At 70.7% G+C, this 114564-nt stretch carries 99 protein-coding genes and 6 pseudogenes (2 of these 105 running past the window's edge); 50 read left to right on the top strand and 55 right to left on the bottom strand.

Going from position 1 to position 114564, the window contains the following annotated elements; all coding sequences use genetic code 11:
- The 4 genes from ACIHCX_RS15090 to ACIHCX_RS15105 form a co-directional block, all read right to left on the bottom strand.
- A protein-coding gene (locus tag ACIHCX_RS15090) for a hypothetical protein (protein ID WP_400029407.1) crosses the window boundary here: on the bottom strand, nt 1-148 show its 5' end (the start). 2024 nt of this gene lie to the left of the window's left edge; the window shows 148 of its 2172 coding nt (coding positions 1-148); it begins with the start codon at nt 146-148; the stop codon falls past the left edge of the window.
- Between the two features lie 163 nt (nt 149-311).
- Nucleotides 312-1760: a glycoside hydrolase family 6 protein gene (locus tag ACIHCX_RS15095; protein WP_400029408.1), complete on the bottom strand. Its 1449-nt coding sequence runs from the start codon at nt 1758-1760 to the stop codon at nt 312-314.
- A gap of 441 nt (nt 1761-2201) precedes the next feature.
- A complete protein-coding gene (locus ACIHCX_RS15100; RefSeq protein ID WP_400029409.1) occupies nt 2202-2753 on the bottom strand; it encodes a YcxB family protein in 552 nt (183 codons plus the stop codon).
- Between the two features lie 185 nt (nt 2754-2938).
- Nucleotides 2939-3529, bottom strand: a complete 591-nt coding sequence (locus ACIHCX_RS15105; RefSeq protein ID WP_400029410.1) for a malonic semialdehyde reductase — start codon at nt 3527-3529, stop codon at nt 2939-2941.
- A 238-nt stretch (nt 3530-3767) separates the two neighbouring features.
- Here ACIHCX_RS15105 and ACIHCX_RS15110 point away from each other — a divergent pair, with 238 nt between their 5' ends.
- A complete protein-coding gene (locus ACIHCX_RS15110) occupies nt 3768-4952 on the top strand; it encodes a cellulose-binding domain-containing protein (RefSeq protein WP_400029411.1) in 1185 nt (394 codons plus the stop codon).
- Between the two features lie 103 nt (nt 4953-5055).
- Nucleotides 5056-5201 (top strand): annotated as a pseudogene (locus tag ACIHCX_RS15115) (SAM-dependent methyltransferase); the annotation flags it as partial.
- 20 nt (nt 5202-5221) lie between these two features.
- Here the strand turns inward: ACIHCX_RS15115 and ACIHCX_RS15120 are convergent.
- From ACIHCX_RS15120 to ACIHCX_RS15130, 3 genes are all read right to left on the bottom strand, one after another.
- On the bottom strand, nt 5222-6682 hold the full coding sequence (locus tag ACIHCX_RS15120) for an MFS transporter (RefSeq protein WP_400029412.1): 1461 nt from the start codon (nt 6680-6682) through the stop codon (nt 5222-5224).
- A 75-nt stretch (nt 6683-6757) separates the two neighbouring features.
- Nucleotides 6758-7036, bottom strand: coding sequence for a hypothetical protein (locus ACIHCX_RS15125; RefSeq protein WP_400029413.1), 279 nt, complete (start codon nt 7034-7036; stop codon nt 6758-6760).
- 592 nt (nt 7037-7628) lie between these two features.
- Nucleotides 7629-8705 carry an Lrp/AsnC family transcriptional regulator gene (locus ACIHCX_RS15130; RefSeq protein ID WP_400029414.1) on the bottom strand — a complete coding sequence of 359 codons (1077 nt, stop codon included), beginning with the start codon at nt 8703-8705 and terminating at the stop codon, nt 7629-7631.
- A gap of 298 nt (nt 8706-9003) precedes the next feature.
- On the opposite strand from ACIHCX_RS15130, the gene ACIHCX_RS15135 reads away from it, so the two are divergent.
- A complete protein-coding gene (locus ACIHCX_RS15135; RefSeq protein WP_400029415.1) occupies nt 9004-10284 on the top strand; it encodes an amidohydrolase family protein in 1281 nt (426 codons plus the stop codon).
- A 181-nt stretch (nt 10285-10465) separates the two neighbouring features.
- On the opposite strand, the gene ACIHCX_RS15140 is transcribed toward ACIHCX_RS15135, so the two are convergent.
- Nucleotides 10466-11947 carry a multicopper oxidase family protein gene (locus ACIHCX_RS15140; RefSeq protein WP_400029416.1) on the bottom strand — a complete coding sequence of 494 codons (1482 nt, stop codon included), beginning with the start codon at nt 11945-11947 and terminating at the stop codon, nt 10466-10468.
- A 287-nt stretch (nt 11948-12234) separates the two neighbouring features.
- Here ACIHCX_RS15140 and ACIHCX_RS15145 point away from each other — a divergent pair, with 287 nt between their 5' ends.
- Together ACIHCX_RS15145 and ACIHCX_RS15150 are read left to right on the top strand one after the other, a co-directional pair.
- A complete protein-coding gene (locus ACIHCX_RS15145; RefSeq protein ID WP_400029417.1) occupies nt 12235-12705 on the top strand; it encodes a MarR family winged helix-turn-helix transcriptional regulator in 471 nt (156 codons plus the stop codon).
- A gap of 182 nt (nt 12706-12887) precedes the next feature.
- Complete coding sequence (locus ACIHCX_RS15150) at nt 12888-14480, top strand: MFS transporter (protein WP_400029418.1); 1593 nt, start codon at nt 12888-12890, stop codon at nt 14478-14480.
- Between the two features lie 130 nt (nt 14481-14610).
- On the opposite strand, the gene ACIHCX_RS15155 is transcribed toward ACIHCX_RS15150, so the two are convergent.
- From ACIHCX_RS15155 to ACIHCX_RS15170, 4 genes are read right to left on the bottom strand one after another with little or no spacing between them, the layout of a single operon-like run.
- On the bottom strand, nt 14611-15534 hold the full coding sequence (locus ACIHCX_RS15155; protein ID WP_400029419.1) for a LysR family transcriptional regulator: 924 nt from the start codon (nt 15532-15534) through the stop codon (nt 14611-14613).
- Between the two features lie 10 nt (nt 15535-15544).
- A complete protein-coding gene (locus ACIHCX_RS15160; protein ID WP_400029420.1) occupies nt 15545-16687 on the bottom strand; it encodes an NAD(P)/FAD-dependent oxidoreductase in 1143 nt (380 codons plus the stop codon).
- Nucleotides 16684-16872 carry a ferredoxin gene (locus ACIHCX_RS15165; protein ID WP_400029421.1) on the bottom strand — a complete coding sequence of 63 codons (189 nt, stop codon included), beginning with the start codon at nt 16870-16872 and terminating at the stop codon, nt 16684-16686. Before ACIHCX_RS15165 ends, ACIHCX_RS15160 begins: the two co-directional genes overlap by 4 nt.
- Complete coding sequence (locus ACIHCX_RS15170; RefSeq protein ID WP_400029422.1) at nt 16869-18041, bottom strand: cytochrome P450; 1173 nt, start codon at nt 18039-18041, stop codon at nt 16869-16871. Before ACIHCX_RS15170 ends, ACIHCX_RS15165 begins: the two co-directional genes overlap by 4 nt.
- 257 nt (nt 18042-18298) lie before the next feature.
- Between ACIHCX_RS15170 and ACIHCX_RS15175 the strand changes: the two genes are divergently transcribed.
- The 8 genes from ACIHCX_RS15175 (at nt 18299) to ACIHCX_RS15210 (ending at nt 27349) form a co-directional block, all read left to right on the top strand.
- Complete coding sequence (locus tag ACIHCX_RS15175) at nt 18299-19273, top strand: phosphotriesterase (protein WP_400029423.1); 975 nt, start codon at nt 18299-18301, stop codon at nt 19271-19273.
- Between the two features lie 49 nt (nt 19274-19322).
- Nucleotides 19323-20279: a phosphotriesterase gene (locus ACIHCX_RS15180; RefSeq protein WP_400029424.1), complete on the top strand. Its 957-nt coding sequence runs from the start codon at nt 19323-19325 to the stop codon at nt 20277-20279.
- A gap of 13 nt (nt 20280-20292) precedes the next feature.
- Nucleotides 20293-21405, top strand: coding sequence for an FAD-dependent oxidoreductase (locus ACIHCX_RS15185; protein ID WP_400029425.1), 1113 nt, complete (start codon nt 20293-20295; stop codon nt 21403-21405).
- A gap of 4 nt (nt 21406-21409) precedes the next feature.
- Nucleotides 21410-22333: an alpha/beta hydrolase gene (locus ACIHCX_RS15190; protein WP_400029426.1), complete on the top strand. Its 924-nt coding sequence runs from the start codon at nt 21410-21412 to the stop codon at nt 22331-22333.
- Nucleotides 22334-22367: 34 nt separating this feature from the next.
- Nucleotides 22368-23309, top strand: a complete 942-nt coding sequence (locus tag ACIHCX_RS15195) for an MBL fold metallo-hydrolase (RefSeq protein WP_400029427.1) — start codon at nt 22368-22370, stop codon at nt 23307-23309.
- A gap of 18 nt (nt 23310-23327) precedes the next feature.
- Entirely contained in the window at nt 23328-25112 is a 1785-nt protein-coding gene (locus ACIHCX_RS15200; RefSeq protein ID WP_400029428.1) for a CocE/NonD family hydrolase, read from the top strand.
- Between the two features lie 228 nt (nt 25113-25340).
- On the top strand, nt 25341-26096 hold the full coding sequence (locus ACIHCX_RS15205; protein ID WP_400029429.1) for a trimeric intracellular cation channel family protein: 756 nt from the start codon (nt 25341-25343) through the stop codon (nt 26094-26096).
- Entirely contained in the window at nt 26093-27349 is a 1257-nt protein-coding gene (locus ACIHCX_RS15210; RefSeq protein WP_400029430.1) for a M20 family metallopeptidase, read from the top strand. The genes ACIHCX_RS15205 and ACIHCX_RS15210 overlap by 4 nt, the downstream gene beginning before the upstream one ends.
- A gap of 206 nt (nt 27350-27555) precedes the next feature.
- Here ACIHCX_RS15210 and ACIHCX_RS15215 read toward each other — a convergent pair whose 3' ends face one another.
- The 3 genes from ACIHCX_RS15215 to ACIHCX_RS15225 all read right to left on the bottom strand — a co-directional run bounded on the left by ACIHCX_RS15215 (nt 27556) and on the right by ACIHCX_RS15225 (nt 29419).
- Entirely contained in the window at nt 27556-28083 is a 528-nt protein-coding gene (locus tag ACIHCX_RS15215; protein ID WP_400029431.1) for a carboxymuconolactone decarboxylase family protein, read from the bottom strand.
- Nucleotides 28084-28127: 44 nt separating this feature from the next.
- A complete protein-coding gene (locus tag ACIHCX_RS15220) occupies nt 28128-28409 on the bottom strand; it encodes a hypothetical protein (RefSeq protein ID WP_400029432.1) in 282 nt (93 codons plus the stop codon).
- 104 nt (nt 28410-28513) lie between these two features.
- Entirely contained in the window at nt 28514-29419 is a 906-nt protein-coding gene (locus tag ACIHCX_RS15225) for a LysR family transcriptional regulator (protein ID WP_400029433.1), read from the bottom strand.
- 311 nt (nt 29420-29730) lie between these two features.
- Between ACIHCX_RS15225 and ACIHCX_RS15230 the strand changes: the two genes are divergently transcribed.
- Both ACIHCX_RS15230 and ACIHCX_RS15235 read left to right on the top strand, forming a co-directional pair.
- A complete protein-coding gene (locus tag ACIHCX_RS15230; RefSeq protein ID WP_400029434.1) occupies nt 29731-30579 on the top strand; it encodes a zinc-binding dehydrogenase in 849 nt (282 codons plus the stop codon).
- Between the two features lie 116 nt (nt 30580-30695).
- Nucleotides 30696-31778, top strand: coding sequence for a flavin monoamine oxidase family protein (locus tag ACIHCX_RS15235; protein WP_400029435.1), 1083 nt, complete (start codon nt 30696-30698; stop codon nt 31776-31778).
- Nucleotides 31779-31952: 174 nt separating this feature from the next.
- Here ACIHCX_RS15235 and ACIHCX_RS15240 read toward each other — a convergent pair whose 3' ends face one another.
- Nucleotides 31953-33275: an MFS transporter gene (locus ACIHCX_RS15240; RefSeq protein WP_400029436.1), complete on the bottom strand. Its 1323-nt coding sequence runs from the start codon at nt 33273-33275 to the stop codon at nt 31953-31955.
- 544 nt (nt 33276-33819) lie between these two features.
- Nucleotides 33820-34353: a DinB family protein gene (locus ACIHCX_RS15245; protein ID WP_400029437.1), complete on the bottom strand. Its 534-nt coding sequence runs from the start codon at nt 34351-34353 to the stop codon at nt 33820-33822.
- Nucleotides 34354-35090: 737 nt separating this feature from the next.
- On the opposite strand from ACIHCX_RS15245, the pseudogene ACIHCX_RS15250 reads away from it, so the two are divergent.
- A pseudogene (locus ACIHCX_RS15250) lies at nt 35091-35916 on the top strand (IS5 family transposase).
- On the opposite strand, the gene ACIHCX_RS15255 reads toward ACIHCX_RS15250, so the two are convergent.
- Nucleotides 35898-36353, bottom strand: coding sequence for a DUF5959 family protein (locus ACIHCX_RS15255; RefSeq protein WP_400029438.1), 456 nt, complete (start codon nt 36351-36353; stop codon nt 35898-35900). The pseudogene ACIHCX_RS15250 and the gene ACIHCX_RS15255 overlap by 19 nt on opposite strands.
- A 240-nt stretch (nt 36354-36593) precedes the next feature.
- Here ACIHCX_RS15255 and ACIHCX_RS15260 point away from each other — a divergent pair, with 240 nt between their 5' ends.
- A complete protein-coding gene (locus tag ACIHCX_RS15260) occupies nt 36594-37088 on the top strand; it encodes an NUDIX hydrolase (RefSeq protein ID WP_400029439.1) in 495 nt (164 codons plus the stop codon).
- A gap of 489 nt (nt 37089-37577) precedes the next feature.
- Here the strand turns inward: ACIHCX_RS15260 and ACIHCX_RS15265 are convergent, their stop codons facing one another.
- The 5 genes from ACIHCX_RS15265 to ACIHCX_RS15285 all read right to left on the bottom strand — a co-directional run bounded on the left by ACIHCX_RS15265 (nt 37578) and on the right by ACIHCX_RS15285 (nt 43042).
- Nucleotides 37578-38798 carry a metallophosphoesterase gene (locus ACIHCX_RS15265; RefSeq protein WP_400029440.1) on the bottom strand — a complete coding sequence of 407 codons (1221 nt, stop codon included), beginning with the start codon at nt 38796-38798 and terminating at the stop codon, nt 37578-37580.
- A gap of 381 nt (nt 38799-39179) precedes the next feature.
- Nucleotides 39180-39866, bottom strand: a complete 687-nt coding sequence (locus ACIHCX_RS15270; RefSeq protein WP_400029441.1) for a hypothetical protein — start codon at nt 39864-39866, stop codon at nt 39180-39182.
- Nucleotides 39867-40034: 168 nt separating this feature from the next.
- Complete coding sequence (locus tag ACIHCX_RS15275) at nt 40035-40805, bottom strand: 2-phosphosulfolactate phosphatase (protein ID WP_400029442.1); 771 nt, start codon at nt 40803-40805, stop codon at nt 40035-40037.
- A 219-nt stretch (nt 40806-41024) separates the two neighbouring features.
- Nucleotides 41025-41744, bottom strand: coding sequence for a response regulator (locus ACIHCX_RS15280; RefSeq protein WP_400029443.1), 720 nt, complete (start codon nt 41742-41744; stop codon nt 41025-41027).
- Nucleotides 41741-43042 (bottom strand): sensor histidine kinase, encoded by a 1302-nt coding sequence (locus tag ACIHCX_RS15285; protein ID WP_400029444.1) that lies wholly within the window; start codon nt 43040-43042, stop codon nt 41741-41743. The genes ACIHCX_RS15280 and ACIHCX_RS15285 overlap by 4 nt, the downstream gene beginning before the upstream one ends.
- Nucleotides 43043-43283: 241 nt before the next feature.
- Between ACIHCX_RS15285 and ACIHCX_RS15290 the strand changes: the two genes are divergently transcribed.
- The 5 genes and pseudogenes from ACIHCX_RS15290 to ACIHCX_RS15310 all read left to right on the top strand — a co-directional run bounded on the left by ACIHCX_RS15290 (nt 43284) and on the right by ACIHCX_RS15310 (nt 47108).
- On the top strand, nt 43284-43613 hold the full coding sequence (locus ACIHCX_RS15290) for a DUF4190 domain-containing protein (protein ID WP_400029445.1): 330 nt from the start codon (nt 43284-43286) through the stop codon (nt 43611-43613).
- A 71-nt stretch (nt 43614-43684) separates the two neighbouring features.
- Nucleotides 43685-45172: an alpha/beta hydrolase gene (locus ACIHCX_RS15295; protein WP_400029965.1), complete on the top strand. Its 1488-nt coding sequence runs from the start codon at nt 43685-43687 to the stop codon at nt 45170-45172.
- Nucleotides 45173-45493: 321 nt separating this feature from the next.
- On the top strand, nt 45494-46069 hold the full coding sequence (locus ACIHCX_RS15300; protein ID WP_400029446.1) for a DUF1990 family protein: 576 nt from the start codon (nt 45494-45496) through the stop codon (nt 46067-46069).
- A gap of 113 nt (nt 46070-46182) precedes the next feature.
- Nucleotides 46183-46380 (top strand): annotated as a pseudogene (locus ACIHCX_RS15305) (transposase); the annotation flags it as partial.
- A gap of 59 nt (nt 46381-46439) precedes the next feature.
- A complete protein-coding gene (locus ACIHCX_RS15310; protein ID WP_400029447.1) occupies nt 46440-47108 on the top strand; it encodes a class I SAM-dependent methyltransferase in 669 nt (222 codons plus the stop codon).
- A gap of 236 nt (nt 47109-47344) precedes the next feature.
- Here the strand turns inward: ACIHCX_RS15310 and ACIHCX_RS15315 are convergent, their stop codons facing one another.
- Together ACIHCX_RS15315 and ACIHCX_RS15320 are read right to left on the bottom strand one after the other, a co-directional pair.
- Nucleotides 47345-47962 (bottom strand): SUKH-4 family immunity protein, encoded by a 618-nt coding sequence (locus tag ACIHCX_RS15315; protein ID WP_400029448.1) that lies wholly within the window; start codon nt 47960-47962, stop codon nt 47345-47347.
- A 761-nt stretch (nt 47963-48723) separates the two neighbouring features.
- Entirely contained in the window at nt 48724-49611 is an 888-nt protein-coding gene (locus ACIHCX_RS15320; protein WP_400029449.1) for a helix-turn-helix transcriptional regulator, read from the bottom strand.
- A gap of 230 nt (nt 49612-49841) precedes the next feature.
- Here ACIHCX_RS15320 and ACIHCX_RS15325 point away from each other — a divergent pair, with 230 nt between their 5' ends.
- From ACIHCX_RS15325 to ACIHCX_RS15335, 3 genes are all read left to right on the top strand, one after another.
- Entirely contained in the window at nt 49842-50858 is a 1017-nt protein-coding gene (locus tag ACIHCX_RS15325) for a zinc-dependent alcohol dehydrogenase family protein (protein WP_400029450.1), read from the top strand.
- Between the two features lie 124 nt (nt 50859-50982).
- A complete protein-coding gene (locus tag ACIHCX_RS15330; protein WP_400029451.1) occupies nt 50983-51303 on the top strand; it encodes a carboxymuconolactone decarboxylase family protein in 321 nt (106 codons plus the stop codon).
- Between the two features lie 47 nt (nt 51304-51350).
- Nucleotides 51351-51764 (top strand): cupin domain-containing protein, encoded by a 414-nt coding sequence (locus ACIHCX_RS15335; protein WP_400029452.1) that lies wholly within the window; start codon nt 51351-51353, stop codon nt 51762-51764.
- A 269-nt stretch (nt 51765-52033) separates the two neighbouring features.
- Here ACIHCX_RS15335 and ACIHCX_RS15340 read toward each other — a convergent pair whose 3' ends face one another.
- The 5 genes from ACIHCX_RS15340 to xylB all read right to left on the bottom strand — a co-directional run bounded on the left by ACIHCX_RS15340 (nt 52034) and on the right by xylB (nt 58917).
- A complete protein-coding gene (locus tag ACIHCX_RS15340) occupies nt 52034-53557 on the bottom strand; it encodes an aldehyde dehydrogenase family protein (protein ID WP_400029455.1) in 1524 nt (507 codons plus the stop codon).
- Nucleotides 53558-53682: 125 nt separating this feature from the next.
- Nucleotides 53683-54996 carry a GAF domain-containing protein gene (locus ACIHCX_RS15345; RefSeq protein WP_400029457.1) on the bottom strand — a complete coding sequence of 438 codons (1314 nt, stop codon included), beginning with the start codon at nt 54994-54996 and terminating at the stop codon, nt 53683-53685.
- 48 nt (nt 54997-55044) lie between these two features.
- A complete protein-coding gene (locus ACIHCX_RS15350; protein ID WP_400029459.1) occupies nt 55045-55644 on the bottom strand; it encodes an N-acetylmuramoyl-L-alanine amidase in 600 nt (199 codons plus the stop codon).
- Between the two features lie 519 nt (nt 55645-56163).
- A complete protein-coding gene (locus ACIHCX_RS15355) occupies nt 56164-57372 on the bottom strand; it encodes an ROK family protein (protein ID WP_400029461.1) in 1209 nt (402 codons plus the stop codon).
- 99 nt (nt 57373-57471) lie between these two features.
- Nucleotides 57472-58917, bottom strand: a complete 1446-nt coding sequence (gene xylB / locus ACIHCX_RS15360) for a xylulokinase (RefSeq protein WP_400029462.1) — start codon at nt 58915-58917, stop codon at nt 57472-57474.
- A 178-nt stretch (nt 58918-59095) separates the two neighbouring features.
- Between xylB and xylA the strand changes: the two genes are divergently transcribed.
- Both xylA and ACIHCX_RS15370 read left to right on the top strand, forming a co-directional pair.
- The gene (xylA, locus tag ACIHCX_RS15365) at nt 59096-60262 is read left to right on the top strand and encodes a xylose isomerase (RefSeq protein WP_400029464.1); all 1167 of its coding nucleotides are present in this window, start codon (nt 59096-59098) and stop codon (nt 60260-60262) included.
- Between the two features lie 259 nt (nt 60263-60521).
- Nucleotides 60522-60704 (top strand): hypothetical protein, encoded by a 183-nt coding sequence (locus ACIHCX_RS15370; RefSeq protein ID WP_141363527.1) that lies wholly within the window; start codon nt 60522-60524, stop codon nt 60702-60704.
- A 98-nt stretch (nt 60705-60802) separates the two neighbouring features.
- Here the strand turns inward: ACIHCX_RS15370 and ACIHCX_RS15375 are convergent.
- From ACIHCX_RS15375 to ACIHCX_RS15390, 4 genes and pseudogenes are all read right to left on the bottom strand, one after another.
- A pseudogene (locus tag ACIHCX_RS15375) lies at nt 60803-61125 on the bottom strand (tannase/feruloyl esterase family alpha/beta hydrolase); the annotation flags it as partial.
- A gap of 1 nt (nt 61126) precedes the next feature.
- Nucleotides 61127-62014, bottom strand: a complete 888-nt coding sequence (locus tag ACIHCX_RS15380; RefSeq protein WP_400029466.1) for a hypothetical protein — start codon at nt 62012-62014, stop codon at nt 61127-61129.
- A 134-nt stretch (nt 62015-62148) separates the two neighbouring features.
- Entirely contained in the window at nt 62149-62748 is a 600-nt protein-coding gene (locus ACIHCX_RS15385) for a class I SAM-dependent methyltransferase (RefSeq protein ID WP_400029468.1), read from the bottom strand.
- Nucleotides 62749-62931: 183 nt separating this feature from the next.
- Entirely contained in the window at nt 62932-63360 is a 429-nt protein-coding gene (locus ACIHCX_RS15390; RefSeq protein WP_400029470.1) for a PPOX class F420-dependent oxidoreductase, read from the bottom strand.
- 95 nt (nt 63361-63455) lie between these two features.
- Between ACIHCX_RS15390 and ACIHCX_RS15395 the strand changes: the two genes are divergently transcribed.
- The 6 genes from ACIHCX_RS15395 to ACIHCX_RS15420 all read left to right on the top strand — a co-directional run bounded on the left by ACIHCX_RS15395 (nt 63456) and on the right by ACIHCX_RS15420 (nt 70111).
- The gene (locus ACIHCX_RS15395; protein WP_400029472.1) at nt 63456-63869 is read left to right on the top strand and encodes a roadblock/LC7 domain-containing protein; all 414 of its coding nucleotides are present in this window, start codon (nt 63456-63458) and stop codon (nt 63867-63869) included.
- Nucleotides 63870-63994: 125 nt separating this feature from the next.
- A complete protein-coding gene (locus ACIHCX_RS15400; RefSeq protein ID WP_400029474.1) occupies nt 63995-65002 on the top strand; it encodes a DUF6397 family protein in 1008 nt (335 codons plus the stop codon).
- Between the two features lie 65 nt (nt 65003-65067).
- Complete coding sequence (locus ACIHCX_RS15405; RefSeq protein WP_400029476.1) at nt 65068-65256, top strand: hypothetical protein; 189 nt, start codon at nt 65068-65070, stop codon at nt 65254-65256.
- A gap of 263 nt (nt 65257-65519) precedes the next feature.
- The gene (locus tag ACIHCX_RS15410) at nt 65520-66539 is read left to right on the top strand and encodes an MASE1 domain-containing protein (protein ID WP_400029478.1); all 1020 of its coding nucleotides are present in this window, start codon (nt 65520-65522) and stop codon (nt 66537-66539) included.
- Between the two features lie 84 nt (nt 66540-66623).
- Entirely contained in the window at nt 66624-67808 is a 1185-nt protein-coding gene (locus tag ACIHCX_RS15415; protein ID WP_400029480.1) for a PP2C family protein-serine/threonine phosphatase, read from the top strand.
- Between the two features lie 221 nt (nt 67809-68029).
- A complete protein-coding gene (locus ACIHCX_RS15420) occupies nt 68030-70111 on the top strand; it encodes a SpoIIE family protein phosphatase (protein ID WP_400029482.1) in 2082 nt (693 codons plus the stop codon).
- Between the two features lie 82 nt (nt 70112-70193).
- On the opposite strand, the gene ACIHCX_RS15425 is transcribed toward ACIHCX_RS15420, so the two are convergent.
- Nucleotides 70194-70721 (bottom strand): MarR family winged helix-turn-helix transcriptional regulator, encoded by a 528-nt coding sequence (locus tag ACIHCX_RS15425; protein ID WP_400029484.1) that lies wholly within the window; start codon nt 70719-70721, stop codon nt 70194-70196.
- A gap of 60 nt (nt 70722-70781) precedes the next feature.
- Between ACIHCX_RS15425 and ACIHCX_RS15430 the strand changes: the two genes are divergently transcribed.
- Entirely contained in the window at nt 70782-71726 is a 945-nt protein-coding gene (locus ACIHCX_RS15430; protein ID WP_400029486.1) for an amidohydrolase family protein, read from the top strand.
- Between the two features lie 121 nt (nt 71727-71847).
- Here the strand turns inward: ACIHCX_RS15430 and ACIHCX_RS15435 are convergent, their stop codons facing one another.
- Complete coding sequence (locus ACIHCX_RS15435) at nt 71848-72414, bottom strand: TetR/AcrR family transcriptional regulator (RefSeq protein WP_400029488.1); 567 nt, start codon at nt 72412-72414, stop codon at nt 71848-71850.
- Nucleotides 72411-72773, bottom strand: a complete 363-nt coding sequence (locus tag ACIHCX_RS15440; RefSeq protein WP_400029490.1) for a DUF1304 domain-containing protein — start codon at nt 72771-72773, stop codon at nt 72411-72413. The genes ACIHCX_RS15435 and ACIHCX_RS15440 overlap by 4 nt, the downstream gene beginning before the upstream one ends.
- Before the next feature lie 475 nt (nt 72774-73248).
- Between ACIHCX_RS15440 and ACIHCX_RS15445 the strand changes: the two genes are divergently transcribed.
- Nucleotides 73249-74250: an NAD-dependent epimerase/dehydratase family protein gene (locus tag ACIHCX_RS15445; protein WP_400029492.1), complete on the top strand. Its 1002-nt coding sequence runs from the start codon at nt 73249-73251 to the stop codon at nt 74248-74250.
- A gap of 40 nt (nt 74251-74290) precedes the next feature.
- Here the strand turns inward: ACIHCX_RS15445 and ACIHCX_RS15450 are convergent, their stop codons facing one another.
- Complete coding sequence (locus tag ACIHCX_RS15450; RefSeq protein WP_400029494.1) at nt 74291-75403, bottom strand: sensor histidine kinase; 1113 nt, start codon at nt 75401-75403, stop codon at nt 74291-74293.
- A 2-nt stretch (nt 75404-75405) separates the two neighbouring features.
- Nucleotides 75406-76140, bottom strand: a complete 735-nt coding sequence (locus tag ACIHCX_RS15455; RefSeq protein ID WP_400029496.1) for a response regulator transcription factor — start codon at nt 76138-76140, stop codon at nt 75406-75408.
- Between the two features lie 122 nt (nt 76141-76262).
- On the opposite strand from ACIHCX_RS15455, the gene ACIHCX_RS15460 reads away from it, so the two are divergent.
- From ACIHCX_RS15460 to ACIHCX_RS15470, 3 genes and pseudogenes are all read left to right on the top strand, one after another.
- Nucleotides 76263-76961, top strand: a complete 699-nt coding sequence (locus ACIHCX_RS15460) for a glycosyltransferase family 2 protein (RefSeq protein WP_400029498.1) — start codon at nt 76263-76265, stop codon at nt 76959-76961.
- Nucleotides 76958-77560: pseudogene (locus ACIHCX_RS15465) on the top strand (DUF2064 domain-containing protein); the annotation flags it as partial. The gene ACIHCX_RS15460 and the pseudogene ACIHCX_RS15465, both read left to right, overlap by 4 nt.
- A 155-nt stretch (nt 77561-77715) precedes the next feature.
- Nucleotides 77716-78471 carry a class I SAM-dependent methyltransferase gene (locus ACIHCX_RS15470; RefSeq protein ID WP_400029500.1) on the top strand — a complete coding sequence of 252 codons (756 nt, stop codon included), beginning with the start codon at nt 77716-77718 and terminating at the stop codon, nt 78469-78471.
- Nucleotides 78472-78814: 343 nt separating this feature from the next.
- Here the strand turns inward: ACIHCX_RS15470 and ACIHCX_RS15475 are convergent, their stop codons facing one another.
- A complete protein-coding gene (locus ACIHCX_RS15475) occupies nt 78815-80050 on the bottom strand; it encodes a molybdopterin-dependent oxidoreductase (RefSeq protein ID WP_400029502.1) in 1236 nt (411 codons plus the stop codon).
- 185 nt (nt 80051-80235) lie between these two features.
- Here ACIHCX_RS15475 and ACIHCX_RS15480 point away from each other — a divergent pair, with 185 nt between their 5' ends.
- Complete coding sequence (locus ACIHCX_RS15480) at nt 80236-81591, top strand: hypothetical protein (protein ID WP_400029967.1); 1356 nt, start codon at nt 80236-80238, stop codon at nt 81589-81591.
- 332 nt (nt 81592-81923) lie between these two features.
- On the opposite strand, the gene ACIHCX_RS15485 is transcribed toward ACIHCX_RS15480, so the two are convergent.
- Together ACIHCX_RS15485 and ACIHCX_RS15490 are read right to left on the bottom strand one after the other, a co-directional pair.
- A complete protein-coding gene (locus ACIHCX_RS15485; protein WP_400029503.1) occupies nt 81924-82793 on the bottom strand; it encodes an acyl-CoA thioesterase in 870 nt (289 codons plus the stop codon).
- A gap of 40 nt (nt 82794-82833) precedes the next feature.
- Nucleotides 82834-85347, bottom strand: a complete 2514-nt coding sequence (locus tag ACIHCX_RS15490; RefSeq protein WP_400029505.1) for a DEAD/DEAH box helicase — start codon at nt 85345-85347, stop codon at nt 82834-82836.
- A 145-nt stretch (nt 85348-85492) separates the two neighbouring features.
- On the opposite strand from ACIHCX_RS15490, the gene ACIHCX_RS15495 reads away from it, so the two are divergent.
- A complete protein-coding gene (locus tag ACIHCX_RS15495) occupies nt 85493-86287 on the top strand; it encodes a metal-dependent hydrolase (RefSeq protein WP_400029508.1) in 795 nt (264 codons plus the stop codon).
- A gap of 126 nt (nt 86288-86413) precedes the next feature.
- On the opposite strand, the gene ACIHCX_RS15500 is transcribed toward ACIHCX_RS15495, so the two are convergent.
- The 4 genes from ACIHCX_RS15500 to ACIHCX_RS15515 form a co-directional block, all read right to left on the bottom strand.
- A complete protein-coding gene (locus ACIHCX_RS15500; RefSeq protein WP_400029510.1) occupies nt 86414-86686 on the bottom strand; it encodes a type B 50S ribosomal protein L31 in 273 nt (90 codons plus the stop codon).
- A gap of 51 nt (nt 86687-86737) precedes the next feature.
- Nucleotides 86738-87208 (bottom strand): DUF5709 domain-containing protein, encoded by a 471-nt coding sequence (locus ACIHCX_RS15505; protein WP_400029512.1) that lies wholly within the window; start codon nt 87206-87208, stop codon nt 86738-86740.
- Between the two features lie 426 nt (nt 87209-87634).
- Entirely contained in the window at nt 87635-89416 is a 1782-nt protein-coding gene (locus tag ACIHCX_RS15510; protein ID WP_400029514.1) for an ABC transporter ATP-binding protein, read from the bottom strand.
- Nucleotides 89413-91209 (bottom strand): ABC transporter transmembrane domain-containing protein, encoded by a 1797-nt coding sequence (locus ACIHCX_RS15515; RefSeq protein WP_400029516.1) that lies wholly within the window; start codon nt 91207-91209, stop codon nt 89413-89415. The genes ACIHCX_RS15510 and ACIHCX_RS15515 overlap by 4 nt, the downstream gene beginning before the upstream one ends.
- 291 nt (nt 91210-91500) lie before the next feature.
- Here ACIHCX_RS15515 and ACIHCX_RS15520 point away from each other — a divergent pair, with 291 nt between their 5' ends.
- A complete protein-coding gene (locus ACIHCX_RS15520; protein WP_400029518.1) occupies nt 91501-92253 on the top strand; it encodes a L,D-transpeptidase family protein in 753 nt (250 codons plus the stop codon).
- Between the two features lie 91 nt (nt 92254-92344).
- Here ACIHCX_RS15520 and ACIHCX_RS15525 read toward each other — a convergent pair whose 3' ends face one another.
- Complete coding sequence (locus tag ACIHCX_RS15525; RefSeq protein WP_400029520.1) at nt 92345-92800, bottom strand: MarR family winged helix-turn-helix transcriptional regulator; 456 nt, start codon at nt 92798-92800, stop codon at nt 92345-92347.
- 116 nt (nt 92801-92916) lie between these two features.
- Between ACIHCX_RS15525 and ACIHCX_RS15530 the strand changes: the two genes are divergently transcribed.
- Nucleotides 92917-94719 (top strand): ABC transporter ATP-binding protein, encoded by a 1803-nt coding sequence (locus ACIHCX_RS15530; protein ID WP_400029522.1) that lies wholly within the window; start codon nt 92917-92919, stop codon nt 94717-94719.
- A gap of 43 nt (nt 94720-94762) precedes the next feature.
- Entirely contained in the window at nt 94763-95608 is an 846-nt protein-coding gene (gene mltG, locus ACIHCX_RS15535; RefSeq protein WP_400029524.1) for an endolytic transglycosylase MltG, read from the top strand.
- A 128-nt stretch (nt 95609-95736) separates the two neighbouring features.
- On the opposite strand, the gene ACIHCX_RS15540 is transcribed toward mltG, so the two are convergent.
- Complete coding sequence (locus ACIHCX_RS15540; protein WP_400029526.1) at nt 95737-96816, bottom strand: NAD(P)-binding domain-containing protein; 1080 nt, start codon at nt 96814-96816, stop codon at nt 95737-95739.
- Between the two features lie 61 nt (nt 96817-96877).
- On the opposite strand from ACIHCX_RS15540, the gene ACIHCX_RS15545 reads away from it, so the two are divergent.
- Nucleotides 96878-97300, top strand: coding sequence for a secondary thiamine-phosphate synthase enzyme YjbQ (locus ACIHCX_RS15545; RefSeq protein ID WP_400029528.1), 423 nt, complete (start codon nt 96878-96880; stop codon nt 97298-97300).
- A gap of 219 nt (nt 97301-97519) precedes the next feature.
- Here ACIHCX_RS15545 and ACIHCX_RS15550 read toward each other — a convergent pair whose 3' ends face one another.
- On the bottom strand, nt 97520-98248 hold the full coding sequence (locus ACIHCX_RS15550; protein WP_400029530.1) for an ArsR/SmtB family transcription factor: 729 nt from the start codon (nt 98246-98248) through the stop codon (nt 97520-97522).
- Between the two features lie 56 nt (nt 98249-98304).
- On the opposite strand from ACIHCX_RS15550, the gene ACIHCX_RS15555 reads away from it, so the two are divergent.
- Nucleotides 98305-99000 (top strand): flavin reductase family protein, encoded by a 696-nt coding sequence (locus tag ACIHCX_RS15555; RefSeq protein WP_400029532.1) that lies wholly within the window; start codon nt 98305-98307, stop codon nt 98998-99000.
- Nucleotides 99001-99002: 2 nt separating this feature from the next.
- On the opposite strand, the pseudogene ACIHCX_RS15560 reads toward ACIHCX_RS15555, so the two are convergent.
- The 5 genes and pseudogenes from ACIHCX_RS15560 to ACIHCX_RS15580 all read right to left on the bottom strand — a co-directional run bounded on the left by ACIHCX_RS15560 (nt 99003) and on the right by ACIHCX_RS15580 (nt 103372).
- A pseudogene (locus ACIHCX_RS15560) lies at nt 99003-100327 on the bottom strand (transposase).
- Nucleotides 100328-100644: 317 nt separating this feature from the next.
- Nucleotides 100645-100893: a hypothetical protein gene (locus ACIHCX_RS15565; protein ID WP_400029534.1), complete on the bottom strand. Its 249-nt coding sequence runs from the start codon at nt 100891-100893 to the stop codon at nt 100645-100647.
- A gap of 82 nt (nt 100894-100975) precedes the next feature.
- Entirely contained in the window at nt 100976-101689 is a 714-nt protein-coding gene (locus tag ACIHCX_RS15570; RefSeq protein ID WP_400029536.1) for a hypothetical protein, read from the bottom strand.
- 180 nt (nt 101690-101869) lie between these two features.
- Complete coding sequence (locus ACIHCX_RS15575; protein WP_400029969.1) at nt 101870-102424, bottom strand: hypothetical protein; 555 nt, start codon at nt 102422-102424, stop codon at nt 101870-101872.
- A 180-nt stretch (nt 102425-102604) separates the two neighbouring features.
- Nucleotides 102605-103372, bottom strand: a complete 768-nt coding sequence (locus tag ACIHCX_RS15580) for a transposase (RefSeq protein ID WP_400029538.1) — start codon at nt 103370-103372, stop codon at nt 102605-102607.
- A 75-nt stretch (nt 103373-103447) separates the two neighbouring features.
- On the opposite strand from ACIHCX_RS15580, the gene ACIHCX_RS15585 reads away from it, so the two are divergent.
- Nucleotides 103448-104305, top strand: a complete 858-nt coding sequence (locus ACIHCX_RS15585; RefSeq protein WP_400029540.1) for an inositol monophosphatase family protein — start codon at nt 103448-103450, stop codon at nt 104303-104305.
- 71 nt (nt 104306-104376) lie between these two features.
- A complete protein-coding gene (locus tag ACIHCX_RS15590; RefSeq protein ID WP_400029542.1) occupies nt 104377-105579 on the top strand; it encodes a cytochrome P450 in 1203 nt (400 codons plus the stop codon).
- A 163-nt stretch (nt 105580-105742) separates the two neighbouring features.
- Here ACIHCX_RS15590 and ACIHCX_RS15595 read toward each other — a convergent pair whose 3' ends face one another.
- Nucleotides 105743-106627 carry an MFS transporter gene (locus ACIHCX_RS15595; protein ID WP_400029544.1) on the bottom strand — a complete coding sequence of 295 codons (885 nt, stop codon included), beginning with the start codon at nt 106625-106627 and terminating at the stop codon, nt 105743-105745.
- Between the two features lie 1778 nt (nt 106628-108405).
- Between ACIHCX_RS15595 and ACIHCX_RS15600 the strand changes: the two genes are divergently transcribed.
- The 3 genes in view from ACIHCX_RS15600 to ACIHCX_RS15610 are tightly spaced (at most 8 nt apart) and all read left to right on the top strand, a layout consistent with a single transcriptional unit that may run on beyond the window.
- The gene (locus ACIHCX_RS15600) at nt 108406-111705 is read left to right on the top strand and encodes a DUF4132 domain-containing protein (protein WP_400029546.1); all 3300 of its coding nucleotides are present in this window, start codon (nt 108406-108408) and stop codon (nt 111703-111705) included.
- Nucleotides 111706-111713: 8 nt separating this feature from the next.
- Nucleotides 111714-112811, top strand: coding sequence for an AAA family ATPase (locus tag ACIHCX_RS15605; protein WP_400029548.1), 1098 nt, complete (start codon nt 111714-111716; stop codon nt 112809-112811).
- Nucleotides 112808-114564, top strand: partial view of a DUF5682 family protein gene (locus ACIHCX_RS15610; RefSeq protein WP_400029550.1) — the 5' portion only. 568 nt of this gene lie beyond the right edge of the window; the window shows 1757 of its 2325 coding nt (coding positions 1-1757); the start codon lies at nt 112808-112810; the stop codon falls past the right edge of the window. Before ACIHCX_RS15605 ends, ACIHCX_RS15610 begins: the two co-directional genes overlap by 4 nt.

The raw sequence follows: 114564 nt of genomic DNA on the forward strand, positions 1-114564 counted from the left end.
CGAGGAGCTCCGCCGAGAGCTTGAAGCCCACGGACATCAACGCGGCGTCGAACTGCCGCGCCGCGACACCGCCTTTCCCGGCGGGGCCCTTGGGGAAGGGGATGCGGTGGGTGTGCCGGATGACCAGAGGGTCGAGTCGGTGGACCATTCCGGCATGGTCGCAAGCCCGAACGAGCGTCCGCACCCGGTTTTCGTGAGGCTGGGCGGGCTAAGGACACGTCCGCGCTCCTCCGCGCCCCCGACCGGGCGCCGTGGACTGCGGGTCGGCCGGCCCGAGGGAGCCCTGGGCCGGCCGAGGACGCGGCGCACCGTCAGGACACGGTGCAGGCGGTGCCGTTGAGCGTGAAGCCGGTGGGGGCGGAGTTGGTGGAGCCGGCGCTGCCCTGGAAGCCGAAGGAGGTCGAGCCCCCGGCCGGCAGGGAGCCGTTGTAGTCGAGGTTGGTGACGGTCACCGCGTTGCCCGACTGGGTCGCCGTGGCGTTCCAGGCGTTGACGACCTTCTGGTCGTTCGGGAAGGTCCACTTCAGCGACCACCCGTTGATGGCGGCGCCGCCGGAGTTCCGCACGGTCACATCGGCGTTGAAGCCGCCCGCCCAGGAGCTGCTGATCGCGTAGTCGACGGCGCAGGCACCGGCCGGCGGGTCGGTGGTGGGCGGCGGGCTGGTGGGAGGCGGCGTGGTCGGCGGCGGGCTGGTGGGCGGCTGCGTGGCCGGCGGGTTGGGGGCGTTGAGGGCCAGGTCGTAGGCGATGTCGGGCAGGAAGGTGCCCGCCTTGCCCGCGCAGCCGTCCGCCTCACCCGGCGGCTTCACCCAGAGGAAGGCGTCGATCGCCGGGTCCCCGGTGTCGGTGGTGGGGTAGGCGCCCAGGGAGCGCCCGGATGGGTCGCACCAGGCCCCGCCGCCCGCCGGGCCGTTGCCGTTGCGGCTGGTGTCCACCACGGCGTGCAGGTTGGCCGGGTTGCCCAGCGCGGAGAGGATCGCCTTGTCGTAACTCACCTCACCGGCGGTGGTGTTGAAGTTGGAGACATTGGTGTAGAAGCCGTCGGCGCTGGTCAGCACGCCCGCGCTGCGCAGTCGGTTCGCCTGCTCGAAGGCGCTGTTCCAGGTGGAGTGACCGCCGTCCATGTAGACCTTCGCCTGGGGCGCGGCGGCGTGGATGGCGGAACCGGCCCGCGAGAGCGAGGCGTAGCGGTCGTTCAGCTCCTGGGAGTTGAGACAGGTGGTGAGTGCGATGGAGTCCGGCTCGAGGATGACGATCGACGGCCTGCTGCCGAGCCCGGCGGCGAAGCTGCCGGCCCAGCTGTCGTAGGAGGCGAGGTCCGGGGCGCCGCCCGCGGAGGCGCCGCCGCAGTCGCGGTTGGGGATCGTGTACGCCACCAGTACCGGCACCTGACCGGCGGAGGCCGCGGCCGAGGTGACCTTGCTGACGTCGGCGGTGACGGTGGAGGGGCTGTACGTGGAGAACCAGACGGCCTGCGGCTGGCTCGCGATCTTGGCGGAGATCACGGGCTGCCGGGAGTCACCGGGGTTCGCGGCGACCCACTTGACCACCTGGGACTCGGGGTCCGTGTAGAACTGGGTACCGGCAGGCATGCTGCCCGGTGCCGCGGCCGCCTGCACCTGGGTGACCAGCGCCGCTCCGGCCGCCGCCACACCGGCCGCCAGGCCCAGGGCGGCGATCCGGCGCCCGAGTGAGGCCCGCCGGACGGAAGAGCCTCTGGGAGGTTCCCCGGGTCGGGGGGTGTGGTTGGGGGGTGTCACAGTCGTCCTCCGTGCTCTCAGCTGGGAGAGTGACAGGGGGGCATGTGCATGACTCATGGGAGCGCTCCCATGGGTCAGGGCAGCATATCCATGCTTGACAGGCTCATGTAATCCCTGGGTCTCATGAATAACGAGCTTCACGGGAGCGCTCCCGTGAATCGGACCCGTGGCCCACGGTCTGCCGGGGCGGGCCGTCAGGACCAGGTCGGTGTCACGGGTGCTCGAAGGCGTCGGGTGAGGAGCCGGCCCACCGCGGGCAGTGCGATGAGCGGCAGGCCCGGACCGTCGTGCGGCATCATGAGCCGACGCTCGTCGCGGGCCGGCCGGTGCGGGGCTTCGACACGCGGGCGGTGCTGGTGATGAGCGAGAGGGTGCCGGCTCCCTGGCCGGTGACGTAGCTCCCGTGACGCGTGGCCTCGAGCGCGGGGTGTCGCCGCCCGATCAGTCGCTGGACGGACGCGGTGCGAGATGCCGCGCGACGACCGCCCGTATCCCGTCGACGCCCGTTCCGTCGCGCAGTCCGCGCTTCGGCAGCAGGGTCATTCCCCCCACCGTGTCGTCGATGACCAGTATGAAGAGGTTCGCCGTCTCGGTGTAGTGGCGGAAGGACGCCCAGGGGACGGTGGTCCCCATGACCGCTGTGGCCGCGTGTACGCCGTTGTCGTCCGCCCGCATGGTGTACTCGCCCTGGGAGCGTGCGTACCTGGTCATCTGTCGCACTCGGTACAGCTGGTTCACCCACCCGCCCAGGAGCATCCCCAGTACGGGGCACAGAGCTGCGGCCACCAGCACCGTCACGTGCCCGGGTGCCGCAAGCATCAGGAGAACCACGAGGACGGCCGCCGTGATCAGCCCGGCGATCAGCGGAAGACGCCACCAGTGGGCGGCGGAACCGGACCGTGCGTGCAGCGCCTCGGCGATGTCGGCCCGGGTCGGCAGATAGGCCAACTCGACACGGGCCGAGACCGGTGCCTCCCGCTCCTCGTTCTTCATGGAGCGGGATCGTAGCGGCGGCCGAAGAGCTGTCTCGGCCGGGACTCCCGGACTCGGTGCATCACCCTGTCGGCCGGCCCCGGGGCCAACAGGGCGTGCCCGCCCCGAAGTCGAGTTCCTGGCAGGTGTTCCCAGGCGATCCCGCAGGGGCGGAACCCGGTCCGGATCCCCGTCGCCGAGCCGACTCAGACCGTGGTGACGACCTGGTCGAACTTCAGGCGGGGGGAGCGCGGGTACCAGGCGTCCTCGCCCGGCTTGCCGATGTTGACGACCATCAGCGGGGTGTGGTCGTCGTCCAGGAACTCCTTGCGGATGCCCTCGAAGTCCAGGCCGGTCATCGGACCGGCGGCCAGGCCCGCGGCCCTGACGCCGATGATGAAGTACGCGGCCTGGAGGGCGGCGTTGAGGGCGGCCTGGCTCTCCCGCACCCCCCGGTCACCGAAGACGGCGTCCTTGGCCTGGGGGAAGTGCGGGAAGAGGTGGGGCAGTTCCTCGTGGAACTCGTTGTCCGCGGAGAGGATCGCGACCAGGGGAGCGGCGGCGGTCTTCGCCCGGTTGCCCTCCGCCATGTGCTGGACGAGACGCTCGCGTGCCTCGGCGGAGCGGACCAGGGTGATGCGCAGCGGCGACTGGTTCATGGACGTCGGTCCGTACTTGACCAGGTCGTAGATCGCCTGGACCTGCTCCTCGGACACCGGTTCGGCGGTGAAGGCGTTCGCGGTGCGGGCCTCGCGGAAGAGAAGGTCCTGAGCGGCGGGGTCAAGAGCGAGCGACATGGGGGAACTTCCTCACAACGGGTGGTGGATCCCGGGGGATCGGCGTGCGGCACGACCCTACGTCTTGAAAGTTCAAGGTTCAATCAAAACCGGCCCGGTGGTGATCAGCTTCACAGGGTGACGGTGCGCCGCGGTCACCTTGGCCGTCCCGTGCATTGACAGGGTGCGGCCCTGGTCGCTCTGATGTATGGGAGCGCTCCCACATCCCGCATTCCGCATCCTTCCCCCGGAGGCATACGTGCGCACCCCCCACTTGCGATTACCGCGCCGGTCCTGGGCGGCGGCCCTCGCGGCGGTCGGGTCCGTCGCCCTGCTGGTGTCCGGATTCGTCGCGACACCCACCAGTGCCGCGGAGGCCGGCTGCCGGGTCGACTACACCGTGGACCAGTGGGCCGGCGGCTACACGGCCCAGGTCAAGGTCACCAACCTCGGCCCGGCGGCCGACGGCTGGCGTCTGACCTGGACCCACGCCGACGGCCAGCGGGTGACATCGGCGTGGAACGCGTCCGTCACCCAGACCGGCGCCTCCGTCGTCGCCGTCAACGCGGACTGGAACGGCTCGCTGGCCACCGACGGATCCGCCGAGTTCGGCGTCCAGGGCACCTGGAGCTCGACCAACCCCGACCCGACCGACTTCGCCCTCAACGGTGTGGCCTGCGGCGGAACCGGCACCACCCCGCCGCCCACGACTGAGCCGCCCACGACTCCGCCCCCGACCACCCCGCCGCCCTCCGCCGACTGCGGCAGCGCCGTCGTCTGCTCGGACTTCGAGGACCAGACCGGCACCACTCCCTCCGGCGCCTGGCAGTCCGCCGCGCCCGACTGCCAGGGCACCGGAACCGCCACAGTCGACACCTCGGTCGCCCACAGTGGCAGCAGGTCGCTGCGGATCGACGGCAGCGCCGGCTACTGCAACCACGCCTTCGTCGCCTCCACCGCGGATCTGTCGTCGGTGGGGCCGGTGATGTATGTGCGCATGTGGGTGCGGCACACCACCGCCCTCCCCGCGGCCCATGTCACCTTCGTCTCCCTGCCCGACAGCTCCCAGGGCGGCCGCGCGCTGCGCGTCGGCGGCCAGAACGGCGCCCTCCAGTGGAACCGGGAGACCGACGACGCCACCCTGCCCGCGCAGAGCCCGGCGGGCGTGGCGCAGAGCAGGCCGCTGCCGACCGGAAGCTGGCACTGCCTGCGCTTCGCGATCGACACGACGGCGCCCAAGCTCGACACCTGGCTCGGCGACGAACAGATCCCGGGCCTGCACGCGGACGGCGTCCCCACGCAGGACATCGACGAGCAGTGGCTGGCCCGCACCACGCCGCCCCGGCCCACCGCCCTGCGCCTGGGCTGGGAGAGCTATGGGACGGGCGACGACACACTCTGGTTCGACGACGTGGCCGTGGGCTCCTCGCCCATCGGCTGCTGACGGCCTGCGCGAGACCACCGGCACGGACGGCGCGCCGGGACGGAACTCCCCTTCCGTCCCGGCGCGCGCCGTCAGTGCCTTGCGCGGACGGGCCCGACGCGCTGCCCCCGGCGGTCACCTCGTCCTTTCGCGCACCATCACGCCGCCGGACATGCCGGACGTCGACGCCGCGGTGGCGTTCTGGAACGAGCACGGCACGCCGAGGCTGACCCCGCGCACCCGGCCGCCGTCGCTGGGTTCTTCGACGGGCCGGTGGGCGGTACGGAGGGTCAGTCGGCCAGGGCCGGGACGGCGGGCCGGTCTGCCGGGTCATCGTGGGCACGGTGCCGGGGGAGGACCGCAGCGGCGAGGACGATCAGCAGGCTGATGCCCGCGCAGCAGGCCCAGACGACGATGTAGGCGTGCTCGGTGGGGATCGCGGTGTGAGCGAAGGTCAGGGCATTGAGTACCGCCGCGAAGACAGCGCCGGCAACGGATCCACCGAGGGTCTTGGTCGTGTTGTAGATGCTGGTGGCAATGCCGGTGCTGTCGGCCGGGGTGGCGTCGAGGACCAGGGCGGGCAGGGCTCCGAGAGCCAGTCCGGTGCCGAAGCCCGTCAGCACTCGGGAGGCCACGAACTGCCAGGGCTCGTCGTGGGCGAACGCCAGCGCCAGGTAGCCGACGGCGAGCAGTGTGCCGCCCAGGGCGAGGGTGGCACGCTGACCAACGCCGCGGCCGAGCCTGGCGACCACGGTGGCGGCAAGGAAGGCGCAGATGCCGGACGGCAGGCTTGTCCAGCCGACACCGAGGGTGTTCAGGCCGAAGCCGAAGCCGACCTTTTCCCTGGGCATGGCCATGAACATGGTGCTGGCGGTCTGGGAGCCGAACAGCGCGGCGCCGAGCACGAAGCTGGCCAGGTAGACGGGGAGCAGGTTGCGACGGACACTCAGGCGCAGGTCCACGATCGGGTGCTCGGCTCGCAGCTCGACCAGGCCCCAGGCCGCCAGGGTCAGGGCGGCCACCCCGAACAGGGCGATGACGCCACCGGAGCCCCAACCCCACCCGGGACCTTGGGCGATGGCCAGCAGCAGTGCGCCGAGACCCGCACTGAGCAGGCCGGCGCCGGCCCAGTCGATTCTGGCCTGGGCCCGGGTGGTGGACTCCGGAACCAGAGTGAAGACGACGACCGCGCACGCGAGGGTGGCCAGGGCGGGTACCCACAGGATGCCGTGGACGCCGGTGATGACCTCGGCCAGCAGGCCGGACGCGATCAGGCCCACACTGGCTCCGAAGGTGAGGGCGCCGACCAGCATGCCGATGGCGCGCTTGGCGCCGTCGCCGTCCAGCTTGTCGCGGACGATGCCGATCTCCAGTGGGAGCAGTGCGGCCAGCGGGCCCTGGAGGATGCGGCCGAGCAGCAGGACCGAGTACTGGGGCGACCAGGCGACCAGGACGGAGCCCGCGGCCAGGGAGAGGACGGCGACGCGCAGCAGCCTGCGGTGGCCGTAGAGGTCGCCCAGGCGTCCGAAGAGCGGTACCGAGAGGGCGGCGGAGAGCAGTTGCAGGGAGCTGACCCAGTTGAGGTCACCCGCGCTGACGTGCAGTTCGACGCCCACCTTGGGCAGCAGTACCGGGATCATGCCCTGGACGATGCCGCTGACCAACTCCATCACGATGAGGAAGCCGACAACGGTGGTGACTTTGACAGCGCCGGCTCTTGTGGTGGCGGGAACGACCGGGGGGTTTGACACGGGGGACTCCAGGGGCGTGCGGGCCGCGCTCGGGCGGCGGGCGGGGTGAGACGGTGCGGTGCGGGTGCTGCCGTGTCAGCAGGTGAAGATGGTGACGGGTTCGCCGTCGGGGTCTGGGGTCTCCAGGGCCGATCCGGCCGCTGCGCGGGAGGCCGCTGTGGTGCTGACGGTGGTCAGGTCAGTGCGGGTGGCCTCGACACCGAGGGCCGCCGGCGCCGATATGACCGCCGAGTCCGGCTCGCGCGGTGCTCGGTCGACGTCGGGGTCCGGCAACGGCGTGGGCAGCGCCGCGCGGCCCAGGACGGGCGGCGCAGGTGCCTGTCGATGGCCAGTTGATGGCCTGCTGGTGGGCATCGCCGGTGGCGAGCAGGATGTCCTCGACGTGGGGTGGGGCGACGACGCGCCGGAGGGACGGTGGCATGTCCTCGGCGTCGAAGCTCGTCGTCGGCAGGGCCAGTGCGGGAATGCCGGAAGGATTCCAAGGCGCGGTGAGATTGAGCTCTGCACCGGGCGGGGCGCCCCGTCCGCTTGCCTGCGGGTGCCGGTGGGCCAGGTGGGCAGGGCCAGGCTGTGCCGCCGCCCTCGGCGAGGCGGCCGCGCAGGCCTTTGGTGAGGGGCTCGCTGGGCTTGCAGGTACAGGTGTGAGGGGGTGAGCGCCCCTGCCGCGACCACCCGGCGGAACACCCGCCCGTGCGCCCGGCACGCAGGTTGGCGGCCGTCCCGCTCAGAGCACGTCCGGGCGAGGTGGCAGGCGCACGGCGGGGCGCTGCTACGGGCATGAGGGACCTCCGGAGCGAGCCGGGAAAAGGGGCGGACCGCCGGACGTCCTGCTGCCCTACGGCACAGGCCGACCGCGTGGCGGTGAGGGCCGATGCTAGGGTCCGCCCGTCAACCGGAGGGGATTTGCAGCATTGCGTCAACCGGGCGGGGCTTGTGCAGGAAACCTTCAGCCGCCCTGCGTTGAGCGGCTCACCATCGGGGCCGTGTCCGGGGTGTCCGAGGAATGCCAGGAGACCGGGTCGATCGGGATGTGGCCGATGCTGTGGCCCTTCTCGTCCAGCAGTCGTCCCAGCAGCTTGAACGTGCGCAGGCAAAGAGTTCGGTCGGCCACGGTGACGTCCGGGCACCGCTGGTTGACCAGCCGTTCGAGCCGATAGAGGTCACCGATGTCTCGCAGCCAGGCGAAGAGCAGCAGGTTGGTGGGCCCGGACAGCGCGGCGCAGGCCCGGATCTCGGGTATCGCGGCCAGCGAGCGGCCGTTCTCCTCCAATCGCCGTGCCGGGGTGTCGGCCCACAACACGGCGGTGTAGGGCCACCCTGAGGCGGCCTGGGCGACCTCGCAGCGCAGTACGGCCCGCTGTCCTGCCAGCAGGCGGTTGACACGGCGGCGCACCGTGGCCTCGCTGAGACCGGTCCGCCCGGCCAGCGTGGCAAAGGTCTGCCGGCCGTCCGCGGCGAGGATCTGGATGAGTCGGCGCTCATTGGCACTCAGCTCGGTTGCGGCGACGCCGGACTGCCCCGTCGGCGGTCCAGTGGTCAGCAGGGCCCGTTGCTGGGCCGGCTCGAGCGATTGCAGCCGCCACAGGCTGGCCTCGCCGTAGATCTCTGTGACCAGGTGGGTGCGAGTGGCGGTGATTCCGTCCATGCCCCCGAGCCGATCCGTCACGAACTGCGACAGGGCGACTGGTGCCTGGTATGCGACGGCCAGCAGGAGAGAGCGGGCACCGGTCAGATGGTGAACGCTGAGGACGCTCGGCTCGTGCGCCAGTTCTCGCGTGACCTCACCAACAGCCCTGCTGAGGCAGTCCACCTCGACATAGGCGATCCGTGCACCGTGAACGGCGGCCGGTCCCGCGGAGCAGGTCACCCAGGCCATGCCCGCATCGCTCAACCGCTCCCAGCGGCGGGCGACGGTGACCGGGTCCACATCGAGGACCTTGCCCAGTTCCACCCAGGGGGCTCGGGGCCGTACCTGCAGCGCGTTGACGAGCGCCAGATCAAGCTCGGTGACGGAATCCTGCATCTGATCGGCTCCACTCGGATACCAGCGAGCCATTCTCCGAAGAGAATGACGGATTCCCGTATCTTTGCAGGAATCCTCCTCGGGCTGCACACGCTGGTGGCTGCCAACCCAGGCGGGGCAGGAGCACCGGACCGGTGTGTGGTTCCGATCTTCATCGAGCTGATGGTGCCCCCATCGCGCAACTCGGCGGTCCGACCGGGCACCCCGGTCGCCTGGACTGCGACCTGCTCCGCATCACAACCGGACGTACCACCCGAGAACACACGCGCAGACGCGCACATCGCCGAGGAGTCCCTCCGTGAACGAACCTGGCAGTATCCGTCTCGTCAACGCCCGCGTCATCGACGGCACCGGCGCAGCGCCCCTCACCGATGCCGAGGTGGTCGCGGTCGACGGCCGCCTGGTCCATGTCGGAACGCGGCGGGAGCACGTACCGGACGAGCAGCGATCACTGCGGACCGTCGACGTCGGTGGCCGCACCGTCCTGCCAGGTTTCTTCGACTGCCATGTGCACGCGGCACTTTCCCTCGAGGAGGGCCTGGTCGCGCAGTTCGCCGACGCGGGCTCGTACACGACACTGAAGACGGCGCGGCGGCTGCGCGACACACTGGCTGCCGGTGTCACCACGATCCGCGACCTCGGCGGCCTCGACCACGGATTCAAACGGGCCCTCGAGGACGGCCTGCTCACCGGCCCGCGGGTGAAGCTGGCCGTGGGAGTCATCTCGCCGACCGGGGGGCACGTCGACTCGGTCCTGCCCAACGGCCAGTCCCCCCGCGCCCAGCTCGGCGGCAGGATGGCTTACGTCGCCGACACGGACGAGCAGGTACTGACAGCGGTGCGCGAGCTGGTGCGTTCGGGCGCCGACGTCATCAAGGTGTGCACCACCGGCGGTGTCTCCAGCCCGACCGACCAGCCGGACGACCTCGGTGTGACAGAGGATCAGGTGGCGCTCATCCGCGCCGAGCTCGACCGTCACTCCGGCCGGCGCCGGATCGCCGCCCACGCGCAGGGGGCCGCCGGCATCCTCGCCGCCGTCCGCGGTGGAGTCGACAGCGTCGAGCACGGCTACGCGATCAGCGACGAGTGCATCGAACTCATGCTGGAGAAGGGGACGTTCCTCGTGCCGACCTTGAGCTCCGCGCTCCGTGTCCCGGACCCCAAGCTCGTCCCCCCGTATCTGTACGAGAAGAAGGTGCGCTGGTCGGAGATCGCACGCGAGCACGTGTCGAAGGCGCTGCGGGCGGGGGTCAACGTCGCGCTCGGCACCGATGCCGGAGTGTGCCCGCACGGCCGCAACCTGCTGGAACTCGCGCACATGGTGGAGCTCGGGATGACCCCGGGCGACGCCATCGTCGCCGGCACCCGCCACTCCGCCCGGTTGCTGGGCGTGGACGACGAGCTCGGCACCCTCGAGGTCGGCAAGATCGCCGATCTCGTGGTGGTCGCGCCCGACCCACTCGCCGACATCTCGGTACTCGCCGACCCGGACACCGTCGAACTCGTGGTGAAGGCGGGCGAGGTGGTCAAGGACACCGCCGAACTCGCCACCGGCGGGCCTGACAACGTGGCTGCCTGACCCCTGTGGCCCGGCCACCTCGAGCGGGTCAACGGAACAGCGCGGCAAGAAGGTCTTCACCGATGCGTCGCACCGGCTCCAGGTCGAGTTGGTAGGAGGCGCGGCGGCCGTTGCGCTCGACCGCCGCCCGGCGCCCACCACGATGTGCCTCTCACGGCTCTGGCAGCCCCTCGAAGGGGATTCAGGTGCAGCGCAGCAGGGTCATGAATCCGTAGTCCATGTGGAGTTGCTGGTGGCAGTGGAAGAGGGACAAGCCCGGTTGGTCGGCGGTGAAGTCGAAGTCGACGGTCTGGTAGCCGCCGAGCATGACGACGTCCTTGAGCAGACCGTGGGTCGGGGTGCCGGCGATGTGGGTGACCTCGAAGGTGTGGCGGTGCAGGTGGAGGGGGTGGATGTCGTCGGTGGCGTTGCGGAACCGCATCCGGTACCGCTTGCCGTGCTCGACATCCATCACCGGCTTGTTGGTGTTCATGTTGAACGGCACGCCGTTGAGGGTCCAGATGTTGAATCCGTTGTCGGCGGCGTTGCGCTTCTCCACCAGAAAGTCGAAAGTGTGGTCGGGCCGCTGGGCGGTGGCGCCGGAATGGGCGAAGGTGCGGTAGTCCCATGTGGATGAGGGCGGTGCGGTCCATTGCGGGGAACCGGTGCGGCCGGCGTACTCGACCACGGCGCCCATGCCGTTCTTCCGGTCGTCGTCGGCCAGGTCTCCCAGTACCCACACACCGGGATGGTTCATCTCCACCAGGGCCGAGACGCGTTCGGCGGTGCCGATCCACAGCACCGGCACGTTGGCCTGGCGGGGCACCGGGTTGCCGTCCAGGGCGACCACCTTGAAGGTATGACCGGGCAGGGCCAGGCTGCGGATCTCGGTGGCGCTCGCGTTGAGGACGTGGAACAGCACGCGCTGCCCGGACCTGACCTTGATCGGCCGGCCGTGGCCCAGTTTGCGCCCGTTGATGCTGAAGACGCGGTAGCCGACCTCGTTGCCGTGCGGCATGCCCCGGGCCAGCGACTCGGCCATCGCCTTCTCGCCCCGCTGCTTCAGGTCCGGCACCTCGGAGCCGGCCAGGAAGTCCTGGGCCATGTCCCCGCCGTGGCTGAGGGAGGGCTCGAACTCCTTCAGCGTCAGGAACACCTCCTGGTCGTAGGCGCCGGGATCGGCTTTCGGCTCGATGTAGACCGGGCCCACCTGACCGGTGTACGTGCTCCGGGTCAGGTCACCATGTGCGGCCACATGGGTGTGGTAGAAGCGGAAACCGGCCGGCCCGGGCGTGAACGACAGGCGCCGCATCCCATGCGCGGGGATGAAGGGGGTGCCCTCCTCCGAAGCTCCGTCCACTTCGGCGGGAATCCGCTGGCCATGCCAGTGGAGCAGCTCGGGCGTGCCCGTGTCGTTGTGGACGTCGACCACGACCGGGCGGCCCTCGGTGAACCGCAGCAGCGGGCCGGGGAACTGCCCGTTGTACGTCGTGGTGGACACGACCGTGTCCGGCGCGAGCTCGACCCGCCCGGTCGCGATCCGCACCGTGTAATCCGCCGTGCCCGCGGCAGCGGACTCGCTGGACGGCGCTTTGGAGCCGCAGGCGGTGACCACACCGGCACCGCCCCCGGCCAGCAGGGAAGCGCCACCCAGCTTGAGGGCATCGCGACGAGAGATCGACACGGCTCTGCTCCCTTCCCTGTTCCCTCGGGGTAACCCGGCGAATGCGGGGCGGCTGCACACACGCGAGGGGGTGTGCGCTGAGTTAGTTGTGTGATACGGAAAGTAACCGTAGTGGATCGAACACCCGTGGACGCCGGTGACATCAGCAGCGGCTGCCTCCCTCACCGCTGTGGGTGCCCGCGGCCTGGGCCGGCGGGCACAGCGGCCGCAAGGGCGGGCTGCTGCGCCTGGCTGTCCGGCATTTACCTATGTTGACATAGGTATGTTGGCGTACCTATAGTCGGTGCGTGCTCGATTCCAGCGCCGCCGACCGGCAGAACGACCACGTGGCCTCGGTCCTCGTGGCGGTGCTGCCTACGCTGAACAGGGCGCTCGAGCGGCGGGTGGTCCGGGACTTCCCTCACCCGACGCTGCCGGAGGGGCAGCTCGCTCTGCTGCGGCTCGCCGAGGAGCGCGCGGGCATCACGGTCCGTGACGCGGCGGATGCCCTGCTGATGAAGCCGAACAACGTCAGCGCTCTCGTCGCGCAGCTCACCGAGCTGGGGCTGTTGGAGCGCAGGCGGGATGCCGTCGACAAGCGGGTCGCTCATCTGCACCCCACGGCGCTGGCCACGGAGCGACTCGCGGAGGCGCGGGGGCTGAAGGAAGCCCACATGGCGCGTCTGCTGGAGAACCTCACCGACGGAGAGCAGGACGCCCTCGGTTCGGCCTGCGGCGCGCTGCTGGCGTTGACCCGGCGCTTCTACTCCGCCGACTGACCTTCCGGCACCGGTTCTCCGGCGCGCGCCCGGTCCTGTGCGCAGCCCGCACGTCGACCGCGCCGTCGCCTCACCGCGCGTCCCCCGTCGGTGGCCGCACGCCGCCGCATCTTCGCCCGTGCCGCACACCTTGATCGATCTCGTCGACCTGTCGACGTTCTCACCACAGACAAGGCACCCGCATGCCCTCCACCACCGTGGACCACTCAACCCTGCCCACTCCGTCCCCACCGGTCACCGAGCGGGGCCCGCGTTCCAGTCCGTGGCTGACGCTGATCGCTGTCGCGATCGGACTCTTCATGGTCAACCTCGACGGGTCCGTGGTCTCGATCGCGAACCCGGAGATCGGCCGGGCCCTGCACGCGTCCACCGCGGACCTGCAGTGGGTCACCAACTCCTACCTCATCGCCATGGCCGCAGCCCTGATCCTGGGCGGCAAGCTGGGTGACCGGTTCGGGCGGCGTACGTACTACACGACCGGGGTCGCGGGCTTCGTCGTGACCTCCGTCCTGATCGGCCTGATCGGCTCCGTCGAAGGGGTGATCGTCTTCCGCGCGCTGCAGGGACTCTGCGCCGCGCTGCTGATCCCCAACACGCTCGGCCTGCTGCGTGCGGTTTTCCCGCCGGAGAAGTTCGGCATGGCGGTGGGCCTGTGGGCGATGGTGGCCTCCTGCTCGACCGCGCTCGGACCGGTCGTCGGCGGCCTGCTGGTCGAGCACGTCAACTGGGAGTCCGTGTTCTACATCAACGCGCCCATCGGTATCGCGACCCTGGTCTTCAGCGCGTTCGTACTGCCGCAGAGCAAGGACTCCACCGGCCGCCACCGCTTCGACATCCCCGGCGTGACCCTGCTGGCGCTCGGCCTGGTGGCCGTGGTCTTCGGTGTGATCAAGGGCGAGAGCTGGGGCTGGACCTCGGGAGGAACCCTGGGTTCCCTCGCCGCCGGCCTGGTTCTGCTGGTGCTCTTCGGCTGGTACGAGACCCGTGTCCGGCACCCGCTGCTGCCCATGCGGCTGTTCCGCAGCCCGGCGCTGACCATCGGCACCGTCGTCACCGCGATCAACTTCTTCGTGCTGCTCGGCGTCATCTTCTTCCTGATGCTGTACCTGCAGAACGTCCGGGGCCTGACTCCGGTCGAGGTGGGGGTGCGCACCCTGCCACTGAGTCTGGCCTCCGTGGTCGCGGCACCGCTGGGTGCGGTGCTGACCGAGCGGTTCGGCGCGCGTCTGTCCATGCCGCTGGGCATGTTGCTGGAGGCGGTGGCGTCCCTGTGGATGCTGACGTGGGACGCGCACTCCTCGTACGCGGTCATGTGGCCGCCGTTCGTGCTGCTCGGTCTGGGCGTGGGCATGGTGATGGCGGCGTCCTCGGACGCGATCGTCGGCAACGCGCCCGTCAAGGACGGCGGTGTCGCGAGCGGCCTGCAGTCCACCGCACTGCAGATCGGCGGCGCCCTCGGCACGTCCGTGCTGGTCTCGCTGATCAGCAGCCGCGTGGGCTCCACGCTCGTCGGCGAGCTGACCGGCGCCGGGTTGCCGGCCTCCGCGGCCGATGGCTTCGAGGAGGCGAAGGACGCCGTGGCGATGGGCGTGGCGCCGGTCGAGGACGGCATGCCCGCGCAGCTGAGGGCCGCCGTCGTCGAGGGCAGTGGCAACGCGTTCATGAACGGTGTGCACGCCGCCGTTCTCGTCACCGCAGTTCTGTGTCTCGTGGGTACTCTTCTCGCCGCCGTGGGCCTGCGCCGCGACGCCGGCTCCCCTGCTGTCGACGGCTGACGGTGGGTCGGGCGGAAGAGGTGCCCGGCCGGGCACACGACCCCGTCTGCCGTGCCCCGGTGTGGCGGCAGACGGGGCCGTTGCGCGTCGATCGTCCCGGTGAGTCCTGAAGTCGCTGAGCTGACCGGGGTCAGAGCCCCGCCGCGACGTCGAAGAGCAGCGCCCGGAGCCATTCGACGAAGTGCTGATCGGCCAGCCGGGGATTCCAGACCATGTCGATCCCGAGTCCGGGAAGCGGGAAGGGGAACTCCTCGATCCGCAGGTCCGCGAGCGTGCGCATGGCGGCGGCGACCTGGTAGCGCAGGAGAGCGACGCCGCCGGCGCGGGCGACCAGGAAGGGCACCAGCAGGAAGTCGGAGCTCAGCTGGCCCACCCGGTAGGGGATGCCCCTGTCCTCCAGCACGGAGTAGGGAAAGACCCGCCGGTCGGTGTCGACGACGATGTGCGGCTGTGTCGTCAGAAGCTCGAGCGCGCCGACGTCCGGTGGGGTGTCCGGGGAGGCCACCACCACACAGCGGTCGTTGTACAGACGCTCGCGCGGATACGGCGAGAAGTGCCCTTCGGAGATCAGCACGACGTCGACGCCCTGATCGGTGAAGGTCGCCTCGGTCGGCACCGTGATCGTCCGCAGTCGCAGCGTGGCGTGCGGAGCGTGCTCGGTGACGAGCCGGGTCAGCCGGGGCCCCACGACGAACGCCGTGCTGTTCGTCATGGCGACCGTGATGACCCGCCGGTCCATCGCGGGGTCGAAGAGGGGGAAGTTCACGATGCGTGCCGTCTGCTGCAGGGCACTGCGCAGCGGCCCCACCAACTCCAGTGCGCGCGGGGTCAGCGTGACCCCGCTCCCTTGGCGGACGACGAGGTCGTCCCCCAGCATGCGCCGCATTCTCGTCAGGGCGTGGCTCATGGCCGGCTGGGACAGACCGACCCGCTCCGCGGCCCTGGTCACCGAACGCTCCTCGAGGAGCGCGAGGAGGGGCACCAGCAGGTTCAGGTTGACCGATGCCAGCCGGTCCAGGCCCGAACCCGTGGCGCCCCGTTCCTCTGTGCTCATGCGGCGAACCCTACGTTGCCGTCCGGGTCATCCGGCGCAGTCGGGGGATCGGGATCCGGTAGTTGAGCGCCACGGCTTCACCGGTGCCGTCCTCGTGCGACCAGCGCATCAGCGCCGGACCGCCGCCGGGCCCTCCGTCGACGTACTCCGGCTCCCCCTCCACCGGCAGGTTGCCCACCGCCTTCAGACTCAGACCGAACTGCTCCGTCCAGAAGTACGGCTGGAACTGCAACGGTGGAGCCTCGTCGCCGCGGACGAGTGCCCGCGCCGCGACCTTCGCCTGCTCGATCGCGCTGCTCCACAGAGGGATGCGGCGCAGGCCCTGCGGGGTGGGGATGGCCGCGAGATCGCCGACAGCCGCCACATCGGGGCGGACGAGACCGCGCTCGTCGACCGGGAGGGCGCCCTTGGCGGTGAGTCCCGAGTCGGCGAGCCACTCCGTGTTGGGAATGTCGCCGACGGCGGTCAGGGTCACGTCGGCCTCGAGAACTCCGCCCTCGTCGAGGACGACCCGGGCGCTTCGGCCGTTTCCCTCGAGCCGGGCCGCCGCGGTCTCCACGATGGTGACCCCCCGGCCCAGCGCGGCCTTGACGAACACGTCGGCGAGATACGGGCCGAGCTGGAGAATCAGCGGCGCGCCCTGGGAGACGAGCGTGACCTTGCAGCCGGCGGCCAGACAGCCGGACGCGATCTCCATGCCGAGCGGGCCGCCGCCCACCACGACGACCGACGGCCCGGCCGCCAGCCGTCCGCGCAGGGACAGCGCGTCGTCGAGCCCGCGCAGGGTGACTTCCCCGGGCAGATCGGAGAGACGTCGTGCCCGGGAGCCGGTGGCCAGAACGACGCGGTCGTACGGCAGGGCCGTACCGTCGTCGAGCGAGACGAGCCGGCGGTCGAGGTCGAGGCCGGTCGCCCGCACGCCGAGCAGTTCGCTCGCGCCGTGGCCGGCCGGCGGCAGCTCGTGCGACGACATGTCGTCACCGTCGAGCAGGAGCGCCTTGGACAGGGCCGGGCGGCTGTATGCCGGGTGCCGTTCGTCGCCGACGATGGTCAGCTCGCCGTCGAAGCCGGCCTCGCGGAGGGTGTCGGCCGCGGTGAGCCCGGCGATCCCGTTGCCGACGACGACGGCGCGCTTCAGGGTGCCGGCGCTCATACGACCCTCAGCGCCGCGACCGGACACACACGGACGGCGGCGTTCGCCAGGGCGGCGTCGGCCTCACCGACCTCCTCGCGGTCCAGGACCAGTTCGCCCTCGTCGTCGAGGTGCATGAGCCGCGGCGCGGCCTCCTCGCACAGGCCGTGGCCCTCACAGCGGGGGCGGTCAAGGACGATCTTCATGCGGGGATCACCTCCAGGACGGGGAGTGCCTCGATGCTCCGGGTGGTGTTGCCGGCGACGCGGACCTCGGGTCCGGCGACGAGGCGCTCGACACGCCGGGAGAGCGCCTCGATCACGGCGTGGGCCTCCAGGCGGGCGAGCCCCTGGCCGGCGCAGCCGTGCGGGCCGTAGCCGAACGACAGGTGGTCGACCGGATTGCGCTCGACGAGGAAGGCGTCCGGGTTCTCGTAGTGCCGGGGGTCGCGGTTGCCGGCGCCGAACAGGATCGCTACCTGTGCACCCGCCGGGACGACCGCCCCTTCGACCGTGACGTCCTTCGTGACGCGTCGGCCCCAGGCGTGGACGGGAGCCCAGAAGCGCAGCACCTCGTTGAACGCCGCGGGGACCAGCGACGGGTTCTCGCGGACCAGGGCGAGCTGGTCGGGATGCCGGGCGAAGAGGGCGACGATGTTTCCGATCGCCGCGATGGTGGTGTCGACGCCGGCCCCGAGGTACTGGTGGATGATGTGGCCCGCTGTCTCCGCGGGGATGGCGCCGCGGTCCTCGGCCTCGAAGATGCCGCGGCCCACGGACCCTTCGGCGAGGTCGTCGGCCCTGACCTGGGAGCACCAGGCGTAGAGCTCGCCGGCGACGGGGAAGTTCTCGGCCGTGCGCTGGTTCATGGGGCCGAGGACCTGCATGGCGGCCTGTCCCCAGCGGAGCATGTTGTCGCGCACGTGACCGGTGAAGCCGATCAGGTCCGCGACGACCTCCAGCGGGAAGGCGCGGGCGAGCGCGTCGATGGCCTCGAAGGAGCCCTTCTCGACGAGCTCGGCGACGAGGGCGTCCGCCTTCGTCTCGATCCCGGCCCTGAGACCGCGCAGCGCACGCGGGGAGAGGTTCTCCGTGAGCGTGGCGCGCAGCTGGGTGTGCACGGGCGGGTCGGACGCGAGCGAGGTGCCGGTGAGCGCCTCGTTGGCCGTCGGATTGAAGGCGATCGAGGTCGAGGAGAACGACTCCCAGTCGGCGAGGGCGCCCCGGACGACGTCGTACCGCGTCAGCGCGTAGACGTCGTTCTCCGGGAGGTGGACGACCGGGCCTCGTTCCCGAAGTTCGGCGTAGACGGGGTAGGGATCGAGGACGACTTCGTCGGCGAAGAGGTCGATGTCGGAGGTCGGAGGGGTGCTCATGCCCCACAGTGAAGTGTCTGGCCCCATATCGAACAAGTGAATGCTTTACATGCCGTCATATGCACCGTGTGCATGTGTCATGCACGCGACATTTCTGCCCGGGGGGTCGGTCACGTTCAGTCGGTTACGTTCGCGCAACCCTTCGGGAATTATTTTTCCGTACTGCTCGTTTTATTGACGAAGTGTAAAGCGAATGGCTACCGTGACCGCAGCCACAGGGTGCGTGGGCACCCCACACCGGACATGTGAGGCAAGGCATGAGCGTCGAAAGCAACACCGTGAACACCGTCCTGGGCCCGGTGCCGGCCGCCGAGCTGGGTGTCGTCTCGGTCCATGAGGCGCTGTTGTCGGTGGTGCCCGGCGCCGAGCACGCCTTCGACATCACCATCGACCGCGCCGAGATCTTCGAGACCCTCGCCGCGAAGCTGAAGGACTTCCGCGCCCACGGCGGCGGCACGATCGTCGACAGCACGGGGATGTTCCACGGCCGGGACGTCCGGCTGTACGAGACCCTCTCCCGCGCGACCGGCGTGCACATCGTCGCGTCGACGGGTCAGGGCCCCGAGGAGTTGCTCGGCGGATACTTCCTCACGCCGCAGACCAACCCACCGACGCCGTGGCCGGCCGAGAAGTTCGCCGACCTCTTCACCAAGGAGGTCACCGAGGGCATGGTGGTCCCGCGGGTGGAGCGCCGCGGCGCGGCGGGCCTGGTGGCCACCGCCGCGACCCGCGAGGGCATGACCGCGACCGACGAGAGCCTGTTCCGGGGTGCGGCCCGGACCGCTCTGCGCACCGGCGTCGCGGTCTCCATCCGCTACGGGAGCGACGCCCTGCACGACCTGGACGTCGTCCTGGACGAGAAGCTGGCGGCCGACCGTGTCGTCGTCGGCGGACTCGACCGCAAGGACGCCGTCGCCGCCGGAGCACCCCTCGAGGTCGCCCGGCGCGGCGCCTGCGTCGCCCTCGACCACGTCGGCGTGGAGGACGGGGAACACGTCACCGACGCCGAGCGTGCCGCTCTGGTCGCCGACCTGGTGAAGGCCGGCTTCGCCGACCGGATCCTGCTGTCGAGCAGCGCGACCGGCGTGGCGAAGGGCCACTCCGGCAACGACCTGCCGTACAGCCACGTCCTGGCCACCTTCGTCCCGCTCCTGAAGACACAGGGTCTCAGCGACGAGGACGCGCGGCGGATTCTCGTGGAGAACCCGCGCGACCTGCTGTCGGTGCGCTGAGCGCGCCGACGCGAACGACCATCAAGTCTCTTACTCAAAGGTGAGTGTTGTGTCGAGAGTGAACACGGTCCTCGGGCCGGTCCCGGCCGAGGCGCTGGGACTCGTCGCGGTCCACGAGCACATCGGGTACGGCATGCCCGGCTCCGAACTGGACTCCAAGTGGTGGAAGACCCCCGAGCAGCGGTACGAGGAGACCGTCCCCAAGCTGCGCGCGTTCCACGAGTACGGCGGCGGCACCTTCGTCGACGCGACCGGGATCTGCAACGGCCGTGACGTCGACTACTACAAGTCGCTGTCCGCGAAGACAGGCGTCCACATCGTCGCCTGCACCGGCTTCGTCGGTGGCGACACCGCCCTGCCGCACTTCGCGAACGCCGACGTGGACTACCTGATGCGGCAGTTCGTCCACGAGATCACCGTCGGCGTCGGCGGCACCGGCAGCCTCGCCGGTGTCATCAAGGTCGGAGTGAGCCGCGGCGGCCGGATGACGGACCTGGACAAGCGCATCTACCGCGCCGCGGCCCGCGCCTCGCTCACCACGGGCGTGCCGATCCTGACCCACCTCGCGATCGACGCCGAGAACGCGATCGCGATCTTCGACGAAGAGGGCCTTCCCCTGGACCGCGTCCTGTTCGGGCACGTCGACGACGGCGTGAACGCCGACAAGACACGCGACGTCTGGATCGCGGAGCAGGGCGGCCGTATCGGCTTCGACACCTTTGGCTACGAGACCGAGCTGCCCGACCCGCCGTTCTGGGCCCGGCCCCGCAAGGAGCGGCTGGACCACTTCCTGCGGTTCATCGACGGGGGCCGGCGGCTGACGCAGGTCCTCGCCTCCGCCGACGCCAACTGCAGCCCGCTGGGCTGGCCGGGCGTCAAGGGCCACACCGTCAACTACCTCTTCGAGGACCTCATCCCGGACCTCCGCGCCGCCGGTCTCGACGAGGCCGCCATCAAGACGATCTTCGTCGACAACCCCGCCGACTTCCTCACCCTGCAGAAGTAGAGAGAGAACCACCATGCAGTCCGCTGACCTGAAGAACCTGAAGATCGCCATTGTCGGAGCGGGATACGGCGGCGCGGCGGCGGCCAAGGCCCTGAGCCTGCTCGGCGCCGAGGTCGACGTCTACGAGCAGGCCAACCGGATCCGGGAGGTGGGCGCCGGTATCGGTCTGCGTCCCGTCACCATGAACCGGTTCCGCCAGTGGGGGATCTTCGACGCGATCACGAAGGTGACCTCGCCGAGCGAGTACTTCGAGATTCTCACGGCCACCGGTGACCCGATCATGAAAGAGGCGTGGCCGGCCGACGGCGAGCAGACCCATACCCACCTGATCCACCGCGGCGACTTCATCGACGCGCTTCTGGGCGTCCTCCCCGAAGGCATGGTGCACCTCGGTCACAAGCTCGAGAGCATCGAGGACAAGGGGGACAGCTCCGTCCTCACCTTCGCGGGCGGCAAGACCGTCGAAGCCGACCTGGTCGTCGGCGCCGACGGCATCAAGTCGGTGGTGCGCAAGCAGCTGTTCAGCGGGAAGGGCCCGGTGTTTTCGGGCGAGCACGCCTACCGCGCGGTCATCCCCGTCGACGCCGCCCACGGAATGGTCGTCGACGACAACCTGCGGATGTACATCGGCCGGGGCACGAAGGTCTACCTGCTGCCGCTGCGCCACCGCGGCCAGGTGTCGTTCGACATCACCGCCCTGTGCCCGGACGGCACCTGGAACCCGGAGGTCACCAAGGACGACCTCCTGGCGACCGTGTCCGGCTTCGACGAGCGCCTCGTGAACATCACCCGCGAGCTCGACATGGACACCGTCAACATCCGCGCCGTCTACGACATCGACCCGGTCGACACCTGGCACTCGGACTCCGTCGTCCTCGTGGGCGACGCGGCCCACTCGATGCTGCACCACCAGGGCCAGGGCGCGAACTCGGCCATCGAGGACGCCGGCGCGCTCGCCGACGCCCTGCGCCAGGCCGCGTCGCCGAAGGAGGGACTGGCCGTGTACCAGGCCACCCGCAAGCCGGTGACCGACGAACTGCAGCGCATTTCGCGCCAGGGGTGGAGCGAGGACGAGATCAACGACGTCTTCCCCGGCCAGAAGCCCGCGGCTGCCGGGCAGGAGTGACACCATGACGCTGCATCCCGAGATCGCCGAATTCATCGCGAGCCTGCCCGCCCCGCCCGAGGGCCCGCTCGACCCGGTCGCCATGCGCGCCGCGGACGAGGCGCACGTCGCCCCCCTGGCGGAGCGCCTGCCGCTCCACGCGGTCGACGACGTGACGGCGAAGACGTCCGTCGGCGAGGTACCGGTGCGGATCTACAGCCCTGTCGAGTCCGACAGCTACGGCGTGCTGGTCTACTTCCACGGCGGCGCGTTCTTCCTCGGCAGCCTGGAGACCCACGACCACGTCGCCCGCTCGCTGGCCAAGGAGACCGGACTCAAGGTCGTCTCCGTCGGCTACCGCCTGGCACCCGAGGCGGCCTTCCCGGCCGGTCTCGACGACTGCTACGCGGTCGTGCGCTGGGTCGCCGAGGAGGCTACGGGCCTGGCCTGGGACGGCGAGACCCTCGCCGTCGCCGGTGACAGCTCCGGTGGCACCTTCGCCGCCGCGGTCGCCGCCAGGGCGCACGACGACGGATTCCACCGGATCACCCACCAGATCCTCTACTACCCCTCGCTCGACCTGGACTTCGACGTCGACCGCTACCCGTCGCTGCGGGAGAACGCCGTGGGCTACGGCCTGGAGACGGCGGGTCTGAAGCCCTTCAACGCCTTCTACCTCGACAGCGGCGCCGACCCCGCGGACCCGCTGGTGTCGCCGATCAGGCGGACCGACCTCACCGGCCTGCCGCCCGCGCTCGTCGTCACCGCCGAGCACGACCCGATGCGCGACGAGGGCGAACTGTACGGCGAACGGCTGCGCGAAGCCGGTGTGGAAGCGACGGTGAGCCGGTACGAGGGAGCGGGCCACGGGTTCGTCCAGCACTTCTCCTGGATCCCGGAGTACCACGCGGTCTTCACCCGGACACGCGACTTCCTCGGCCGCAGCTGACCGGCCGGCCCGTGCACGAGCGGAAGAGGAAAGCATGACGCACCCAGTCACCGTCCACCCCCTGGTCTCGCCCTGGGGCCGGTTCGGTCTCTACAGCTTCTTCATCGACGCACCCGAGCCGGCGATCGTCGACACCGGCATCGCCTCGTCGCCCGCCGAAGGGATGGCTCCCGCGCTCGAGGCGATCGGACGCCGCATCGAGGACGTGCGCTGGATCCTGCTGACCCACGGTCACATCGACCACGTCGGCGGAGCGCACGCTCTGTGGGAACTCACCGGCCGGCGCGCACAGGTGGTCATCCACGAGGCCGACGCACCGATGCTCCGCTCGCGCCGGGCCCACGTCGAGGAGTACCTCGCGGGACGGGGCCGGTACCTGGAGGACCCCGAAGGCGAGGCGAAGGTGACGGCCGCCACGGAGGCCGTCGTCTCCGGCGAGATGGAGCCCTCCCTGCTCGTCACGGGCGGCGAGACCCTCTCCCTCGGCGGTGATGTCACCGTGTCGGTGCACTCCCTGCCGGGCCACACGCCCGGATCGGTCGCCTACGTCGTCGACGGACAGCGCTCGGTGTTCACCGGGGACGCCGTCCAGGTCCACGGGGCGGCCAACGGCTTCCCCGGCTACACGGACCCGGTCGCCTACCGCGCCGGCCTGGAGTACCTGCGGGACGAGATCCGCCCGCGGCACCTCTACCTGGGGCACCCCTACCGCCGCGTCGACGGCACACCGTACGGCGTCGAGCTCGACGAGGCGCAGGCCCAGGAGGCCATCACCCAGAGCCTGGACATCGAGGCCCGTGTCGCCGCGGCCGCCTGCGGATGCCTGGAGGCGGGGCTGCGGGAGACGGATTCGCCGTACTCGCCGTTCGCCCGTGCCGCCGGGGAGCTCGGCTACACCGGGGACCCCGCGCTCGAGCCGTCGCCGTTCTTCACCTCCATGGCCGGCTACCGCACGCACCTCGAACAGAACGCGTAACACAGGAGCTTCACACCCATGACTGACCTTCACACGATCCGCGCGGGCGAGCGGACGATCGCCGTCCGCAAGGATCTCCAGGTGCCGATGCGCGACGGTGTCACGCTGGTGGCCGACGCGTACAGCGGTGTGGACGACACACCGCGGCCCGCGCTGGTGGCCCTGAGCCCGTACGGCAAGGAGCTCCAGGCCCTGGCCCTGACGACCCCGCCGCAGCGTCGGCCGAGCCCCATGTGGGACGGCTGCATCGAGGCCGGCGACATCGCGCGCGTCGTCCAGGAGGGCTACGTCCACGTCATCGGCGACCTGCGCGGCTCCGGCGCCTCCGAGGGCGAGCACATCGGCAACTACAACGCCGGTGGCGTCTCGCTCGGCCAGGACGCGTACGACTTCATCGAGTGGGTCGCCGCGCAACCGTGGTGCGACGGCAACGTCGGCATGATCGGCATCTCCTACTTCGGCTCGATGCAGGTGCTGGCGGCAGCCGAGCGGCCGCCGAGCCTCAAGGCGATCTTCGTCAGCGGCGGTCACTACGACTTCTACGAGACCACCTACCACGGCGGCGTCATGTGGTTCATGCCGCGCGCCGCCCGTGAGGGGCGCGGTGGCGACTCCGGCTGGGCCTTCACCGACGGCGTCAAGTCCCGCATGCTCGAGACCTGCTCGCCCGAAGAGATCAGGAAGCGGGTCGCCGAGCGCCTGCAGGACCCGGACGTGGCCGCCTGGCCCAACCTGGTCCACGTGCTGAACTATCCGAAGAACCACGAGGCCTGGTTCGACATCGTGATGAACGAGGTCGACGGCGAGTGGTACGAGGAGCGCAATCCCGTCACCCTGGCGCCGAACATCGACATCCCGGTCTGGCTCCAGATCGACCAGGGCCGCGGCTGGACGATGGACGGCACCATCGAGGTCTTCAACCGCCTCAAGGGCCCCAAGAAGCTGGACATCGGCCCGTACCCGCCCATGCAGTCGCGCCCCTTCGTCGAAGAGCACGACAAGATGTTCCGCTGGTACGACTACTGGATCAAGGGCATCGACAACGGGATCATGGACGAGCCCGCCGTCACCGTGCACGTCGAGGGCTCACGCCAGTACGTCACGGGGGCCCAGTGGCCGCCGAAGGACGTGGAGCACAAGCCGCTCTACCTCCGCCCGCGGCACAAGCTCTCCTTCGAGCCCGAGCCCATGGGCGCCGAGCACGCCGTCCCCGACGGCTTCTACCAGGCGCCGCTCACGGTCACCGACAAGGTGGAGATGCTCAGCTGGAGCACGGAGCCGTTCACCGAGCCCACCGAGATGATCGGCCAGGGCGCGGCGCACCTCTTCGCGGAGATCGACCAGCCCGACACCAACTTCATCCTGCGCATGTGGGACGAGGCCCCGGGCGGCAAGCGACAGCTCGTCACGACCGCCTACCTCAAGGCCTCGCACCGCGAGCTCGACCAGGGGCGCACCACCGAGGGCGACCCCTACCACCCGCACACCCGCGCGGTGCCGGTCGAGCCGGGGAAGATCGAGGAGTACGTGCTGCGCGTCTACCCGTTCGCGGCGACGTTCCTGACGGGCCACAAGCTGGTCGTGGAGCTGTCGAACGACGAGCCCCTGGCCGACGCGCACAACGCGCTGCTGCCGCCGGACGCCTTCCACCTGCCGGTGGGCCGCCCCGTCACCCACAAGATCTACCGCGACGCCGCGCACCCCTCCCGGCTGGTGTTGCCGTTCACGGCGGTCACGGCGCCGGACGTGACGCGACCGGACTCTGCGCGCACCGGAGACGGCGACCGGCGCAGCGGCTCCTGACGAGGCCGGCGCGACCCGGGGGACCGCCGTACCCCGGCGGCCTGCCCCGCCCCGCCCCGGCCCGCGTGCGCCGCAGACATCCGGCCCTGCACCCACCCCGTGTCTTCCGCGCGCACGCGGCCGTGGCCGCGCGCGATCCGACCTGCCGGCCGCGTGTCGTCGCGGAACGTCACTGTCCGTGGCCGTCTGCGGGTGCCGTGGAGGCGCCGAGTCACTAGGCTCGTCATCGTGTCCACCGTGTGTGTGATGTCGGCCTCCCTGATCCCCGCCGGAATCGCGGTTGTGACGCGCTATTTCGACCTCGCCGGTGTCTTCTCGTGCGCGCTGCTGGGGGGCGCCGTGGCCCGCACGGCCGGCCTGGACCTGTTCGGGTTCCTGGTGGTGGGCATCATCTCCGGTCTGGGCGGAGGCATGATCAGGGACGTGCTGCTGCAGCACGGCACACCGGTCGCGCTGACCGACTACGCCTACCTGCCGACCGCCATCGCCGGTTCCGTGGTGGTCTTTCTCATCAAGCTCAGCGAGGCGTCCTGGACCCGGCTCTTCACCGCCCTCGACGCCGCCGTCCTCGGATTCTGGGCGGTCACCGGGGTCAACAAGACGCTCGCCGTGGGGCTGGGATGGCTTCCGGCCGTGCTCCTGGGCACCGTGACCGCCGTCGGCGGCGGAGCCCTGCGCGATGTCGTCCTCGGCAGGGTGCCGGCTGTCTTCGGGGGCAACGGTCTGTACGCCACCGTCGCCGTCGCGGTCGCCGGAGTCACGGTGCTCTGTGTGTACCTCGGCGTGCCGGCGATCGGCGCCGGCCTGGGCATCACCCTGGCCCTGGCCCTGCGGCTCACCGCCGTGCGGTTCGGCTGGAACCTGCCCAACAGCCTGGACTGGCAGCCCCGTTCGAGGACGGCCGCGGCACTGCGGTACGGCACCGGCACCCATGCCCGAAACGGGAAAGAGGACCAGTCCCACCCGCGCAAGGAGACGTCGTGACCGACCGAAACCGTGCAGTGCTGTCCGGCCTCGCCGGTATCCGCCCCGATCTCGAGGACCTCTACCGGGATCTGCACAGGCATCCCGAACTCGGACTGCGGGAGCACCGCACGGCGAAGAAGGCGTCCGACGCTCTGCGGGATCTCGGATACGAGGTCACCGAGGGCGTCGGCGGCACGGGCGTGATCGGCGTTGCGGCCAACGGCGACGGACCTACCGTCATGGCCCGCGCGGACATGGACGCCCTCCCGGTACGCGAGCAGACCGGTCTGCCCTACGCCTCCACCGTGACCCTGACCGGTCCGGACGGCACCGAGCAGCCGGTCATGCACGCCTGCGGGCACGACGTGCACGTGACCGCTCTGCTCGGCTGCGCACGGCTGATGACTCAGGCCAAGAACGCCTGGCGCGGTACCTTCGTGGCGCTCTTCCAGCCCTCGGAGGAGAACGGCGACGGCGCCCGCGCCATGATCGACGACGGTCTCACGGCAAGGGCACCCCGGCCCGACGTGGTACTCGCCCAGCACGTCCTGCCCTATCCGGCCGGCTACGTCGGCACCCGCCCGGGATCCTTCCTGTCGGCCGCGGACAGCCTGCGCATCACCGTCCACGGCCGAGGAGCGCACGGCTCCATGCCCCAGGCCGCGGTCGACCCCGTGGTGCTGGCCGCCATGATCGTCGTGCGCCTGCAGACCATCGTCTCCCGGGAACTCGCCGCCACCACCCCCGCCGTCGTCACCGTGGGCAGCATCCACGCCGGCACCGGCCCCAACGTCATCCCCGACAGCGCCGTCATCGAGCTCAACGTCCGCACCTACGACGACGCCACGCGCCGCCAGGTGCTCAAGGCAATCGAGCGCATCGTCGGGACCGAGAGCGAGGCGTCCAGGTCGCCGAAGGCGCCCGAGATCGAGCGAACGGCCGCCTTTCCGCCCACCATCAACGACAAGGAAGCGACCCGGCGCGTCGCCGAGGCGTTCGCCGCCCACTTCGGCGACGACGCGCACACCATCGACCTGCAGACCGCCAGCGAGGACATGAGCGAGATCCCCAAGGCGTTCGGCGCGCCGTTCACCTATTGGGGCATCGGCGGCATCGACGCCGAGCTGTACGCCGAGGCGGCCAAGAAGGGCACCATCGCCCAGGACGTCCCGGTCAACCACAGCCCCGCCTTCGCCCCCGTCGTCCAACCGACCCTGGACACCGGCGTCAGCGCCATGACGGTGGCTGCCCTCGCCTGGCTCCGCAACTGACGTGCCCTCGGTGTTTCCAGCGAGCCGTGCCTGAGGCGGATGCCGGAGCGTTCGGCCACGGACGTGCGGCCCCAGCCCGCGTGCGCCGCAGACATCCGGCCCCGCACCCACCCCGTGTCTTCCGCGCCCACGCGGCCGTGACCGCGCGCGATCCGACCGGCCGGCCGCGTGTCGTCGCCTGGCTGCAGGGTCAGCCGTCTGGAGCTTCAGACGGCCAGTGCCACCAGGAAGCGAGAGACCATGTTGTAGGCGGCGACCGTGGCGACCGCCTCCACCGTTTCGGTCTCACCGAAGAGACGCTTGAGTTCTTCGATGACTTCGGCGTCTACTTCGACGTGCTTCGTGGACTGGTCGGTGAGCGTGATGAGGGCGCGCTCTTCTTCGGTGAAGACTCCGCTGTCTCCGCTGGGCTCCTGCAGAGCTTCGCACTTCTCCTCTGTGCCACCGGCCTGCAGGTATGCCGGGTGATGCACGCCCCATTCGAAGCCTGCCTCGTTCAGCACGGCCACTCGCAGCATGATCAGTTCGCGGTACTCCAGCTTCAGGCCGAAGTCGGCGCGGACTCGGCCCAGTAGCCCGTTCCAACCTGTTGCGAGCGGGAAGCTTCTCAGCAGTACCCGGTCGATTCCGATCAACTCGCCGTTGGGTCGACGACCTCGCATGCCCGCGAGCAGTTCAGGCGGGGGGGAAGGGAAAACGCCGTCCTGCCACGGGGTTACACGTACATCACTCATGCTGCGTTCCTTCGCTGGGAATCAGTTCGCCGGTGTCCGGGACGTCAGACGGTGTCGTACACGCGCACGTCGGGTTCCGTCTGCAACAGCGGTGCGAGTTCACCCACGACGTCCTGGGTGAACAACTCGCTGCCCAGGTAGGCGGTGGCGTCCGCCACGGACCGGAAGCCGTGGAGCACCTGGACGTCCTCGTCCCGGAGCAGGAGTTCCTTGCTGGTGGCGCCGGCGACGGTGTCCAGGAACGGCTGCTGGTACTTCTCGTAGACGGCGGCCGCCGCGGGACGGTTGGCCTGGTCCACCTGCAGCGTGATCTCAAGATAAGCCATGGCTATGGCTGCCCTTCTCGCTCGTCGGTTGTGCTGCGGAACTTTCGCAGCACAACCCCGAAGTTAGGCACGTTCCATAAGATCCGGTAGGGGCGGCCACTGAATCACGGCATAAGTGATGCGTATGGCTGACGGGACGCGCCGAGTGCCTGCGCAAGGAGGGTGAGGTCCGTGCGCAGCGCGGAGTCCGGGTTCCACACGGCCTCGAAGGAGATCTGCACTTCTCGGCCCTCGTTCAGCAGAGGGCGATGAGGGACGTCCGGGGAGGTGAGCCTGGACTGGGGGATCATCGCCGAGCCGAGCCCGAGACCGGCCCATTCCTCCAGTACGCGGTAGCTGGCTGCTTCCCCGGGATAGGTACGCAGCGGCACTTCGTGTGCGTGGAAGAGCTGGGTGGTGAACGTCGTCAGTCCGCACGCGTCCGGCACGAGGATGAACTGTTCGTCCCCGGCTTCGGCGAGCTCCAGGCAGGCGTCGTCCTCGGCGGTGGGGCCGACGACGACGATGGGTTCGACATCGATGACCCGGTGCTCGAAGCGCGGCATCGCCGTGACGGCCGGGATGAGGATGATGTCGAGTTGCCCGGCCCGCAGGCCGTCACGCAGGTCCTGCATGTTCGCCTCGCGCAGCACCAGGTCGCGAGGTGTGGGCAGCTCACGGACAGCGCTGAACGCGCGGGCCACCAGATGCGGGCCGATGAGCGGCGAGACACCCGTGCGGATCTTCTGATCGCCCGGTTCGGTCAGCCGTCTGGCCTCCGCGGCGACGGCGTCGAGTGCGGCCACGGCACGCTCGATGAGGGGGAGGATGCGGGTGCCGAACGCGGTCTGGGTCACACCGCGCGGCGACCGGTCGAAGAGCCTCTCCCCGAGCCGCTTCTCCAGTTTCGCGATCCCGTTGGACAGGGCCGGCTGAGTGACGCCGTAAGCCCGCGCCGCGGCGCTGAACGAGCGCGTCTCGGCGACCGCCTGCGCGTAGCGGAGCCCCTCGGCGTTCAGTCGTTCGGTCATAGCCATGGCTTATCGCCCCATTCGTTGATGTCACCTACCTCCTCGGCTCACCGGTGTCTACCGTGAGCCGCCAGGTGACCTCCTCATCACCCACCCTTATAACACTCGCCGCCGTTCACGTAGGAAGTGCACCGTGCCGGACTCCGCTGTCACCATGGTCGTGACCGAGCCGGACGGACCGTTGGTTCCGTCCGTCGCCGCCACCGTCCCGCCGGAGGGACCTCAGGTCAGGGTGTCCGTCCTGGCCAGTGGCGTGTGCCACGCCGACATCGGCACGGCCAGGGCCACGAAGGCGCACCCCGGGTGCCCCGGTGACGCCCGGACACGAGGTCGCCGGGATCATCGCCGAGGTCGGTGACCGGGTGCGGGGCTGGACGGTAGGCGAGCGGGTGGCCGTCGGCTGGTTCGGCGGCAGCTGCGGGCACTGCGCCTTCTGCCGCGACGGCGACGTCGTGCACTGCCCCGAGCGAAAGGTGCCGGGACTGTCCTATCCCGGCGGCTGGGCGCAGAGCATCACCGTGCCGGCCGACGCGTTGGCTCGGATCCCCGACGGCCTGGATCCCTTCGACGCGGCGGTCTTCGGCTGCGCGGGCGTGACCTGTTTCAACGCCGTACGCAAGGCCGGTACGCGGACCGGCGGCCGGGTGGCCGTCTTCGGGCTGGGCGGGCTGGGACATCTCGCCGTGCAGTTCGCGGCGCGGCTGGGCTACGAGACGGTCGCCATCGCCCGCGGTGCCGACCGCGAAGAGCTCGCGCGCGGTCTGGGAGCCCGGCACTACATCGACAGCACGCGCAGGGCTCCCGGAGCGGCCCTCGCGGATCTGGGCGGCGCGGACCACGTCGTGTGCACCGCTTCCTCTACGGAGGCGCTGGACGAACTGGCCACCGGGCTGCGGGCGCACGGCCGGCTCACCCTGGTGGGCGTGGACGACGGCTCTCTGTGTCTTCCGGTGGGCCGACTGGTGAGTCAGGGGCTGAGTGTGACCGGGCACCTGACCGGGAGCGCACGGGACACGGAGGAGGCCATGGCCTTCGCCGTCACCAACGGAGTCCGTCCCATGATCGAGCGGATGCCGCTGCGGGAGGCCGGCGAGGCCGTCTCCCGCCTGCGGTCCGCAGCGCCCCGGTTCCGTGTCGTGCTGGACCCCGCCCAGGTGTAGGGACCGTACCGGATCGATTCCGACGCGCCGCCTTGCCCCTGGCCCCCGCCGTGCAGCCCCGCCTGGCGTCAGCGCCCCGTGGCGCCGGCGCCCACCAACCCGAAGGGAAGCCGCCCATGTCGCGCAGCGGCAGTCATGACGTCCTGGTGATCGGCGCCGGCGCGGCCGGGCTGGCTGCCGCGACCGCGCTGCACCGGGCCGGACGCGGTGTCCTGTGCCTGGAGGCGCGGACGCGGGTCGGCGGCCGTCTGCTGAGTACGCCCGTCGACGGCGGTGTCCTGGATCTGGGGGCCACCTGGTTCTGGCCGGGGGAGAAGCGCGTCGCCGCGCTGGCCGCCGGGACCGGAGCCGGCGTCTTCTCCCAGTATCTGGCCGGAGACGCCGTCCTCCAGGACGGGGCGGGAGCCCGCCGTCACCCGGGCAACATGATCGACGTTCCGGCCTACCGTTTCGCCGGCGGGGCACAGCACCTGGCTTCGGTACTTGCGGCAAGCCTGCCCGCGGACGCCGTACTGCTGGACACACCCGTCACCGCGATCCGCCCCGCGGGTGAGGACGGGGTGCACGTGCACACCCCGGAGCGGACGTTCCGTGCCGCTCAGGTCGTCCTGGCCGTCCCACCCGCGCTGGCGCTGGAACGCATCGACTTCGGTGACGCGCTTCCCGACCGCCTCGTCCGCCTGGCCCGCTCCACCGCGGTGTGGATGGGTGCCGTCGCCAAGGTCGTCGCCCACTACTCCTCCGCCTTCTGGCGGGAGCAAGGGCTCGCCGGCGCGGCCTTCAGCCGGTCAGGACCGCTTCAGGAGATCCACGACATGTCCGGCGCCGACGGCCGTCCCGCGGCACTGTTCGGTTTCGCCCACGCCCGTGTGGTCCGGCCGGGTTTCGAAGCCGCGGTGGCAGCCCAACTCGGTGCGTGCTTCGGGCCCGCCGCCGCGTCACCCGACGCCCTGCACGTGCGGGACTGGAGCCGCGAGTCCTGGACGGCTCCGAGTTCCGTGCACGCTCTCGCCGACTACTCCCTCTTCGGCCACCCCCTCTACCAGCGGCCTGCACTCGAGGGCCGACTGCACTGGGCCTCGACCGAGACGGCCACCGACCACGCCGGACACATAGAAGGCGCCCTGCTCTCCGGGGAGCGCGCGGCGCACGCCGTCCTGTCCTCGGCGACGTACGACTCCGGCGCCACCTTCGGCTGACGTGGGCAGCGAGCCGCAGTCCGGGCAGTGCTCGAGGTCCGTTTCCTCGATGCGGGTCTGTACGGTGCGGCCGCTCTTTCACGCGTTGGCGCCCGGCGCCACCTCGGGCACGGGAATGTCCGCCCGGTTTCTGCCGCTTGCGGGAATCGAGATGTGGCCGGCGTACACGTGCCCTCAGCGTGCGCGGACGAGGAGGGCCCAGAAAGCGAGCACGGGCAGGACCAGGGCCCCGGCGACGGCGTTCAACCCGCCGAAGCCGATCCAGCTCATGAGGGGCCCGGCCAGGCCGGCGCCCACGGCGGCGACGACGTTCATCGCGGTGTCCGTGGTGCCCTGCACGCCGGGCCGCAGTGCCGCCGGGGTGGCGTCGCTGAGCATGGCCGAGCCTGCCACCAGGCTGAACGACCAGCCCAGTCCCAGGAGGAACAGCCCTGTCATCATCATGCCGACGGAGTCGTGGCCCATACCGGAAAGCGCGGCGGACACGAGGAAGACCGCCTGCCCGGTCACCACGGTCGACAGGTGGCCGATCCGGTCGGAGAGCCAGCCGACGACCGGGGAGAACGCGTACATGCCCAGGAGGTGGCCGCTGATGGTGACGCCGACGACGGTGAGACCGGTGCCGTGCTCGGACATGCTGACGGGGGTCATCGTCATGACCGCCGCCATGACCGTGTGGGCCACGACGATGGTCACGAAGGCGAAGGCCGCGCGCGGGGCACGGCGAAGATGTCGCAGGCCCGCGCGCAGCGTCCCGGTCTGCGGTTCCTTCTTCCGCGACGCGCCCTCCGTCCCTGCCGCCGGGATGTCCGTACCGCTGTGCGGTCGTTCCTCGGCATCCTGGTACTGGCGGGACAGGAGGAGCGGATCGGGGCGCATGAAGCCCCACAGCAGAACCGATGCCAAGACCATGCAGACGGTGGCCAGGACGAACGCCCCGGCCAGCCGGGGAAGGTGAAGGACCGACGCCACGGCGGCGCCAGGACCGGCGAGGTTGGGCCCGATCACCGAACCGAGGGTCGTGGACCACACCACGACGGACAGCGCCTGGGCCCGGCGGTGCGGCGCGGCCAGGTCGGCCGCCGCGTAGCGGCTCTGCTGGTTCGTCGCGCTGCCGACGCCGAACAACAGCATGCCCACGGTGAACAGGGGTATCGACCGGCTCACCGCCGATCCTATGAGCAGGGCCCCGCCGACGGCGGCCACGAGCCACCCGGCGCTCAGGGAGGTCCGGCGGCCGCGCCGCTGTGCGACAAGGGCGAGTGGCACACCGACCGCGGCGGCGCCCGCCGTCGTGGCCGTGCGAGCCAGCCCCGCGTAGGTCTCACTCTGGGCCACCGTTTCCGCCAGCAGCGAGCCGATCGACACCGATACGCCCACCCCGACCCCGCCGACGATCTGTGCCGCGGCCAGGACCCGGACCGTGCGCTTCTGCACGGCGCGCACCTGGGCCTGTGTCTGCCATGGCTTCGTGCGTATGTCCTGTGGTGCGCTCACGTACGTGCACTCCTTGGTAGGTCGGCTGAATGGATTTCAAGGGCGCCGAGCATGAGCGCGGGGCAGCCCCACCGCGTTCAGGAACCGGGCCGGGACGGCTTTGCCGAGCGGGGTTGTGCTCGCGGCCCCTGCCGGCATGCCGGCAGGGCCACGGCGGTGAGCACCGCCGGAGTGCGAGTGGTGGACAGCGGTCGGCGCGGCGTTTCAGCCGTGTGAGCAGCCCGCGACCGGGTCAGGTCCGGGCGGCACGCAGCGCGTGAGAACGCCCGGCCGCTCGGCCTGGATCCGCATGCGGTCGGATACGGCCGGCGCTGTCCGTGGGGAAGGACTGCCGGGCGTCTCGCATCGCCGCAGGGGCGTCTGCGGAGAGAGCACGTGTCCCGCACGCCCACGCACTCATCACGACGAGCAGCGACAGCAGGGCCAGGAGACAGCACCGCGCTCCTGCGCGTCCGGCCGCCGCGATCGCCGTACCGAACCGGGGAAGAACTGACATCACCTCACGTCACACCCGGTCATGGCCGGGCCGGTCGCCCTCCGCACGTCACGCGCAGGGGTGCAGGACGAGATAGCCGTCGATACGGCGGACACGGTCGGAGTTCGGGTCGGTGGGCAGGGCGTACCCGAGGTGCTCGGTGCGGACCTCGCAGATCCACTGGTCGTGCTGGTACTCGTGGTTGATGAGAGCGGTCAGCAGATGCGTCGCGACGACGGTCATCTGGGTGGGGGCGCTGACCTTCCCGGCCGCGATGTCGCCGATCCGGGCGTGTACCCGTTCGGCGACGGTCTCCCTGAAGGCGGTCAGCCGTCGCACTGTGGGGAGGGCGCCACGGAACTGTTCCGGCAACGCGGAGTCCATCAGGGCGTCCAGGGCCGGGTCGGGGCTGGGCTCGGCCGCGGTGAGATTGCGGATCATGAAGTGGGCGACGTGGGCCTGGTGCCCCAGGTGCCAGCCGATGGCGCTGAAGTCCTCACGCGGGCGCCAGACCACCTCGTCCGGGGGCAGGTCCCGCCACAGCTCGTCGGTGTAGCGGCGGGCACGGTCGTACTCACGCAGCAGCGCCTGCAGTTCGCGCATGGATCCTCCTTGAGACGTACGGTGCGGCGTGAGGTCACGGGAGCAGGGACGAAGCCGCCGTGACGGAGCGCTGCTGGCGGCCGGCCCCTCACGCCTCGGGCGACGTGGCTCCGGCGGCGCACCGCCGCCAATGTAGGGAGCCGATCCACGACCCGGTAGCGGGCGAAGCCGAATACCCTCATCACTGCCCTGTATGGCACAGAGCGAGGGACATCGGCCGACACAGGACGCGAGGGCCGGCTGGCACGGTCATCCACCTCCTGCGCCTCCTCGCGGACCAGTGAGCCATCCTCCGCTGTCACGGCGACGTCGTGGGTCCCGTCACGGCCCGATCGGAGGGCAATTGGTGAACACGAGTTCTCATGCCGGGGGCGGGGCGTGTTAGCTCTGGGCGGTCGCTTCTCAAACTCGTTCGATCAGGGCGACTCACTCCTTCGGGGGGTTGCGAACAGCAGGGGCTGTGGAACCCAGCGCAGTGATGATCGCCCAGCGTCCGGCCGGATCCGCGCGGGCTCTGGAGGCATCCGCGGAGTCGATTCCCCTTGCCGGCGACTCAACCGATGCGGTGATGGCGGATCGCGGATCTTCTCCAAGGCGGAGGCGCCAGCACGTGACTCCTCTCCTCCTCAGACATCGCACCATGCGCTGCTGGCCTGTCCGCCCCCCTTAGAACTCCTAACGAAATGATCTTTGAAGTGGCTGGATCTCTCCGGAACCGTTGATCCGGGGGGTGCGGGGTGGCGCGGCCGAAGCCGTGGGAAGTCGATGACGAGTTGTGGGCGGTGATCGAGCCGCTGTTGCCGAAGGTGGAGCGTAGGACCCGGCCTCCGGGACGCAAGCGGCATCCGGACCGGCTGGTGTTCCAGCGCATCCTGTTCGTCCTGCACACCGGGATCGCCTGGGAACACCTGCCGCAGGAACTCGGCTTCGGGTCGGGCATGACCTGCTGGCGGCGCCTGGCCGAGTGGACCGAGGCCGGGGTGTGGCCCCGGCTCCACGAGGCCCTCCTCGCCCAGCTGCACAGCGCGAACGTCCTGGACTTCTCCCGGGCGGCGGTCGACGGCTCCCACATCCGGGCGTTAAAGGGGGCCCCAAGACGGGACGAAGCCCTGTCGACCGGGGCAGGACGGCAGCAAGCACCATGTGATCACCGACGCCACCGGCATCCCGCTCGCCGCCACGCTGACCGGCGGCAACCGCAACGACGTCACCCAGCTGATCCCACTGCTTCAAGCGGTGCCGCCGGTGCGGGGCAAGCGTGGCCGGCCCCGGCGTCGTCCGGACGTGGTGCTGGCCGACCGCGGCTACGACCACGACAAGTACCGCCGCCTGGTCCGGGACCTCGGCGTGAAGCCACTGATCGCCCGCCGCGGCACCGAGCACGGCTCCGGACTCGGCACCCAACGCTGGGTCGTGGAGCGTACCTTCGCCCACCTGCACTGGTTCCGCCGCCTGCGGATCCGCTGGGAGATCCGCGACGACATCCACGAAGCCTTCCTCACCCTCGGATGCGCACTCATCTGCTGGCGCCGCCTGGCGGCAGTTCAGCGCCGCCACTCGTAGACACCCGGCGAGGACTGCAAGACCTCGCTCGGCCACTCCTTCAGCACCCGCTCAAGCAGCCTCCGCTGCTCGCCGATCCACCCCTGGTCGAGACCCATAGGAAGGAACACGGAGACGCACGAACTGTCCAGATCCTCTACACGGACAGCGGGAGTCCCATGCTCTTCGTTGTGAGGCTGGATCCTGATCTCAGGGCTGTGGCCATCGTCCCTCCAGCAGATGTCCTGACCTGCCGCGAGCAGATCCAGAGCACGGGACCAGTTCTTGAGGTCGGAAGGGAACAGAGACATGGCCAGTCGACCGCTGACAAAGCTGCTGGTGACGAGGACCTCTGCGTCGAGCTGGTCGTGAAGATGCAGCACGCCCGGCGACCGACGCCCCAGCACACGCACTCGGAAGCTGTTGTCGCCATCCGAGAGGCTGATCAGCTCCACCATGCATCCTCTGCTCTGCCCGCCCAGCATCTGTCAGGACTCAGGGTGCTGAACCAGATCTTCAGGCACAACCAGGTTGACCCAGCCTCATTCTGTTAGGAGTTCTCAAAGCGCGCTGGATCTGGTCCCGTCAGGGCACGGCCGATCGGAGGGCATTTGGCGAACACGAGTTCTCATGCCGGGTCGGCCTCCGCGGGTTGCCGGGAAGCGGCGTTGTCGGTGGGCTCTGCCAGGGTGTGCGTCGTGGATGAATTGGTGGAGCGTGTCAACGGTCAAGATCGTGTGGTGGGGGTGGTGAGCCGTCGGGAGGCCATCCGGGAGGGTTGGCTGCATCGCGTCGCCGTGACGGTGTGTCGTGATGATCGTGGCCGGATCCTCGTCCACCGACGGTCGGAGCAGGTGTCGCGCTTCCCCGGGCTCTATGAGGTCGTGGTCGGTGGCGCCGCACATGTCGGCGAGTCCTATGAACGGGCCGCCGCGCGGGAGCTGGCCGAAGAGCTGGGTATTCGTGCGCTGCCGCGCCTGCTGTTCACGTTCATCAACCGCAGCGGTTTGAGCCCTCACTGGCTCGGCATGCACGAAGCCGTGGTGCCGGACGCCGTGGTCCCCGATCCCGATGAGGTCGCCTGGCATGGCTGGCTGACCGAGCCGGAGCTCGGCTCGGCCCTGTTGGAGTGGCGCTTCACCCCCGACAGCCACGAAGCCTTCAGCCGGTATCTCGCGTTCCGGAGCGCGTAGTCCTGACCTCTCTCGCCTCTCGGGCTGGGATGCCTGCTTGCGGCCAACGGACCTTGCGAGAGGGAATGTTCGTGATAGGGAGTACGGATGTTTGGTCGACTCCCCCTCGTTGAACAACTTGATGGCTTGCGGTCCCTGCTCTCTCAGAACGAGATCCTGACCGACGTGATGACCAGGGCGGCGACCTTGGAGCTGGCGTGCGCCGAGAAGGGCGCCTAACGGGCATCTGCCCTGGTCAGGCGCCCTTTTCGGCTTCTAGAAGAAGCCGAGCTTCTTCGGGGAGTACGACACCAGGAGGTTCTTCGTCTGCTGGTGGTACAGGCGTCACGCGTCGCTGAGCTGCGTAAAGCGTGGTCACGCATGGCTCGTTGGAGCCGTCGGCCCGGGAATGGTCCGGATCTTGTCCGCGGCGAGACGGGCCTGGTCATCTGTCGGCGCCGCACCCCGCCTCGTGGACTGCTCCAAGGGGATGTGTTGGCCCGCCCAGTGCTACGGCGAGGTGGGCAGGTGCGGGGAGCGGAGCACGAGCAGGGTGATCTCGCTGGGGGCGAAGACGCGGAACGGTGGGCCCCAGAAGCCGGTGCCGCGGCTGGTGTAGAGGAGGGTGCGGGTGCCGTGGTGGCTGAGGCCGGCGAGGGCGGGCTGGTCGATGCGGACCAGGTGGTGGAAGGGCCAGATCTGGCCGCCGTGGGTGTGGCCGGAGAGCTGGAGGTCGATGCCGTCGGCTGCCGCCCGGTCGACGAACTTGGGCTGGTGTGCCAGGAGCAGGACGGGTAGGTCGGGGTCGGCGCCGTCCAAGGCTCCGGCGAGGTGGGCGCGGTGGCCTGCCAGGCCGGAGGACTCGGCGGTGACGTCGTCCACGCCGGCGACGACGAGGGTGTCGCCGCCGCGTTCGAGCAGCAGATGGCGGTTGCGCAGCGGCTCCCAGCCCAGCTCGCCCATCAGGTCGACCCAGCCCTGGGCCTCGCTGTAGTACTCGTGGTTGCCGGTGACGTACACACGGGCCCGGCTGGCCTGCACGGTACCGAGTGGGACGGCCTGGGCGCGGCGGCGCTCGGCCGTGCCGTCCGCGATGTCGCCGGTGTGGCAGACCAGGTCGGCTTCCAGGGTGTTCACCGTCTCGCAGACCCGCGCCGACCAGCGAGTGCGATCAAGGGGACCGTAGTGGGTGTCGGTGATGAGGACGACACGGAGGCCGTCCAACCCGGCACCCAGTCGCGGGAGTTGCACGTCGAGTCGGCGCACGCGTGGCACGCGGCGGGCTTCGGCGTACCCCCAGGCGAGTAGTACGGCGGTTATGCCGAGTACGGCCCAGGTGACGATCCGGGCGCGGTCCTGACTCTCGCCGACGCCGGCCACGGTCAGGGCGAGCCGCAGGAGGACGCCGAGCAGAACGGACCAGGTGAACAGGACCCAGCTGGTGCCCAGCAGGGTGTCACCGATGATCGCCGCCCGGTCCTGCTGGCGCCGGCCGTGGCCGCGTACCATCGCGAGCGGCATACCGACGAGGCCGAGGGCGAACAGGGCGGTGCCGACCAGCGTGACGGGCAGCGGCCAGTGCTGGCCGGTGTGCAGGAGCACCCAGCAGGGTACGGCCCACAGCAGGACGGGGGCGATCCGAGGGATGTAGCGCATCAGGCGGTGCAGCCGGCTCCGCCGCGGCGCTCGCGCTTCACCCTCGGCGGGCCGGGCGTTGCTGGTGTCGGTCACGCTTCCCCTCCCTGACCGTGCTGCCGTCTCGCGCACTGTATCCGGTCGCCCCCGGGTCGGCGGGCCGGGTGCTCATGGGTGCGGCCCCTTGGAGCGAAGGGTTCTCCGCGGGATGGCACCTGCTGCACTGCGCGAAGTGGGACAGGGTTGATCACCGACCTGGTTGGCGGCGGAACAGTGGTGCTCGGTGTGGGCGCGAGCCCCACTCGCTCCAAGGCGCGGTTGAGCCGATTCGTGAACCGTGCGTACGGGGCGGCCAACACGTAGGTGCGTTGTCGCCGTAGACCTCGTCGTCGGCGACCCTGCGGGCGGAGGTGCCTGCGTCCAGCGCTCCTCCGGGAGGCTCCGTCCGGTGCCCCGCCCCGGCGTCCGGTGCTTCCGCTACTGCCGGGCCGCGTCCTGTTCGTCAGGGGCGGTCACGGTGGCGGCTTTGCCGTCCTGCAGTTGCTGAAGGCGCTTGAGCGTTGCGGCGAGCATGGCCTGTGTGCCCGAGGGGTCGCCTGCGGTGCCGCCCTCGATCCGTACCCGGATGTTGACGTTGCCCGAGCGGACGTACCCGTAGACGGAGTCGTCGCTGGATCCGGGGTTGATGACCAGTGTGTTCTCGTCGCCAACCGGCTTTTTGGGGTTCTGCTGCTTGCTTGTCTCGGTGCCCTTCCACGTCGTGTACTGACGGTGGGCGGCGTCGGCTGATGTGAACAGGCAGATATGTATGTACGCCATGTTGATCGTGGAGCCGTTGTACTCGTACGAGGAATCGCCGCCGCGGACCCAGCCCGCCGGCGCGGAGTCGGCCTCCTTCGTGCCGTTGCAGTACTGCCCTTCCGTCACCGACTTGTCGCCGTGAAGGGACCAACTGGGAAGGGTCTCGCCGTCGCCGAGCAGGGCCTGCGTGATCTGGGCCTGGGTGAGTTCCTTCGTGATCGGCTTCAGGGCGGGAGCGGAGACCGGCTCGTCGTCCTTCTGCATGCCGGAACTGGGAGCCGGCTTGTCGCTGCTGGAGGAGCAGGCGGTGAGCGCGGCAATCCCGACAAGGGCAGTTACGAGGGTGGCGCGTGCACGTGACATGCACACAGCCTATCCAGTGTTGATCATCAAGCTGGGTGCTTTCTGCCGCCTCGGCGATCGCCCGCTACAGCGAGATCGATCTTTTGTGCCTGGACGAATTCGGCTACCTCACCTTGGACCGCAAGGGCGCCAAGCTGCTGAGGTGCTGCCGAAACTTCACAGGTTCAGCTATGACCCCGTGCCGTCGGTGCTGTGGTTGAAGGCTCCGTCGGTGAGGACGGGCACGATCGCGCTGGCGTTGAGCTCGGTTGCGATGGCCACGTCGTCGGCGAACCCGCTGCGGGCCAGTTCAATGCCCGAGGAGCAGGCAGCCACGGCATCAGTGACGTCGGGAGTGTGCGTGAAGCAAGCCCGTGCGGCAGCCGCCTCGGGGGACAATGGGCCAACGCCTCGCGACTCCAGTTCGGCGATGATCGCCCCGGCACCCAGCAGGTCCTCCAGCGCAGGTCGCAGGCTTCCGTCCGGCCACCGCTCACCAGCGGCGATCACCATGACGGGACGTTCCGCAGTCCCATAGCCGTACCGGGCCAGCCATCGTCCGACAACTGTGGCGTTACGCAGACAGCCCGCCACCACCGTCGCATCGCCTGCCGTCGCGGCGATGGCCGATCCGTTGGGTGAGGGCAGCACGAGGCGGGGAGTGAACGGGGCATGCCGGAGTGCTGCCGGAGACAGTGACCACGGTGAGGTCGAGGTGGCGGCTCGCCGCCCCACGGCCAGCGCCGCCGACTTGTTCCGGGCAAAGACGGACGCCGTCTCGTCACGCCAGGCACAGGGAAAGACCTGGGTTCCTGCCTCGACTGCGACGGTCACCGATGTCGTGAACGACAGCACGTCGACCACCACTAGACAGGCGGCGTCAGGCGCCAACTGTTGGGCACCGGTGGGGCCCCACTCGAATCGGACTCCGTACTCCTCCTGCAGGAACCAGTCGCTCATGGTGGTTGATTCTGACACCGGTGTGATCAACGGGGAGGGGGATCCAGCGTTCGCGGGCTGGGTGGTCGTCCGGGGTCGACGTGGTCGGCGAGGTAGATCAGGGTGGGGATTCGCATGAGGCACGGAACGCCTCTGCCCGATGCTGCCGGGCGGCTGGTCGGCACGACCGAGCCGGAAGCAGCAGACGCACCTTGACGCGGGTGAAGGATACGTCGGAGGTCAGGTGGTGAATCCCGGCATCACCAGGCCGGATTCGTACGCGATCACCACCGCGTGGGTTCGGTTCTGCGCGCCGAGCTTGCTCAGGACGTTTCCGACGTGGGTTTTCACGGTCTCCAGGCTCACCGTGAGCACCCGGGCGATCTCGGGGTTGGACTGGCCGGTGGCCATCATCCGCAGCACCGCCTCCTCGCGCCCCGTCAGGGCCGCTTTCGGCAACGCCTCGGCCGAGCTCAGGGGGCGGGCGGTGACCATCTGGCGCAGGGCCGCCGGGAAGAGGATCGTCTCCCCTGCCGCCACGATCCGCACCGCCTCCGCGATCTGCCGGACCGGACGCCGTTTGAGCACGAACCCGCTCGCCCCCGCGCTGAGCGCGGCGGTGACGTAGTCGTCGTTCTCGAAGGTGGTGATCACCACGACCTTCGGCGGGTCGACCGACTTGGCGAGGAGTTGCCGCGTGGCTTCGATCCCGTTGCGGCGCGGCATGCGCACGTCCATCAGGATCACGTCCGGCCGCAGCAGCCGTGCCTGCTCGACTGCCTCTACACCGTCGGCGGCCTCCCCGACGACCGAGATCTGTGGCTGTGCCGCGAGCAGTGTGCGCAGACCGCTGCGGGTCACCTCGTCGTCGTCCGCGATCAGGAGGGTGACGGGGGTGGTGGCGGGCCCGGCGGTGGCGGTGTCAGTCGCGGCAGCGGCTGCCGATTCCGGGCCGGTCATGCCGACACCCGTACCGGCAGGTGGACCGCCAGCCGCCAGTGCTCCGCCCCATGGGGGCCCGCCTCGAACTCGCCGTGCAGCAGCCGTACGCGCTCGGCGAGGCCGGGCAGACCGTGCCCGGACGTCGGAAAGACGCCCCGGTCCGCACCCGCGCCCGTGCTCTTCTCCTGGCCGGTCCGGTTGACCACACTGAGCCGCAGTCCGTCCTGCGTGGCGGCCACCTCGACCTGGATCGGACCGCCGCCCCCGTGCCGCAGCGCGTTCGTCAGCCCCTCCTGCAGGATCCGGTACGCCGCGCGGGACAGCGTGCCCTGCACCTGTGCCAGGTCACCGGTCAGGTCCGGCTCGACCCTGGCGCCCGTGTGCCGCAATCGGTCGAGCAGTTCGGGCAGATCGGCCAACGTCCGGACCGGCGCCGTCTCCGCCTGCTCCTCACGCAGTACGCCCAGCACGTAGTCCAGGTCCTCAAGCGCGGCCCGGGTCGACTCCTCGATGCTGCGCAGGGCGGCTCGGGCTGCCACCGGGTCGGCGGCGAGCACCTCGCCCGCCACTGCCGCCTGGATCGTCGCCGCCGTCAGCGTGTGCCCGATCGAGTCGTGCAACTCGTGGGCCAGCCGGTTGCGTTCGGCCAGGCGCTGCTCCCGTTCGGCCGCCAGCATGAGGCGCTCGGCGGACGACGGCCCCAACAGGCGTGGCGCCAGCCACCGTAGAGCACTCGACATCGCCACGCACACGAGCACCGCCAGCAGCACGCAGACGATCGCCGTCACCCAGCTCTGCCAGCCCTGCTCCGGCCGCAGCGTCCAGTCGAGCAGAACGATCTCCGTATCGCTGCCCGTCCAATGCCCCGGGAGGGCCAGACCCATCAGGAACAGCACACTGCTCGCCAGTGTCCCCGTCCACCCGAGTGCCACGTGCAGCAGCAGCCAGGCAGGAGTCCGCAGGCGGTCGGCACCGGACGGCACGGCAGGATCCGGCACAGCAGGAGCCGGACCAGCACCGGGTGAGCCGGCAGGTCTGCGTACCGGCACCGGGTCCGGCAACTGCACCTTCAGCAGGCGGCGCGCGGACGCGATCAGCACCCGCCGCGTGGCGGGGACGAGGCCGACCGCAGTGATCAGGGCCGCCCAGACCAGCAGGGCCAGAGCAGCCCGCATTCCATACGGAGCGGAGGGCCACACCAGAGCAGGGAGCACGGCGGGAGGCAGCAGCGGAGCGCTCGCCATAGCGCCGAGGAAGGCGAACAGCGCGCCCGAATATGTGGAGCCGCGCAGGAACGGCCGGATTGCCCTGATCATAGTCGGCAAGTATGGCGGGCCGGTGCACAGGGGCCCTCCCCCGATCGGGGGAGGGCTTTCCCACGCCTTCTCGCGATGCGCCCGCCCACCTCCCGCTTCCATGATCGTGTCCTGCCCCATCGAAACGGGAGGACAGCGGATGAAGACGCGAAGGACGGCGGCGGTGCCGCAGTACATGGCGACGGCCGGGGCTGCGCCGGTGAGGATGACGTCGGAGCCACCCGGGGGCCCCGTGGCCGGCATGCGGCCTCAGTCCGCCAGGAACGGGCTGGCCACGGCGGCCATGACGCTGGGCGTCACCGGCCTGTTCACCTCGATCATCTTCGTCGGTGGGCTGCTCGGCGCCATCGGCGTGGTCCTAGGCGCCCTGGGCCTGAGGACGGCCAAGCGGACCGGAGTCGGCCGGGGCAAGGCCGTGACCGGCGTGCTGGCTTCGTTCCTCGCGATCGTCGTGTCCGTGCTGTTCGCCCTCTTCATGGCCTGGTACGCGAACAGAACGCAGGCGTGCTACCAGCCCGACAGCCTCCAGCAATACGCGCAGTGCGTCCGCCGGCACCTCGCCGCGAACTGAGCGGCGACAAGCCGAGCCCCTGTGCCCCATCACCGATAAGGAAGAGCATCCCGGTGCCAAATACACGCAAGATGCGCAACAAGCGCATGGCGTCTCTTCTGGTTGTCTGCACCGCAGCGACCTTGGCCGCGACGCTGACACCCGAGACGACCTTCGCGGTTTCCGGGGCTATCGCCAACGACCCCATGCGGCAGTACACACAGCAGAAGCTCCACTGGCGGCACTGCGACGCGAAGACGCCCGCCACGTTTCAGTGCGCGACTCTCAAGGTGCCGCTGGACTACGACGACCCCGGCGGCAGGCAACTCGACATCGCGGTGAACCGGTTGAAGGCGAGCAGTCCAAAGGAACGCCGTGGCGTGCTGCTGTTCAACCCCGGCGGCCCCGGTGCGCCGGGCCTGGGCCTTCCGGTCGTCTTGGAGGCGTACCTTCCCCAAGAGGTGAAAAGGCGGTACGACCTCATCGGGTTCGATCCGAGGGGTATCGGGCAGAGCTCTCCGCTCAGCTGCGGTCTGTCCTCTGACGAATTGAACTTCGACCGCGCGTACTACGCCAAGACCTTCGCGAAGGACGTGCGGTGGGCACGCCTGGTGGCACACAAGTGCGCAGCCGAAGAGGGTGACAAGCTGCGGCACATCACCACCCGCAACACCGCACGCGACATGGACGTCGTGCGCGCCGCACTGGGAGAGAGGAAGATCTCCTACTACGCAGGCTCGTACGGCACCTATCTCGGTGCCGTCTACATGCAGCTGTTTCCCCAGCGGGCCGACCGGTTCGTGCTGGACAGCGCGGTCGACCCCGTGCGGTACGGACGCGGCACCTTTCAGCAGATGGCGGAGGGGACCGAACCCGCTTTCGTGAGGTGGAGCGAGTGGACCGCCCGCCGGCACACGGCCTATCAGCTCGGCACGACCCCGGCCGAGGTCCGCGGGACCTTCTGGGACATCGTCGCCCAGGCGAACCGCAAACCCGTCGTCACCGACGAGGGGCTCCTCACCGGTGACGACATCCGCTCCGCGCGCGACATCTTCTTCCAGGAGCAGAAGGCCGCCGCCTGGGTCGCCGAGCTGAAGAAGGCTACCGAGGGCGCCGAGCCCGCCACGCCGGCACCCGACCCCGAACTTCCCCCGGAGAACGAGATCGCGGGCCTCTTGGCGGTCATGTGCGGTGACACCTCCGCCACATGGCCGCGCGACCCCGAGCAGTACCGGCGCGACGCCGTCCGCGACAAGGCCCGGTATCCGCTGTACGGCGACTTCGCGTCCAACATCAAACCGTGCGCCTTCTGGAAGCAGGGCAGCGAGACCCCGACCACCGTGAACAACGACGTCAAGGCGCTGATACTGCAGAACGAATGGGATCCGCAGACACCCCTGACAGCCGCCCGGAACATGCACCGGGCCCTGCGGGGCTCCCGCATGGTCACCGTCGCGGAGGGAGAGGGCCACGGCGTCTACGGCGCGGGGTCCTGTGCGGACGAGGTCGCCAACGCCTACCTGACCACGGGCCAATTCCCGGCCAGGGACCTGACCTGCCATGCGCCGACCGGGCGCTGAACCGCCGCCACCGACCCTCAACAGTCCAGGCCATTCCGGCGACGGCAGCTCGTCGGCCCGGCAAGCGTGCGCGCGTACGGCCAAGGAGCGGGGCCTCGGCCAGCACCGGGGTCCCGCCTCTTTCCCATGTCGCAACTTCCTGCTGTGCGGGCGGTCGAGCTCGTCCTGGCGGCCGGGTGGCGCTCGCGGCCGTTTGTGCGGCGACGTCGAGACCGTGCTGTGCCTCTGTCGCGGGCGTACGGCCTCCGGTCCCTCAAAAATGGTCCAGCACCACGGTCACGTTAGGCTCATGGCCCGTCGACCCTTCCGAACAGGAACGCCATGCCCAACAGCCGTACGAGACGCGGCTCGTCGTCGGGTGAACTCACTTACGGGCAGGCCGGTGCGACCCGGCCCGCCGAAGAGCCCTGGCCGGTGGGGATCACAGGTCTGCGCCCCTACACCCGTACCGTCGTCATCGGGCGCGGGGACACTGACTGGCACGCCGCGGCGGACGCGGTGCTGCGCTGGGGCGTCAAGCGGCGCAGTGGCTTCACAGTGACGGGCCGCGACGGTGCCGGGGGCCGGGTCGTCGACGGGGCCGAGTACCGCATCACGGCGGCGTTCGGTCCGTTTGTGGTGCGGGAGCCCGTCCGGGTCGTCGCCGTCGTCGACACCCCGGACCGCTGCGGCTTCTCCTACGGCACCCTGCCCGGTCATCCCGTGAGCGGCGAGGAGGCCTTCGTCGTCCACCGGTCCCCCGACGGCACGGTCGCACTGACGATCCGCTCGCTGACCCGTGCCGCCCCGCACGGGCCGTGGCGCCTGGTTTTCCCGGTGCTGCTGGTCGCGCAGCGGTTCTTCCGGCGGCGTTATCTGCGCGCCCTGCTGCCTGCTCGTCGAGCGGGCGTGCGGTGAGCCGTCGCCCCGCAGAGTGCGGGGCGACGGGCCGCCGTCAGCAGCGCCCGACCCCACAAGGTGACATTGCCGCCGTGCTGCTCTGCTTGGTCTTTGGAGAGGTGCTGGGTAGCGGCCACGGTCCCCAGCTCGCAGCCCGCGTCCTCGCCGAGATCGGCGCCGACCGGACCCGCTTCGCCGACGCCAGAGCACTCAAGTCCTACGCCGGCTCCGCCCCGATCACCCGCGCATCCGGCAAGAAACGCTTCGTCGGCCGCCGTTTCGTCAAGAACAACCGGCTCATGCACGCGGGCTTCCTCTGGGCCTTCTCAACTGCGTGAGCCGGCCATCGGTCACAGGCGCTGTCAGTGCACCCGTCTAGATTCGCCGCGTGACTGAGCCTTCCTACCTTGCTGCGGTCCGGGAGTCGTACGACACCGTGGCCGACGACTACGCCGCCCTCGTCAAGACCCCGTCTGAGCTGGACCCCCTGTCACGCTCGATGCTGACCGCCTTCGCCGAGCTGGTGCAGGCATCCGGCCGAGGACCGGTCGCGGACCTGGGCTGCGGACCCGGAAGAGTGACGGCGCACATGGCCGGACTCGGGGTTTCTGCATTCGGCATCGATGTGTCCCCCAAGATGATCGAACTGGCCCGAAGCGCCTATCCGGACCTGCGCTTCTCCGTGGGCTCCATGACCGCGCTGGAGATCGAGGACAACACGCTCGGCGGCATCCTGGCGTACTACTCCACCCACCACACACCTCCGGAGCTGCTGCCGGTCGTGTTCGCCGAGTTCCACCGCACCCTCGCACCCGGCGGACATCTCCTCCTCGCTGGCCACGTAGGCACCGGTGAGCACCGCCGTCCAACACACGGCTATGGCGGCCACCCCGTGTCCTACGCGTCGTATCGACTGCCCACACACCAGCTCGCTGAGCTACTGAACCAGGCGGAATTCACCATCACCGCCCAGCTGGTGCAGGAGCCCGACGAGAAACTGAACTGGAAGTTCGCCAGTTTCCTGGCCTGCAAGCCGACTACCGAGGAGCCAGCTTGACTTCCTAGCCCCCTGAGATGTCTTGACCGCGGCATAGGGGCACCTTTTGGCCGGGGCAGGCTCTTTCCCGGCCTTCGGCGCAGGGGGTCGCCTTCGTCGGCGCGCATGCTTCCACCCACGGCATGTCCGCCCGAACCCCGCAGGCGCGGCGCACCGCGGCGTAGCGTCCGTCTGCGTCGATGGCTCCGTCCGGGCGGCATCCGCCGCCGGGTGCGCAGGGGGACCGAGTGTTCACATCACCCGTAGAGCGAGCGGGCTCCCGGGCTGTCGCCCTTGAAGCGCTGGCCCGCGGCGATCTCCTCGCCGACCACCGACCAGACGGTCTCGTTGTCCTGGAAGGGGAGCGGGTCGATGCTGCTCGTCTCCTGCCGGATTCGCTCGACCTCGCGCTCCAGGCGCTCGAAGTCGCCTTCCTCGTCGCCGTCGTTGCCGCTGAAAGTGAACTCCTCGAGCAGGCGTTGGAACAGGAGGGTGACCTGGACGAGGGAGGAGATGTCCGTGTGGAGTTCCTGGACGTGCTCTCCGTCGGCGTCGAAGGCGTGGACCTTGCCGGAGGCGGGGTCGAGGGCGAGGTGGGCGTTCAGCAGCCAGCCGATGACGGGCCACCCGCCTGCGTCCTGGGCGGCGTCCTCGAAGTCCTCGGTGTCGAGGAGTTCCTGGACGAGGGGCAGCCGACCGGTGTCCTCGTCGGGTTCACGCGGCCAGAGCACCCCGGTCGGGACGCCGACGGTCTGCAGGAGGCGGGCGCCCTCAGTCTCCGCGGCGGAGGGCGGAAAGGCGGTGGCGTGCAGGGTTGTGAGCCGGCCCTCGCCGAAGATGTCGGCGAGTCCGCCGCGGGCGACGTCGAAAAGCATTGCCGGAACTCCGAACTCCGCGGCCATACGCGCGCCGAGGGACTCTCAGTGGATGGAAGCGGTCACAACAACAGCGTTGCAGGTCGGGGAGTGTTCGGCGACCCCGTCGTGCCCCGCCCGTTCAGTCGCGCTCTTGCGGAAGGAACTTGTCGTCGTCCCAGGGTGAGACGTTTCCACATCTACGACCGGCGAGTAGCAAGACCCCTTGAACGAACCAGCCGGTTCTGCGCGGTGTGCCGCCGCATTCAAGTCCCCGGAGAGACGGCGCGATGGACCAGCCGTCCAGATAGCGCCCACCGTTGATGCCCTTCGCCTCGGCGTCCCGCAGCCGGAGATGCACACCGTGTCGCCCGGCCGCGTGTACGTGAGCAGCCCGCAGAACTTCGGACGTTGAAGCGGGTGGAGGCGGCTGGAGGTACTGGCCTCCTCCTGGAAGACGATCGGCTCCTTGACCCCGGCCTCGGTCAGGACGAGGTAGGACGGTCACGACCGCCGGCGCGAGCAGGACGGCTGAGCCGGTCAGGGCCGTTCCCGAGCGGGCCGCGATGTCGCTGGCCGCATGGCCGGTGGAGACGGAGGCTGCGACGGCGGTCAGGATGCTCAGGCTCAGTGCGCTGCCGATCTGGTGCACGGTGTTGACCAGGCCCGATCCGGCCCCCGCGTCCGCGGGGGGCGACGCCGTCGACACCGCTGGAGGTCAGCGGGGCCGGCGTCAGGCCCTGGCCGGCGCCGATGAGTGCGCTGCGCCGCGGGGAGGGAGGTCAGTTCTCGCGCGGCCGCCCGGCGAGGGCCTCCTGGGTCGCGGCCCAGGAGGCGAGCAGGCGCAGGCCCTCTTCAGAGGGTGAGCCGGGTTCGGCGGTGTAGATGGTGACGGTGAGGCCGGGTTCGGCCGCCATCTCCAGGCCCTCGTAGGCGAGGGTGATATCTCCGACGGCCTCGTGGTGGAAGTTCTTGGTGCCGGTGCCGTGGTGGCGGACGTTGTGGGCGCCCCAGCGGGTGCGGAAGTCGTCGCTGCGGGTGGAGAGCTCGCCGACGAGGTCGTGCAGCTCCTTGTCGTGGGGGTTGCGGCCGGCCTCGGTGCGCAGGATCGCGACGGTGACGTCGGCAGCGAGGCCCCAGTCGGGGTAGAAGCGGCGGGACGCGGGGTCCAGGAAGGTGAAGCGGGCGAGGTTCGCCTGGTTGTGGGGGTTCGCGTAGACGTCGCTGTAGAAGGCGCGGGCGAGCGCGTTGGTGCCGAGGATGTCCATGCGGCCGTTGCGGACGAAGGCGGGGCCTGCGGTGATCGCGTCGAGCGTCCACTGCAGGCTGCGGTGCGGGGTCCACTGCCGGGCGGGGCGTCGACGTCGGGGGCGGATGAGGGTGTCGGAGCCGTCGGCGGCCTGGGCCAGATGGAGGAGGTGGGCACGTTCGGCGTCATCGAGCCGGAGGGCGCGGGCGACGGACTCGAGGACGGTGGGGGAGACGCCGGCGAGATTGCCGCGTTCGAGCTTGGCGTAGTACTCCACGCTCATGTCGGCGAGGGCTGCGACCTCGCTGCGGCGCAGCCCGGGGACGCGGCGCCGGGTCCCGGAGGGCAGTCCGGCCTGCTCGGGGGTGATCTTGGCACGCCGCGAGGTGAGGAACTCGCGGACCTCCTGTTGGTTGTCCACCCCTCGACCGTACGTGCAGCGGGGCGTGCGAGGGATGTACTGCCGGTACACCCATCGACGGTGACTGGCTGGCCGCCACGAAGGGCGGTTACCTGGGGGACGAGGCGTTGTCCCCGGCCGCCCGTCGGCGGCGACGGGGCCGCCTGACCCCGGCGCACGGACACCTCGCGAGCCGGGGACGGTCGTACGCGGACCGCTTCGGTCCGACTTCACGCAGCAAAGGAACCCTCATGCGCGGCGCAGTGATCCACGCCCCCGGTGACGTCCGCTTCGAGACGCTGGACGACCCGAAGATCCTCCACCCCACCGACGCGGTCATCCGCACGGCCGTCACCTGTGTGTGCGGCTCCGACCTGTGGCCGTGGCGTGGCCTGGAGCCCATCGGCGACGCCCACCCGATGGGCCACGAGTACCTCGGCTTCGTCGAGGAGGTCGGTCCCGAGGTCACGGCCGTGAAGCCGGGCCAGTTCGTCGTCGGCTCGTTCGCGACCTCGGACAACACCTGCGCCAACTGCCGCAACGGCTTCCCGTCGAACTGCCTGCACCGCGAGTTCATGAGCACCTGCCAGGCCGACTACGTCCGTATCCCCAACGCCCAGGGCACCCTGGTCGCCACGGACCAGGTGCCGGGCGAGGAACTGTGGCCGGGTCTGCTGGCCGTCTCCGACGTCATGGGCACCGGCTGGTGGGCCGCTGACGCCGCCGAGGTGAAGCCCGGATCCACCGCCGTGGTCGTGGGAGACGGTGCGGTCGGCCTGTGCGCGGTGATCGCCGCCAAGGAGATGGGCGCCGAGCGGATCATCGCCATGAGCCGCCATGAGTCCCGGCAGAGGCTGGCCCGCGGGTTCGGCGCCACCGACATCGTCACCGAGCGCGGCGACGAGGGCATCGCCCGGATCAAGGACCTCACCGACGGCATCGGCGCCGACAGCGTGCTCGAGTGCGTGGGCACCGCCCAGGCCATGCAGCAGGCGCTGCACTCCGCCCGTCCCGGCGGCAACGTCGGCTTCGTCGGCGTCCCGCACGACGTCGCAGTCGACGGGCAGGAGCTGTTCTTCTCCCACGTGGGCCTGCGCGGCGGCCCCGCCCCAGTGCGCCGCTACCTGCCCGACCTCATCGAACGCGTCGTGACCGGCCGGATCGACCCGGGCAAGGTCTTCGACCTCATCCTGCCCCTCGACCAGGTCGCCGAGGGCTACAAGGCCATGGACGAGCGCCGAGCCATCAAGGCACTCCTCAAGCCCTGACCCCGCGCCATTCCGCTCCCGGGGCCGAACGCCCCCTCGCCCCGCTCGAGGAGGACCTCCAGCATGAGCCGGCGAGCGGCTCCCCCCGGCGGGACCGACCTGATACGCAACAAGGAGTGACAGCATGCCCAAGCAGTCCGCGCCCAAGGAGCTGGAGGCGATCGCGCCCAAGCTCGTCGAGGTCACCAACGAGGTGCTCTTCCGTGACGTATGGGAGCGCCCCGGGCTGTCACCGCGCGACCGCAGTCTGGTGACCGTCAGTGTCCTCGCCGCGCTCTACCGCAGCGAACAGCTGCCCTACCACCTGGGCGTGGCGCTGGAGAACGGCCTGAGCGTCGAGGAACTCTCCGAGGCCATTACCCACCTGGCCTTCTACGCCGGCTGGCCCAACGCCATGACCGCGATCAACCAACTCAAGAAGCTCACCGAAGAGCGCGACGCCTGATACCCGCACACCACTTCCCCGCAGCCGTACAGCAAGGAACACCTTCCGTGGAAATCGTCACGCAGACCCCGACCGCCAAGGCCCCCGCCGAGCGCTTCACCGGCGACGTCTACCTCAATATGATCGAGACCCCTGCCGAGCCGGCCCGGCTGGCGACCGCCCTGGTCCGCTTCACCCCCGGTGCCCGCACCAACTGGCACTCCCACTCCAACGGCCAGACCCTCTACATCACCGACGGTGTCGGCCTCGTCGGCACCCGTGACGGCGACGTCGTACGCGTCAGCGCGGGCCAGACCGTCAAGTGCCCGCCCGGTGAGGAGCACTGGCACGGCGGCACCGACACCACCCTCATGGCGCACATCGCCATGGTCGTCGGCGATGCCGACGGCGACGGCACCACCTGGCTGGAACCGGTGACCGACGAGCAGTACGCCGAAGCGCTCACCACCGTCACTCACTGAGGGCCAATGCGACGGTCGGTGCGCGAATGAGGGGACGCACGCCCGGCATTTCGATCCGATGCGGTGCCAGAAAGCGTTCTCATGGACTCGGCGGTCATGAGCGGGCAGCTCGGAGGGTGATGTCCTTCAGCGCCGTTTGGTCCGCGACTGGTCCGGGCTCCCTTGGACGTCGGACAGCAGCACGAAGACCCTATTTGATTACAGAGTGTAGTCGTGGTTTCTGGTTGCCTGGAGCGCAACGATGCCCTCCAGGCAACCGACTTCAGGCTCTAGAAGAAGCCAAGCTTCTTCGGGGAGTACGACACCAGGAGGTTCTTGGTCTGCTGGTAGTGGTCCAGCATCATCTTGTGGGTCTCGCGGCCGATTCCCGACTGCTTGTAGCCGCCGAAGGCGGAGTGCGCGGGGTAGGCGTGGTAGCAGTTCGTCCAGACGCGGCCCGCCTGGATGGCGCGGCCCGCACGGTAGGCGGTGCCGGTGTCCCGGGTCCACACGCCCGCGCCGAGGCCGTACAGCGTGTCGTTGGCGGTCTTGATGGCGTCGTCGAAGTCGTCGAAGGACGTCACCGAGACCACCGGGCCGAAGATCTCCTCCTGGAAGATCCGCATCCGGTTGTCGCCCTCGAAGATGGACGGCTGGACGTAGTAGCCGCCCTTCAGCTCACCTTCGTGCTCGATGCGTTCGCCGCCGGTCAGGACGCGCGCTCCCTCCTGCCGGCCGATGTCCAGGTAGGAGAGGATCTTTTCCAGCTGGTCGTTGGAGGCCTGGGCGCCGATCATGGTGTCGGTGTCGAGGGGATGGCCCGTCGTGATGAGCTTGGTGCGGGCGACCGCCGCCTCGACGAACTCCGCGTAGTGGCCGCGCTGGATCAGCGCCCGGGACGGGCAGGTGCACACCTCGCCCTGGTTGAGTGCGAACATCGTGAAGCCCTCGAGCGCCTTGTCGAGGAAGTCGTCGTCGGCCGCCGAGACGTCGTCGAAGAAGATGTTCGGCGACTTGCCGCCGAGTTCCAGCGTGACCGGCTTGATGTTCTCGGCGGCGTACTGCATGATCAGCCGCCCTGTGGTCGTCTCGCCCGTGAACGCCACCTTCGCCACGCGAGGGCTGGAGGCGAGCGGCTTCCCGGCCTCCACGCCGAAGCCGTTGACGATGTTCAGCACCCCGGGCGGCAGTAGGTCGGAGACCAGGCTCATCCAGTAGTGGATCGAGGCCGGGGTCTGTTCGGCCGGCTTGAGCACCACCGCGTTGCCCGCGGCGAGCGCGGGCGCCAGCTTCCAGGCGGCCATGAGGATCGGGAAGTTCCACGGGATGATCTGCGCGACCACCCCGAGCGGCTCGTGGAAGTGGTACGCCACCGTGTCGTGGTCGACCTCCCCGAGCGAACCCTCCTGCGCCCTGATCGCGCCCGCGAAGTAGCGGAAGTGGTCGATGGCCAGCGGGATGTCGGCCGCCAGCGTCTCACGGACCGGCTTGCCGTTCTCCCAGCTCTCGGCGACCGCCAGGGATTCGAGGTTGGCCTCCATGCGGTCGGCGATCTTCAGCAGGATGCCGGAGCGTTCGGCCACGGACGTGCGGCCCCAGCCCGGGGCGGCCGCGTGCGCCGCGTCCAGCCCTCGCTCGACGTCCTCCGCCGTTCCGCGCGCGACCTCCGTGAACGGCTGTCCGTTCACCGGCGAGGGGTTCTCGAAGTACTGTCCGCGGGCCGGCGGTACGTACTCGCCGCCGATGAAGTGGTCGTAGCGCGCCTGGTAGGAGACGATCGCGCCCTCGGTGCCGGGCGCCGCGTAACGGGTCATCCTGGTCTGCCTCCCTCAGCAGCGCTGCCCGCCGTTGGGCAGCTCTCGGCGCGAGGCTAGGCACCCCGACGTTGCAAGGACGTTGCGGCGCGGGCCGCCGATGGGCGGTGCCGGGCCCGGGGCCGTCAGCGGGGAGCCGGACGGGACCAGCCGGGCGGCGCCGCCAACTCCGCCTCGAGCGCGGCGAGCCGGGCCCGGGCCGTTGCCGTCGGCAGCACGCTGACCAGGGCCCGCCACACGTCCAGGTCGTCCTCACCCCACGGCGCGTGCGCCCAGTCGGCCAGCAGGTCGGGGTCGCGACGGGCGATCAGCGCGCTGCGCATCCCGTCGGCGAGACGCTGCCGCAGCCGCACCACCGCGGGAGCCTGCGAGCCGGGCAGCAGCGGACCAGAGTACGCCGCGGCGGCCGCCGCGACCGCCCCCGTCTCCAGACGGCGCTGGACCGCCGCGACGTCCGAGCCGACCGGAACGCTCAGCCGGTACGGGCGCGAGGCGAGCAGACCCGGGCCGAGCACCCTGCGCAGCCGGGCCAGCTCGGCCCGCAGCGTCACCGGCGTCACCGACTCGTCCTCGTACAGCGCGCACAGCAGCTCGTCCCCGGTCAGACCCTCCGGATGACGGGCCAGCAGCACCAGGATCTCGCTGTGCCGGCGGCTCAGCCGGACACCGCGGCCGCCGACCACCAGCCGGGCCTCGTCCCGGCCGAGCGCGGTCAGCTCGGCCGGGACGGGGGCAGGCCGGCGCGGGGCGAGCAGCGCCAGCTCGGACTCGGCGGCCCGCGCCACCGCCCGTACGAAACCGAGGCTGTGCGGGTGGGCGAGCCCGTCCCCACCGGTGATGTCCACCGCGCCGAGCACCTGTCCCGTGCGCGGATCGTGCACCGGGGCCGCCGCGCACGTCCAGGGCTGGACGCGCCGGATGAAGTGCTCGGCCGCGAACACCTGCACCGGGCGGTCCAGGGCGACCGCCGTGCCCGGCGCGTTCGTCCCGACGGCGGACTCCGACCAGCGTGCGCCCGGTACGAAGTTCATCCGGTCCGCATTGCGCCGTGTTTCCGGGTGCCCCTCGACCCACAGCAGCCTGCCGTGCGCGTCGCACACCGCGAGCAGATGCTCCCCGTCAGCGGCGAACGTGCCCAGCAGCTCACGGAACAGCGGCATCACCGACGCCAGCGGATGCTCCGCCCGGTAGGTGCCGAGGTCGCCGTCGGCGAGTTCCACGCTCGCCGTGCCGTCGGGCCCGACACCCGCCCGCGCGGAACGCCGCCACGAGTCGGCCACCACCGGACGCACCGGGCGCGGCACCGCGCCCACCGCGGTGAACGTCTCGTGCGCCCGGCGCAGGGCCCGAACGCGCTCGGCAGGGTCGGCTCCCGGCTCCAGGGCCACCCACGGATCGGTCAAAGCGGCCTCCCCGGACGGCGATGCGGCTGCGGACATCGTCACTCCCGGGGGGCGACCGGGCAACCTCTTCGACCGGGCTCGCCGTCAGGCGAAGTTCACCAGTCTGATGTAACGCTCCCAGTCCCAGTTGGGCCCGGGGTCGGTGTGGTCCGTGCCCGGTACTTCATAGTGCCCGATGATGTGCGCGCGGTCCTTGGGGATGCGGTATCTGTCGCAGATCGCCGCGGTGAGACTGGCCGACTCCTCGTACAGGGCGTTGGTGAAGTAGTCGGGCTCGTCCACCCAGCCCTCGTGTTCGATGCCGACGCTGCGGGTGTTGTAGTCCCAGTTCCCGGCGTGCCAGGCGACGTCCGACTCGGAGACGCACTGCGCGACGTGTCCGTCGGCGGACCGGACGAGATAGTGCGCGGACACCCCCTTCTGCGGATTTTGGAAGATCGCCAGAGTGCTGCCGTACTCCTCCTGGGTGACGTGGATGACCACCCGGTCCACTGCGTAGGTCGTGGGCCGACTGGACGCCGTGTAGTTGGAGCTGCTCGCCGGCTGCCACTCGGCCTCCGGGTAGTCGACCGCCTGGGGGCGCGCGCCGGCCTGTGCGGTGGGCAGTAAGGCGTAGGGGACGGCTGCCAGGACGGCACCCTTGAGCAGGTTTCGTCGGCTGGGGAGAGGTCGTGCCCGGTCCATGGGCGGTGGCCTTTCTGTGGGGGGAGTTGTTGCGCGGGTGTCCGTGGGGAGGTGGGGTGGGACGTCGGCGGGCGGTGGGGTCGTGCGGTCCGCGGTGAGTTTCGCTCAGCGACGGCCGCTCCGCGCGGAGCTTGGCCGCGCACGCGAGGTCGGTGTCACACGGATCGGTCAACGAGGCTCATCGGCCCGGGTGGCGGACCGGCCGGCGTACGGCGTGCCGAACCATGGCCGCGCGTGAGTCACTTCACCGGATCGAGCCGCGCTATCCGGAACGCGCCCACCGGCCGGTGTGCCGGGCCGGCGGGCAGGACGTGCGTGTCCGGGACAGTCGGTGTTTCCCCTGTCATGTGAACCCCTTCGTCCACCGGAGATCCGCTGTCGACCCGACTCGACGGCGGTACCTCGCGTGAATCACGGTACGGCGCACGTGGGTTGGGCAGAAGGGTCCGGTGAGGTTCGGTGGACTTCCGGGAAGTTGTGGACAACTCCGCCACACGACCGGGTGAAGCGGGCCTGTGGTCAGGCGTGTTCGGCCACCGCCGCCGGGTCGTCGAGGACTGCCCGCACCACCGCGTGCGCGGCACCCAGCAGCGGCCCCTCGGGGCCCAGCCGGGACACGGAGACCGGACAGGCGGGCCCCGCGGTCCGGCTCGCCAACTCGGTCTCCAGGGAGGGCAGGAGCCAGGGCGCGAGGGCGGCCAGGGCGCCGCCCAGCACGACGCTTTGCGGGTCGAGCAGATTGACGGCCCCGGTCAGCGCGACTCCCAGCGCCCTGCCGGCGTCGCGCAGGGCCCGCCGTACGTTCTCGTCGCCTTCGGCGGCGCGGGCGGCCAGCAGCCCGACGCGGCCTTCGCCCGGCTCCAGACCCGCGGCCCGCAGCACGGCTTCCTCTCCCGCGTACTGCTCCAGGCAGCCGCGCCCGCCGCAGGGGCACGCGGGCCCCTCCGGTTCTACCGGCACGTGCCCCAGCTCGCCCGCGAAACCACGCGTTCCGCGCAGCAGCCGCCCGTCGACCACCATGGCGGCGCCGATGCCGATCTCCGCCGACACATGCAGGAAGTCACGCGGCGTGTCCTTGCCGAGCCAGAGCTCCGCGAGCCCGCCGAAGTTCGCCTCGTTGTCCACCGTCAGGGGCAGGCCGGGCGGCAGCAGGGCGCCGAGGTCGGTGTCGTTCCAGTCGAGGTTGGGAGCTCGCACGACCGTGCGGCCGTCCCGCGCGACCAGGCCGGGCACCGCGACCGAGAGCCCCGCGGGCCACAGGTCCTGCCGCTCCGCCTCGGCGACGACCTGACGTATCAGCGCGGTGAGTTCGCTCGTCACGGGTTCGGGGGAGCGGCCCCTGTTCGTTCCGTGGCGTACGGCCCGTGCCCGCACCTGGCCGCGCAGGTCGACCACGCAGGCCGCGAGGTGGTCGACCCCGACCTCCGCGCCCACCCCGGCGGGGCCGTGCCCGCTGACGGCCAGGGCCGAACCGGGGCGGCCCACCCGGCCGGGCCGCTCGGGTCCCAGCTCCTCCAGCAGTCCGGTCCGGACGAGTTCGTCGACGAGGGTCGACACCGCGGCACGGGTCAGTCCGATGCGTGAGGCGACCGCCGCCCGCGACAGCGGCCCCTCGGCGCGGACGGTGTGCATGACCCGGGCGAGGTTGCGGCGGCGCATGCCCTGCTGGGTGTCGGGCAGTGCGCGCCCCGGACCGGCCGGGCGGGCCTCGTGCAGCGGTGCGGTCATGCCTCCGTCGTCCTCGGTCGGTGTCCGCCGGCGGTCTTGCGCCGAACGGTTCGGCGCGGGCGGGCGGCCGTCGGGCGGCCGCCCGTCAGCAGGTGTCCGTCAGGGGGTCCGCGTCCCGCGCTCCAGCAGCGGTGCCGCATCGGAGAGTACCCCGGAGATCCTGTTCAAGGTCGTCTCGTCGCGTTCCACCGCGTCCAGCACCGGGCCGTCGGCCGTTCGCCAGCGGCGCGCGACCGCGGCCGGGTCCTCGCCGGTGAGCAGCCCCGCGGCCTGCGCCGCGGCGCCCAGTGCGACCAGCTCTCGGGCCTCGGGGATCTGCACCGGCCGTCCGGACAGGCGCCGTACGGTCTGCTGCCAGGCCGTGCCCCGGGCGCCGCCGCCGATCAGCAGCAGCGGGGTGCTGCGGTCGGCGTCCTGGTCGAGCACCAGGTCCAGCGCGCCGAGCAGGGCGTGCACGGCGCCGTCGTAGGCGGCCTGCAGCAACTGTCCGGCCGTGGTGTCGTGGCGCAGCCCGTGCAGCAGCCCCGAGGCGTTCGGCAGATTCGGGGTGCGTTCGCCGTCCAGGTAGGGCAGCAGGGTGACGGACGTACCGGGCTCCACCGCCTCGCGATCCCGACCGAGCAGGGCGGCGACCCGGTCGACGGCGAGAGTGCAGTTGAGAGTGCAGGCCAGCGGCAGCCAGTCACCGCGCGCGTCGGCGAAACCCGCCACCGTTCCCGACGGGTCGGCGGCCCGGTGGCGCGACACCGCGTACACCGTGCCGGAGGTGCCGAGGCTCAGCACCGGTGTTCCCGGGCGCAGCCCGAGGCCCAGCGCGGCGGCGGCGTTGTCACCGGTGCCGGCCGCCACCAGCGTGCCCTTGGAGAACGGCAGGTCGTGGCTGTCGCGCACGGTCCCCGCCACCTCGCCGGGGCGCACCAGCCGGGGAAGCAGCGCCGGGTCGAGCCCCACGTGGGCGAGGATCTCCTCGTCGTAGGCCTCGGTCGTGGACGCCCACCAGCCCGTACCCGAGGCGTCCGAGCGGTCGGTCGTACCCTCGCCCGTCAGATGCTGGGTGAGGTAGTCGTGCGGCAGGCGCACCGCCGCCGTCGACCGTGCGGCCTCCGGCTCGTGCTCGGCCAGCCAGGCCCACTTCGTGACCGTGAAGGAGGCTCCCGGCACGCTGCCGGTGCGCTCCGCCCAGGCCTTCGGACCGCCCAGCTCCTCGACCAGACGGCGGGCCTGCGGGGCCGAGCGCACGTCGTTCCACAGCAGGGCCGGTCGCACCGGGGCGCCCTCGGCGTCCAGGGTGACGAGTCCGTGCTGCTGGCCGGCGATCGACACGGCGGCGGCCTCGTGGGCCGCCTCCCCGCACTGGTGCAGCGCCTCGCACAGAGCGTCCCACCACTGGCGCGGGTCGCTCTCGCGGCCGTCACCGGACGAGACGGTGTGCGGCGCCTGACCGCTCGCCACGACCTGTCCGGTCGCCGTGTCGACGACGAGCACCTTGGTGGACTGCGTGGACGAGTCCACACCGACGACGAGCGGACCCTCGGCTGCTGACATCGGCTCTCCCTCTTTCCGCGGCTCGCGGGATCTGACCTGCGCTTCTCATGGTGTACACGGCCCGGCGACGCGGGTGATGTCCCGGTCGGGGCCCCTGTTCCCTTCCCAGGGATGCGTCGGCATACTAATTTGTAAATCGCCATGACGAAATAGTCGCAAGCGAGCAAGGAGCCGCGGCATGAGCTACCAGCCCACCCCCGAGGACAGGTTCACCTTCGGCCTGTGGACCGTCGGCTGGCAGGGACGGGACCCGTTCGGCGACGCCACGCGCCGCGCCCTCGACCCGGTCGAGACGGTGCAGCGCCTGGCCGAACTCGGCGCACACGGCGTGACCTTCCACGACGACGACCTGATCCCCTTCGGGTCCTCCGACCCCGAGCGCGAGTCGCACATCAAGCGCTTCCGGCAGGCGCTCGACGCGACCGGCATGACCGTGCCGATGGCCACCACGAACCTCTTCACCCACCCCGTCTTCAAGGACGGCGCGTTCACGGCCAACGACCGCGACGTCCGCCGCTACGCGCTGCGCAAGACGATCCGCAACATCGACCTGGCCGTCGAACTGGGCGCGAAGACGTACGTCGCCTGGGGCGGCCGCGAAGGTGCGGAGTCGGGCGCCGCCAAGGACGTGCGGGACGCTCTGGACCGCATGAAGGAGGGCTTCGACCTCCTCGGCGAGTACGTCACCTCCCAGGGCTACGACATCCGCTTCGCCATCGAGCCCAAGCCGAACGAGCCGCGCGGAGACATCCTGCTGCCCACCGTCGGCCACGCGCTCGCGTTCATCGAGCGCCTGGAGCGCCCGGAGCTGTACGGCGTCAACCCCGAGGTCGGCCACGAGCAGATGGCCGGGCTCAACTTCCCGCACGGCATCGCCCAGGCGCTGTGGGCGGGCAAGCTCTTCCACATCGACCTCAACGGCCAGTCCGGCATCAAGTACGACCAGGACCTGCGCTTCGGCGCCGGTGACCTGCGCTCCGCGTTCTGGCTGGTCGACCTGCTGGAGAGCGCCGGCTACGAGGGCCCGCGCCACTTCGACTTCAAGCCGCCGCGGACCGAGGACCTGGACGGCGTGTGGGCCTCGGCCGCGGGCTGCATGCGCAACTACCTCATCCTCAAGGACCGTGCGGCCGCTTTCCGGGCCGACCCGGAGGTCCAGGAGGCCCTGCGGGCCGCCCGGCTCGACCAGCTGGCGCAGCCCACGGCGGCGGACGGCCTGGAGGCGCTGCTCGCCGACCGCTCGGCCTTCGAGGCCTTCGACGTCGAGGCGGCGGCCGCTCGCGGGATGGCCTTCGAGCGGCTCGACCAGCTCGCGATGGACCACCTGCTCGCGGCACGCGGCTGACACGGGGGCGTCCTCCCACCGGGGCGCACCCGTGCGTGCGCCCCGGTGGGCTCTTCCGTGGGGTGGCGTTGGCCACCGCACGGACGGGCCGTTCCAGGGCGCGGTGGACCGGGGGCTTCGTGCGGGGCCGAAAAGCGTGGCCCGGCGTGACCAGTAGGGGTGCGCCTCAGGGACGTCTCAGGGTCGCGGTCCGGAACCGCCGGGGGCCCGGACCCGTTCTCACGACAGAGAGCGGCAGTGGCCGCGAAGGAGGCGACAGATGTCGAAGAACGCGAAGATCGCCGCAGGGGGAGTTGCGGTCGGACTCATCCTGTTGATCTGGCTGCCCTGGTGGGCCGCCGTCCTGATAGTGCTCGGAGTCCCGGCCGCCGCGTACCTCGCCCTGGATCCCTCGCAGCGGCGCCGGCTGCGCCGCGTCACCCGCAAGGAGCTCGGCCGCTGAAGCACCACCGCCCCTGCGCGTCCCCGCCCGGGGCGCAGGAGTCGACCACATCGCCGCCCGCGGGCCTGCCGACGGTCCGGTCCGCGGGCGGCCGGACTCGCCGCACGGGGCAGCAGCGCGTCCGGACCGCCGTGCAACGTGATCAGGGGTTTGCCGATCCGTCGGTCAGGGCCACGCGGGCCACGGCGCGGTGCACAGAGGCGGGACGGGCGGCGTAGCCGTACACCGCGTCCGAGGCGCACGGCGCCAGGAGCGTACTGGTCCGCGTCGTCGGCCGAGCCCAGAGTCCGGGCGACCGCCGTGGGCAGCGAGGTGAGCAGGTTCGGGCCGTCGGCCGTCCACAGCGCCCCTCCCAGTCCACGCCGCCGTCGTACAGCTCCGGATGGTGTTCGAGCCGCCGGCGCGTGAGGTAGCCGCCGTTTTCAGAGAGGGCGTACCGCCAGCTTGTCGAGGGCTTCCAGCAGTCCCGGCAGCTCCGGCCCCCGGCCGATGGGCAGAACTTCGCCGGGCTCGTCGTCGAGGAGCACGAAGGCGATGTCGTCGGTGCGGGCCACCATCGACCAGCCGGGACCGTCGGCCCGCAGGGTGCGTGCGTCGCCGGGCGCGTAGGACGACCGGACCCGGCCCAGCGGCGGTGGCTCGTCCACGTACGCGCGTGCCTCCGCCAGGGCGCGACGGATGCCGCTGTGGCTCGGGGAAGCCTTGCCACCCGCCCCGTCCGGCGGTTCGCCGCTTCCGCCGGTCGACGCGCTCGGCGGATCGTCGTCGTTCCCGGCCCGGGCCCCGGCCCTGTCCGCGGGAGCGGTGAGGAAGTCCGCGTCGTCGAGCTGCTCGCGCCAGACCGCCCACTGCAGTGCGATCTCGTCGGCGCCCAGACGGCGCTGGGCCGGTCCCCAGACGCTGGTGTCGGGCGGGGACAGCGCGGGCCCGTCCGAGGGCTCCGGGTCCGGGTCGTGCGGCGCGGGCACGCCCGGAGCCGCCACAGCGAGGGCCAGGGGCCAGCCCGGCAGGGCGGCGACGACCGTGCGCTCGTCGGGCGACAGGTCGTACTCCATGCCGCAGTCCCAGGACGCGATGGCCACGGCGACCAGCGACACATCGTCGACGACGACCGTCCACCGCGCCCCGTCGCCGTCCTGACCGAGCACCAGGCCGAAGCCGTCGGCGAGCGGTACGAGGCCGAGCGCCGAGCAGGCCTCCGGGTAGTCGTCGCCCAGAACGCTCGGGAACTGCGCGGGCGTCAGCAGTACCGCAGTGAGCACATAGAGAGCGTCGTCCTCGACGGCGACCTCCTCGTCCGTCCCGGCCATCCCAGCCTCCCCATCGGTTCGTCCAACGGCGCGCACCCTAGTGCGAGCAGAAGGCCGTTGTCACGACTCCCGTGCACACCCGGACCTGCGGTTCTCCACCTGGAGGCTGTGAGACTCGTGAGGGCGTAGGGTGTTCAGTCCTCGCGTACGGCCAGCGCCAGGAAGCGGGCGTCCTCGTCGACGTAGGTCGTCATGCGCCATCCCGAACCGGAGAGCAGCGGCCGGAGGTTGGGTTCCGCGCGCAGGTCGTCCGGCGTGATCTGCCGGCCCTGGCGCGCCGCGAGTGCCGCACGGCCGATCGGATGGAAGAGCGCCAGGGTGCCCCCGGGACGTACCACGCGCCGCAACTCGCGCAGGTTCTCCGTGGGATGAGGCAGGTGCGCGATGAGGCCCGCGGCGAACACGGCGTCGAACGCCCCCGACACGAGCGGCAGCGCGCCGACATCGGCGAGCAGCAGCAGCCCCTCCTGGTCCCGTCCCGCCTGTACGGCCGCTTCCAGCATGGCCCACGTCAGATCCGCGCCCACGACAATGCCCGGCGCGCCCACGGCCGCCCGCAGCGGGGCCAGGGCACGCCCGGTGCCGCAGCCCGCGTCGAGGACGCGGTCGCCCTCGCGCAGCCCGAGCTCGGCGACCGCGGCCGCATAGGCGGGACCGTCGTCCGGGAAGCGGCTGTCCCAGTCGGCGGCGCGGGCGGTGAAGAACTCCTGGACGTGTGTGTGGTCGTCGCTCATGTACCGCATGATCCCTCACCGGGGCGGAGGGACGCCGGGGAAGTGGATGGTCACCTTGACGGTCGTCCGGCTGGTCGAGTGCGCCGGGCGGATCGCGGGATCGCACCACCCGGCTCCTCGACCCCACGGCCGAACGCGTCCGGCCGTGTACGTCCGGACGTGCGGGAGCCCGCGGAGGACGGCTCAGTCCGCGACGTCCTTCATCGCCACCACCTTGTCGACCCTGACCCGGACCAGGAATTCGCCCGGCACGCCGTTGCGGGCTCCGAACTCCTCGCCGCGTTCCTCGCCCATGTAGCGGCTGCCGATGCGGGTGGCCCACTGCCGGAGGTCGTCGAGATCCTCCGACAGCCGGGCACGGCCCCGCAGCACCACGAACGTGAACGGCGGCCGATCGTCGTCCACGCACAGGGCGACCCGGTCGTCGCGGGCAAGATTGCGCCCCTTCGCGGTCTCCTTACCGGTGTTGAACACCACGTCGTCGCCGTCGAGCAGGAACCAGATCGGCGCGACATGGGGGCTCCCGTCGGCCCGTACGGTGGACAGCTTGCCGGTGCGGGTGCCGTACGAGACGAATGCCCGCCATTCCTCGTCGGTCATCTTCTGTGCCATGACGCCCATCCTCCTTGCCGGGACAGCGAGGGTGGGGAAGGCTGGCGGCAGACCCTCCGGCCAAGGGGGAAGAGATCACACGGGGAGACCGCATCATGACGCAGAACCAGACACTGAGCTGGCTGCTCGACGATCTGACCCAACGCGTGGAACACGTACGCCACGCCTTGGTCCTGTCCACCGACGGGCTGGTGACGGGGACGAGCACGGGACTGCGCCGCGAGGACGCGGAACATCTCGCGGCCGTCTCGTCCGGTCTGCACAGCCTGGCCAAGGGCTCGGGACGCCACTTCGGCGCGGGCGGGGTGCGCCAGACGATGGTCGAGTTCGACGACGCGGTGCTGTTCGTCACGGCCGCGGGCGCGGGCAGTTGCCTGTGCGTCCTCAGCGGAGCGGAGGTTGACATAGGCCAGATCGCCTACGAGATGACCCTGCTCGTCAACCGGGTCGGCGAACACCTCGACGTGGACGCCCGCCGGCCTGAAGAGACGTCGTCGACAGACCTCTGACCTGCCCTTTCGTCACTCCCTCCAGAGTTGTCCACAGGGTCGGGCCGCCGATTCCCGCCACCGGCTACCTTTTTGGCAGGTGAGCGCGAACAGTGCGATCCCGACACTCCACGGGGGAGACGAGTATGTCCGGCAACACCGTCACACATGAGGTCACATCAACTTCCCGTACGGCCGCCACCACGGGCCCAGCGCCCTTCTCGCAGAGCCGGGCGGCCCGCGAACTGGGTCTCAAACGCAGCGAGTTCGATCTGGCTGTGCACCTCGGGCACATCCGCACCCGTCCCGCTGAGGCGGGAGGCGGACGGCAGGTCGACCGCGCCGAGGTCGAACGGCTGCGCGGTCAGGAGAGCTTTCCGGAGGCGCTGCGGCAGCGGGTGGCGACCGTGGGCACCAGGGAGGGCTCGGCGATCATGGAAGTGACCGCGGCCCGCTTCACCCGTCTGGCCAGACTGGGTCTCCTGGTTCCGGTCACCTTTCACCTCAACCGCTACAGGACCGTCGTCTGGCGCTACCTGGCCGACGAACTGGCGGAGTTCGCCGCCGACGCGAAGCACGCCCAGCTGCTCAACCGGCCCTTGCCGGAGACACTGCGAGGCCAACTGGACACCGGCCTGGACCTGCGCCCCCAGAACTGGCGCGGGCGGCACCTGGGCTTCCTGCTGCGTCAGGCCGGGGACCCGTGGGAGCGCGCGGGCGTCCTGGCCTCGTTGCTCGACCCGGTCCGGATCTCCGAGATCGTCACGGACCCCTACGAGCGCGCCCGCCTGCGCCGCTTCCGGCCGCCGCCCGCCCATGGCACCCCCGGCTCGCCGGCCGCCCATCTGACCGAGCGGATCACGACGGCGCAGGACCCCGACGAGATCGACCTGCTCCGCGCCGACCTGGCACGGGCGATGCGGGAGGCGCGAACCCACTGTCCCGCGCCTCGCCCGGCTTCGCGGCACGCGGACACCCGTCCGCACGCGGACACCCGTCCGCAGGCGGACTCACACCGGCACGCGGATGCACACCCACACCTGGCACGGCGCCGGCGCCCGCCCGCCCTCGGGCACTGCGAACGACTCCAGCCGTCCTCGACCTCCCGGCTGTCACGCGGCCTGCTGGGCAGGCTCTTCCGCAGAACCACCTGAGTCGCAACCGCGGTCCCGGACCGCTCGCGTGGACGGCCGTAGTGCCGTTGGCGGAGTCGCCTGGGGTGACCACCTTGAGGCGGCAGGGCGAAGAGGCGCTGCGCCGACTGCTCGCCGTACCGGGCGATGTGATTGTGGACGTGATCGTGGACGATCTGGTGGTTGTTTCCGACAGGTTGAACGGGAGCCGCTGGAGCGGCGAGATGGGGAGCCGCCCGGATGCGTCCGGCCGCGACGTGCCGCCTCTGGAGTAATGCGCTGGCTGGGCTGTCTGGCCGGGTCACCCTGTGGTCTTGTTTGATCACGGTCGTGTCAGGAGGCGGCCGAGGAGAACCGCTCGCGATCCAGACCTGCACCGACTCCCACCGGCTGAAGGTCACCGAGAGCGAGCACCAATCCAGCGGGCGATCGTGATGGCGGTGGGCGATGAAGGGGAAGGCGCGGAGCGGTCGCCCCGCCCTGACCTGCTGGCGCGTTGGGACGCCGAGCTGGGAAGGCCGAGGGGGAAGACTTCCCGATGACTGTGGCGAGCCGCGACGAGCTCCGGAGCGGTGGCAGGGCGGCCCTGCAGATCGGCGCCGTTGCCGTGCTGTACTGGGTCTCCGGCAAGCTGGGGCTTTTCCAACTGTTCATGGGCGGTCAGGTCACGCCGCTCTGGCCTCCGACCGGGATCGCCGTGGCGAGCCTGCTCCTGATGGGCCTGCGGGTCTGGCCCGGGATCGCGCTGGGCGCCCTCCTGATCGACATCCCACTCGGACCAACGACCACTGCCGCGCTCGTCATCACGGCAGGCAACACACTCGCCCCCCTCTGCGCCTACGCACTCCTTCGCCGCACCGGGTTCCGCACCCGGATGAACCGCTTCCAGGACGCGCTCGCGCTGGTCTTCCTCGGTGGGCTCACCGCCATGCTCATCAGCGCGACCGTGGGCAGCAGCACCCTGAGCCTCGCACACGCGCTGCCCGCCGGCGGATTCTGGCTCACATGGTGGGTCTGGTGGACCGGCGACGCCATGGGCGTCCTGCTGGTCACGCCGTTGCTGCTCGTCCTCCGCTCGGCGCACTGGCCCAAGGACACACCACGATCCGAGTGGGCGGAGGGATCACTGCTTGTCGCGGCCACCATTGGTGTCGGTCTCCTCGAAACCTCCCGCGCACCGCTGCTCTTCGTTGGCTTCCCGCTGCTGACCTGGGCAGCCTTCCGCTTCCAGCGCGCAGGAGCCACGCCCTGCGCGCTGGCCGTGTCCATCTTTGCCGTCCTCGCCGCCACCCACATGACAGGCCCGTTCGCCGGTCACACGCTGCTCACCGACATGATTGCACTGCAGGTGTTCAACGGCGCCGCCGCGCTGACCGCGCTGCTGCTGGCCGCGGCGGTCACGGAGCGAAACCAGACCCAGGCAAAGATCGAAGAGGCCTGCAGGCGACTCGCCGAGATGGTGGCGAGAACCGCGCCGGACACCGACAGCCTGCCAGCGCTTCCCGACGCCCAGGGCGACGGGGAGGAGAACGGCGGGCAGACCCGACCCTCGGGATGAATCAAGAAATGCGCAGCGGCGGCGGCAGCGCAGCTCGTTGTGCGTGCACCTGCGGGGCCGCGCGGGTGGGTGTAGTCAGGAGGTGTGAGCTGGCGGCAGCAGTATGCGCACTGGCATCCCCCACGGCAGGCTGGTGATGTCCTGCTGGCGCTTCCGCTCAGCCTGATCGCGGCCATCGTGCTGACCGATGTGCTGTCCCCGTCGAACCATTTGCCGACGGGCCCGTCACTGCTGATCGTGGCGCCTGCGCTCGCCGCGTCCTTCGCCTCAACCTTCGTCACCGGGGTGATCGCCGCTGTCGCGGTGGTGGGCATGCTGGTCATCGGGCTCGAAAATCACATGCTGGGCAAGATGGACTTTGAGTCGCAGATCATCGCCCTGGTGGTGGTTTCGGTGCTCGTGACGGTCTTCCGCTTTCTGCGGGAGCGGCATGCCCGTGAGCTGGCGGTGGTGCGAACGGTCTCGGAGGCCACGCAGCGAGTGGTGCTGCGGCCGCTGCCGCGGCGGTTCGGCCCGCTGCGCGTTGCGTCCATGTATCTGGCGGCGCAGGCACAGTCCCTGATCGGCGGCGACCTGTACGCGGCCATCCGCACCCCCACGGGCACCCGGCTGATCATCGGCGACGTGATGGGCAAGGGCCTGACCGCGATCAGCGACGCCGCCCTGCTGCTGGGCGCCTTCCGGGAGGCAGCACACCGCCAGGCGGGCCTGCCCGACCTCGCGGCCTACCTGGACCACAGTGTGTGCTGGCACCTGGCCGAACCCACCGAGGTCGAGACAGCCGGGGAGTGCTTCATCACCGCCGCCGTCTTCGACATCCCCGACGAGCACCCCATGGTGCAGATGGTCTCCTGCGGGCACCCGTCGCCCCTGCTGCTGCGCAACTGGCAGGCCACCACGCTGCGCGCTACCAACCCCGCGCCGCCGTTGGGCCTGGGCGAGCTGACCCGTCCCGACTACCACGTCGACACGTTCCCCCTGGAGCCCGGGGACGTGCTGCTGCTGCACACCGACGGCGTGATCGAGGCCCGCGATGGCCGGGGCGCCTTCTACCCACTGGCCGAGCGGGCCGCAGCCTGGGCGCACCACAGACCCTCGGCACTGGTCCGCCACCTGCGCGCCGACCTGCTCGCCCACGTCGGAGGACATCTGACCGACGACGCCGCCGTGGTCGCCGTCCAACGCAGCCTCCCGCCGGCACCCACCGCAGTGGCTCCCACCCACGACAGCACCGGGCGGCCCTCGCCGCGCCCTGCCTCCCCCGGCTGAACCCCGCACGGTGCGGCCTCATGGAGGGGCGGCGGTCACGTGAAGGCGCTGGTGGTCGGGCCGCAGCGGACACGAAGTCGCTCGTGGGCTCCGCCGGATCATCTTCCGCCGGTGGGGGAGGGCTGGGGCCATGGGTTTCCGCGTTTCCGGACGGGTATGTCCTCCCAGCCCGATGGCGGGATAGTGGAAAAAACAGCCGGCTCCCGGGCAGGACCACCGTCATGGACCATCCCGAAGCGTTCGATGCCGTGACTGCCACCGCTCCAGCAGGACCCGGTGACCTCTGGCGGGGCGAGCTGCCGGTGGCGGGAATGCGGCTGGACGCCTCCGGCCGCATCATCCAGTGGGAGACGGCGGCTGAAGCGCTGCTGGGATACCCGGCCTCGGAGGTACTGGGCAGCAAGGGCCGGCCGCTCGTCCCGGCGGAAAGCCGGCCCGCACTCCAGGCCCTGCTGGACCAGGCCATCGTCAGCGGCGCCGCAACGGGGCCCTGCACCGTGCGGCACAAGGACGGACACCTGGTGGAGCTCGCCGTGTGGGCCTGGCACATCCCCGAGCCGGGCGGCGCCCACGGCGACGTGCTGGTCTTCGTCGTGGACGTTTCCGTTGCGCTGGAGGCACGGGTGTCGCGCGCCGTCCTGGACGGCTTGTTCACCCATTCCCCGATCGGGCTGTCCGCCTTCGACAACGAGTTGCGCTACCTGCGGGTCAACACCGCTCTGGAGGCGATCGACGGCATACCCGAGGCCGATCACCTCGGCCGGCGACTGACCGAGATGCTGCCCGACGTGAACAGCGCCGAGGCCGAGGTGATCATGCAGCGGGTGCTGGACACCGGCGAGAGCACGGTGGATTTCCGCGCGACGGGCCGGACCCCGGCAACACCCGACGAGGACCACACGTGGTCCTGCTCCTACTTCCGACTGGAAGACACTCAAGGGCGTCCGTTCGGAGTCGGTGTCTCGGTCGTCGACATCACGGCACGGCATCGGGCCGAACAAGCGGCCGCGGAGAGCCGCCGCAGACTCGCCCTGCTCAACGAGGCCGGCATCCGCATTGGCACCACCCTGGACATGTGGCAGACCTCGCAGGAACTGGCCGAGGTCGCGACCGACGGGCTCGCGGACATCGTCACTGTGGACGTCATCGCGGCGATCGCCGACGACGCTGCCACCGACCCCGGCACGGACCTGAACGGCGGAATCACGGTGCGGCGGCTCGGCAAGGCTCCGACCCAGGACTCACCAGCGGCCGAAGTCCTCGCCCCGCTGGGCCAGACCTTGCATTACCCGGCGGCCACACCCAATGCGCAGGCCTTGGCCCTGCACAGCCCCTACATGCTCACCGACCTCAACGACCGCGCCGTAGCCGTCGCATCCCGCCACACCGCCGCCGCCCGGCAGCTGCGCGAACACGGGGTGCACACCGTCCTGATGATCCCGCTGCTCGCCCGCGGTACAGCGCTGGGAATGGCCACCTTCTACCGGGCGTTCCCCGCCCGGCCCTTCTCGCCCGCCGACGTGACGCTCGCCTGCGACATGGCCTCCCGCGCTGCGGTCTACCTCGACAACGCCCGCCTGTACACCCGCGAACACGACACCGCCCTCACTCTCCAGCGCAGCCTGCTGCCCCGCCGGCTGATGCCCCCGCCCGGAATCGAGGTCGCCCACTGCTACCGGCCCGCGAGCGACGTCAACGAGGTCGGCGGTGACCGGTACGACGTCGTCGCCATGCCCCAGGGCCGCGCCGCCCTGGTTGTCGGGGACGTCATGGGCCACGGCATCGCGGCCGCGGCCGTGATGGGTCAGCTACGCAGCAGCATGCGGTCGCTCGCCCGCCTGGAACTGCCCCCGGCCCGGCTTCTGCGGCACCTCGACGCCGAGTTGGCATACCTCGAGGACCCGCCACTGGCCACCTGCGCATACGTGGTCTGCGACCCCGGCGCCGGGCACTGCTCGATCACCCGGGCAGGCCACCCCCCACCGGCCCTCGTACACCCTGACGGCACCGCCGAACTGTTCGAACTGCCCACCGGGCCGCCGCTGGGCGTGGGCGGCCTCGACTTCACCCCGGTTGAGGTGCCGCTGGCCCCGGGCAGCATCCTCGCCCTCTACACCGACGGCCTCGTGGAGACCCGCTGCACCGACCTGGACCAACGCCTGGCCCAACTCCGCAGCGTGCTGACCACCAGCACCCCACGGCCGCTGGACGCCCTCTGCCGGACCGTGCTCGCCCGGATGGCCCCCGCAGGCAACGACGACGTCACACTTCTGCTCGCCCGGGTCGGCCACCCGCAGTCGTAGGGCTGCCACGTGGCAGGCCCCGTGCGTGACGGACGATGTACGACCCCATGCGGTCCGTCACGAAGGTCGCTTGACCACTTCGTCAGGAATCGTCCGGACCCGAGCCGGCTGCACCGGGGATGGTCTCGCCGATGACGCCGGCGAGGCGGTGCAACTGTGCGGCGAGTTCGTGCCGCTCTTGCGGCGCGAATTGCGACAGGGCGGCGTACTGGCGTGCGCGCAGCTCGGTCTGCATGGCGGCGAGACGTTGTGCGCCTTCCTCGGTGAGTTGGATGAGGACCTGGCGCTCGTCGTGCGGTGCACGGCGTCGGGTGACCACGTTCCTGCCCTCCAGCTGCTGCAGCATGCGGGTGGCGGTGGGGACGCTGACCTCGGCGTTGGCGGCCAGTCGGCTGACTGGCACGCCCTCGCCCTCGGTGTCCTCGGTCAGCGTGGTGAGCAGGGCCAGCTGTGACATGGATAGGCCGGCTTCGGATCGGCCGACCGTGGCGGACCGTGAGCGTCGCATGGCGTAGAAGAGCCGATCAGCAGCCTGGGCGAGGTGCTCGATACCGGGCTCCACGTGCGGGTCGGGGGTGCTGCGAGTCTCGGCATTGCCCGTCTCTCTCATAGCTGTTAGCTTACTAAATAGATTGCATTAGCAAGCTAAGTATTAGGAGGCGAAGTAACTATGGCCTTTCCCGCTCGCATCGACGTCCACCAACACATCGTTCCCCCGGTGTGGGCCCGGACCCTCGCCGCGCAGGGCCTCGACTCCGGCGGCTGGGCCATCCCCGACTGGAGCCCCAGGAGCGCCATCGCCATGATGGACCAGCAGGAGATCGCCACCGGCGTCCTGTCCGTCACCTCTCCCGGCGTTCACCTTGGCGACGACGCCCAGGCCCGGGCCCTCGCCCGCGCCGCGAACGAGTGCGGCGCCGAGGCCGTCAAGGATCACCCCGACCGCTTCGGCCACTTCGCCGGCATTCCGCTGCCCGATGTCGATGCCGCCATGACCGAGGCCGTGCACGCGCTGGACACCCTGCACGCCGATGGCGTCGTGCTGATGTCCAACGCCCATGGGCGCTACCTCGGTGACCCGGACTTCGAGCCGCTGTGGGCCGAACTCGACCGCCGCGCGGCGAACGTCTTCGTCCACCCCGCCCAGCCCCCGATGACCCTGCTGCCCGGCACCCCGGCCCCACTGGCCGACTACGTCTTCGACACCACCCGCAGCGCCCTCAACCTGGTGCTGAACGGCGTCATGAGCCGCTACACGAACGTGCGGGTGATCCTCTCGCACGGCGGCGGCTTCCTCCCCTACGCCGCCTACCGCTTCTCCGGACTGACCTCCACCGTCGTCGACCCCGACCGCAAGGCCGAGGACGTCCTGCGCGACCTGAAGCGCTTCCACTTCGACACCGCCCTGTCCGCCAGTCCCAGCGCCCTTCCTGCCCTGCTCGCTTTCGCCGAACCCGGCCATGTCCTCTACGGCAGCGACTGGCCCTTCGCCCCGCAGGAGGCCGGCACCTACTACAACCACTTCCTCGAGACGTACCCAGACTTCACGCCTGGCCAGGCGGAGGCCATCAACCGCAAGAACGCCGAGGTCCTCTTCCCTCGCCTCGCCCGCTGACCACGGGCGGAGCATGTCCGCGACCGCATCATGCGCTCTCCTCCGAAAGCCCTTGAGTGAACCTTGTGGTGAAGGGGTGCCGCGTGTCCCGGCCGCTTGCGACGGCGGGCTGGGCGGCCCGTCAGGACAGAGGGGTGCGGTGCAGGTTGACGAGCAGGCGCCAGACCTGCTGGGCGATCTCGGAAGGGGTGGCCTCGATGAGGCCGTGCAGCCAGTCGGCGAGGACCCCGGCGAAGGTCGCCGCCACGGCCGAGGCGATCAGGTCGGGCTCCGGTGCGCCGGCCAGGGCGCGTTCGGTGCGGCTGCGGGCGCGCAGATCCTCGTGCAGTACCCGGCCGAGAGGGCCGCTGCCACCCGGACGCAGCAACTCCCGGTAGAGGCCCGCATGCGGGGCGAGACCCTCGAAGAACGCAGGCAGGGCAGGTGGCGGGGTCGCCGGATCGGGTGAACCACGCCACGCGTGGAGGGCGTCCACGGCTTCGCGGACGATGTCCGCGCAGGCGTCGACGGCGAGCGCCTCCAGGTCCGCGTAGTGGAGGTAGAACGTCGCGCGGCCGACTCCCGCCCGGCGCACCAGCGCGGCGACACTGATCTCTCCCAGGGGGCGGAGGGCGCACTCTTCCAGCAGTGCCTGGCGCAGCTTGGCCCGGGTCCGTGCCGTACGGGGATCGGCCTGTACCTCGGTCACCGGGCGATCAGGACGGCGGCCAGCGCAAGGGCCCCAGGCAGGACCTGGGCGATGAAGATACGTCGATTGGCGGTGAATCCGCCGTACAGCCCGGCGATGAGTACGCAGGAGAGGAAGAACACCTGGGCCCGGAACCCGGTCGGATCCCCTGCGATCAGGCCCCAGACCAGTCCGGCGGCCAGGAACCCGTTGTAGAGGCCCTGGTTCGCGGCAAGCGGGGCGGTGGCGCGGGCCATGTCCGCATCGAAGCCGGAGAGACTGTGGCCCGGCTTCTTCTCCCACAGGAACATCTCGAGAACCAGGATGTACGCGTGCAGCGCGGCCACCAGCGCGACCAGCGCATTCGCGGTTGTTTCCATGGGCGTATTCCCTACTGTTCAAGCATTCCTGGACGGGTGTCCATAATACATGGACACCCGTCCAGGAAGCTTGGGGAGGCAGTGCGAGGGACCCGTCGCCGTGGGCCTGGTCGAGAGCTTTCTTTTACTCAACGCCGCCGACTTCGGCGTTCCGCAGAACCACGGCTTCACCGCCGTCGCCGCCCAACTCAAGGGCGCCATCGAGGGCCCGGTGCGGACCGCGAGCAGCACCCGGGCGCCCTCGCCCGGCCTGGCGTCGTCGTCGTCTCCCAGCGCGACCCAGTCGCGCGACGGCGGACAGCGATGCCCTGCACACACCCCACCTCACGGCTGCCGACCTCTGCCGTCGCCACCTCGCAGCTGCCTCTGAGCAGGAGTGACCCCCGCCAACCCGGTAAACCTTGCCCTCTTACAGAGTGATGACGTACGAGCGTGGTCCCGTGGCGCGGTGCCGGTGCGGACCTAGCGTGGTCCCATGCGCATACTGGTCACCGGCGGTGCCGGGTTCATCGGGTCCCATGTCGTCGCTGCGCTCCGGGAGCGCGGACACGAGCCGCTCGTGTTCGACGTACGGGAGGATCCCGGCGCCGACGTGCGGGACCCGGCAGCCGTCGCCGGCGCCCTGGCCGGTGTGGACGCCGTGTGCCACCAGGCCGCGATGGTCGGACTCGGCAACGGGGTCGCCGACGCGGCGGAGTACGTCTCGCGCAACGACCTGGGCACCGCCGTGCTGCTCACCGCCATGGCGGAGGCCGGCCTCGGGCGCCTCGTGCTGGCCGGGTCGATGGTGGTCTATGGGGAGGGGCGGTACGAGTGCCCGCGGCACGGGGTCGTACGGCCCGGGCCGCGTGCCGTCTCCGACCTCGACGCGGGCCGGTTCGAGCCCGTCTGCCCGGTGTGCGGGGAGGGTCTGTCCCCCGGCCTGGTGGGCGAGGACGCCCCGGCCGATCCCCGGAACGTGTACGCGGCGACCAAGCTCGCCCAGGAGCATCTGGCCGCCGCCTGGGCCCGTAGCACCGGCGGGTCGGCGGTGTCGCTGCGCTACCACAACGTGTACGGGCCGGGAATGCCCCGCGACACCCCGTACGCCGGCGTTGCCTCCTTCTTCCGCTCGGCCCTCGCCCGGGGCGAAGCACCGCGGGTGTTCGAGGACGGGCGGCAGCTGAGGGACTTCGTGCACGTCCGGGACGTGGCGACGGCCAACGCGATGGCGCTGGAGGCGGAGGCCGCCCGGGGCGCGCTCACGGCGTACAACACCGGCAGCGGCGAACCGCACACCGTCGGCGAGATGGCACGGGCGCTGGCCGCCGCGTACGGCGGCCCCGAGCCGGTCGTCACCGGCGAGTACCGGCTCGGGGACGTGCGGCACATCACCGCGGACTCGTCACGGCTGCGGGCCGGGCTGGGGTGGCGGCCGGGGGTCGGCTTCGAGGAAGGCATGACGGAGTTCGCGCGGGCCGGAATGCGGGGGGCTTAGGAGGGCTCAGGACCGTGGGGACGGGTGGTGCTGTCCGCGATCAGGAAGCGGCGGCGGGCAGCACCACCTCGAAGCGGCAGCCGCCGGGAATGTTGCGCACGGTGGCCCGGCCCTGGTGCGCCTCCACGATCCCCCGGACGATGGTGAGGCCCAGCCCCGCACCGGCCGGGGGCGTCCGTGCGTGCGTGCCGCGCCAGCCGGTGTCGAAGACGCGCGGCAGGTCCTCCTCGGGGATGCCGCCGCAGCCGTCCGTCACCGACAGCACCACGCCCTCGGGGGAGCGCTCCGCGGCGACCGCGACGGTGCCGTCGGGCGGCGTCCGGCGGATGGCGTTGACCAGCAGGTTGCCCAGCACCCGGCTCATCTCCTTGCCGTCCACCTCCACCGGCACCGGCTCGATGCGGTCGCCCACCAGCCGCACCCCGTGCTCCCGGGCGAGCGGGTCGGCGCCCGCCAGCGCGTCACCGACCAGGTCGTACAGGGAGATCCTGGTGGGAACCAGGGGCAGGGTGCCGGCGTGGATGCGGGAGAGCTGGAAGAGGTCGCCGACCATGTCGTTGAGGCGCTCGACCTCGGTGCGCATCTGCCTCAGATAGCGGTCGGGGTCGGCGGCGACGCCGTCCTCCAGAGCCTCCGCCATGGCACGCAGGCCGGCCAGCGGGGTGCGCAGGTCGTGCGAGATCCAGGCCACGAGTTCGCGCCGGGAGGTCTCCAACGCCCGTTCCCGCTCCCGGGATTCGGCGAGTCTGGCGCTGGTCGCCACCAGTTCGCGGCTCAGTTCGTCCAGTTCGGCGGTGGTCGGGCCGCGGGGCGCGGCGAAGTCACCTCCGTCGCCGAAGGAGCGTGCGGCCAGGGCGAGTTCGCGGCTTCGGGCGACCACCCAGCGGCCCAGCAGCAGCGCGGTGGCCAGGGAGACGACGGCCGCCATGGCGACGACGGTCGTGACGACGGTCAGGTCGTGCGGCGACAGGAACATCGCCCGGGCGACGGCGAGCGTGCCCGCGAGCATCGCGACCACCCCGACCGCCGCGACCACGGCGAGCGAGGCGGTCAGCGAGCGGCGCCGGATCAGGCGCAGCGCACCCGTACCGGCCAGGCCCGTGGCGGCGGCGCCGGCGAAGGCGTACAGGGCGATGAGGAGGGTGTCGCGCACGGTCAGTCCTCGTCGTCGGTGGGGCCGAAGCGATAACCCACGCCCCACACGGTCTGGATCAGGCGGGGCCGGGCCGGGTCGTCCTCCACTTTGCCGCGCAGGCGGCGGACGTGGACCGTGACAGTCGACAGGTCGCCGAAGTCCCAGCCCCACACCTCGCGCATCAGGTCCTCGCGGCCGTAGGCCCGCCCCGGATGCCGCAGGAAGAAGGAGAGCAGATCGAACTCCCGGAGGGTGAGCGCGAGTTCCATACCGTCCTTGGTGGCCCGGCGGGCCGCAGGGTCGACGGTCAGACCGGCCGCCCGCAGTCGGTGTCCCGTGGCAGCGGGCCTGCTGCGGCGCAGTACCGACTCCACGCGCAGCATCAGTTCGCGGGGGCTGAAGGGCTTGGTGACGTAGTCGTCGGCGCCGACTTCCAGACCCAGGATGCGGTCGTCCTCGTCACCGCGGGCGGTGAGCATGATGACCGGTACGGGGCCGTGACCGCGAATGCGCCGGCACACCTCCAGACCGTCCATGCCGGGCAGCATCAGGTCGAGCACGACCAGGTCCGGCCGGTGCGCGGTGGCACGGGTGAGGGCCGTCGGGCCGTCGTCGGCGCGGTCGACGACGTAACCGGCGCGGTCCAGATAACCGGCGACGATCTCGGCGACGGTCGGATCGTCGTCGACGACCAGGATTCGGGGGGACCCTTCGGCGGCGTGCGCCCCAAGGCGCTCGTACGGCTTCTGCTGCATGTCTCCAGCCTGGCACCACGCCGTCGCAGGGGCGCACCCGAACACCACCCCGGCCAGGGACGTCCGCGTTTCGTAAGGAGCAGAAGTCCGATATGTCCGATTCTCATTCGTAGGGTGAGACCGTGACGACGACTCCTTCGGACGTCGACGTGGTGCTGCCCTGCCTGAACGAGGTCGAGGCCCTTCCCTGGGTGCTCGAACGGATCCCGCCGGGCTGGCGCGCGCTCGTCGTCGACAATGGTTCCACCGACGGCTCGGCCGAGGTCGCCCGCGCGTGCGGCGCGACCGTCGTGCACGAACCGCGCCGGGGCTTCGGCGCAGCCTGCCATGCCGGGCTGATCGCCGCCACCGCCGACGTGGTGTGCTTCTGCGACGCCGACGCCTCCCTCGACCCGTCGCTCCTCGTCCCCTTCGTCCGTGAAGTCCGGGACGGCGACGCCGACCTGGTGCTCGGCCGACGGCGTCCGCGAGGCCGGGGCGCGTGGCCCGCGCATGCCCGCGTGGGCAATGTGGCGCTCGCGCGGATGCTGCGCCGCCGCACCGGGCTCCGCCTGCACGACCTCGGTCCCTTGCGCGCCGCCCGCCGCGAGCACCTGCTCGCCCTCGGCCTCACCGACCGGCGCAGCGGCTATCCGCTCCAGATGGTCGTCCGCGCGGCCGACGCCGGCTGGCGGATCGCCGAGCACGACGTTCCGTACCTGCCGCGCACCGGAGCCTCGAAGGTGACGGGCACCTGGCGCGGCACCTGGCAGGCCGTACGGGACATGAGTCGCGTGTTGAACGAACCACCCCCCGCACACGAAGGAGGAACCGTCCGTTGACCACGCTCCTAGTCATCGCCAAGGAGCCGCGGCCGGGCCGGGTCAAGACCCGGCTCACCCCGCCGTTCACGCCCCGTCAGGCGGCTCAGCTGGCCGAGGCGGCTCTCGCGGACACCCTGCACGCCGTGGCGGCCACGCCCGCCTCCCGGCGTGTCCTCGTCCTCGACGGCACCCCCGGCCCCTGGCTGCCCCCCGGCTTCGACGTCGTACCGCAGTGTGCGGGCGGGCTGGACGAGCGGCTGGCGGACGCCTTCGCGGGCTGCGACGGCCCGGCCCTGCTCATCGGCATGGACACCCCTCAGGTGACGCCGGAACTGCTCACCGTGGACTTCACCGACTGCGACGCCCACTTCGGCCCTGCCGAGGACGGCGGCTTCTGGGCCCTCGGCCTGGCGCGCCCCGATCCCGACCTACTGCGGGGCGTGCCCATGTCGACCCCGGTGACGGGAGCGGCCCTGCGGGACAGGCTCCTCACCACCGGCTTGCGGGTGCACGACCTGCCGCCCCTTCGTGACGTCGACACCGCCGCCGACGCCCACGCCGTCGCCGCCCTGGCCCCGCACGGCCGCTTCGCGGCACGGCTGGCCCGGTACACGGCGGTCGCAGGGCCGGATGCGCGGCCGGTCGTGGGGGTCGACTCGCCGCCGGCCACGGAGCCGGACTCCGGGCCGAACTCCCCACCCACCGACCGATCGGACTCCCCACCGGACCTCGGGCCCGGCGCGGAGCCGACTCCGCCCCTGGCCATACGCCGATGACCACCCCATCCACCACCGCCCCCGCCTGGGCGACCGCCGATCCGTACACCGCCGCCCTGCGTGCCGGCCGGGGCCCGCTGTTCCTGCGCCGCGCCGACGGGTGGCTGCTGCCGCTGGAGGTGGAACGCTGGTGCGCCCGGGCCGACGCGGCCGACCGGGAGGTACTGGACCGATGCGAGGGAACCGTGCTGGACGTGGGGTGCGGGCCCGGGCGACTGGTGGCGGAACTCGCCGCCCGGGGCCGGGCCGTCCTCGGCGTCGACGTCAGCGAGGCCGCGGTGGACCACACCGTGCGACTCGGGGGTCCGGCACTGCGGCGCTCGGTCTTCGAGCCGCTGCCCGGCGAGGGGCGCTGGGGCACCGTCCTGCTCATGGACGGCAACGTCGGCATCGGCGGTGACCCGCGTGCGCTCCTGGACCGGGTGGCCGGGCTCCTGCGCCCCGGTGGCCTGCTGATCGCCGAGACCGCCCCGGTGGATGTCGACGAACGCGCCCAGGTGCAGGTCGTCGACCTCACCGACGCCGGTGCGACCGACGCCCTCTTCCCCTGGGCGAGGCTCGGCACACGGGCGCTGCTCCGGTACGCACAGGGCTGGGAGCGGGCCGGTCAGTGGACGGCCGGCGGACGGTGCTTCGCCGTCCTGCGCAGCCGCAGCACCAACAGCAGCGCCGAGCCGCCGAAGAGGACGGCGGTGATCAGAAGCCAGCGGGCGAGGAACATATCCGCCGGCAGCCCGGTGGCGAGCCGGTAGCGCCGCTTCACCATGCCGCTGATCAGCGGGAACCACACGAGAAGGAGCAGCCCGGAGAGGGCCGCCGGTACGCGCACGTACGGCGCCCACTCCCGGCGCCGGACTGCGCCGAGTCCCCGTACGACCGCCCGGTCCGCGACCGCGTACAGCGGCAGCATCACGAGGTCGTGCAGGAGCGCCGCCCCCACGAACCACAGCGCCACGCCGAACCAGTCGTCCGCGAAGAGCCGCACGCCCGCATAGGCGGCGAGCGCGAACGAGCAGGCGAGCAGCAGGAGTTGCAGAGGGCCGCCGCCGAGCGGAATACGGGGAAGCGCGGTAAGCCGGGTAAGCCGGTGAAGCATCACAGGTCTCCGAACGTCATCCGGGCCACCCACTTGGTGTTGAGTACACCGGGCGCGGCGGGCACGATGATGCGCGCCGGGTGGCCGTGGTCGGGGGACAGCTCCTCGCCGTTGACGTACAGGGCGAGCAGGGAACGCGGGTCGGCCACCTGGTTGGCGCGCAGGGCGGCCTTCCGGAAGGCACCGCTCCGCTGGAGGGACTCGATGAACACGTCCGGCGGGTCGTCGTACCCGACGAGCGCCGCGAGGTCGCGCAGCCGCACCCCGCGCCACCACTGGTCCGACGTCGACCAGCCCTCCACGCAGGCTATGGGCAATGCCGCGCTGTACAGGGGGAGTCGGAGCAGCTCGTCCCGGCGGAGGCGGACGGTGCCCGTGCGTCCCGTGACGACGAGCCGCCACACGTCCTCGCCCGTCTCCGCCGCGTCGATCCCGGCGTGCGCGGCGGTCTTGTTGATCTGGAAGCCGTTCGGGCCACTGCCGGGATCGCCGCCGCCGTGCGGTGCGAGGAGGGCGGCGCGCCGCAGCGGACCGTCGAAGCTCCGTCCCACCGTGGTGGCGAACAGCAGCGTCGAGCCGCCCCCGACGAACCACAGGGCTCCCCTGCGGGAGACGGTCGGCTCGGTGGGGCGCGGGGACACCAGGTCGTTGCTCTCCTCCCGCAGGTGCCGCAGATTGCGCAGCGCCGTGGGCGTCTTCAGCAGCGCATGGGCGACGAACGCGGCGAAGAACACCCACGCCCCGTAGAAGTGCAGCCGGTAGAAGGAGCCGGGGAAGACGTAGTCGAGCTGGACGTTGAGCACGCCGGTCACGAACTCGAACAGGGCGCCGCCCACCAGGAGCAGCAGCGAGATCCGCTCCAGGGCGTGCGTGAGCGAGCGAGCCGGCGGCAGCGCGAAGAGCCTCGGCACCACGGACCACAGCTTGGCGAGCAGGACGGGTATCAGGGTGATGCCGAGGGTGACGTGGACGCCCTGGTTGAGCCGGTACAGCCAGTACGGGTTCGTCGGCCAGGCGAAGAGGTAGAAGCCGAGGATCCCCTTGTCCGGTGTCTTGTCGTTCACCGGCGACAGATCGGGGTTGTAAGCGGCGTACGAGAACAGGCCCGTCACGAACAGCACGGTGACGCCGACGAGCAGGACGAGGCCCAGCACCGAGGTGAACCAGGGGCCGCGCAGGGGGCTGCGCCAGAAACCGGGCGAGGAGGGAAGCCGTGGGGCGTCGAGGTCGCGCATGTCCCGACGGTAGGCCGGAACCACCCCGCGAAAGGCCGCGCAACCCATGACGAAACGCTGACATCGGCCGCGGGCAGCGGTCCATGACCGGCCGTGCGACCTAGCGTTCCGGTGTGATCCGCACCCTGCCCTCCACCGAGTCCGGCACCGCGCGCTCCGGCGCGCCCCGTGGCCGGAGCCGAGACATGTACGCAGCCGGGGCCGCCGTGCTGCTCGTGACGACCGCCGTGCTGGTCGGCCGTCATATCCAGGGGACCAGCCGTACGCTGTTCGTCCACTGGCCCCCACTGCTGGCGTCCTGGGAACCCCACCTCGGCCCCGGCACCCCGGTGGCCGTCCTGGTGGCGATCGCCACCGTGGCGTACGGCCCCACCCTTGCGGCCCGTCTCCCCTGGCGAACCCTGCTTCCTTCGGCGTGGGCCGCGGCCATGGCGTGGACCTACTCCCTCGCCCTGATCGACGGCTGGCAGCGGGGCATCGCCGCCCGGCTCACCACCCGCCACGAGTACCTCCAGGTCATCGGCCGCTTCCACGACATCCCGGCGGCGTTGCGGGGCTTCACCCAGCACATCCTGCTCGGCTCGCCCGAGAACTGGCCCGCCCACGTCGCAGGCCACCCGCCTGCGGCCACGCTCACCTTCGTCCTGCTCGACCGGGTCGGACTGCGGGGCGGCGGCTGGGCAGGGGTGTGGTGCATCACCGTCGGGGCGACGGCCTGCGTGGCCGTGCTGGTCACGGTCCGCGCCCTGGCCGACGAGAAGCTGGCACGAGGGGCGGCGCCCTTCCTCGTCCTGGCCCCGGCCGCCGTGTGGATGGGCACCTCGGCCGACGCGTACTTCGCGGCGGTGGCTGCGTGGGCGGTGGCGCTGCTGGCGATGGCGGTCACGGGACGGTCTCTGTGGTGGGCGGGGGCGTCCGGGCTGCTGTTCGGCCTGACCTGCTACCTGTCGTACGGCCTCATACTCGTCGCGCTGATCGCGACGGCGGTGCTGGTGCTCGGCCGGCACGGGATCCGGGGACGCCCCGCCCTGCTGGTGCCGCTGCTCGCCGGGGCGGCGGTGGTCCCGACGGCGTTCACGCTCGCCGGGTTCAACTGGTGGGAGGCGTACCACCTGCTGGTCACGCGCTACTACCAGGGCGCCGGCGGCATCCGCCCCTATGGCTACTGGGTGTGGGCCAACCTCGCCTGCACGGTTCTCATCACGGGCCTGGCGACGGCAGCGGGCCTGCGGCGGACCGGTGCGGTGCTCGTCCGGCGCCGCGGCGACGTCCCCAGCCAGGCGGCCGAGGCCCGCCTCGCACTCCTCGTGTCCGCCGCCCTCCTCGCCCTGTTGGTCGCCGACCTGTCCGGCATGAGCAAGGCGGAGACGGAACGCATCTGGCTGCCCTTCGCGCTGTGGCTGCTCCCGGCGTGCGCGTTCCTCACCCGCCCCCGAGCTCTCGGCTCCACTCGAACAGGCGGGATTTCCACCCGCGCCTGGCTCACCGCCCAGGCGCTGCTCGCCCTGCTCCTCAACCATCTGCTGTTCACCGGGTGGTGACCGCTCCCGAGGAGGCGGAAGCCTGAGGCCACGACGATCACCGTAACGGCCGGGGCGGCTTCGGAACCGGCGCCAAGGTCACCCTCACGGCGTGCTTCCTGAGCTCGGCTGCATCCTGCGGGTCGCCGCGCACACGATGCGGTCGCCGCCGTGGTCGGTGTCGGCTTCTCGCGATTCCTGTGCCTGATCGAGGACGCCTGCGACTGGGCCTGGCGCGGCCCGGACCAACGGCTCCCACTCTGCCCTCCGCACGGGCTCGTCGTTGTGACGACCGGCCCGCGCAGCGTCGCACGACGCGGCGCGGGCCGGTCGACGATCGGTGAAACCGCGGGTCAGCCCGCCTTGCGGAACAGCCCCTCCTGCACCACGGACACGATCAGTTGCCCCTCGGGGTTGTAGATGCGGCCCCGGGCAAGGCCCCGGCCGCCCACCGCGATCGGCGACTCCTGGTCGTACAGGAACCACTCGTCCGCTCGGAACGGCCGGTGGAACCACATGGCGTGATCCAGCGACGCCATGTCGAAGCCCCGCGGCCCCCACAGCGGTTCGATCGGGATGCGCACCGCGTCGAGCAAGGTCATGTCACTGGCGTAGGTCAGCGCGCAGGTGTGCACGAGCGGGTCGTCACCGAGCGGCCCCACCGCGCGCATCCACACGGCGCTGCGCGGTTCGGCTTCCTTGACGTCCTCGGTGCTCCAGCGCAACCGGTCCACATACCGGATGTCGAACGGCTGACGCCGTGCCATGCGCTCCAACTGCTCAGGCAGCGCGCCCAGATGCTCCCGGATCTCGTCCGCGACCGTCGGCAGGGACTCCGGATCCGGGATCTCGCGCGCCGGTGGCAACTGGTGCTCGAAGCTCCCTTGTTCAGGCTTGTGGAAGGAGGCGGTCAGATTGAAGATCGTCCGGCCCTGCTGCACCGCGGTGACCCGGCGGGTGGTGAAGGACCGCCCGTCCCTCACCCGCTCCACCTGGTACACGATCGGCACCCCCGGCCTGCCCGGGCGCAGGAAGTACGCGTGCAGCGAATGGACCGGACGCTCGCTGTCCGTGGTGCGTCCGGCGGCGACCAGTGCCTGGCCGGCCACCTGACCCCCGAAGACCCTCTGGAGGGACTCCTGCGGACTGCGGCCGCGGAAGATGTTGACTTCTATCTGCTCCAGGTCGAGCAGGTCGACGAGCCTTTCGGCCGGGTTCGTCATGGGTGGCAGGCTCCTGGGTTCAGAACGGGTCGGCGTTGGCTCACAGCTGACCGACGTCGGTCACGCGGACGACCGCGCGGCCCTCGGCGTCGGATGCGGTGAGATCGACTTCGGCGCTGATGCCCCAGTCGTGGTCGTCGGCGGGGTCGTCGAAGATCTGCCGCACACGCCACAGCCCGTTCTGCGGCTCCTCCTTGATCACGAGCAGCTTGGGTCCGCGGGCGTCGGGACCGGTACCGAGGTCGTCGTACTCGTCCCAGTACTTGTCCATCGCCTCGCCCCACGCCTCGGCGTCCCACCCGGCCTCGGCGTCCATCTCGCCCAGCTCCCCGACCTGGTCGAGGGCGGCGAGTTCGACGCGGCGGAACATGGCGTTGCGGACCAGGACGCGGAAGGCCCGCGCGTTGGCGGTGACCGGCTTGACCTGGTCGGCCTTCTCCTGGGCCTGCTCGGCGGTCATCTCCTCCGGGTTGGCCAGCTGCTCCCACTCGTCCAGCAGGCTGGAGTCGACCTGGCGCACCATCTCGCCGAGCCAGGCGATCAGGTCCTGAAGGTCCTCGGACTTCAGGTCGTCCGGGACGGTGTGCTCCAGGGCCTTGTACGCGCTGGCCAGGTAGCGCAGCACAATGCCCTCGGTGCGGGCCAGCTCGTAGAAGGACACCAACTCCGTGAAGGAAATGGCCCGTTCGTACATGTCGCGGATCACGGACTTCGGCGACAGCGGGTGGTCGCCCACCCAGGGGTGGCTCTTGCGATAGGTGTTGTACGCGTGGAAGAGCAGCTCTTCCAGCGGCTTGGGGTACGTGATCTCCTGGAGGCGCTCCATGCGCTCCTCGTACTCGACACCGTCCGCCTTCATCGCGGCCACGGCCTCGCCACGCGCCTTGTTCTGCTGGGCGGCGAGGATCTGCCGCGGGTCGTCCAGCGTGGACTCCACGACGGACACCATGTCCAGCGCGTAGGACGGCGACTCGGGGTCCAGCAGTTCGAACGCGGCCAACGCGAAGGTGGACAGCGGTTGGTTGAGCGCGAAGTCCTGCTGGAGATCGACCGTGAGGCGGACGATACGGCCCTCGGCGTCAGGCCGGTCGAGCTTCTCCACGATGCCGCCGTCCAGCAGCGAGCGGTAGATGGCGATCGCCCGCCGGATGTGCCTCAGCTGCTGCTTGCGCGGCTCGTGGTTGTCCTCCAGCAGGTGCCGCATCGCCTCGAAGGCGTTGCCGGGCCGTGCGATCACCGACAGCAGCATCGTGTGCGTCACGCGGAAGCGGGAGGTCAGCGGCTCCGGCTCGGAGGCGATGAGTTTGTCGAAGGTGCTGTCCGACCAGGCGACGAAGCCCTCCGGTGCCTTCTTGCGGACGACCTTGCGGCGCTTCTTCGGATCGTCGCCCGCCTTGGCGAGGGCCTTCTCGTTCTCGATGACGTGCTCGGGGGCCTGCGCGCAGACGAAGCCCTCCGTGTCGAAGCCCGCGCGGCCGGCCCGGCCGGCGATCTGGTGGAACTCACGGGCGCGCAGCGTGCGTACGCGGCTGCCGTCGTACTTGGTCAAGGCGGTGAACAACACCGTGCGGATCGGCACGTTGACGCCCACGCCGAGCGTGTCCGTTCCGCAGATCACCTTCAGCAGACCGGCCTGCGCCAGTTTCTCCACCAGGCGCCGGTACTTGGGCAGCATGCCGGCGTGGTGGACGCCGATACCGTGCCGGACGTAGCGGGAGAGGTTGCGGCCGAACCTGGTGGTGAAGCGGAAGTTGCCGATCAGCTCGGCGATCTGCTCCTTCTCCTCGCGCGAGCACATGTTGATGCTCATCAGCGCCTGCGCCCGCTCCACGGCCTGGGCCTGGGTGAAGTGGACGATGTACACCGGCGCCTGGCGCGTCTGGAGCAGGTCGGTGAGCGTCTCGGTGAGCGGTGTGCGCCGGTACTCGTAGGACAGGGGAACCGGTCGGGTCGCCGAACGGACCACCGCGGTGGGGCGCCCGGTGCGGCGGGCGAGATCCTTCTCGAAGAAGGAGACGTCGCCGAGCGTGGCCGACATCAGGACGAACTGCGCCTGCGGCAGTTCCAGCAACGGGATCTGCCAGGCCCAGCCTCGGTCGGGCTCCGCGTAGAAGTGGAACTCGTCCATGACGACCTGGCCGACGTCGGCGTCCTTGCCGTCGCGCAGCGCGATCGACGCGAGGACCTCCGCCGTGCAGCAGATGACGGGCGCGTCGGCGTTCACGGAGGCGTCACCGGTGAGCATGCCGACGTTCTCGGTGCCGAACAGCTTGCACAGCTCGAAGAACTTCTCCGACACCAGCGCTTTGATCGGTGCCGTGTAGAAGGTGACCTCGTCCCTGGCCAGCGCGGCGAAGTGAGCGCCGGCGGCGATCATGCTCTTGCCGGACCCGGTGGGCGTCGACACGATCACGTTGGCTCCGGAGACCGCCTCGATCAGCGCCTCCTCCTGGTGGGGGTAGAGCGTGAGACCGCGCCCCTGCGCCCAGGATTCGAAAGCCTCGTACAGGGCGTCGGGGTCGGCGGTCGGCGGGAGCTGATCGATGAGGGTCACGCCCCCATCTTGCCTGGCGCCGCGGCCGAGACGGGAATCGGATGCCGGACCGAAGATCAAGAACGCTACGCTGTGTCGCCGAGAGGGCATCGGCACACCGGGCCAACTGGACAGCGGCGCAAGAGGAATGGGGCGGGCAGCGGCCATGATGGGACCAGCACACTCACTGTCGGGGGCGGCGGCCTGGCTCGGCCTCGGAGGCGTGGTCGCCGCGGCCGGGCACCCGATGCCCTGGCCGGTCCTGCTGGTCGGTGCGCTGATCTGCGCCGGTGCCGCGCTCGCCCCGGACCTGGACCACAAGGCCGCCACGATCTCCAGGGCCTTCGGACCCGTCTCGCACGCGTTGTGCGAGATCGTCGACAAGCTGTCCTACACCGTCTACAAGGCGACGCGGAAGCAGGGCGACCCGCGCCGTTCCGGCGGGCACCGGACGCTGACGCACACCTGGCTGTGGGCGGTGCTGATCGGGGCGGGCACCTCCGTCCTGGCGATCACCGGGGGCCGCTGGGCAGTGCTGGCCATTCTGTTCGTGCACATGGTGCTGGCCATCGAGGGCCTGCTGTGGCGGGCGGCCCGCGGCTCCAGCAGCGCGGTCCTGGTCTGGCTGCTGGCCGCGACCAGCGCCTGGATCCTGGCGGACGTCCTCGACCAGCCCGGCCACGGATCGGACTGGCTGTTCACCGCTCCGGGCCTGGAGTACCTGTGGCTGGGCCTGCCGATCGTGCTGGGCGCGCTGATGCACGACATCGGCGACGCGCTGACCGTCTCCGGGTGCCCCATCCTGTGGCCGATACCGGTGGGCCGCAAGCGCTGGTACCCCATCGGGCCGCCGAAGGCGATGCGGTTCCGGGCGGGCGACTGGGTCGAGCTCAAGGTGCTGATGCCGGCGTTCATGGTGCTCGGCGGCCTGAGCTGCGTGGTCGCGTTGAGCTTCGACTGACGACCGAGCCCCGCAGCGCTCGCGGTCCACAGCGCCCGGCGTCCCGCCCGCTCTCAGGCCCCGCGCTCGCGCGGGCCCTGCCCGGCGCACGACCGGGCGGTCCGTCCCGCCGTTCTCGGCGGCCGGTCAGGCGGCCCCGTCTCCGCCGGGGCCCTGCCCACCGCCGTAACGCCGCTCGAACCGGGCGACACGGCCCTCCGAGTCCACCGTGCGGGCCTTGCCGGTGTAGAACGGGTGGCTCTCCGAGGAGATCTCCACGTCCACGACGGGGTAGGTCGCGCCGTCGTCCCACTCGATGGTCTGCTCACTGACCGCGGTGGACCGGGTGAGGAAGGCGTAGCCGGCGGCGCGGTCCCGGAAGACGACGGGGTGGTAGTCCGGGTGCTTGTCCTGCTGCATGGGTGCTCCTCGTGCGGCGGGGGAGTGGGAGAGGGCACGCGGGCGGCCGGGTCAGCCCTGCGGGCTTTCCTCGTCGACGACGTGCATCGCGGCCTCCTCGGCGGAGGCGGCCGCGCCGTCGATGCCCACGTCGGTGGCGACCAGGGCGCTCTCGTCGTCCTCGTGCGCTCCCTCGTCGGGGGCGACGAGACGGCCGGAGCGGGCGGCGCCGACCTCGTTGTCCAGGAGTTCCCCGTCGCTGTCCTCGCAGTCGCCCATGTCGTCGCCGTCCCAGGCGGGCGGCTCGGGCAGTTCCTCGGCGAGGCGCTGGTCCAGGGTCTCGCCCTGCCGGCGCTCCGCTGCGGTCACGCCGGTGTGCTCCACGGCCCACGGCCGCTCCGGGGGCGACCAGCCGCGGTCCAGGGGGTCGTCGACTCCGTCGTACACCAGGGTGTCCTCCGGATCGAGTACGCCCGTGTCCTCCCTGACCTCGGAGTCGTCGGGCTGGTAGACGTCGTCTCCCCATCCGTCGGCGCTGTCCACGGGTACCTCCAGGTGGTGGGGACGGGCCCGTTCTCTCCGCGGCCGGAGCGCGGCCGCCGATGCGCGGAGCACAGCCGACACCCGGAACGAACCGTACGGTTCCCGGGCGCTCCCCGAGCCCTTTCCGCCTTCCAGCCTTCCACCGCTGTTCGGCACCGCGCAACGGCACCGGCCGCGACGCCTGACGGATACCCCGTCCACCACCGGTCCCGGCCCGGTCCCGGCATCGCCTCCGCCGCCGCGACGAAGCCGGTCCCGCCGCCCCTGCCGGCCCCGGCGCCCCTCACCGCGCCCGCCACCGCGCCGCACACCGCACCCGTCACCGCGGACGACAGGTACCGCGGCCCGCAGGCTGTGCGGCGGGGCGGCTCGCGGTCCGCGGCAGGGGCGGGACACCATGCTCCGGGGTGGGGCGCGTTCGTGCGGTCACCCGTGCCAGGAACGCCACAGGGCAGCGTAGGCGCCGTTCGCCGCGACGAGGTCGTCGTGGCCGCCCAGCTCGCTGATGCGGCCGTTCTCGACCACGGCGATGATGTCCGCGTCGTGGGCCGTGTGCAGCCGGTGGGCGATGGCGACGACCGTGCGGCCGTCCAGGACACGCGCCAGGGACCGCTCCAGATTCCGGGCCGCACGCGGGTCGAGCAGCGACGTCGCCTCGTCCAGGACCAGCGTGTGCGGATCGGCCAGGACCAGCCGGGCCAGGGCGATCTGCTGGGCCTGGGCAGGGGTCAGGGCAAGACCGCCCGAGCCGACCTCGGTGTCCAGGCCGTCGTCGAGGGCACGCGCCCAGCCGTCCGCGTCGACCGCGCCCAGTGCCGCCCACAGCTCGGCGTCGACGGCGTCCGTGCGGGCGAGCAGCAGGTTGTCGCGAAGGGAGCCCACGAAGACGTGGTGCTCCTGATTCACGAGGGCGACATGGGAGCGGACGCGTTCGGCGGGCATCCGGGAGAGTTCGGCGCCGCCGAGCGCGATCCGGCCGTCCCGGGGGGCGTAGATCCCGGCGAGCAGCCGGCCCAGGGTGGACTTTCCGGCGCCGGACGGGCCGACCAGGGCCAGCCGTGTGCCGGGGGCGACCTTGAGGGAGACCTCGCGCAGCACGTCGACGCCCTCCCGGTAGCCGAAGTGCACCCGGTCCGCGTCCACGTCCCGGCCGACGGGGGCCAGCGAGTCGTCCCCGGCGTCCGGCTCGATGTCGCGCACCCCGACGAGCCGGGCCAGCGACACCTGCGCCACCTGCAACTCGTCGTACCAGCGGAGGATCAGCCCCACCGGGTCGACCAGCATCTGCGCGATCAGGGCGCCCGTCGTGAGCTGGCCGACCCCGATCCAGCCCCGCAGGACGAACACCCCGCCGACCATGAGCACCGAGGCGAGCACGGTGACGTGGGTGACGTTGATGACCGGGAAGAGCACCGACCGCAGCCAGAGCGTGTAGCGTTCCCACGCGGTCCATTGCGTGATCCGGCGTTCGGACAGGGCGACGCGGCGTTCGCTCAGGCGGTGTGCCTCGACGGTGCGCCCGGCGTCGACGGTCTCGGTGAGCGCGGCGGCCACGGCGGCGTAGCCCGCGGCCTCCGAGCGGTAGGCGGACGGCGCCCGCCGGAAGTACCAGCGGCAGCCGAGCACCAGCAGCGGCACGGCCAGCAGCACGGCCGCGGCGAGCGGCGGCGCGGTCAGGACCAGGCCGCCGAGCAGCAGCGCCACCCAGACGACCCCGATCGCCAGCTGCGGTACGGCCTCGCGCATCGCGTTGGCGAGCCGGTCGATGTCGGTGGTGATGCGGGAGAGCAGGTCGCCGGTGCCCGCGCGCTCCAGCACACCCGGCGGCAGGCCCACCGACCGGACGAGGAAGTCCTCGCGCAGGTCGGCCAGCATCCGCTCGCCGAGTATCGCCCCGCGCAGCCGCACCTCGCGTACGAACACTGCCTGGACGAGCAGGGCGAGGACGAACAGCCCGACGGTGAGGGGCAGATGCAGCTCCCGGGTGTCGTCCGACACCCGTTCGACCAGGCTGCCCAGCAGCCAGGGACCGGCCATGGAGGCCACCACCGCGACGGTGTTGACGGTGACGAGCAGAACGAAGGCACGTCGGTGCCGGTGCAGCAGCTCGGTCACGTAGGAACGCACGGTCGCGGCGGAGCCGACAGGCAGGGAGTCGGCCGTCGTCGGGGCCGCCGGGTCGTAGGCAGGGGGCGCCACGCCGATCATGCCGTCTCCTCCATCTCTTCCAGGTCTTCTTCCAGCTTCTTTTGCCGGTCCTCTTGCAGGTCTTCCTTGGTCTCCCGGCTCACCACCGCGCGGTACCGGGGTTCGGTGTGCACCAGGTCCCGGTGCGCACCGACTGCGGCGACCGCGCCCTCCTGGACCAGTACCACCTGGTCGGCGCGGTCCAGGAGCAGGGGCGAGGAGGTGAACACGACCGTGGTGCGTCCGGCCCGCAGGTCGCGCAGGCCTTGCGCGATCCGCGCCTCGGTGTGCGAGTCGACGGCGGAGGTCGGTTCGTCCAGCACGAGCACCTCCGGGTCGCTGATCAGCGACCGGGCCAGAGCCAGACGCTGGCGCTGGCCGCCGGAAAGGGACCGGCCGCGCTCGGTGATCCGGACGTCCATCGGGTCTGCGGCGGTGGGCGACGCCTGCGCGAGCGCGTCCAGGACGTCGTCGCACTGGGCGGCGGTGAGCGCCTCCCGCGCGGTGACCTTCCCCGAGGCGGGCACGTCGAGCAGTTCACGCAGCGACCCGGAGAGCAGTACCGGGTCCTTGTCCTGGACCAGGACGGCCGTGCGGGCGGAGTCGAGCGGCAACTCGTCCAGGGGTACGCCGCCGAGCAGCGCGGAGATGCCCGGCTCGGTGGGGTGGCCGCCGAGCCGCTCCGCCAGACGTCCCGCCGCGTCCGGGTCGCCGCAGACCACGGCGGTGAGTCGTCCGGCCGGCGCCCGCAGGCCGGTCGCCGGGTCGTGCAGATCACCTGACGGCACGACGGGTGCCCGTGTCCCGGTCCCGTCGGTGGCCCGCTCCAGGGACAGCACCCGGGCGGCCCGGGTGGCCGACGGGCGGGAGAAGGAGTACGCCATGGCGATCTCGACGAAGTGCCGCAGCGGATAGGTGAGGACCATGACGGAGCTGTAGACGGTGACGAGTTCGCCCACGCTGATCCGGCCCGCACGGGCCAGGTGCACGCCGTACCAGACGACCCCGATCAGCAGCAGGCCCGGCAGCAGGACCTGGATCGCGGCGATCAGGGACCACATGCGGGCACTGCGGACGGCCGCGTGCCGCACCTCCTGGGAGGCACGCCGGTAGCGGTCGAGGAACAGGTCCTCGCCGCCGATACCGCGCAGCACCCGCAAGCCCGCGACGGTGTCCGAGGCCAGTTCGGTGGCGCGGCCCGCCTTCTCGCGCTGGACGTCGGCGCGCCGGGTCGCGCGGGGCAGCAGTGGCAGCACCGCGAGAGCCAGCGCGGGCAGGCCCACGGCGACGACCGCGCCCAGCGCGGGCTGGTAGACGAGCAGGGCGGCACAGACCAGCACGATGGTGAGGGCCGCCGCGGTGAACCGGGACACGGCCTCCACGAACCAGCCGATCTTCTCGACGTCCGCCGTGGAGACGGCGACCACCTCGCCGGCGGCCACGCGCCGGGTCAGGGCCGAGCCCAGCCCGGCGGCCTTGCGGGCGAGCAGTTGCTGGACGCGGGCGGCGGCGGTGATCCAGTTGGTGACCGCGGCGCGGTGCAGATAGGTGTCGCCGAGCGCGTTGCCGGTACAAGCCACCGTCAGCAGCCCGCCGGCGAGGGCCAGCCGCGCACCCGAACGGTCGACGACCGCCTGGACGGCGAGGCCGACGCAGAACGGCAGGGAGGAGACGGAGGCGAAGTGCAGCAGTCCCCATGCCAGTGCCTGCATCTGGCCGCCCAGCTGGTTCCGCCCCAGCCACCACAGGAGTCGGGGACCCGAGCGTGCGTCAGGCACACCCGGATCGGGATACGGAAGGTCTTGAATCTGCATGACGTCCCAGTGGCTCGTGTCAGGGGCGGAAGGCTGCCGCCGGGGCGGCGGGCGAGCCGTGACAGCCTGGCGTTGCAAAGTGGTCGAAAGCAAACGGTTTTCCGTTGGGGGGAACGGGATTGGCCGCTTCCCTCCCGACCCGTCGGATGCCCGGGCCCGCCGCGTTCCCGCTCCCACGTCAGGGGTCTCTGACCAGGAGTCAACGAGCGAGATGCCCCAATCGGAAGGATGTAAGGCCGTTTGGGCCAATCTCGGGTGAATCATGTCGCGCCTCCTGGCCAAGATGAGGACATGCAGACTCGCGGTGCAGGACGTGCGACGGTCGCGGCGGCGACCTGTGGTTTCCTTCTCGTGGCGGTGGCCGCGTGCGGCGGAACACCCAACGAGGTCCACCACTACGGCGACATACCCAGACCGGGCGGGCCGACGGGGACCGCCCGGCCCGGCGCGCCCGAGGTGCGGTCCCGGGTTCCGGGGATCGGGGACCGGATGTGGGAGCGGATACCCGTCGGCACCCGGCAGATCGTGGCGGTCTTCGGTGAGTACGAGACCTCCCCCTACTCCACGCTCGTTCTCTACGAGAAGCGCGGCACCAGGTGGGAGCCGCAGAGGAGTTGGCCGGCGCACAACGGCAAGCGCGGCTGGGCGACCGACCACCAGGAGGGCGACGAGCGCACCCCGGTGGGAGTGTTCACGCTCTCCGACGCCGGTGGCGTCCTGGACGATCCGGGCGCCCTGCTCCCGTACACCCAGGACGAGGACGCCTTCATCTCCCCCCTGTCCTGGGACGAAGCGCACTGGCACGACTTCGACTACGTCATAGCCATCGACTACAACCGCCTGCCGGGTACCCGTCCGGACGAACCGACCCGTCCGCTGGGTCAGAGCAAGGGTGGCGGCATCTGGCTGCATCTGGACCACGGTGACGGCACGCTGGGCTGCGTGAGTGTTCCGGAGTCCGCGATGAAGTACCTGCTCCGCAGGCTCGACCCGAAGGACAGGCCCGTCATCGTCATGGGGGACAAGGCCAACCTGCGGCAGTAGCCTTCCCGCCGGCGGAACCGCTCAGCACTCTCCTCGCCCCTGGCGCCGACATGCCGTGTCCGGACCGGCGTTGACGTGCCGAAGGTGCGCTTCAGCGGCCGCGTCCCTGGATGGGCACCGCGCCCACCAGCGTGTCGAGCAGTCCGCCGAGCGTCTCGCGCTCCTCGCCCGTCAGGGGGGCCAGGATCTCCTCCGCGGCGGCGCGACGGGCGCGGCGCAGCTCACGCAGGGCCGTGCGGCCGTCGTCGGTGAGCTCGATGCGGATGACTCTGCGGTTGGCCGGATCGGGGGCCCGGCGCACCTTGCCGCTCGCCTCGAGGCCGTCCACGAGGGTGGTCACTGCGCGGGGTACGACCTCCAGGGACTCGGCGAGATCCGCCATGCGGGGCGGCTCGCCGAAGTGCGCCAGGGTGCGCAGCAGCCGCGACTGGGCGGGCGTGATGCCCAGGGCGTGCTGTTCGAGGTGCCGCTTCTGGATGCGGTGCACCCGGCGGGTGAGCCGCAGCAGTTGCTCGGCGAGAAGGCCGTCGGGGTCGGGGGAGGTCATGCGGGCACCATACCAGGACCTCGTTCATTGTGAGTATAGGTAACAGTGAGCTAGGATCGGGTGGTCATCGTCGACCGCACCTGCGATCCGACGCCCGTCCACCCCCGTAGGAGCCCATGCATCCCGACCGTCAACCCATCTGGACCCCACCCGCCGACGCCGGGGAACAGCCGCGGCAGGTCCGCCGGATCCTGCGGCTCTTCCGTCCCTACCGGGGCCGTCTCGCGATCGTCGGCCTGCTGGTGGGAGCGGCCTCGCTGGTCTCGGTCGCCACGCCCTTCCTGCTGAAGGAGATCCTCGACGTCGCGATCCCGCAGGGCCGCACCGGTCTGCTGAGCCTGCTCGCGCTCGGCATGATCCTCAGTGCCGTCCTCAACAGCGTCTTCGGCGTGCTGCAGACGCTGATCTCCACGACCGTCGGCCAGCGGGTCATGCACGACCTGCGCACCGCCGTCTACGGGCGGCTGCAGCGCATGTCCCTGGCCTTCTTCACCCGCACCCGCACCGGCGAGGTGCAGTCCCGCATCGCCAACGACATCGGCGGCATGCAGGCCACCGTCACCTCCACCGCCACCTCGCTGGTCTCCAATGTCACCAGCGTGGTCGCCACGGTCGTCGCGATGGTCGCCCTCGACTGGCGGCTCACCGTGGTCTCACTGCTGCTGCTCCCGGTGTTCGTCTGGATCAGCCGCCGGGTCGGCACCGAGCGCAAGAAGATCACCACCCAGCGGCAGAAGCAGATGGCCGCGATCGCCGCCACGGTCACCGAATCCCTCTCCGTCAGCGGCATCCTGCTCGGCCGCACGATGGGCCGCTCGGCCTCGCTGACCGAGTCCTTCGCCGCCGAGTCGGAAGGTCTGGTCGACCTCGAGGTGAGGTCGAACATGGCCGGGCGCTGGCGGATGGCCGTCATCACGATCGTCATGGCGGCCCTGCCCGCCGTCATCTACTGGACCGCGGGCATCGCCCTCCAGTTCGGCGGCCCTCAGGTCTCCGTCGGCACGATCGTCGCGTTCGTCTCGCTCCAGCAGGGCCTGTTCCGGCCGACCGTCAGCCTGCTGTCCACCGGTGTGCAGATCCAGACCTCGCTCGCGCTGTTCCAGCGCATCTTCGAGTACCTGGACCTGCCGATCGACATCACCGAGCGCGAGCGCCCGATCCACCTCGACCGGGTCAAGGGCGAGGTCCGCTTCGAGGACGTCGACTTCCGCTACGACGACAAGAGCGGCCCGATCCTCGAGGGCATCGACGTCACCGTGCCCGCGGGCAGCAGCCTCGCGATCGTCGGCCCGACCGGCGCCGGCAAGTCCACGCTCGGCTACCTGGTGCCCCGGCTGTACGACGTCACGGGCGGCCGCGTCACCATCGACGGGGTCGACGTGCGCGACCTCGACTTCGACACCCTCGCCCGCGCGGTCGGCGTCGTCTCCCAGGAGACGTACCTCTTCCACGCCTCGGTCGCCGAGAACCTCCGCTTCGCCAAGCCGGACGCCACCGACGAGGAGCTGCGCGCGGCGGCGAAGGCGGCGCAGATCGACGACCACATCGCGGCCCTGCCCGACGGATACGACACGGTCGTCGGTGAGCGCGGCCACCGCTTCTCCGGCGGTGAGAAGCAGCGCCTGGCCATCGCCCGGACCATCCTGCGCGACCCGCCGGTCCTCATCCTCGACGAGGCCACCAGCGCCTTGGACACCCGTACGGAGGCCGCCGTGCAGGAGGCCATCGACTCCCTGTCCGCCAACCGGACGACCCTGACCATCGCGCACCGCCTGTCCACCGTCCGCGGGGCCGACCAGATCGTGGTCCTCGACTCCGGGCGGCCGGCCGAACGCGGGACCCACGAGGAGTTGCTGGAACTCGACGGACGCTACGCGGCTCTGGTGCGCCGAGACGCGCAACTGGAGCCGACAAGATGACGATATGCCGGGTTTTCGGCCCTTTGGGGGTTACCGTGCCCGCATGCAGAGGAACACTCCGTCACGGAGAACGACCCGACTGACGCGCCGGGGCCGCGTGGCCCTGGTCCTGACCGGGGCCGTCCTGGCCGGCACCGCCGTGGCGGTGCCGCTGCTGACGACCCACTACGACGCCTCGGCCCGCCCCCGCACGCTGGTGATCCCCGAGGGCTGGCGGTCCGGCCAGATCTACGCCGCCATCGACAAGGCTCTCGCCCTGGCCCCCGGCAGCACACAGCAGTCGCTGGCCGAAGCCCATCTGGACCTGCCGGGCACCGCCGACGGCAACCCGGAGGGCTACCTCTTCCCGGCGACGTATCCCATCGACGAGAAGACCACCCCGCGGTCCCTGCTGTCCTACATGGTCGACACCGCGAACAAGAGGTTCAAGGCGGCCCCGGTCGCCGCCGGCCCGCAGCGCAACTCCATGAACCTGTACCAGGCGGTCACCATCGCGAGCATCGTCCAGGCCGAAGCCGCCTCGAAGGCCGACATGAGCAAGGTGGCTCGTGTCGTCTTCAACCGGCTGGAGCGCGGCATGCCGCTCCAGATGGACTCCACCCTCAACTACGCCCTCAACCGCAACACGATCCGCATGAGCATGGAGGACACCCGGCTGGACAGCCCCTACAACTCCTACCAGCGCATGGGCCTGCCGCCGACGCCCATCGACAGCCCGGGCGAGGAGGCCATGCGCGCCGTCGCCAACCCGGCGCAGGGCGACTGGCTGTACTTCGTCACCGTCAAGCCGGGCGACACGCGCTTCACCGCCGACTACTCCGAGCACCAGCGCAATGTGGAGGAGTTCAACGCCCTCCTGAGAGGCGAGACTCCAGAGCCCGCGAAGTGAGCCGTGCCCGGCCGCGGCAGCCACGCTGGTCGCGCCGCGGCTCACGTCGACGGTGGCCTGTGCCGACCACACCGCGGCGGCCGCACCGGTCGTGCCGCGGCGACTCGTGCCGACGGCGCCCCATGCCGTCACGCCGCGGCGGCCGGTTCCTTCTCCAACAGGCGCCTGATGTCGCGGACCGCCGCGCGGCCTGCTCGGTTGGCGCCGATCGTGCTGGCCGAAGGGCCGTAGCCGACCAGGTGGATCCGGGGGTCGGCGACCGCCCGGGTGCCGTCCACGCGGATGCCGCCACCCGGTTCGCGCAGCCCGAGCGGCGCCAGATGGCGCAGCGAGGGCCGGAACCCGGTCGCCCAGAGGATGGCGTCGGCCGCCACGTGCCGTCCGTCCGCCCACCGCACCCCGTCCGGGGTGATCCGGTCGAACATCGGCTGCCGGTCCAGGAACCCGTCCTTCAGCCCCTGTCGTACGGCGTCGTTCAGCGGCAGTCCCGTCACCGAGACGACACTCCTGGGCGGCAGCCCCTGCCGCACCCGCTCCTCGACCAGCGCGACCGCGGCGCGCCCCGCGCCCTCGTCGAACGGACCGTCGCGGAAGACCGGCGGCCGTCGCGTCACCCAGGTGGTGGCGGCCGCCCAGGGGGCGATCTCCAGCAGATGCTGGGTGCCGGAGGCGCCGCCGCCCACCACGATCACGCGCTGCCCGGCGAACTCCTCGGGCCCGGTGTACTGCGCGGTGTGCACCTGCCGACCGCGGAAGGTCTCCTGACCCGGGTATCGCGGCCAGAACGGCTGGTCCCAGGTGCCGGTCGCGTTGATCAGCGCCCGCGTCGACCAGGTGCCGTCGGAGGTCTCGACGAGCAGCCGCCCACCGGGGCCCTCCGTGACCGCGGTGACCTCCACCGGCCGCCGCACCCGCAGGTCGAAGGCGCGTTCGTAGTCGGCGAAGTACGCGGCGACGACCTCCGACGACGGCCGCGCGGGATCGGCGCCAGTCAGCTCCATGCCGGGCAGCGCGTGCATCCCGTGCACCTTTCCGTACGTCAGCGACGGCCACCGGAACTGCCAGGCGCCGCCCGGACCGGCGGGGCGGTCGAGCACGACGAAGTCGCGGTCCGGCGCGAACCCGGTGCGCCGCAGGTGATAGGCGCTGGACAGACCCGCCTGACCAGCGCCCACGACGACCACGTCGACCTCACGTATCGTGTTCACGCTTCTCCCCAACCGTGCCGCGGGCGCGGATCTTCCCCGGGGATCGAGGAGGATGGGAGGCATGTCACCTGCCTTCACCACCCGAGTGCTGAACGTGGCCTCCGGTTCCCGGGAGACGGTCGTCGACCTGACCCGTGACTGCGAGGCCTTCCTCCAGGAGACCGCGGCCGGCCGGGACGGTCTGCTGAACCTGTTCGTGCCGCACGCCACCGCCGGTGTCGCCATCATCGAGACCGGCTCCGGCAGCGACGAGGACCTCCTCGCCACCCTGCACACCCTGCTGCCCGCCGACGACCGCTGGCAGCACCGCCACGGCCCCCCCGGCCACGGCCGCGACCACGTCCTGCCCGCCATCGTGCCGCCGCACGCGACCATCCCGGTCATCGGCGGCCGGCTGGAACTGGGCACATGGCAGTCGGTGTGCCTGGTGGACACGAACAGGGACAATCCCAACCGCCAGGTGCGGCTGTCGTTCCTCGGGTAGGGCTCCGTCCGCCGTCACTGTAGGAGTGACTTCCGGCCGCACCAAATGAGACGCCGCCCGGCTCGGTGATGGCGCGTGAGGCGATGCCGACGAGCGTACGGGTGCCGAGGGGCAAGATCGAGCGAGTTGGAGTGCTGATCGAGGAGGCGGCAGGAGGTGCAACGCGATCAGGGGCAAACCAGACGCGGTCCGGTAGGGGTCCGTGATCCTCAGAACTACTCATTTCTGCGAAAGGAGTTCATCGGACAAACCGAGATGGCGGCGAAGTGCCTGTCGGCCGAGGGTCGTGACTGCGACGGCGCGCGTGGTACCGATAGAAGTGATCCAGCCTGTGTCGAACGCGTGACGGCACAGGGCGGCACCGACGGCGCCGGCCAGGTGGGGGCGGCGTTCGGTCCAGTCCAGGCATGACCGTACCGACGGTCGGCGCGTGCCGGTCGGGACGGTGATGCCGAGCTCTTCGAGCCAGGTCGCTCCGGCGCTGGTGAGCCCGAATCCGTGCTCCAGGTCCAGCAGCCTTCGCTCGAGCATCGCATCGGTGATGGCGACCCCGATGGTCCCGGCGAGGTGGTCGTAACAGGTGCGGGCGTGGGCGAGGGCCTGTCGGCGGCCAGTCGCCGACAGGGAACGGGGCGCCGGGGTGCGCTCTGGCGCCATCGCGGCAAGGCTCTCGATCAGCTCGGCGACGTGCGGGCCGGTCAGACGCACGTAGCGGTGGCGGCCCTGCCGTTCCTCGGCCAGCAGGCTTCCGTGGACGAGCGCGTGCAAGTGCTCAGTCGCGGTCGAGGGCGCCACCCCCGCATGACGTGCCAATTCTGTCGCTGTCCAAGCCCGGCCGTCGAGCAGGGCCAGACAGAAGCCTGCCCGCGTACCGTCCGCCAGGAGCTTCGCCACGGTAGCCAGGTCAGGACCGGCTACATGTGCGCGCTGCGTGTCCATGCGGTCCATTGTCCCCTGTGACACTTCGGTCCCGGCCGAAATAACCGGACCCTAGGCTGCTCGCCATGAACACGGCACCTTCCAGCGCCCTGCCCGCACAGACTGTCGCCACGCACCTGGAGATCGAGCCGAGCATCCTGTACTTCGGGACGCCAGTGGTGCTCCTGTCGACAGAGAATCAAGACGGCTCGTTCAACCTTGCCCCGATATCATCCGCATGGGCCCTCGGGCGGACAGTTGTGATCGGGCTGGGCCGTGAGGGGCAGACCGCGTACAACCTCGGCAGCCGCCCCGACCTGGTCGTCAGCCTGCCGGCCCCCGGCCAGTGGCCGGCTGTGGAGCGGCTGGCGCCGCTGACCGGCCGGAATCCAGTGCCCTCCAGCAAGCCCAAGGGTTGCCGCTTCGAGCCGGACAAGTTCGCCGCCGCAGGCATGACCAGCGAGCCCTCCCATCTGGTCCGGCCGCCTCGCGTGGCCGGATGCCCGATCCAATTGGAGGCCCGTGCCGAGCGGGTGCAGTCGGACGTCTCCGGGGGCTTCGTCATCGTCGAGGCCGTCGTGTGCAAGGTGCACGCCGATTCCCGGATCGTCGTTCCGGGCACCGACCACATCGACCCCGCCGCCTGGAGCCCCCTCATTTACAACTTCCGCCACTACTTCGGACTCGGCCCGGAACTCGGCCACTCCTACCGCTCCCAGACACCCCGCAACTTCGAGAGGCCTGCCGCAGAGCCTGCACTCGCCGACATAGCGCCCAACTGAGATCAGGCGGCCTCGCCGAAGCCGGCGGCAGCAGGGCCCTGGTCGCGCAGCGGGGTGAAGTCGACGTCCAGCTTCGGGTCGTACGGTCTGGGCTGGGCGCCGAGCTCGTGCGTGGAGTACTCGCCGAACCGGTTGATGTGCTCCGTCAGGTAAGGCGAGATGTGGACCAGTTTCTCCGGGGTGATCTCCCAGCCCTCTTCCAGCAGATGCCGGACGATCTCCGCGATGTCGAAGGTGTTGTGGAAGATCACCGCGTTCGTGAGCAGCGCGTTGAATTTCATCGCCTTCTCCTGCTCGACGGGTTCGTTGTCGGCGATGACGCCGCGGTTGCCGAAGCCGAGCCACTGGGAGAAGCCGTTGAACGCCTCGACCTTGTTCGCTGCCGCGGTCACCCTGCGCCGCAGCGGGGCGTCGGAGAGGTAGCGCAGCAGCTGCTCGGTGCGAATCACACGGCCGACCTCGCGGAACGCGGTGTAGCTAACGTTCTTCCGCGATCCCGAGCGCGGCCGCTTCAGCAGCGTCGACGAGGAGATCGCCCCTCCCTCACGGAGATGGCCACCCGCATCAGGTGCCGGAACTGGGACTCGATCAGGTCCCAGTCGATCGTGTTCTCGCCCGGCTCGCCGAACAGCGCTTCGATGTGCACGTACTCGGTCTGCTTCGACGGCCGGTAGAAGGTCAGGCCCTTCCGGTTCCTGATCCTGGGCATCGGGTCGAAGCTCAGCAGGTGGGCGAGTGCGAACACCGGCTGGGACTGGCCCTGCGTGTCCGCGTGCACGGTGGTCGGTTTCACCTCGGAGGTGTTCTTGAGCAGGCCCTCGATGATGTAGACGGCCTCCCACACGCCGCACGGGATGAAGTGCGTGAACAGCGCGATGTAGGTGTCGGAGAGGTGGTGGTAGGCGATGTCGCCCGGCTTGCCGTACCGCACGGACGTCTCGGCGAGCGCGTTGTCGAGGTAGGTGTCCATGTGCGTGCCGTCCGCGGCCACGGTGGTGCCGTCGCCCCACGCCTGCGAGATGTCCAGGCGGGCGTGCGCGTTGACCAGGTCGGCCATCGCCTCGTTCAGCAGCACGATCGAGAAGTGCCGGTTCGCCGTGTACGACAGCTCGTGCCCGCTCACCCCGGGGATGTGGCGGGCGGCCTCGTACGGGCCCATGTTGGTGCCCTTGACGAACGTGGTGACGACGTAGCGGCCGAACGGATCGTCCAGCTTCGGCTCGTTGCCGGAGGCCGGGCCGAAGCGGCGCCACCACTTCACAGCACCTCGGTAGGAGGAGCCCGCACGCTCCGCCGTTACACCCTGCGGCGCACCGCTGGTGCTCACGGTAGCCCGGAGCAGTACGAGACGGCCTGGTCCACCGGCCCCGTCAAAACGGCTCCCAAGGAAGCCAGGAAACCGCTCAGGAGCCCGGCCCGCTCTCGCGGATCAGGCCCCTGACCTGGTACTTCCCTGTCGGGGTGGCGGGATTTGAACTCACGACCTCTTCGTCCCGAAGCAACTCGGGCGGGCGCTCGACCTTGGGCCGCTGTGCCGCTCGCCTGCGCTGACGGTCCGCAGACGTCCGCGCTCATCCGCCGCTGTCCGTCGGCGTTGTCACGCAGTTGGACACTCAGTGAACAACCCAACTGTGGTGCGCCGACCTACTCGTACATGGTCGCCGCGTCCAGGGCTTGTGCGAAGAAGCTCCAGTCGCCGTTGGCGGGCAGCTCGCGGCCGTCGTTGCGGTAGCAGCCGCCTGCGTCGTCGATCCATGCAGCCAGGGCCTCCAGAAACCTGGAGAGGTCTGGGTTCTCCCACGCGTGGCCTTCATCGGCATAGCGGTGGTGCAAGGAACGGACGAAGGCCGCCAGGTCCTCTCTGCTGCTGATGTGATCGGGAGAAGTGGTCATGCGCGGCACCCTACTTGGCAGGCCAACAGCCGCGGCAGAACGCGCGTAGGCCTGAAGTGGTCCGCGACGGCCTCGTGCTGCCTCATGGGCGTTGTGCGTTTTGCAGCCGCTCGACCTGCCGGTTGACCAGATCGGCGGGGAAGGACGCGCTGCCGTCGACGTTCAGCTTGTCGAACGTCACGATCGTGTTCCCGGCCCGCACCACGGTGAACTGCTGGTTGCGCTCCCCGGGGGCCTCATGAGGCATGGGGCCGGTCTCCTGGAATCGCACGGCTTCGTCCCCGACGTCCGGGGCCTGTTCCATCGTCAGCGTGGACTTGAACTTCCCTACCCAGCCCGTGCCTTCATACGAGCGGCAGGAGCCGAGTGCCTGCTTGAGCTCTGCGAAGGCCTGCTGGGCCTTCCCGTCTTCGTAGGCGGCAAGCATCGAGCCGCCACCCCAGATGTCACCTTTCCAGTTGAAGACCTGCAAGACAACGGTGGACGCGCCCTCCCCGTCGCGGATGTCGCGCACGGTCTGGCAAGCGGGATCGGACACCGGCGGGAAGGAGCGCTGCTCCTCTTTCGACACAGGGTCCTGCACCGGATTCCCGACCTCGTCCGCCCCCGCAACCTCGCCCTCCTTGAAGGTGAGCGCCCGCAACTGTGCCCGCGTCAGAGGCGCTATGGCGGCCTTGGCCGATGCGGTCGCCCGCGGTCCCGCCGAGTCTGGCTCTGCGGAACATCCGGAGGCCATCAGGACCCCGGCAATCACAGTGCCGAGTGCTGGCATAGGCCGCAGCGCGCGGACGTACATGGATGTCCCCCCAAGGACTGTGAGAGTGAGGACGCTGACGGTAGCCGTGCTGCGTCGTCCACGACCAGGGACTTTCTTGAACTACGGGCGCGACAGTCGCTGAGGTTTGCTGGGCTGGCCAAGTGCTGTCCCGCAATGATCTCGGCGCCCGGACAGAACTGTCCGACGTGCAGAACAGGCTCAGCCGGTGGCTCGTGAAGTACCCAAAGACCGGGCGAAGTCGGCAAGGGTCCGGAAGTCGTCCTCGCGCAAGCCGATCCGCGGGTTGACGTGGTGCAGAAGTCCACGTGCGCTGTGGTGGGTGGTCACGTACGCCTGGTCTAGATCACTCTGTTCGTCGTCCACCCAGGCGAAGGAACGGCCGTTGGCGTAGTCCACCAGAGGAGGAGTCTTCCAGTGAACTCCGTCGGGGCGCTCTTGGAACAAGGCGTCGCCGAAGTCGACGAAGGGTAGTTCAGGAAGGCCGAGCACTGGGCCGATCCACCGGTTGGCATCCCCCATCCATGTGGTAGCCCAGCACAGCTCGAAGTCGAGCCGGAGCAGGGCTCGTCCGTGCTCCGGGTTGAGCCAGACCCGCAGGGGTCGCCGACGGAGCGAGAGTTCTCGATGGCCCTCTGGAGTCCCACTGTCTTGGGGCACTCTGAGTGTGGTGTAGCCGTCGGGACGCTTCTCCGGCTTGGCCGCATAAGGGTTGAGGGGCCCGTCCACGTCGAGGAACAGGAGTGGTCGGCTCACGATCCCCCTTGCCATGGTGATGTCTGCGCCGGTGGAAGCGTAGCGGCACCGATCGTCGCGGCGTCGGGCCAGGGCTGATGTGATGATCACGGCGTGGTGGGTGTATTCACGGCCTCAGACTTGTCCCGTAACTGATCTCGAGGTTGATGCGCGCGATCAGCGGCGATGAGGTCCTCCTCTCTATCCGGCGAGGGTGAGGTTGTGTAGACGGGCGATGCCGAGCATGGCGTGGTGTACTCCGTCACCCTTGAGGCGGCAGGCGCGGAGGATCTTCCAGGTCTTCATGCGGGCGAAGACATGCTCGACGCGGACCCGGACTTGCTTGTGTGAGCGGTTGTGTTCCTCTTTCCAAGCGGGGAGTTCCTTGCCTTTGCGTCGGCGGTGCGGCATCACCAGCCCGGTGCCGGGATAGCCGCCGTCGGCGATCGTGGTCGTCTGCCCGACGGCGGCCTTCGCGTCGGATTCCGCCCATGCCTTGCAGTCGTTGCGGTTGCCCGGCAGCGTCCGCCCGACCACCACAACCAGGAGGGTGTCGGCGTCGACGACGACCTTATGGTTGGTGGAGTACCGATAATTCTTGGACTGCTCGGCCACCGCGTGGTCGCGGGTGGGCACCAGAGTGCCGTCCACAATGAGCACAGTGTCCTTGCGGAACCGCTTGCGGGGCTCAAGCGCCAGCAGCGGACCGAGGTGGTCGACTATGCGGTCCGCGGCAGACTTTGAGATACCGAACAACGGGGCGAGCTGGCGCAATGTCAAGTTCGTACGCCAGTAGGCCGTGACCAGCAGGACGCGATCGTCCAGCGGGAGGCTCCACGGTCGGCCCGTGCGGCCCCCGTCGGCGCCCTCACGGCGTAGTGCGGCCACCAACTTGGCAAAGCAGCGCGGGCTCAGTCCGGTGAACGGGGAGATCCAGGACGGCTCCGACGCCGTGATCACAGCAGCCACACCTTGATAATCTCACCGCGCCTGCGCGCTCCATACGGAGCCTCAATAGCGGACCACGGTGGGAAGGGCAGCTTCGTGAAGGACCTGGCAGACCTGGAACTGACTCACCGCCTGGCCGACCAGGCGGATGCCATCTCCCGTAGCTACTTCTCGACCGCGACCATCGAATCCCGGACCAAGAGCGATGGGAGCCCAGTCACTGACGCCGACCGGGAGATCGAAATCCTCCTTCGCTCCATGATCCGCATGGAGTGTCCCGACGACGCGTTCATCGGTGAGGAGTTCGGCACCGATGGACGCGGCAGACGGCGCTGGATCATCGACGCCATCGACGGAACCGCGAGCTTCCTCGCCGGCGAACCTGAGTGGAGCACATTGATCGCTCTCGAAGAGGACGGCCGCATCACCCTGGGTATGGTCTCCGCCCCTGCCCTGGGCCGCCGGTGGTGGGCCAGGCCGGACTCGGGCTCCTGGGCCGGGCCAAGCTCCTCCAACTTAGACGCTACGACACACCGGTTGGCCCTCGCCGAAGGCGGAAGTGCTCAGAACGCAGCCGTCGGTATCTGGCCGCCTCCGCCCAGACTGAACCAGCAGGAACGTGCCGTGGCCGCGAGACTGGCCCGGTCCGTCAAGCAGGTCCGACCTCTGCTCGATTGGACTGCAACAGATCCCACCACGCCAGCGCCCCGCAAACCGTCCACCGGGTCCGGCACCTGCCACGGCGCCCTCCTGGTAGCGACCGGTCAGCTGGACGCCTTCCTCCTTCTGGGTGCTGGCCCCTGGGACATCGCCGCGCTGATCCCCATCGTCCAAGAAGCCGGCGGCACCTACAGCGACCTCACCGGCCAACTGCGGACCGACACCGGAGCTGCACTGTTCGCCCGCCCTGGACTCCACCAGCAGCTCCTGGATATCGCCATCGGCGCCCACTGAACAACCCTCGCCCTTGAATACGTAGCATCGACCTGAACAGCGGTTACGGGACAAGTCTTAGGGTGGAGATCATGCCAACCACAACGCCTGGACAACCGACATTAGTTGATCCTGCCGAGCTGATCGTCAACCCGTATGCCGTGTACGCGCGGCTCCGTGAAACCGGGCCTGTCCACCAGATCACGGGGACGGACGGGTTTCCGGCGTGGCTGGTCACCCGCTACGACGACGTACGCCAGGCCATCGCCGACCCTCGCCTCTCTCTCGACAAGCGCAACGCGAAGCCCGGCGGCTACCACGGGCTCGCGCTGCCGCCGGCGCTGGACGCCAACTTGTTGAACATGGACCCGCCGGACCACACCCGCATCCGGCGACTGGTATCCAAGGCGTTCACCCCGCGCCGTGTCGAGCTCCTGCGGAAACCCATCAGGAAGACCGCCGACGCACTGCTCGACGCCATTGCACCGCTCGGCCGCGCCGACCTCATCTCCTCGTACGCCGCGCCGCTGCCGATCACCGTGATCTGCGACCTGCTGGGCGTGGCCCCGGACGACCGCCAGGACTTCCGGTCCTGGACCGACGCCCTCGTGGCCCCAGACCCGGCCCGGCCCGAGAAGGCGAAGGAAGCCGTCCGGGCCATGCTCGGCTTCTTCACCGGGCTCCTCGCCGCCAAGCGAGCCGCCCCCGCCGACGACCTGCTCTCCGCCCTGATCGCCGTACGCGACGACGAGGACGAGCTGACCGAGGACGAACTCATGTCCCTGGCCTTCCTCATCCTTTTCGCCGGGTACGAGAACACCGTCCACCTCATTGGCAACGCCACCCTGGCCCTGCTCAACCATCCCGACCAGCTGGCCGTGCTTCGCGCCGACCCCGGCCGGCTCAGCCCCGCCGTCGAGGAGCTTGCCCGCTTTGACGGGCCCGTGCCCTTGGCCATCCGCCGATTCCCCACCGAGGACGTCACCATCGGTGGGGTCGGCATTCCCGCAGGCGAGACCATCCTGCTGTCCCTGGCAGCCGCCCACCACGACCCGCGCCGCTTCACCGACCCCGACCGGCTCGACATCGGCCGCGACGCCACCGCTCACCTCGCCCTCGGCCACGGCATCCATTACTGCCTCGGCGCACCCCTGGCCCGCATGGAGACCGAGATCGCTCTCGCCGCGCTCCTCGACCGCTTTCCCGGGCTCGCGCTCGACCTCCCGCCTGACGGACCGCGCTGGCGGCCGTCTATGCGTGCCCGCGGTCTGCTCAGTCTCCCAGTGCGTTACTGATCGCGTGGAGCCGCCGACAATCGGGCGCCCTCGGGGCGGCTCGCGGACCGCGCCGGAAATTCCGCGCGTTATCGGCGGAGCGGAATTTCCCGCAGCGCCGGTTCCTTGCCGGAAAGGCCGACGGGAACGTCGTGCGCCCAAGGTTCGGGAAGTTCAGGAGCCCTCACCGGGACCGGGCGGCGTCGGCCCGGCGCCCGGTGGTCGCGGCCAGCACGGACGCCAGCAGGAACGCCACCGCCGCGATGACCGCGGACGCGTGCAGCCCGCCGATCATGCCGCCCGTCGCGCCGAGGAGCGTACCGAAGAGGGCCACACCCATGGCGCTGCCCACCTGGCGGGACACGTTGAACACCGCTGATGCCACGCCGGCTTTGTCCGCGGGGCTCGCCTCCATGATCGCCACGGTGGCGGCCACGACGGTGACGGGCGTCGCCAGGCCTGTGGCCATGAGCGCGAAGAGCAGCACGGGGTAAGGGGTGTCGGGGTCGGCCGTCAGCCAGCCCAGGAAACCGGAGCTCCCGAGCAGCAGCGCGCCGGCCATGGGCAGGTACGGACCGCTGCGGGCGGTCAGGCGGCTCGACAGCGGCGCCGTGAGGAAGCCCATGCAGACCGACGGCAGCAGGGCGAACCCGGTGTTCAACGCGCTCAGTTGACGTTTCTGCTGGAAGTACAGCGCGGCGACGAAGAGCAGCCCGTAGTAGCCGAAGCTGAGCAGCAGGCCGATGAGGTTCGTCGCGGTGAGCCGGACCTCTCGGAAAAGCGACAGCGGCAGCAGCGGCCGCCTGCCCTCCGGCCGCATGAGCGGGCGGCTGGTCCCGCTCGCCCGAACGATTGGACTACGGACCGGGTTCGGGGCGACGGGCACAGGACCACCACGTCGTGCAGCACACCCGGGAGAACCCGCGAAGACACATGGAGTGTGAGAGGTTGTCTGGATCTGGGGGGCGATACCTTCAGGAGGACACAGACGTCGAGTATCTGAGTGAGTACCTGCTGACTGGGGATCCTCAAAAGACCGGGAGATTAGCACTCCCTGTCGCTGAGACACCGTGCTCCTCGACGACTTCCTTCCCGACGAGGGCGGCGGTTGCGTACGAGATCGCGCTAACCGACGCGTCGAGCACCGTCCACTGCGATGACCTGCAAGTCATCCGGGGAGACGGCGGCGGTGGAGTGAGCCGAGGCCGCCAACCCGCAAGAGGGTGACCGTGTCCCTGCAACTACGCTGAGGGTTGTCTTAACGGAGGTTGGTGGATACAAACAGGGATAATCCGAACCGGAAGATCCGCCTGTCGTTCCTGGGCTGAGGCGGCCCGATGCAGCGACTGTAGACCGGTTGTCCGGCCGCTCCAAGCGAGCCCGGGGGCAGCTCGGGAGGACCGCGCGCGGGGGCGGCCTGGTCTCGCTGCCCCTCGATCGCCCCGAGCAGGCGGTCTACGCCGAGCGCGGTGAGCCGGGCTACCTTGTCCGCGAGAACAATGACGCGGCCGACTACACACCAAGTGCGGCCAACGCTCTTGAAAGTTGCCAGGCCTGCTTTTCCCTCGCCAGTCGGTTGCCGTGGTCAACGCGATCGACGTCGGGGGCCAGGGCGACCTGAGCCTCGAAGTCGTAGCCGGGCGACCGGGTATGACGGCCCGTTCGCAGGCAGTTATCTGTCTTCCGTCGCAGACCCGCAGTCCCGCGAGAGCGGCGAGGCGGAGACGCAAGCTGGGCCGGTAGGTCGTGCGTCCTTCACCGCGGGCGGTGGTGTGTAACCGACGTGGGGCTTTGTCAGGGGGCGCTGGGGCCTGAGCCGAGGAGTGGCAGCCAGCGCTGCCGGCTGCGGATGTCAGGCGGGCTTCCAGACTCGGCTGCCGGCCGCTGGTCAGCCAACTGCTCGCCATCAACCGGCCCAAGGCCGCCTGGAGTTCGACGCCGTCTTTGTTGTGGGGCATGCCATCCCCCCAGCGATGGCGCACGACGGGCCGGACTGCGGAGTAGGGCCGCTCCGGCCAGTCCTGCCGTCGGGCCGCCAGCCGTAGACAGCGGGCCAGCGGCAGCAGGTCACGGTGCGGATCCGTCATCACCATGCGCAGCCGATGCCACACCCAGTCGGGGCGCTTCGGCGCGAGCGCCTCCAGAACGCCCAGGAACTTGTGGATCTCCGAGTTGTGCAAGGACAGCAACCAGGCCCACATGCATGGACCGGGATCACAACGCGTGCCCGGGCAAGCGCCTCTGCCCGAAGCGGAGGCCGGGCAGGTCCGGTCGAAGACCGAGATCACGCTCTCCGGCAGGATCTCCGCGAACCACTTCAGAGCGGTGAGCACCGGCTGTCTCAGCAGCAGGCTTCATCCTTGCCGATGAAGACGCATCGGCGGCCCACCTGCGTCCCTGTCTCCCGTAGGCGTGGTGTGCGCCTGTCCGCTGGGAGGCGTCGAGCTCTCCCGTCTCCGTTCGTATGGGCCGGCTTCCTCCATGGCGGCGGCCGGAGCGTCGTCGCGCCGAGGTCTGAGTGGGGCAGTGGCAGTCGCTCGTCGGCCCGTGGACCTGCCTCGTACAGCCATGCCGGAGCCCCCGTTGGCCTTCCAGTCGCACAGCACCTCGCCGGTGCAGCGATCGGTGCAGGAGGCGATCTCGGGAAGACAGTGCCCCGTACACCTGATGCAGGTCGAAAGCGCTAGCAGCACAAGAAAGTTGATCGTGAGAGGCAGGGGATCCTGCGATGCGGATGTGCCGCCGTCGGGCGTGCACGGGCCCGACCGTTGTCAGTGCCGAGGTCTAACGTGATCGGTAACTGCTCATGAGGTCCCCGTGCAACGGGTGACGGGGAGGAACAGCGCCATGCACCAGGAAATTGCCGACGAGGACCGGTTCGAGATGCCCGCCACCTGGCTGCGGGCCCTGCCCGTGCTCCGGGCCGCTGCGAAGCCGGCCGAGGACGCGGTGGAGAAGGCCGCTCGCCGCTACGCGCAGGAGGCGGCCTGGTTCGAGGAGATGTTCTCCTCCTCCGGCAGCGACCCGGAGCTGGTGAAGGAGGGCCGGGCCCACCGGGAGGGCAGTCCCTCTCCGCTCGGAGCCGCCGTGGAGATCGCCGTTGGCTGGCACTACACGATGGTGGACGTGCTCGTCGACGCCTGCGTGACCGAACACGGCCTGCCGTTCGCCGCTCGTGCCGTCGTGGAGCTGGGATGCGTCAACCCCCATTACATGCAGGCAGGTTCCCGACGGTACGACGCGGCGCTGCGGAGAGCGACCGGTTACCAGACCTACTACGTGTGGGAGACCGCCGCCCGTATCCGGGACCTGCTCGCGGTGGCCGACGAGGTGACTCGACGGCGGGCCGTCGAGGCCCTCGCCGGCCTCCGGGACAGCGCCGAGCGCCGCATCGTGGTCTCTTACCTGGTACCCGAGGAGCATGCCTGGGTCGACGAGTGCTGCGACGGCCCGATACCGAACGACTCCGTCCTGCGGCGCATGCTCCTTCTCTCCCTGTACCGGCCGGAGCAGATCGCCCGCATCGGCGAAGGAGCACAACTCGGCTGGAACGGTTGGAACCTCCAACTGCTCGCCACCCTCGCGAACCGGCTCGGTCCCGACGTCGGGTCCCTGCTGGAGGACGCGTTCGACGGAGCCTACGGATCCGACGGACACCGGGACGTCGCGGGCTGGGCCGCCGAACTGCCCACCGACGACGCCTTCCGCCTGCTGCTGAAGCAGGGCGGCGACCGCAATGTCCGCCCCGCCCTGCTCGACGCCATGAACCGCTACCCTCGGCGGGCCCTGCGGCTGCTCTCCGCCGCCGCGGCGGGCGACAGCGAACAGGCGTCCCTCTCCAGGATGCTGCTGCCCCTGCACGTGGTGACCCACCCGGAGCTCACGAAGGAGACGTTGCCCGCCCTGCCTGAGGCGTCCGCAGCCGTCGTCACCCCGCTGCTGAAGCGAGGCGAACGGGACGCAGAAGCGCCTGCGGAGGCGCTCCCCGCCCTGCTGGTCGCCCCGCCGTGGACCCGGAAGCGCACCAGCCGCAAGGCCCGCGTGGCCCGCGACGTCCCCGGGGCGCCGCAGGCCGAGATGGCCTGGAAGTCCGGGGAGCAGGAGGTCTGGGCGGCCACCGTCGTCGCCGAAACCCCCTGGTGGCGCGAGCACGACTGGTCCCGCGAGATCCAGCAGATGCAGCAGGGGACGTGGCGGGGCAACATCCACGCCGCCCGCCTCTTCGTCACCGGCCCCGAGGACGTCGTACGCCCACTGCTCGACGCCTTCGCCCCCGAGCACGTCTGGGACACCGAGAGCCACCTCAGGCCCGTCGCCGCCCGCCACGGCCTGCACGCCCTGCCGATGCTGAGCCGGCTCGCCGCCCGCTACCCGGCCACCGCCTGCGGCCTGCTGCTGCCCTACCGCAGCGTCGAGGTGGCCCGGCAGATGGCCGAGTGGCTGGTGCGCCGCCAGTCGCTGAGGCCCACGGTTCTCGCCTGGCTCCGCCGCCACGGCCGGGCCGCGGCCGCCCTTTTCGTTCCCGACGCCGTCGGCCCGGCGGGCATGCCCCGCACCCACGCCGAACACGCCCTGCGGCAACTCGCCGCAGAGGTGGGCGCCGCGGCCGTGCGGGAGATCGCCGCCGGCTGCGGCGCCGAGGCCGAGGAGATCGTCGCCGACCTCCTCGCCGGCGATCCGCTGGAGGCCGCCCTCCCGGCGAGGATGCCGTCCCCCTGCACCTGGGCCGACCCCGCCCTGTTCCCGCAGATCCGGCTCACCGGCGGCCGCGGCGCCCTGCCCGCCGACGCCGTCCGCCACGTGACGACCATGCTGCAGATCTCCAAGCCCGGTGACGTCTACCCCGGCCTCGCCACCGTCACCGAGCACTGCGACGCCGGCTCCCTTGCCGAGTTCGCCTGGGCCCTCTTCATGACGTGGCGGTTCCACGGCATGCCGGCCAAGGACAGCTGGGCCCTCCACGCCCTCGGCCTCCTCGGCGACGACGAGACCGTCCGCCGTCTCACCCCCCTCGTGCGTGTCTGGCCCGGTGAGAACGCCCACCACCGGGCCGTCGAGGGCCTCACCGTCCTCGCTGCGATCGGCACCGACACCGCCCTGCGCCATCTGCACGGCATCTCCCAGCGTGTGCCGTTCAAGGCCCTCAAGAAGCGAGCCCGGGAGAAGATCGACGAGGTCGCCGAAGGACTCGGCCTCACCACCGACCAGCTCGCCGACCGGCTGGTCCCCGACCTCGGCCTTGCCGACGACGGCAGCACCGTCATCGACTACGGCCCGCGCCGCTTCACCGTCACCTTCGACGAACAGCTCCGCCCCTGTGTCCGCGACGAGACCGGCAGGCTCCGCAAGGCCCTGCCGGCCCCGGGCGTCAAGGACGATCCGGAACTCGCCCCCGTTGAGCGCAAGCGGTTCGCCGCCCTTAAGAAGGAGGTCCGAACCATTGCCTCCGACCAGCTGCGCCGCTTGGAGGCCGCCATGGTCACCGGCCGCTCCTGGACCGCCGCCGAGTTCCGCGAACTGCTCGTCGAACACCCCCTTCTGCGCCACTTGGTGTGCCGCCTGGTCTGGCTCGGCGACGGCGACGGCATGGTGACCGCGTTCCGTGTCGCCGAGGACCTCACCCTCGCCGACGTCCACGACGACGCATGGACCTTCCCCGCCGACGCCACCGTGCGCCTCGCCCACCCCCTCCATCTGGGAGACGAACTCGAGGCCTGGGCCGACCTCTTCGCCGACTACGAGATCCTCCAGCCCTTCCCGCAGCTCGGGCGCCCCGTGCACGCCTTCACCGACGCGGAGGCCACCGGCCACCGGCTGACCCGCTTCGAGGGCGTCACCGTCCCCGTCGGCAAACTCCTCGGCCTCACCAAGCGCGGCTGGGAACGCGGCACGCCCGAGGACAACGGCGTGGAACGCTGGTTCTCCCGCCCGATCGCCCGCGACCGCCACCTCGTCATCGCCCTCGACGACGGCATCGCCGTCGGCATGGTCGACGCGTTTCCCGACCAGACCCTCGAGACCATATGGATCGACACCGCCCCCGGTGACTACTGGCGCAACCACACGTACCCGCACCGCCTCGGCGAGATCGACCCCGTCATCGCCTCCGAGATTCTCGCCGACCTGACCGACATCACCGCCAAGTGAGCCCCGCCATGACCACAGTGAGCGACCCGCACCCGCCCCGCCTGCAGCGCCCGCCCGCAGAAGTGCGCCACGCCGACGAACTCACCGAGCTGCGTGCTGGGGACACCGACCCGCGGCCGCCCGGCTGGCAGCTCAGCCTCCGTGCCGCCCTCCGCTTCGTGGTCGGAGACCCCGACGCCGGCATCAGCCGCAAGTTCGTCGGCAGCCCCTCGCTCGTCGAACGGGCCCTGGTGACCCTGGCCACCAACCGGGGTCTGATGCTCGTTGGCGAACCCGGCACTGCCAAGTCGCTGCTCTCCGAGCTCATCGCGGCAGCCGTCAGCGGCACCTCCACGCTCACTGTGCAGGGCGGCGCGGCCACCACCGAGGACCAGATCAAGTACTCCTGGAACTATGCCCTGCTGGTATCCGAAGGCCCCTCCCGCCGCTCCCTGGTGCCCGCCCCCATGCTCCGCGGCATGGCCGAGGGACGCATCGTCCGCTTCGAGGAGATCACCCGCTGCCCCCTCGAGGTCCAGGACTGCCTGCTCTCCCTGCTCTCCGAACGCGTCGTCGCCGTCCCCGAACTCGACGGCGACGACGGCATGGTCTTCGCCCGCCAGGGCTTCAACGTCATCGCCACCGCCAACACCCGCGACCGCGGCGTCAATGAGATGAGCGCCGCACTCAAACGCCGTTTCAACTTCGAGACGGTCTTCCCGATACCCGACCTCGACACCGAACTCGCCCTCGTTGAAGCCGAGTCCACCGCCCTGCTCCGCGAGTCCGGAGTCGAGCGGGCACCCGACCGGGACGTCCTCGAGGTACTGGTCGGTACCTTCCGCGAACTGCGCGGCGCACCCGGCCAGGGCGACCGGCCCTCCGCAGTGATGAGCACCGCCGAAGCCGTCTCCACGGCCCACGCCGTCGGCCTGCGCGGCTGGTTCCTGCGCGGCGAGGCCGGCAACGCCGCCGACATCGTCTCCTGTCTCGCCGGCACCGCCGCCAAGGACAGCCCCGAGGACCTCGCCCGCCTGCGCCGCTTCCTCGAACAGCAGGCCCGCCTGCGCCGAGGCCCCAAGTGGCAGGCCCTCCACGAAGCCCGGCACCTGCTGGACCAACGGTGAGCACCGCCCGCGTCACCTTCCTGGGGGTGCGCCACCACTCACCGGCCTGCGCCGGCCTTGTTCGCCGCATGATCCGCGAACTGCGCCCGGCATACGTCCTGGTCGAGGGCCCCGCCGACATGAACGACCGGATCGACGAACTGCTCCTCGGACACGAACTGCCCATCGCCGTCTTCAGCCACTACCGCGGCACCGAACGGGTCGCCACTTCCTGGGCCCCGCTGTGCGCGTACTCCCCGGAATGGGTGGCACTCACCGAGGGCCGTACCGCGGGCGCCGAGGTCCGGTTCATCGACCTGCCCGCCTGGCACCGCGCCTTCACCGACCGCCCCGACGGCGCAGCCAACCGCTACGCCGACGCCGAGGCCCGCTACAGCCGCGCCACCGAACGGCTCCGCGCCCGTTACCGGGTCGACACCGTGGACGCCCTGTGGGACCGCGTCTTCGAGATCGCCGATCCGGACGGCCTGCAGGACCGCCTGGACGCCTACTTCGCCCTGGTGCGCGGCGACACCGAGGCCGATGACGGGGACCGCGCCCGCGAGCAGTACATGGCCTCCTGGGTCCGTGCCGCCGTTGCACACGCCGGCAGCCGGCCGGTCCTGGTGGTGACCGGCGGCTTCCACCAGCCCGCCCTGCGCGCCCTCACCGCCGCCCCCGGCGCGTCTCCGGGCGCGGAACCCGCCGCATGGCCCCCGGTGCCCGTCCCGCCCGACGGGGCTGCGGGCGGCAGCTTCCTGGTGCCCTACTCCTTCCGCCAGATGGACGCCTTCGCCGGCTACCAGTCCGGCATGCCGTCCCCCGGCTACTACCAGCACCTGTGGGACGAAGGCCCCGACGCGGCCGCGAAAACCCTCCATCGCACCGTCGTGGAACGGCTCCGCGCCCGCCGCCTCCCCGCCTCCACCGCCGCCCTGATCTCCGCCCACACCCTCACCGAAGGCCTCGCCGCCCTCCGCGGACACCCCCGCCCCGCCCGCGTCGACGTCCTGGACGGCCTCGCCGCTGCACTGATCACTGACGACCTCGACCAGCCGCTCCCCTGGAACACCGACGGCCCCCTGAGGCCCGGCGCCCACCCCGCCGTCGTCGAAACGGTCGTCGCCTGCACCGGCGACCGCACCGGCCGCCTCCACCCCGACACCCCGCTGCCACCCCTGGTCCACCACGTGACGGCCGAGGAGATCCGCCTCGGCCTTGACGGCGACCGCACCCTCGACCTCGACCTCACCAACCCCCGAGGGCTCGAACGCAGCCGCTTCCTCCACCAGCTGCGCATCCTCGGCATCCCCGGTCACACCCGCCCCGACCACGGAGCCGACCTCCGCGACCACGAAACCTGGGAACCTTGCCCCCGCACCGGCCGCGACGCCGCACTGACCGAGGCCGGCGCCTACGGAGCCCGCCCCGACGAGGCCGCCACAGCCCTCCTCGCCCGCCGCCTCCGCGACACCGGTACAGCCGCCGACGCCGGGACCACAGCCGCCCTCCTTTTCGACGCCGTCCTCTGCGGAGCCGGAACCCTCTCCCGCGACCTCCTGGACGGCCTCGCCCACCGGATCCGTACCACCGCCGACCCCGGCCCCCTCGGGCGGGCCCTCGCCGTGGTCCTGGGCCTCTGGCGCCATGACCGTGTCTTCGGTACCGCCCGTGACCCGCTGCTCGGCGTCGTCCTCGACCACGCCGTCGACCGGCTCTTCCACCTAGTAGAGGGCCTCCACGGCGGCCCGCCCGGCGTCGACGTCCCCCGCCT

Source organism: Streptomyces sp. NPDC052043, from assembly GCF_044548235.1.
Classification (GTDB): Bacteria; Actinomycetota; Actinomycetes; order Streptomycetales; family Streptomycetaceae; genus Streptomyces.

Bases quoted from the DNA above. Each gene is read 5' to 3' on its own strand.
- ACIHCX_RS15100 (WP_400029409.1), bottom strand. From the start codon at position 2,753: ATGAAGAACGAGGAGCGGGAGGCACCGGTCTCGGCCCGTGTCGAGTTG.
- ACIHCX_RS15105 (WP_400029410.1), bottom strand. From the start codon at position 3,529: ATGTCGCTCGCTCTTGACCCCGCCGCTCAGGACCTTCTCTTCCGCGAG.
- ACIHCX_RS15125 (WP_400029413.1), bottom strand. From the start codon at position 7,036: ATGCCCACCAGCAGGCCATCAACTGGCCATCGACAGGCACCTGCGCCG.
- ACIHCX_RS15130 (WP_400029414.1), bottom strand. From the start codon at position 8,705: ATGCAGGATTCCGTCACCGAGCTTGATCTGGCGCTCGTCAACGCGCTG.
- ACIHCX_RS15150 (WP_400029418.1), top strand. From the start codon at position 12,888: ATGCCCTCCACCACCGTGGACCACTCAACCCTGCCCACTCCGTCCCCA.
- ACIHCX_RS15155 (WP_400029419.1), bottom strand. From the start codon at position 15,534: ATGAGCACAGAGGAACGGGGCGCCACGGGTTCGGGCCTGGACCGGCTG.
- ACIHCX_RS15160 (WP_400029420.1), bottom strand. From the start codon at position 16,687: ATGAGCGCCGGCACCCTGAAGCGCGCCGTCGTCGTCGGCAACGGGATC.
- ACIHCX_RS15165 (WP_400029421.1), bottom strand. From the start codon at position 16,872: ATGAAGATCGTCCTTGACCGCCCCCGCTGTGAGGGCCACGGCCTGTGC.
- ACIHCX_RS15170 (WP_400029422.1), bottom strand. From the start codon at position 18,041: ATGAGCACCCCTCCGACCTCCGACATCGACCTCTTCGCCGACGAAGTC.
- ACIHCX_RS15175 (WP_400029423.1), top strand. From the start codon at position 18,299: ATGAGCGTCGAAAGCAACACCGTGAACACCGTCCTGGGCCCGGTGCCG.
- ACIHCX_RS15185 (WP_400029425.1), top strand. From the start codon at position 20,293: ATGCAGTCCGCTGACCTGAAGAACCTGAAGATCGCCATTGTCGGAGCG.
- ACIHCX_RS15190 (WP_400029426.1), top strand. From the start codon at position 21,410: ATGACGCTGCATCCCGAGATCGCCGAATTCATCGCGAGCCTGCCCGCC.
- ACIHCX_RS15195 (WP_400029427.1), top strand. From the start codon at position 22,368: ATGACGCACCCAGTCACCGTCCACCCCCTGGTCTCGCCCTGGGGCCGG.
- ACIHCX_RS15200 (WP_400029428.1), top strand. From the start codon at position 23,328: ATGACTGACCTTCACACGATCCGCGCGGGCGAGCGGACGATCGCCGTC.
- ACIHCX_RS15215 (WP_400029431.1), bottom strand. From the start codon at position 28,083: ATGAGTGATGTACGTGTAACCCCGTGGCAGGACGGCGTTTTCCCTTCC.
- ACIHCX_RS15220 (WP_400029432.1), bottom strand. From the start codon at position 28,409: ATGGCTTATCTTGAGATCACGCTGCAGGTGGACCAGGCCAACCGTCCC.
- ACIHCX_RS15225 (WP_400029433.1), bottom strand. From the start codon at position 29,419: ATGACCGAACGACTGAACGCCGAGGGGCTCCGCTACGCGCAGGCGGTC.
- ACIHCX_RS15235 (WP_400029435.1), top strand. From the start codon at position 30,696: ATGTCGCGCAGCGGCAGTCATGACGTCCTGGTGATCGGCGCCGGCGCG.
- ACIHCX_RS15245 (WP_400029437.1), bottom strand. From the start codon at position 34,353: ATGCGCGAACTGCAGGCGCTGCTGCGTGAGTACGACCGTGCCCGCCGC.
- ACIHCX_RS15255 (WP_400029438.1), bottom strand. From the start codon at position 36,353: ATGGTGGAGCTGATCAGCCTCTCGGATGGCGACAACAGCTTCCGAGTG.
- ACIHCX_RS15270 (WP_400029441.1), bottom strand. From the start codon at position 39,866: ATGTCACGTGCACGCGCCACCCTCGTAACTGCCCTTGTCGGGATTGCC.
- ACIHCX_RS15275 (WP_400029442.1), bottom strand. From the start codon at position 40,805: ATGAGCGACTGGTTCCTGCAGGAGGAGTACGGAGTCCGATTCGAGTGG.
- ACIHCX_RS15280 (WP_400029443.1), bottom strand. From the start codon at position 41,744: ATGACCGGCCCGGAATCGGCAGCCGCTGCCGCGACTGACACCGCCACC.
- ACIHCX_RS15285 (WP_400029444.1), bottom strand. From the start codon at position 43,042: ATGATCAGGGCAATCCGGCCGTTCCTGCGCGGCTCCACATATTCGGGC.
- ACIHCX_RS15290 (WP_400029445.1), top strand. From the start codon at position 43,284: ATGCGGCCTCAGTCCGCCAGGAACGGGCTGGCCACGGCGGCCATGACG.
- ACIHCX_RS15295 (WP_400029965.1), top strand. From the start codon at position 43,685: ATGCGCAACAAGCGCATGGCGTCTCTTCTGGTTGTCTGCACCGCAGCG.
- ACIHCX_RS15300 (WP_400029446.1), top strand. From the start codon at position 45,494: ATGCCCAACAGCCGTACGAGACGCGGCTCGTCGTCGGGTGAACTCACT.
- ACIHCX_RS15315 (WP_400029448.1), bottom strand. From the start codon at position 47,962: ATGCTTTTCGACGTCGCCCGCGGCGGACTCGCCGACATCTTCGGCGAG.
- ACIHCX_RS15325 (WP_400029450.1), top strand. From the start codon at position 49,842: ATGCGCGGCGCAGTGATCCACGCCCCCGGTGACGTCCGCTTCGAGACG.
- ACIHCX_RS15330 (WP_400029451.1), top strand. From the start codon at position 50,983: ATGCCCAAGCAGTCCGCGCCCAAGGAGCTGGAGGCGATCGCGCCCAAG.
- ACIHCX_RS15340 (WP_400029455.1), bottom strand. From the start codon at position 53,557: ATGACCCGTTACGCGGCGCCCGGCACCGAGGGCGCGATCGTCTCCTAC.
- ACIHCX_RS15345 (WP_400029457.1), bottom strand. From the start codon at position 54,996: ATGTCCGCAGCCGCATCGCCGTCCGGGGAGGCCGCTTTGACCGATCCG.
- ACIHCX_RS15350 (WP_400029459.1), bottom strand. From the start codon at position 55,644: ATGGACCGGGCACGACCTCTCCCCAGCCGACGAAACCTGCTCAAGGGT.
- ACIHCX_RS15355 (WP_400029461.1), bottom strand. From the start codon at position 57,372: ATGACCGCACCGCTGCACGAGGCCCGCCCGGCCGGTCCGGGGCGCGCA.
- xylB (WP_400029462.1), bottom strand. From the start codon at position 58,917: ATGTCAGCAGCCGAGGGTCCGCTCGTCGTCGGTGTGGACTCGTCCACG.
- xylA (WP_400029464.1), top strand. From the start codon at position 59,096: ATGAGCTACCAGCCCACCCCCGAGGACAGGTTCACCTTCGGCCTGTGG.
- ACIHCX_RS15370 (WP_141363527.1), top strand. From the start codon at position 60,522: ATGTCGAAGAACGCGAAGATCGCCGCAGGGGGAGTTGCGGTCGGACTC.
- ACIHCX_RS15380 (WP_400029466.1), bottom strand. From the start codon at position 62,014: ATGGCCGGGACGGACGAGGAGGTCGCCGTCGAGGACGACGCTCTCTAT.
- ACIHCX_RS15385 (WP_400029468.1), bottom strand. From the start codon at position 62,748: ATGAGCGACGACCACACACACGTCCAGGAGTTCTTCACCGCCCGCGCC.
- ACIHCX_RS15390 (WP_400029470.1), bottom strand. From the start codon at position 63,360: ATGGCACAGAAGATGACCGACGAGGAATGGCGGGCATTCGTCTCGTAC.
- ACIHCX_RS15395 (WP_400029472.1), top strand. From the start codon at position 63,456: ATGACGCAGAACCAGACACTGAGCTGGCTGCTCGACGATCTGACCCAA.
- ACIHCX_RS15400 (WP_400029474.1), top strand. From the start codon at position 63,995: ATGTCCGGCAACACCGTCACACATGAGGTCACATCAACTTCCCGTACG.
- ACIHCX_RS15410 (WP_400029478.1), top strand. From the start codon at position 65,520: ATGACTGTGGCGAGCCGCGACGAGCTCCGGAGCGGTGGCAGGGCGGCC.
- ACIHCX_RS15420 (WP_400029482.1), top strand. From the start codon at position 68,030: ATGGACCATCCCGAAGCGTTCGATGCCGTGACTGCCACCGCTCCAGCA.
- ACIHCX_RS15425 (WP_400029484.1), bottom strand. From the start codon at position 70,721: ATGAGAGAGACGGGCAATGCCGAGACTCGCAGCACCCCCGACCCGCAC.
- ACIHCX_RS15430 (WP_400029486.1), top strand. From the start codon at position 70,782: ATGGCCTTTCCCGCTCGCATCGACGTCCACCAACACATCGTTCCCCCG.
- ACIHCX_RS15440 (WP_400029490.1), bottom strand. From the start codon at position 72,773: ATGGAAACAACCGCGAATGCGCTGGTCGCGCTGGTGGCCGCGCTGCAC.
- ACIHCX_RS15445 (WP_400029492.1), top strand. From the start codon at position 73,249: ATGCGCATACTGGTCACCGGCGGTGCCGGGTTCATCGGGTCCCATGTC.
- ACIHCX_RS15455 (WP_400029496.1), bottom strand. From the start codon at position 76,140: ATGCAGCAGAAGCCGTACGAGCGCCTTGGGGCGCACGCCGCCGAAGGG.
- ACIHCX_RS15470 (WP_400029500.1), top strand. From the start codon at position 77,716: ATGACCACCCCATCCACCACCGCCCCCGCCTGGGCGACCGCCGATCCG.
- ACIHCX_RS15475 (WP_400029502.1), bottom strand. From the start codon at position 80,050: ATGCGCGACCTCGACGCCCCACGGCTTCCCTCCTCGCCCGGTTTCTGG.
- ACIHCX_RS15480 (WP_400029967.1), top strand. From the start codon at position 80,236: ATGTACGCAGCCGGGGCCGCCGTGCTGCTCGTGACGACCGCCGTGCTG.
- ACIHCX_RS15485 (WP_400029503.1), bottom strand. From the start codon at position 82,793: ATGACGAACCCGGCCGAAAGGCTCGTCGACCTGCTCGACCTGGAGCAG.
- ACIHCX_RS15495 (WP_400029508.1), top strand. From the start codon at position 85,493: ATGATGGGACCAGCACACTCACTGTCGGGGGCGGCGGCCTGGCTCGGC.
- ACIHCX_RS15500 (WP_400029510.1), bottom strand. From the start codon at position 86,686: ATGCAGCAGGACAAGCACCCGGACTACCACCCCGTCGTCTTCCGGGAC.
- ACIHCX_RS15510 (WP_400029514.1), bottom strand. From the start codon at position 89,416: ATGATCGGCGTGGCGCCCCCTGCCTACGACCCGGCGGCCCCGACGACG.
- ACIHCX_RS15515 (WP_400029516.1), bottom strand. From the start codon at position 91,209: ATGCAGATTCAAGACCTTCCGTATCCCGATCCGGGTGTGCCTGACGCA.
- ACIHCX_RS15520 (WP_400029518.1), top strand. From the start codon at position 91,501: ATGCAGACTCGCGGTGCAGGACGTGCGACGGTCGCGGCGGCGACCTGT.
- ACIHCX_RS15525 (WP_400029520.1), bottom strand. From the start codon at position 92,800: ATGACCTCCCCCGACCCCGACGGCCTTCTCGCCGAGCAACTGCTGCGG.
- ACIHCX_RS15530 (WP_400029522.1), top strand. From the start codon at position 92,917: ATGCATCCCGACCGTCAACCCATCTGGACCCCACCCGCCGACGCCGGG.
- mltG (WP_400029524.1), top strand. From the start codon at position 94,763: ATGCAGAGGAACACTCCGTCACGGAGAACGACCCGACTGACGCGCCGG.
- ACIHCX_RS15545 (WP_400029528.1), top strand. From the start codon at position 96,878: ATGTCACCTGCCTTCACCACCCGAGTGCTGAACGTGGCCTCCGGTTCC.
- ACIHCX_RS15550 (WP_400029530.1), bottom strand. From the start codon at position 98,248: ATGGACCGCATGGACACGCAGCGCGCACATGTAGCCGGTCCTGACCTG.
- ACIHCX_RS15555 (WP_400029532.1), top strand. From the start codon at position 98,305: ATGAACACGGCACCTTCCAGCGCCCTGCCCGCACAGACTGTCGCCACG.
- ACIHCX_RS15565 (WP_400029534.1), bottom strand. From the start codon at position 100,893: ATGACCACTTCTCCCGATCACATCAGCAGCAGAGAGGACCTGGCGGCC.
- ACIHCX_RS15570 (WP_400029536.1), bottom strand. From the start codon at position 101,689: ATGTACGTCCGCGCGCTGCGGCCTATGCCAGCACTCGGCACTGTGATT.
- ACIHCX_RS15590 (WP_400029542.1), top strand. From the start codon at position 104,377: ATGCCAACCACAACGCCTGGACAACCGACATTAGTTGATCCTGCCGAG.
- ACIHCX_RS15600 (WP_400029546.1), top strand. From the start codon at position 108,406: ATGCACCAGGAAATTGCCGACGAGGACCGGTTCGAGATGCCCGCCACC.
- ACIHCX_RS15605 (WP_400029548.1), top strand. From the start codon at position 111,714: ATGACCACAGTGAGCGACCCGCACCCGCCCCGCCTGCAGCGCCCGCCC.